Source organism: Tsukamurella sp. 8F (genome assembly GCF_029167375.1).
Taxonomy (GTDB): Bacteria; Actinomycetota; Actinomycetes; order Mycobacteriales; family Mycobacteriaceae; genus Tsukamurella.
In genome coordinates, this window is record NZ_JARFTP010000006.1 from 112,854 (window position 1) to 211,319 (window position 98,466).

General features: G+C 69.1%; 101 protein-coding genes, 2 tRNA genes and 1 pseudogene (1 of these 104 cut by a window edge). 52 read left to right on the forward strand and 52 right to left on the reverse strand.

The annotated features are described in order from the left end of the window. The 10 genes from P0W64_RS06775 to mca all read right to left on the reverse strand — a co-directional run. A protein-coding gene (locus P0W64_RS06775; protein ID WP_275479314.1) for an ABC transporter substrate-binding protein crosses the window boundary here: on the reverse strand, window positions 1–99 show its 5' portion. 954 nt of this gene lie to the left of the window's left edge; the window shows 99 of its 1,053 coding nt (coding positions 1–99); the start codon lies at window positions 97–99; its stop codon lies beyond the left edge, outside the window. Next, window positions 96–956: an ABC transporter permease gene (locus tag P0W64_RS06780; RefSeq protein WP_275479315.1), complete on the reverse strand. Its 861-nt coding sequence runs from the start codon at window positions 954–956 to the stop codon at window positions 96–98. Before P0W64_RS06780 ends, P0W64_RS06775 begins: the two co-directional genes overlap by 4 nt. After that, the gene (locus P0W64_RS06785) at window positions 956–1,738 is read right to left on the reverse strand and encodes an SDR family NAD(P)-dependent oxidoreductase (RefSeq protein ID WP_275479316.1); all 783 of its coding nucleotides are present in this window, start codon (window positions 1,736–1,738) and stop codon (window positions 956–958) included. The genes P0W64_RS06780 and P0W64_RS06785 overlap by 1 nt, the downstream gene beginning before the upstream one ends. Window positions 1,739–1,813: 75 nt before the next feature. Next, a complete protein-coding gene (locus P0W64_RS06790; protein WP_275479317.1) occupies window positions 1,814–2,335 on the reverse strand; it encodes a DinB family protein in 522 nt (173 codons plus the stop codon). Between the two features lie 25 nt (window positions 2,336–2,360). Next, a complete protein-coding gene (locus P0W64_RS06795; RefSeq protein WP_275479318.1) occupies window positions 2,361–3,416 on the reverse strand; it encodes a 3-deoxy-7-phosphoheptulonate synthase in 1,056 nt (351 codons plus the stop codon). A 196-nt stretch (window positions 3,417–3,612) separates the two neighbouring features. After that, entirely contained in the window at window positions 3,613–5,568 is a 1,956-nt protein-coding gene (locus P0W64_RS06800; protein ID WP_275479319.1) for a thioredoxin domain-containing protein, read from the reverse strand. Next, window positions 5,565–6,554, reverse strand: coding sequence for an acyl-CoA dehydrogenase family protein (locus P0W64_RS06805; RefSeq protein WP_275479320.1), 990 nt, complete (start codon window positions 6,552–6,554; stop codon window positions 5,565–5,567). Before P0W64_RS06805 ends, P0W64_RS06800 begins: the two co-directional genes overlap by 4 nt. 9 nt (window positions 6,555–6,563) lie before the next feature. Further along, entirely contained in the window at window positions 6,564–8,630 is a 2,067-nt protein-coding gene (locus P0W64_RS06810; protein ID WP_275479321.1) for a glycosyltransferase family 39 protein, read from the reverse strand. Window positions 8,631–9,113: 483 nt separating this feature from the next. Beyond that, window positions 9,114–9,455, reverse strand: a complete 342-nt coding sequence (locus tag P0W64_RS06815; protein WP_275479322.1) for a hypothetical protein — start codon at window positions 9,453–9,455, stop codon at window positions 9,114–9,116. Then, the gene (gene mca, locus P0W64_RS06820) at window positions 9,452–10,315 is read right to left on the reverse strand and encodes a mycothiol conjugate amidase Mca (RefSeq protein ID WP_275479323.1); all 864 of its coding nucleotides are present in this window, start codon (window positions 10,313–10,315) and stop codon (window positions 9,452–9,454) included. The genes P0W64_RS06815 and mca overlap by 4 nt, the downstream gene beginning before the upstream one ends. Window positions 10,316–10,379: 64 nt before the next feature. Here mca and P0W64_RS06825 point away from each other — a divergent pair, with 64 nt between their 5' ends. The 4 genes from P0W64_RS06825 to greA all read left to right on the forward strand — a co-directional run bounded on the left by P0W64_RS06825 (window position 10,380) and on the right by greA (window position 12,781). Then, on the forward strand, window positions 10,380–10,799 hold the full coding sequence (locus P0W64_RS06825; RefSeq protein ID WP_275479324.1) for a DUF4307 domain-containing protein: 420 nt from the start codon (window positions 10,380–10,382) through the stop codon (window positions 10,797–10,799). A 56-nt stretch (window positions 10,800–10,855) separates the two neighbouring features. After that, on the forward strand, window positions 10,856–11,323 hold the full coding sequence (locus P0W64_RS06830) for a hypothetical protein (RefSeq protein WP_275479325.1): 468 nt from the start codon (window positions 10,856–10,858) through the stop codon (window positions 11,321–11,323). 63 nt (window positions 11,324–11,386) lie between these two features. Then, window positions 11,387–12,163, forward strand: a complete 777-nt coding sequence (locus P0W64_RS06835) for a queuosine precursor transporter (RefSeq protein WP_275479326.1) — start codon at window positions 11,387–11,389, stop codon at window positions 12,161–12,163. Window positions 12,164–12,286: 123 nt separating this feature from the next. Beyond that, window positions 12,287–12,781 carry a transcription elongation factor GreA gene (gene greA / locus P0W64_RS06840; protein ID WP_275479327.1) on the forward strand — a complete coding sequence of 165 codons (495 nt, stop codon included), beginning with the start codon at window positions 12,287–12,289 and terminating at the stop codon, window positions 12,779–12,781. A gap of 69 nt (window positions 12,782–12,850) precedes the next feature. On the opposite strand, the gene P0W64_RS06845 is transcribed toward greA, so the two are convergent. From P0W64_RS06845 to P0W64_RS06870, 6 genes are all read right to left on the reverse strand, one after another. Next, window positions 12,851–13,978 (reverse strand): polysaccharide deacetylase family protein, encoded by a 1,128-nt coding sequence (locus P0W64_RS06845; protein WP_275479328.1) that lies wholly within the window; start codon window positions 13,976–13,978, stop codon window positions 12,851–12,853. 143 nt (window positions 13,979–14,121) lie between these two features. Beyond that, complete coding sequence (locus P0W64_RS06850; protein WP_275479329.1) at window positions 14,122–15,423, reverse strand: GMC family oxidoreductase N-terminal domain-containing protein; 1,302 nt, start codon at window positions 15,421–15,423, stop codon at window positions 14,122–14,124. Beyond that, window positions 15,420–16,814, reverse strand: coding sequence for a mycofactocin biosynthesis glycosyltransferase MftF (gene mftF, locus P0W64_RS06855; protein ID WP_275479330.1), 1,395 nt, complete (start codon window positions 16,812–16,814; stop codon window positions 15,420–15,422). Before mftF ends, P0W64_RS06850 begins: the two co-directional genes overlap by 4 nt. After that, window positions 16,811–17,509, reverse strand: a complete 699-nt coding sequence (gene mftE, locus P0W64_RS06860; RefSeq protein ID WP_275479331.1) for a mycofactocin biosynthesis peptidyl-dipeptidase MftE — start codon at window positions 17,507–17,509, stop codon at window positions 16,811–16,813. Before mftE ends, mftF begins: the two co-directional genes overlap by 4 nt. Window positions 17,510–17,533: 24 nt before the next feature. Beyond that, window positions 17,534–18,706, reverse strand: a complete 1,173-nt coding sequence (locus P0W64_RS06865) for a cystathionine gamma-synthase (RefSeq protein ID WP_275479332.1) — start codon at window positions 18,704–18,706, stop codon at window positions 17,534–17,536. A gap of 3 nt (window positions 18,707–18,709) precedes the next feature. Next, a complete protein-coding gene (locus tag P0W64_RS06870) occupies window positions 18,710–20,095 on the reverse strand; it encodes a cystathionine beta-synthase (protein WP_275479333.1) in 1,386 nt (461 codons plus the stop codon). A 64-nt stretch (window positions 20,096–20,159) separates the two neighbouring features. Between P0W64_RS06870 and P0W64_RS06875 the strand changes: the two genes are divergently transcribed. Then, window positions 20,160–21,101: an SGNH/GDSL hydrolase family protein gene (locus tag P0W64_RS06875; protein ID WP_275479334.1), complete on the forward strand. Its 942-nt coding sequence runs from the start codon at window positions 20,160–20,162 to the stop codon at window positions 21,099–21,101. A 1-nt stretch (window position 21,102) separates the two neighbouring features. Here P0W64_RS06875 and P0W64_RS06880 read toward each other — a convergent pair whose 3' ends face one another. The 3 genes from P0W64_RS06880 to P0W64_RS06890 all read right to left on the reverse strand — a co-directional run bounded on the left by P0W64_RS06880 (window position 21,103) and on the right by P0W64_RS06890 (window position 22,992). Further along, window positions 21,103–22,029: a Bax inhibitor-1/YccA family protein gene (locus P0W64_RS06880; RefSeq protein WP_275479335.1), complete on the reverse strand. Its 927-nt coding sequence runs from the start codon at window positions 22,027–22,029 to the stop codon at window positions 21,103–21,105. Window positions 22,030–22,230: 201 nt separating this feature from the next. Next, window positions 22,231–22,770 (reverse strand): Clp protease N-terminal domain-containing protein, encoded by a 540-nt coding sequence (locus tag P0W64_RS06885; protein WP_275479336.1) that lies wholly within the window; start codon window positions 22,768–22,770, stop codon window positions 22,231–22,233. Window positions 22,771–22,779: 9 nt separating this feature from the next. Continuing rightward, complete coding sequence (locus P0W64_RS06890; protein ID WP_275479337.1) at window positions 22,780–22,992, reverse strand: RNA polymerase subunit sigma-70; 213 nt, start codon at window positions 22,990–22,992, stop codon at window positions 22,780–22,782. A 70-nt stretch (window positions 22,993–23,062) separates the two neighbouring features. Between P0W64_RS06890 and P0W64_RS06895 the strand changes: the two genes are divergently transcribed. Both P0W64_RS06895 and P0W64_RS06900 read left to right on the forward strand, forming a co-directional pair. Then, window positions 23,063–23,136: transfer RNA gene (locus tag P0W64_RS06895), tRNA-Leu, on the forward strand. A gap of 31 nt (window positions 23,137–23,167) precedes the next feature. Then, window positions 23,168–23,842, forward strand: a complete 675-nt coding sequence (locus P0W64_RS06900; RefSeq protein WP_275479338.1) for a LysE family translocator — start codon at window positions 23,168–23,170, stop codon at window positions 23,840–23,842. 29 nt (window positions 23,843–23,871) lie between these two features. On the opposite strand, the gene P0W64_RS06905 is transcribed toward P0W64_RS06900, so the two are convergent. The 5 genes from P0W64_RS06905 to eno form a co-directional block, all read right to left on the reverse strand. Next, window positions 23,872–24,138 (reverse strand): hypothetical protein, encoded by a 267-nt coding sequence (locus P0W64_RS06905; RefSeq protein ID WP_275479339.1) that lies wholly within the window; start codon window positions 24,136–24,138, stop codon window positions 23,872–23,874. Window positions 24,139–24,227: 89 nt separating this feature from the next. Further along, entirely contained in the window at window positions 24,228–25,208 is a 981-nt protein-coding gene (locus P0W64_RS06910) for a Ppx/GppA phosphatase family protein (protein ID WP_275479340.1), read from the reverse strand. Further along, window positions 25,205–25,750, reverse strand: coding sequence for a DUF501 domain-containing protein (locus P0W64_RS06915; RefSeq protein WP_275479341.1), 546 nt, complete (start codon window positions 25,748–25,750; stop codon window positions 25,205–25,207). Before P0W64_RS06915 ends, P0W64_RS06910 begins: the two co-directional genes overlap by 4 nt. Before the next feature lie 4 nt (window positions 25,751–25,754). Then, a complete protein-coding gene (locus P0W64_RS06920) occupies window positions 25,755–26,165 on the reverse strand; it encodes a septum formation initiator family protein (RefSeq protein ID WP_275479342.1) in 411 nt (136 codons plus the stop codon). A gap of 25 nt (window positions 26,166–26,190) precedes the next feature. Then, complete coding sequence (eno, locus tag P0W64_RS06925; RefSeq protein WP_275479343.1) at window positions 26,191–27,477, reverse strand: phosphopyruvate hydratase; 1,287 nt, start codon at window positions 27,475–27,477, stop codon at window positions 26,191–26,193. 153 nt (window positions 27,478–27,630) lie between these two features. On the opposite strand from eno, the gene P0W64_RS06930 reads away from it, so the two are divergent. Continuing rightward, entirely contained in the window at window positions 27,631–28,251 is a 621-nt protein-coding gene (locus tag P0W64_RS06930) for a TetR/AcrR family transcriptional regulator (RefSeq protein ID WP_275479344.1), read from the forward strand. Here the strand turns inward: P0W64_RS06930 and P0W64_RS06935 are convergent. The 3 genes from P0W64_RS06935 to P0W64_RS06945 all read right to left on the reverse strand — a co-directional run bounded on the left by P0W64_RS06935 (window position 28,248) and on the right by P0W64_RS06945 (window position 31,038). Continuing rightward, window positions 28,248–29,165, reverse strand: coding sequence for an MBL fold metallo-hydrolase (locus P0W64_RS06935; protein ID WP_275479345.1), 918 nt, complete (start codon window positions 29,163–29,165; stop codon window positions 28,248–28,250). The two genes, P0W64_RS06930 and P0W64_RS06935, sit on opposite strands and share 4 nt — an antisense overlap. A gap of 72 nt (window positions 29,166–29,237) precedes the next feature. Then, complete coding sequence (locus P0W64_RS06940) at window positions 29,238–30,233, reverse strand: 4,5-dihydroxyphthalate decarboxylase (protein ID WP_275479346.1); 996 nt, start codon at window positions 30,231–30,233, stop codon at window positions 29,238–29,240. A gap of 82 nt (window positions 30,234–30,315) precedes the next feature. Next, on the reverse strand, window positions 30,316–31,038 hold the full coding sequence (locus P0W64_RS06945; protein WP_275479347.1) for an alpha/beta fold hydrolase: 723 nt from the start codon (window positions 31,036–31,038) through the stop codon (window positions 30,316–30,318). A 93-nt stretch (window positions 31,039–31,131) separates the two neighbouring features. On the opposite strand from P0W64_RS06945, the gene P0W64_RS06950 reads away from it, so the two are divergent. Further along, the gene (locus P0W64_RS06950) at window positions 31,132–31,551 is read left to right on the forward strand and encodes a MerR family transcriptional regulator (RefSeq protein WP_275479348.1); all 420 of its coding nucleotides are present in this window, start codon (window positions 31,132–31,134) and stop codon (window positions 31,549–31,551) included. Window positions 31,552–31,621: 70 nt separating this feature from the next. On the opposite strand, the gene P0W64_RS06955 is transcribed toward P0W64_RS06950, so the two are convergent. From P0W64_RS06955 to P0W64_RS06970, 4 genes are all read right to left on the reverse strand, one after another. Further along, window positions 31,622–31,828: a tautomerase family protein gene (locus tag P0W64_RS06955; RefSeq protein ID WP_275479349.1), complete on the reverse strand. Its 207-nt coding sequence runs from the start codon at window positions 31,826–31,828 to the stop codon at window positions 31,622–31,624. Window positions 31,829–31,896: 68 nt separating this feature from the next. Further along, a complete protein-coding gene (locus tag P0W64_RS06960; protein ID WP_275479350.1) occupies window positions 31,897–32,697 on the reverse strand; it encodes an isocitrate lyase/phosphoenolpyruvate mutase family protein in 801 nt (266 codons plus the stop codon). A gap of 22 nt (window positions 32,698–32,719) precedes the next feature. Beyond that, the gene (locus P0W64_RS06965; RefSeq protein ID WP_275479351.1) at window positions 32,720–33,541 is read right to left on the reverse strand and encodes a MerR family transcriptional regulator; all 822 of its coding nucleotides are present in this window, start codon (window positions 33,539–33,541) and stop codon (window positions 32,720–32,722) included. Window positions 33,542–33,618: 77 nt separating this feature from the next. Beyond that, window positions 33,619–34,218 carry a TetR/AcrR family transcriptional regulator C-terminal domain-containing protein gene (locus tag P0W64_RS06970; RefSeq protein ID WP_275479352.1) on the reverse strand — a complete coding sequence of 200 codons (600 nt, stop codon included), beginning with the start codon at window positions 34,216–34,218 and terminating at the stop codon, window positions 33,619–33,621. 55 nt (window positions 34,219–34,273) lie between these two features. On the opposite strand from P0W64_RS06970, the gene P0W64_RS06975 reads away from it, so the two are divergent. Continuing rightward, window positions 34,274–35,737 carry an FAD-dependent monooxygenase gene (locus P0W64_RS06975; protein WP_275479353.1) on the forward strand — a complete coding sequence of 488 codons (1,464 nt, stop codon included), beginning with the start codon at window positions 34,274–34,276 and terminating at the stop codon, window positions 35,735–35,737. Window positions 35,738–35,757: 20 nt separating this feature from the next. Here the strand turns inward: P0W64_RS06975 and P0W64_RS06980 are convergent, their stop codons facing one another. Continuing rightward, window positions 35,758–36,642: an SDR family oxidoreductase gene (locus P0W64_RS06980; RefSeq protein ID WP_275479354.1), complete on the reverse strand. Its 885-nt coding sequence runs from the start codon at window positions 36,640–36,642 to the stop codon at window positions 35,758–35,760. Window positions 36,643–36,724: 82 nt separating this feature from the next. Between P0W64_RS06980 and P0W64_RS06985 the strand changes: the two genes are divergently transcribed. From P0W64_RS06985 to P0W64_RS06995, 3 genes are all read left to right on the forward strand, one after another. Next, window positions 36,725–37,303, forward strand: a complete 579-nt coding sequence (locus P0W64_RS06985; protein ID WP_275479355.1) for a TetR/AcrR family transcriptional regulator — start codon at window positions 36,725–36,727, stop codon at window positions 37,301–37,303. 21 nt (window positions 37,304–37,324) lie between these two features. Beyond that, a complete protein-coding gene (locus P0W64_RS06990; protein WP_275479356.1) occupies window positions 37,325–37,666 on the forward strand; it encodes a hypothetical protein in 342 nt (113 codons plus the stop codon). 121 nt (window positions 37,667–37,787) lie between these two features. Then, window positions 37,788–38,690: an NADP-dependent oxidoreductase gene (locus tag P0W64_RS06995; protein WP_275479357.1), complete on the forward strand. Its 903-nt coding sequence runs from the start codon at window positions 37,788–37,790 to the stop codon at window positions 38,688–38,690. A 254-nt stretch (window positions 38,691–38,944) separates the two neighbouring features. Here the strand turns inward: P0W64_RS06995 and P0W64_RS07000 are convergent, their stop codons facing one another. Together P0W64_RS07000 and P0W64_RS07005 are read right to left on the reverse strand one after the other, a co-directional pair. After that, window positions 38,945–39,826: an oxidoreductase gene (locus tag P0W64_RS07000; RefSeq protein ID WP_275479358.1), complete on the reverse strand. Its 882-nt coding sequence runs from the start codon at window positions 39,824–39,826 to the stop codon at window positions 38,945–38,947. A 22-nt stretch (window positions 39,827–39,848) separates the two neighbouring features. Beyond that, window positions 39,849–40,586, reverse strand: coding sequence for an SDR family NAD(P)-dependent oxidoreductase (locus tag P0W64_RS07005; protein WP_275479359.1), 738 nt, complete (start codon window positions 40,584–40,586; stop codon window positions 39,849–39,851). A 103-nt stretch (window positions 40,587–40,689) separates the two neighbouring features. Here P0W64_RS07005 and P0W64_RS07010 point away from each other — a divergent pair, with 103 nt between their 5' ends. Beyond that, window positions 40,690–41,508 (forward strand): helix-turn-helix transcriptional regulator, encoded by an 819-nt coding sequence (locus P0W64_RS07010; RefSeq protein ID WP_275479360.1) that lies wholly within the window; start codon window positions 40,690–40,692, stop codon window positions 41,506–41,508. Between the two features lie 3 nt (window positions 41,509–41,511). Here P0W64_RS07010 and P0W64_RS07015 read toward each other — a convergent pair whose 3' ends face one another. Beyond that, the gene (locus P0W64_RS07015) at window positions 41,512–41,874 is read right to left on the reverse strand and encodes a helix-turn-helix domain-containing protein (protein ID WP_275479361.1); all 363 of its coding nucleotides are present in this window, start codon (window positions 41,872–41,874) and stop codon (window positions 41,512–41,514) included. Window positions 41,875–41,929: 55 nt separating this feature from the next. On the opposite strand from P0W64_RS07015, the gene P0W64_RS07020 reads away from it, so the two are divergent. Then, window positions 41,930–42,610: an SDR family oxidoreductase gene (locus P0W64_RS07020; RefSeq protein ID WP_275479362.1), complete on the forward strand. Its 681-nt coding sequence runs from the start codon at window positions 41,930–41,932 to the stop codon at window positions 42,608–42,610. Between the two features lie 26 nt (window positions 42,611–42,636). Here the strand turns inward: P0W64_RS07020 and P0W64_RS07025 are convergent, their stop codons facing one another. After that, window positions 42,637–43,212: a TetR/AcrR family transcriptional regulator gene (locus tag P0W64_RS07025; protein ID WP_275479363.1), complete on the reverse strand. Its 576-nt coding sequence runs from the start codon at window positions 43,210–43,212 to the stop codon at window positions 42,637–42,639. Between the two features lie 143 nt (window positions 43,213–43,355). Between P0W64_RS07025 and P0W64_RS07030 the strand changes: the two genes are divergently transcribed. Genes P0W64_RS07030 through P0W64_RS07040 form a run of 3 tightly spaced genes read left to right on the forward strand, consistent with a single transcriptional unit; the run spans window position 43,356 to window position 46,866 of the window. Then, window positions 43,356–44,261, forward strand: coding sequence for an SDR family oxidoreductase (locus tag P0W64_RS07030; RefSeq protein ID WP_275479364.1), 906 nt, complete (start codon window positions 43,356–43,358; stop codon window positions 44,259–44,261). Continuing rightward, the gene (locus P0W64_RS07035; RefSeq protein WP_275479365.1) at window positions 44,258–45,778 is read left to right on the forward strand and encodes an MFS transporter; all 1,521 of its coding nucleotides are present in this window, start codon (window positions 44,258–44,260) and stop codon (window positions 45,776–45,778) included. Before P0W64_RS07030 ends, P0W64_RS07035 begins: the two co-directional genes overlap by 4 nt. Next, on the forward strand, window positions 45,775–46,866 hold the full coding sequence (locus P0W64_RS07040) for a hypothetical protein (RefSeq protein ID WP_275479366.1): 1,092 nt from the start codon (window positions 45,775–45,777) through the stop codon (window positions 46,864–46,866). The genes P0W64_RS07035 and P0W64_RS07040 overlap by 4 nt, the downstream gene beginning before the upstream one ends. On the opposite strand, the gene P0W64_RS07045 is transcribed toward P0W64_RS07040, so the two are convergent. Beyond that, the gene (locus P0W64_RS07045) at window positions 46,820–47,737 is read right to left on the reverse strand and encodes a serine hydrolase (protein WP_275479367.1); all 918 of its coding nucleotides are present in this window, start codon (window positions 47,735–47,737) and stop codon (window positions 46,820–46,822) included. The genes P0W64_RS07040 and P0W64_RS07045 overlap by 47 nt on opposite strands. Then, window positions 47,734–48,606: a LysR family transcriptional regulator gene (locus P0W64_RS07050; protein WP_275479368.1), complete on the reverse strand. Its 873-nt coding sequence runs from the start codon at window positions 48,604–48,606 to the stop codon at window positions 47,734–47,736. Before P0W64_RS07050 ends, P0W64_RS07045 begins: the two co-directional genes overlap by 4 nt. Before the next feature lie 157 nt (window positions 48,607–48,763). Here P0W64_RS07050 and bla point away from each other — a divergent pair, with 157 nt between their 5' ends. After that, complete coding sequence (bla, locus tag P0W64_RS07055) at window positions 48,764–49,675, forward strand: class A beta-lactamase (protein ID WP_275479369.1); 912 nt, start codon at window positions 48,764–48,766, stop codon at window positions 49,673–49,675. A gap of 8 nt (window positions 49,676–49,683) precedes the next feature. Here bla and P0W64_RS07060 read toward each other — a convergent pair whose 3' ends face one another. Then, window positions 49,684–50,271, reverse strand: coding sequence for a TetR/AcrR family transcriptional regulator (locus tag P0W64_RS07060; RefSeq protein WP_275479370.1), 588 nt, complete (start codon window positions 50,269–50,271; stop codon window positions 49,684–49,686). A 113-nt stretch (window positions 50,272–50,384) separates the two neighbouring features. Beyond that, window positions 50,385–52,346, reverse strand: coding sequence for an EAL domain-containing protein (locus P0W64_RS07065; protein ID WP_275479371.1), 1,962 nt, complete (start codon window positions 52,344–52,346; stop codon window positions 50,385–50,387). Between the two features lie 412 nt (window positions 52,347–52,758). Here P0W64_RS07065 and P0W64_RS07070 point away from each other — a divergent pair, with 412 nt between their 5' ends. The 16 genes from P0W64_RS07070 (at window position 52,759) to P0W64_RS07145 (ending at window position 69,833) form a co-directional block, all read left to right on the forward strand. Continuing rightward, window positions 52,759–53,184 carry a hypothetical protein gene (locus tag P0W64_RS07070; RefSeq protein WP_275479372.1) on the forward strand — a complete coding sequence of 142 codons (426 nt, stop codon included), beginning with the start codon at window positions 52,759–52,761 and terminating at the stop codon, window positions 53,182–53,184. A gap of 155 nt (window positions 53,185–53,339) precedes the next feature. Beyond that, window positions 53,340–53,699, forward strand: coding sequence for an NADH-quinone oxidoreductase subunit A (locus tag P0W64_RS07075; protein ID WP_275479373.1), 360 nt, complete (start codon window positions 53,340–53,342; stop codon window positions 53,697–53,699). Then, window positions 53,690–54,244: an NADH-quinone oxidoreductase subunit B gene (locus P0W64_RS07080; RefSeq protein ID WP_275479374.1), complete on the forward strand. Its 555-nt coding sequence runs from the start codon at window positions 53,690–53,692 to the stop codon at window positions 54,242–54,244. The genes P0W64_RS07075 and P0W64_RS07080 overlap by 10 nt, the downstream gene beginning before the upstream one ends. After that, complete coding sequence (locus P0W64_RS07085; RefSeq protein WP_275479375.1) at window positions 54,241–54,927, forward strand: NADH-quinone oxidoreductase subunit C; 687 nt, start codon at window positions 54,241–54,243, stop codon at window positions 54,925–54,927. The genes P0W64_RS07080 and P0W64_RS07085 overlap by 4 nt, the downstream gene beginning before the upstream one ends. 35 nt (window positions 54,928–54,962) lie before the next feature. After that, window positions 54,963–56,201: an NADH-quinone oxidoreductase subunit D gene (locus tag P0W64_RS07090; RefSeq protein ID WP_275479420.1), complete on the forward strand. Its 1,239-nt coding sequence runs from the start codon at window positions 54,963–54,965 to the stop codon at window positions 56,199–56,201. Next, window positions 56,198–56,920, forward strand: a complete 723-nt coding sequence (nuoE, locus tag P0W64_RS07095) for an NADH-quinone oxidoreductase subunit NuoE (RefSeq protein WP_275479376.1) — start codon at window positions 56,198–56,200, stop codon at window positions 56,918–56,920. Before P0W64_RS07090 ends, nuoE begins: the two co-directional genes overlap by 4 nt. After that, complete coding sequence (nuoF, locus tag P0W64_RS07100) at window positions 56,917–58,281, forward strand: NADH-quinone oxidoreductase subunit NuoF (RefSeq protein WP_275479377.1); 1,365 nt, start codon at window positions 56,917–56,919, stop codon at window positions 58,279–58,281. The genes nuoE and nuoF overlap by 4 nt, the downstream gene beginning before the upstream one ends. Further along, complete coding sequence (locus P0W64_RS07105) at window positions 58,278–60,674, forward strand: NADH-quinone oxidoreductase subunit G (RefSeq protein WP_275479378.1); 2,397 nt, start codon at window positions 58,278–58,280, stop codon at window positions 60,672–60,674. Before nuoF ends, P0W64_RS07105 begins: the two co-directional genes overlap by 4 nt. After that, window positions 60,671–61,957 carry an NADH-quinone oxidoreductase subunit NuoH gene (gene nuoH / locus P0W64_RS07110; protein ID WP_275479379.1) on the forward strand — a complete coding sequence of 429 codons (1,287 nt, stop codon included), beginning with the start codon at window positions 60,671–60,673 and terminating at the stop codon, window positions 61,955–61,957. Before P0W64_RS07105 ends, nuoH begins: the two co-directional genes overlap by 4 nt. Before the next feature lie 2 nt (window positions 61,958–61,959). Continuing rightward, window positions 61,960–62,475, forward strand: coding sequence for an NADH-quinone oxidoreductase subunit NuoI (nuoI, locus tag P0W64_RS07115; protein WP_275479380.1), 516 nt, complete (start codon window positions 61,960–61,962; stop codon window positions 62,473–62,475). Beyond that, complete coding sequence (locus P0W64_RS07120) at window positions 62,472–63,206, forward strand: NADH-quinone oxidoreductase subunit J (protein WP_275479381.1); 735 nt, start codon at window positions 62,472–62,474, stop codon at window positions 63,204–63,206. The genes nuoI and P0W64_RS07120 overlap by 4 nt, the downstream gene beginning before the upstream one ends. Beyond that, on the forward strand, window positions 63,203–63,502 hold the full coding sequence (nuoK, locus tag P0W64_RS07125) for an NADH-quinone oxidoreductase subunit NuoK (RefSeq protein ID WP_275479382.1): 300 nt from the start codon (window positions 63,203–63,205) through the stop codon (window positions 63,500–63,502). Before P0W64_RS07120 ends, nuoK begins: the two co-directional genes overlap by 4 nt. Window positions 63,503–63,515: 13 nt before the next feature. Next, window positions 63,516–65,393 carry an NADH-quinone oxidoreductase subunit L gene (nuoL, locus tag P0W64_RS07130; protein ID WP_275479383.1) on the forward strand — a complete coding sequence of 626 codons (1,878 nt, stop codon included), beginning with the start codon at window positions 63,516–63,518 and terminating at the stop codon, window positions 65,391–65,393. Continuing rightward, complete coding sequence (locus tag P0W64_RS07135) at window positions 65,390–66,895, forward strand: NADH-quinone oxidoreductase subunit M (RefSeq protein WP_275479384.1); 1,506 nt, start codon at window positions 65,390–65,392, stop codon at window positions 66,893–66,895. The genes nuoL and P0W64_RS07135 overlap by 4 nt, the downstream gene beginning before the upstream one ends. Beyond that, a complete protein-coding gene (gene nuoN, locus P0W64_RS07140) occupies window positions 66,892–68,313 on the forward strand; it encodes an NADH-quinone oxidoreductase subunit NuoN (RefSeq protein WP_275479385.1) in 1,422 nt (473 codons plus the stop codon). The genes P0W64_RS07135 and nuoN overlap by 4 nt, the downstream gene beginning before the upstream one ends. 125 nt (window positions 68,314–68,438) lie before the next feature. After that, window positions 68,439–69,833, forward strand: a complete 1,395-nt coding sequence (locus P0W64_RS07145; RefSeq protein WP_275479386.1) for an NAD(P)/FAD-dependent oxidoreductase — start codon at window positions 68,439–68,441, stop codon at window positions 69,831–69,833. A 3-nt stretch (window positions 69,834–69,836) separates the two neighbouring features. Here P0W64_RS07145 and P0W64_RS07150 read toward each other — a convergent pair whose 3' ends face one another. The 3 genes from P0W64_RS07150 to mfd all read right to left on the reverse strand — a co-directional run bounded on the left by P0W64_RS07150 (window position 69,837) and on the right by mfd (window position 75,360). Beyond that, window positions 69,837–70,493 (reverse strand): lytic murein transglycosylase, encoded by a 657-nt coding sequence (locus tag P0W64_RS07150; RefSeq protein ID WP_275479421.1) that lies wholly within the window; start codon window positions 70,491–70,493, stop codon window positions 69,837–69,839. A gap of 95 nt (window positions 70,494–70,588) precedes the next feature. Continuing rightward, the gene (locus tag P0W64_RS07155) at window positions 70,589–71,713 is read right to left on the reverse strand and encodes a MazG family protein (protein WP_275479387.1); all 1,125 of its coding nucleotides are present in this window, start codon (window positions 71,711–71,713) and stop codon (window positions 70,589–70,591) included. Continuing rightward, entirely contained in the window at window positions 71,710–75,360 is a 3,651-nt protein-coding gene (mfd, locus tag P0W64_RS07160) for a transcription-repair coupling factor (RefSeq protein ID WP_275479388.1), read from the reverse strand. Before mfd ends, P0W64_RS07155 begins: the two co-directional genes overlap by 4 nt. A gap of 169 nt (window positions 75,361–75,529) precedes the next feature. Here mfd and P0W64_RS07165 point away from each other — a divergent pair, with 169 nt between their 5' ends. Then, window positions 75,530–75,763 (forward strand): hypothetical protein, encoded by a 234-nt coding sequence (locus tag P0W64_RS07165; RefSeq protein WP_275479389.1) that lies wholly within the window; start codon window positions 75,530–75,532, stop codon window positions 75,761–75,763. 10 nt (window positions 75,764–75,773) lie between these two features. On the opposite strand, the gene P0W64_RS07170 is transcribed toward P0W64_RS07165, so the two are convergent. Then, on the reverse strand, window positions 75,774–76,388 hold the full coding sequence (locus P0W64_RS07170; protein ID WP_275479422.1) for a TetR/AcrR family transcriptional regulator: 615 nt from the start codon (window positions 76,386–76,388) through the stop codon (window positions 75,774–75,776). Between the two features lie 17 nt (window positions 76,389–76,405). Next, entirely contained in the window at window positions 76,406–76,702 is a 297-nt protein-coding gene (locus tag P0W64_RS07175) for a hypothetical protein (RefSeq protein ID WP_275479390.1), read from the reverse strand. A gap of 313 nt (window positions 76,703–77,015) precedes the next feature. Between P0W64_RS07175 and P0W64_RS07180 the strand changes: the two genes are divergently transcribed. Continuing rightward, on the forward strand, window positions 77,016–77,261 hold the full coding sequence (locus P0W64_RS07180; RefSeq protein WP_275479391.1) for a hypothetical protein: 246 nt from the start codon (window positions 77,016–77,018) through the stop codon (window positions 77,259–77,261). 37 nt (window positions 77,262–77,298) lie between these two features. Here the strand turns inward: P0W64_RS07180 and P0W64_RS07185 are convergent. Next, a tRNA-Gln gene (locus tag P0W64_RS07185) sits at window positions 77,299–77,373 on the reverse strand. Between the two features lie 75 nt (window positions 77,374–77,448). Between P0W64_RS07185 and glmU the strand changes: the two genes are divergently transcribed. From glmU to arsC, 3 genes are read left to right on the forward strand one after another with little or no spacing between them, the layout of a single operon-like run. Beyond that, window positions 77,449–78,921 (forward strand): bifunctional UDP-N-acetylglucosamine diphosphorylase/glucosamine-1-phosphate N-acetyltransferase GlmU, encoded by a 1,473-nt coding sequence (glmU, locus tag P0W64_RS07190; protein WP_275479392.1) that lies wholly within the window; start codon window positions 77,449–77,451, stop codon window positions 78,919–78,921. Beyond that, window positions 78,918–79,895, forward strand: coding sequence for a ribose-phosphate diphosphokinase (locus tag P0W64_RS07195; RefSeq protein WP_275479393.1), 978 nt, complete (start codon window positions 78,918–78,920; stop codon window positions 79,893–79,895). Before glmU ends, P0W64_RS07195 begins: the two co-directional genes overlap by 4 nt. Window positions 79,896–79,905: 10 nt before the next feature. Continuing rightward, window positions 79,906–80,253, forward strand: a complete 348-nt coding sequence (arsC, locus tag P0W64_RS07200; RefSeq protein WP_275479394.1) for an arsenate reductase (glutaredoxin) — start codon at window positions 79,906–79,908, stop codon at window positions 80,251–80,253. A gap of 64 nt (window positions 80,254–80,317) precedes the next feature. Here the strand turns inward: arsC and P0W64_RS07205 are convergent, their stop codons facing one another. Beyond that, window positions 80,318–81,208: an FUSC family protein gene (locus P0W64_RS07205; RefSeq protein WP_343232842.1), complete on the reverse strand. Its 891-nt coding sequence runs from the start codon at window positions 81,206–81,208 to the stop codon at window positions 80,318–80,320. Window positions 81,209–81,422: 214 nt separating this feature from the next. Here P0W64_RS07205 and P0W64_RS07210 point away from each other — a divergent pair, with 214 nt between their 5' ends. After that, window positions 81,423–82,313, forward strand: a complete 891-nt coding sequence (locus P0W64_RS07210; protein WP_275479396.1) for a LysR family transcriptional regulator — start codon at window positions 81,423–81,425, stop codon at window positions 82,311–82,313. A gap of 3 nt (window positions 82,314–82,316) precedes the next feature. On the opposite strand, the gene P0W64_RS07215 is transcribed toward P0W64_RS07210, so the two are convergent. Continuing rightward, window positions 82,317–82,976, reverse strand: a complete 660-nt coding sequence (locus P0W64_RS07215) for a hypothetical protein (protein ID WP_275479397.1) — start codon at window positions 82,974–82,976, stop codon at window positions 82,317–82,319. Window positions 82,977–83,250: 274 nt separating this feature from the next. On the opposite strand from P0W64_RS07215, the gene P0W64_RS07220 reads away from it, so the two are divergent. The 5 genes from P0W64_RS07220 to P0W64_RS07240 are packed head-to-tail and all read left to right on the forward strand — an operon-like array spanning window position 83,251 to window position 88,986. Beyond that, a complete protein-coding gene (locus P0W64_RS07220) occupies window positions 83,251–84,432 on the forward strand; it encodes an NAD-dependent formate dehydrogenase (RefSeq protein WP_275479398.1) in 1,182 nt (393 codons plus the stop codon). A gap of 56 nt (window positions 84,433–84,488) precedes the next feature. Further along, complete coding sequence (locus P0W64_RS07225; protein WP_275479399.1) at window positions 84,489–85,505, forward strand: Dyp-type peroxidase; 1,017 nt, start codon at window positions 84,489–84,491, stop codon at window positions 85,503–85,505. Continuing rightward, window positions 85,505–86,302, forward strand: a complete 798-nt coding sequence (locus tag P0W64_RS07230) for a family 1 encapsulin nanocompartment shell protein (RefSeq protein WP_275479400.1) — start codon at window positions 85,505–85,507, stop codon at window positions 86,300–86,302. Before P0W64_RS07225 ends, P0W64_RS07230 begins: the two co-directional genes overlap by 1 nt. Before the next feature lie 25 nt (window positions 86,303–86,327). Next, window positions 86,328–88,823: an AAA family ATPase gene (locus P0W64_RS07235; protein ID WP_275479401.1), complete on the forward strand. Its 2,496-nt coding sequence runs from the start codon at window positions 86,328–86,330 to the stop codon at window positions 88,821–88,823. After that, a complete protein-coding gene (locus P0W64_RS07240; RefSeq protein ID WP_275479402.1) occupies window positions 88,816–88,986 on the forward strand; it encodes a hypothetical protein in 171 nt (56 codons plus the stop codon). The genes P0W64_RS07235 and P0W64_RS07240 overlap by 8 nt, the downstream gene beginning before the upstream one ends. A gap of 36 nt (window positions 88,987–89,022) precedes the next feature. Here the strand turns inward: P0W64_RS07240 and P0W64_RS07245 are convergent, their stop codons facing one another. Next, the gene (locus tag P0W64_RS07245; protein ID WP_275479403.1) at window positions 89,023–89,469 is read right to left on the reverse strand and encodes a limonene-1,2-epoxide hydrolase family protein; all 447 of its coding nucleotides are present in this window, start codon (window positions 89,467–89,469) and stop codon (window positions 89,023–89,025) included. 227 nt (window positions 89,470–89,696) lie between these two features. On the opposite strand from P0W64_RS07245, the gene P0W64_RS07250 reads away from it, so the two are divergent. The 6 genes from P0W64_RS07250 to mqo all read left to right on the forward strand — a co-directional run bounded on the left by P0W64_RS07250 (window position 89,697) and on the right by mqo (window position 95,093). Further along, a complete protein-coding gene (locus tag P0W64_RS07250; RefSeq protein ID WP_275479404.1) occupies window positions 89,697–90,308 on the forward strand; it encodes a 50S ribosomal protein L25/general stress protein Ctc in 612 nt (203 codons plus the stop codon). 21 nt (window positions 90,309–90,329) lie between these two features. Further along, window positions 90,330–90,908, forward strand: coding sequence for an aminoacyl-tRNA hydrolase (pth, locus tag P0W64_RS07255; RefSeq protein ID WP_275479405.1), 579 nt, complete (start codon window positions 90,330–90,332; stop codon window positions 90,906–90,908). Then, on the forward strand, window positions 90,905–91,426 hold the full coding sequence (locus P0W64_RS07260) for a GNAT family N-acetyltransferase (protein ID WP_275479406.1): 522 nt from the start codon (window positions 90,905–90,907) through the stop codon (window positions 91,424–91,426). The genes pth and P0W64_RS07260 overlap by 4 nt, the downstream gene beginning before the upstream one ends. A 66-nt stretch (window positions 91,427–91,492) precedes the next feature. Further along, on the forward strand, window positions 91,493–93,091 hold the full coding sequence (locus P0W64_RS07265) for a peptide chain release factor 3 (RefSeq protein WP_275479407.1): 1,599 nt from the start codon (window positions 91,493–91,495) through the stop codon (window positions 93,089–93,091). A gap of 172 nt (window positions 93,092–93,263) precedes the next feature. Then, window positions 93,264–93,554: a hypothetical protein gene (locus P0W64_RS07270; protein ID WP_275479408.1), complete on the forward strand. Its 291-nt coding sequence runs from the start codon at window positions 93,264–93,266 to the stop codon at window positions 93,552–93,554. Between the two features lie 69 nt (window positions 93,555–93,623). Next, window positions 93,624–95,093, forward strand: coding sequence for a malate dehydrogenase (quinone) (mqo, locus tag P0W64_RS07275; protein WP_275479409.1), 1,470 nt, complete (start codon window positions 93,624–93,626; stop codon window positions 95,091–95,093). Here mqo and P0W64_RS07280 read toward each other — a convergent pair. From P0W64_RS07280 to P0W64_RS07290, 3 genes and pseudogenes are all read right to left on the reverse strand, one after another. Further along, the gene (locus P0W64_RS07280; RefSeq protein WP_275479410.1) at window positions 95,090–96,079 is read right to left on the reverse strand and encodes an enoyl-CoA hydratase/isomerase family protein; all 990 of its coding nucleotides are present in this window, start codon (window positions 96,077–96,079) and stop codon (window positions 95,090–95,092) included. The two genes, mqo and P0W64_RS07280, sit on opposite strands and share 4 nt — an antisense overlap. 1 nt (window position 96,080) lies before the next feature. Next, window positions 96,081–97,901, reverse strand: coding sequence for an ABC-F family ATP-binding cassette domain-containing protein (locus tag P0W64_RS07285; protein WP_275479411.1), 1,821 nt, complete (start codon window positions 97,899–97,901; stop codon window positions 96,081–96,083). Then, window positions 97,901–98,466: pseudogene (locus tag P0W64_RS07290) on the reverse strand (4-(cytidine 5'-diphospho)-2-C-methyl-D-erythritol kinase); the annotation flags it as partial. The pseudogene P0W64_RS07290 and the gene P0W64_RS07285, both read right to left, overlap by 1 nt.

Sequence of the window (98,466 nt, forward strand, 5' to 3'; positions counted from 1 at the left end):
ACGGGACTGTTCGGGCCTACCCGATTTCACGATGCAGCCGGAGAGGCTGACGGACAGCGCAGCGACGATCGCGGTCGCACGGAAGAGCTTGCGGCTCATGCCTTCCCCTTCCACGGGACCAGCAGCACGCCGATCCACTTGATGAGCCCGTCCAGGAGCAGGGCGGTGACGCCGATGACGATGATGCAGGCGATGGTCAGGGCCGTGTTGAGCTGCTGGCCGGCCAGATAGGCGAGGCCGCCGATGCCGGGGATGCCGTTGTTGAGTTCGGCTGCGACCACCGTGGTCCACGCGAACCCGACCGCGATCCGAATACCGGTGATGACCTCGGGCAGCGTCGCGGGGAACACCACGCGCGTGATGGTCTGCGCGCGGCTGGCGCCCAGCGCGCGGGCCGCGTTGATCTGGTCCTGCTTGACCGCCTGCACGCCGTTGACGGTGGAGATCGCGATCGCGGGGAAGGCGGCCAGGAACAGCAGCCAGATCTTGGAGGTGTCCCCGATCCCGAACCACACGATCAGCAGCCCGATGTAGCCGAGCGGCGGCAGAGACCGCAGGAAGTTCATGTACGGCTCGATGATGGTGTTCACCGTCTTCGAGGTCCCCATCAGGAAGCCGACGATCGGTCCCAGGATCACCGCGGCACCCACGCCGGCGACGATGCGCTGCAGGCTGGCGACCAGGTGTTCCCATAGGAAGTAGTTCTGCTCGCCCAGCACCTCGCGGGGCACGCCGGGCGCGATCTGGTGCCACGTGCTCGCGCGCACGGCGGCGCGCCAGACCGCGGCCGGCGTGGGCAGGAACTTCTCGTCCACCAGGTGTAGCGCGGTGATGAGCCACCACACCAGCAGGAAGGCGATAAGCGCGGTCAGGCGCACCAGCCATGCCCGGACCGCATGTGGGAGCGGTTCGATCACAGTGTTGCGCACGCGCAGTAGCGGGGGTTCCCCGGCCATCAGGTTGTCCTTCGTTTGACCTGGCCCGGCGCGACCTGGTCGCGGGGCATGAGCACGATGTTGTCGATGTTCACGTGCGGAGGACGCGTGACCACCCAGGTCACGGCGTCCGCGATATCGTCGGCGGTAAGGGACTCGACGCCCTCGTACACCTTGGCCGCCGCCTCTTCGTCGCCGCGCATGCGTACGACGGAGAACTCTGTCTCGACCATTCCGGGATCGATCTCGGCTACCCGGATAGGCTCGCCGTGCAGTTCCAGCCGCAGCACGCGGGTGATCGCGCGGACCGCGTACTTCGCCGCGTTGTACCCGGCGCCGCCCACGTAGGGGAAGATCGCCGCCACAGAACCGATCGTCACCACCGTCGCGGACGGCGACTCCCTCAGCTTCGGCAGCAGGGCCTGTGTCACGCGCAGGACCCCCAGCACGTTGGTGTCGTACATGCGCTGCCAATCGGCGATGTCCGCCTCGGCGATCGACTCGTTGCCGATCGCTCCGCCGGCGTTGTTGACGATCACGTCGACACGTTCGATCGCGGCGGCGAACGCCTGCACCGATGCGGCGTCGGTGACATCCAGCGGCAGCGCGGTCACGGAGCGCTCTGGGAACTGGGCCTCCAGGTCGGACTTGAGGGCGTCGAGGCGGTCGGTCCGCCGGGCGCCCACGATCACGTCGTAACCTGCACGGACCAGGTGACGGGCACTGGCCTCACCGATCCCGCTGCTCGCGCCGGTGATGACGGCGATCTCGCTCACAATGTGCTCCTCACGTTCGTCGGACATCTTGTCGGACAAACGTTAGTCGCGGGTAGCGCTCGAATCAGGCTGAGCGCATTAGCTTCGAGCAGTTAGACCCGCTCAGGAGAGCCCCACATCCATGCGGTGGTGTTCCAGGTCGTGCAGCGCGTATACGCCCAGGGTCTGCGCGGTGAATCGGGATCCGCCGGTGCGCCGCCCCTCGCGCTGCCACGAACCGTCCGGCACGCGCCGGTAGGCCCCCTCCAGAAGCCTTGCCGCCGACGCGATCTCGACCGCCACGACAGCGGGATCCTGCGACGAGTAGGCGCGCTCGACGGCCGCGGCGTCCTGATCCCAGTTGTCGAAAACCGGATCATCCTGCGCCAGAATGAGTTCCAACCGCTCCCGCATGATGTGATGCACGTCCCGGACGTGGCAGCCGTACTCGAGCGGGGACCACGTCGCGTCATCGGGCCGCGCGAGCGCGTCGGGAGCGTCGAGCCGTGGGCCCCAACCATCCGCGGACGCGGCGATCCGGTCGGCGAGGGCGGATGGGCGCACACCCGCGGGATCGAATCCGCAGTCCGGGCACGCCCGCCCGAGAACCCAGGTCCAGTCCTTCTCGTCGGGCACTATCGCCATGCGCCCAGTATGCCCCGCTCCGCCCTCACACGGCGACGGCGAGTGTGTGTAGGACACCGACCGTCGTCGCGAAGTCCATGCACTTGTCGGTGACCGACTGCCCGTACACCAGCGGACCGGGTCCCGGCTGTTGTGCACCCGCCTCGATGAAGGACTCGAGCATGATGCCCGAGATGCCTTGCCGCCCAGCGGCCATCATGGTCGCGATCTCGCGCGCGACCTCTGCCTGCCGCACGTGGTCCTTACCCGAGTTCGCGTGGCTCGCATCGATCATCAGCCGTGGGGCAAGACCCGCTGCCGTAAGCGCGCCCACCGCATCGTCGACGGAGGCCCCGTCCCAGTTCGGACCGCCGCGCCCGCCGCGCAGGATGATGTGGCAGTTCTCGTTGCCGGCCGTCTCGACGACAGCGGCGGCACCGTCGTCGTCGGTGCCGAAGAATACGTGCCGGGCGGCGGCGGCACCCACGCCGTCGATCGCGACCTGGACGTTGCCGTCGGTGGCGTTCTTGAAGCCGATCGGCATCGACAGCCCCGATGCGAGCTGTCGATGCACCTGAGACTCGGTGGTGCGTGCGCCTATCGCGCCCCAGGCTACGGTGTCGGCGATGTACTGCGGGCTGGTCGGTTCGAGGAACTCGCAGCCCACGGGGAGCCCGATCTCGAGGATGTCGAGCAGTAGCCGACGCGCGGTCCGCAGCCCCCGAGGCACGTCGTACGACTCGTCCATGCCGGGGTCGTTGATCAGGCCCTTCCATCCCACCGTGGTACGCGGCTTCTCGAAGTACACACGCATGACGATCAACAGTTCGCCGGCGAGCTGGTCCGCGATCGGCTTCAGCCGGCGCGCGTAGTCGAGGGCGGCCTCGGGGTCGTGCACGGAGCAGGGACCGACGACGACCAGCAGGCGGTCGTCGCGGCCGGCCAGCACGTCGGCGACCGCGTCGCGGTCGGCGGCGACGCGCGCGGCAAGACGATCCGGAAGGGGCAGTTCGTCGCGCAACTGCGCGGGCGACGGGATCGCGTGGAACGCGGTGACCCGGCGGTTCGAGGTACTGGCCGGGGTGTCGAGCTCGATTGTCATGGTGCCTTCCTGCACTGGCGGGCACCCGCGAAGTCTCCGGCGCCCTCGAAAAACGAGAAAGGCAGCGATCTCTCGCTGCCAGGCTCCGGGATGTGACTGTCGTTATCCACGCATGCGCGCACGATCGACGGCCCCTCCCGGAGCCTCGATAAAGCGCCAATACGTGATGTTCACGGCGTCGAGGCTAGCACATCGGTCACCGCAGCTCGTCGGCGAGCGCATCCGGGCTGCTAACGGGCAGCGAACAGACCGTGCTGCGGCACACGTACGCCGCCGCCCTCCCGCCGACGGGGCCACGCCGCGCCAGCAGGGGCTGCGAGTCCTCCGGCCCGGCGACGACCACTGCTCCCCCGGGAACCGACTCCCTCGCAGCGGCCACCAGTTCGTCTGTGCCGTCGCCGGAGGCGATGGCGACGATCAGCTGTCGCGCCGCCTGCTCAGCGACCGCGAGGTGGTGTCCCGCGCCGCGCGGGATCTTGACGATGAGGATCCCGTTGCGAGCGCGGGTGGCGCTCGCGAGCTGGGCATACGCGGGATCGAGCAGGTGCTCGGCGTAGGTGAGCGCCTCGGCGATCAGGCTCGCGCCCGATGGCGTCGCGCCATCCGCGGGATCGCGCGGGCGAGTGAGGAGCGGCTCGCCGTCGACGGGGGCGTCGTACCACCCGCCCAGCGCCTGCGGATCCGCGAAGCGCGGGATCGCTGCGTCGAGGATCGCGCGCGCCGCAGTGGCGAAACGTTCTCGGCCCGTGCGCTGGAACACCGCCAGCAGCGCCGTGACGAATGCCGCGTAGTCCTCGAGCATGCCTGGCGCCTCACCGACGTCGCCTCCCAGTGAGCTGCGCCGCAATATCGATCCGTCCCAGTGGCTGTCGAGCACGAACTCCGCGGCGACAGTCGCATCGTCGGTACGCCCGGCTTCCGCGAGCGCCGTGATCGCGAGCCCGTTCCAGACGGTGACCACCTTATCGTCGCGGGCAGGCTGCGGGCGCCGCGCGCGGGCCGCCGCGAGGCGCCCCCGGACGCCGGCGAACCGGGCCGGATCAGGCGCACCGCGCAGCTGCAGCGTCGACGTTCCGTGCTCGAAAGTTCCTGCGCCCGTGACCTCGAAGACCTCGGCTGCCCAGTCGGCGTCGTCGCCGAGCACTGCGCGCAGCTGCTCAGGCGTCCAGACGTAGGTGGCACCCTCGACGCCGTCGGTGTCCGCGTCGAGGGACGATGCGAAGGCGCCGCCCGCTCCGAGGTCGCGGACCAGGAAATCGGCGGTCTCCCACGCGACTCTTCGTGCGAGTTCCGAGCCGGTGCGGCGCGCCAGGTGCGCGTAGAGGCGCAGCAGCAATGCATTGTCGTACAACATCTTCTCGAAATGCGGGACCACCCATGCGGCGTCCACGGCGTAGCGTGCGAACCCTCCTGCAAGCTGGTCGTATATCCCACCCCGGGCCATTGCATCGGCCGTGCGCTCGACGACTCCGAGAGCCGCTCGGTCGCCGGTGCGCTCGTAGTGCCGCAGCAGCGCCTCGAGCGCAGCGGCCGGCGGAAACTTAGGCGCCCCACCGAATCCCGCGTGCGCGGGGTCCTCGTCGGCGATCAGTGCCCCCACCGCGGCGGTGAGCTGAGCCGAGGTGGGTTCGGCACCGTCGGGCAGGCCGCCGGCGGCGGCACCGAGGTGTTCGGCCACCTGCACGCCCACGCGGTCCACCTCGTCGCGCCGCTCCCGCCACGTATCGCTGATCGCAGCGAGCAGCTGGGTGAACGAAGGCATGCCGCCACGCGGTTCGCGCGGGTAGTACGTGCCGCAGTAGAAGGGTCGCGCATCGGGAGTCAGGAAGCACGTCATGGGCCAGCCGCCCTGCCCCGTCATGGCGACGGTGGCGTTCATGTAGATCGCATCGACGTCGGGCCGCTCCTCGCGATCCACCTTGACACACACGAAGTCCCGGTTCATCTGCTCGGCGGTCGCCGGATCCTCGAACGACTCGTGCGCCATGACGTGGCACCAGTGACATGCGGCGTATCCGACGGACAGCAGCACCGGCACGTCCCGGCGACGCGCTTCCGCGAACGCCGCCTCCGACCACTGCCACCAGTGAACGGGATTCTCCGCGTGCTGCCGCAGATACGGGCTGGTAGCGCTGCCGAGGAGATTCGTCATACCCCCAGTGTGCGCTCCAGTACCGCGGCGCGGATCCCGGGGCGGGTGGCGCAGACGATGCAGAACACGGCCTCACGCGTGAGCCGCTCGGCGTCGGAGCCGGCGAGCACGGCATGGCTGCCGGTGGCGGCAACCGTTGCCGCAGCGAGACGGACCGCGAGGTCGGCGGCGTGGCCGCGGAGGCGGTACAGCTCGTCGACGTCGTCCATCGCCGCGTTCATGGCGGCACGGATCCCGTCGAGCTCGCGTCGCCCGGCGGCAGCCTGTTCGGCCACGTCGTCGACGGTGTCGAGCTGCCGCAGAGCCGCGCGGCAGGTACCGAGGGACAGCGCACCGTTGAGCCGCGTGCCTATCGCCTCGGTGCTCGGCGGCCGGTCCGCGGGGCGGCGCCCGATGATCGCGTCGCGCCCGACACGCACCCCGTGCCAGCGCAGCCCGACGGTGCGGCTCGCGCGGGCAGCCACGAGGGACAGCAGGGTGGCGTCGATACCCGGCGTCCGGTGGGGCCGGGGCACGAGCACCATCAGGTCCTCCCCACGCTCGGCATCGTGCGCCCACGCCCCGAGCAGGTCGGTCAGCCCCCAGCCCGTGACCATGGCGGAGCCTCCGTTCAGGAGGTAGCCGTCACCGTCGGGCGTGATCCGCAGGGTGCGCCCCTGCAGGGCGAGGCCGGCGTAGCTGACCGCCGCGCGGGTCCGCCCCGCTGCGAGCTCGGCGACCAGCTCGTGGCGGCCGTCCTGCGCCGCAGCCGTCAGCACCCCGTGGTGCTGAGCCCATACGAATCCCGTCGCCCGGCAGCCGGACACGAGCAACTCGGCCACCTCCGCTGCCGACGCGGCTTCGTCGCTTGTCGCGATCCCGTACAGCCCGGCGTCGGCCAGGGCCGCGAAGTGCGAATCGGGGACGACCCCTGTCGCGTCCACCTCCGCGGCTGCGGGAGCCAGCACCGTCTCGGCTATCCGGCTGGCCGCATCGAGAAGACTCATGCCCCGAGGCTATGTCAGCTTGTACACCGTGGTGCCGCCGACGTCGGTCGCGGTGAAGTTCTGCTCCACCCACTTCTGGATGTCGCTGGTTCGGCCGGGGCCGCCTCCCATGCCACCGGAGATGTAGTAGCCGACGCGGCCCTCGGAGACCAACTTCTTGAACTGGTCGAGGGTGGGAGCCGGATCGTTCATGAAGCCGCCTATCGCGATCACCGACCGACCCGAGTTCAACTGATAACCGGCCTGCGACTGGGCGCCCTGCGTGGCGGCGGCCCACTCGGTCTTCGTGTTCTTCAGCAGGTCGATCAACGCCGCGTTGGTACGCCCGCCACCGAATGCTCCGAACCCGCCGCCGAATCGCTGACCGCCGGAGCGTCTTTCGCGCGGCGTACCAGACGCGTCCTTGCGGTCGTGCGCACCCGACGCATCCGTCCGGTCGTGCGCACCCGACGCATCCGTCCGGTCGTGCGCACCCGACCCCGTTCCACGGCCACCCGGCGCGCCGCCCGCGGCGTTGCCGAAACCGCCGCCGGGCATCCCGAATCCCATCCCGGATCCGCCGGCCGTCTGCACGACGGACGGGATGGAGCCGGAGTGGGTCGTGTTCACCGTCGCGATCCCGAAGACGGAGACTGCAAGCCCGCCCCCGACGACGGCGGTAGCGGCAGCCGCTGCCAGCCGGGCTCCGCCCCACGTCCGCGAGATCAGCAGTGCCACAACACCTATCACGCCGAGCGCCCCGACCGCGACGCCCAAACCGGGCCACCCCCAGCCGGCGCGCCACAGACGCACGACGCCCCATCCGGCGCCGGCCGCCACCATCGCGACGAGCAGCGAAGTGCCGTACCAGTTCTCGCGCTGTGACCAGCCGACCGCTGCGCCCATGCCGACCAGCGCCGCGATCGCGGGTGCGAGCGCCACCGTGTAGTACGGGTGGATCGTGCCGCTCATGTATGAGAAGACCAGCGCCGTGACGATCAGCCAGGTGCCGAACACCGCCGAGCCCATGAGCACGTCGCGCGAGAGCCGGCGCCGCAGCGCGAACACGACCATGCCGACGACCACCACGAGCGCCATCGGCAACAGCCACGAGATCTCGTTGCCGAACTCGTTGCTCAGCAGCCGCTCCAGCCCTGTCGAGCCTCCGAACGACGTACCCGGGGCACCGTTTCCGCCCGGGCCGCGGAATCCGCCTCCTCCGCCGCCACCCGAGTTTCCGAGGATCCGCGCGAATCCGTTGTACCCCAACACCAGATCCATGAACGAGTTCCCCGTCGACCCGCCGATATACGGGCGCGAACTCGCCGGCCACAGGATCGTCAGCACCACGTACCAGCCGGATGCGACGATCAGCGCGACCGTCCCGAACGCCAGATCCCGCACCCTCCGCAGCCACGTGGTCCGCGCGAACAGCAGGTAGGTCAGGCCGAAGCCGGGCAGAACAAGCAGGCCCTGAAGCATCTTCGCCAGGAATGCGAAGCCGAGTGCGACACCGCACAGCGCAAGCCAGCGCCACGACGCGGCCTGGCATGCCCGGACGGTGGCGTATGCGGCGAGGGTCATGAGCAGCACCAGCAGTGCATCCGGGTTGTTGAAGCGGAAGATCAGCGCGGCCGCGGGGATCAGAGCGAGCGACGCGCCTGCCAGCAGGGCGCCGGTCGTCGCCGTCCTGCCGCCGATCGAGCCGATCAACACCCGCCGCACCGTCGCGTACAGGACACCCACGGTGGCCACGCCCTCGAGCGCCTGCGGCAGCAGGACGGACCAGGACGACAGGCCGAAGATCCGAACGAACAGCCCGGTCACCCACAGCGCCGCCGGCGGCTTGTCGACGGTGCCGATATTGCCGAAGTCGAGCGAGCCGAACAGCCATGCTTTCCAGGACACACCGCCTGCCTGCGCGGCGGCGGCGTAGAAGTCGTTGCCCCACCCGTTGCGGGAGAGATTCCAGCAGTACAGCAGCGCGGTAGCCGCGAGCAGGCCGGCGACGGCCCAGTGCCGCCGCTGCGGACGCAGCCGGCGTCGCGCGGGCGGGGTCGCCGCCTCGTCGGACGCGGTGATGGTTGCGGTAGTCATGACTGTGAGATTCCCAGGGGCGCCTGGCAGCGCGGTGGCGCGAGTCTGGGAACTCACTGGGAGCGCTCGATGGGGGTCCAGACCTCGGCGTGAAACGGGACCGCCGCGACGGCGCTCCCCCTGGCGCCGCGTTACGAACGGGGAGACAGCTGTGGGGCCGGCGATCAAGTAGATCACCGGCCCCACAAGGCCTTCAGCGGCGCGGAGCGTCGATCAGAAGAACCAGCCCCAGAACCACACACGACGGCGCGGATCCCAGCGGCGCTGCCAACGGCGACGACGCACGGGGACGGGACGGGGCCCCGGGCGCGGCCCCGGACGACGACCCCAAGCAGGGAGAGCCATGGTGAACTCCTCATGTACTTCGGCCCGGGGTGTACACCCGGACGACGCCGTATCTCAGCGCCCAGCAGACTCTCTCAGCCGATTCTTGGGCTGTGGCCGGTGATCACCTGCGGGGCTGCTGTGAAAGTTCTACCAAGGTTAGGTTTTCGGGCCGGATCCGCCGGAATGTCGCTTATCCTGCGGACGCGCTCGGTCCTTGACGGCACCATCTCCCTCGGCGGCCTCGTCACCGGCGCCGTGATCGATGATCGCGCCGTCGGATCCTGCGTCGCCGGGCCGCTCGCCCGGGCCGGCGGCGCTTTCGTCGAACGACTCGGGCAGGTTCTTGACGTGCCGGTTCATCGACTTGATGAGCAGGAAGGTCGCAACGCACAGCACCACGATCACGAGCAGCCCGACCGGCGACGCCTTGCCGAACTCGGGTCCCTTCGGCGCGTTGTCATCGGCCAGGAGCACCGCGAGGGGAAAGCCGCCGATCACGCGGTGACCCCGCTGAACAGGTCGTTCTCGGGCATCTTCGTGCAGACGCGTGTCTTCACGAGCTCGTACTCCTCGGTCGGCCACAGCCGCTGCTGCCACTCCATCGGCACCGCGAAGAACGGCCCGTTCGGGTCGATCTGGGTGGCATGCGCGCGTAGCGCCTCGTCACGCACGGGGAAGTAGTCCGCGCACGGCACCTGCGTGGTGACCCGGGCCATCATGTCGGTGCGGGCATCGTCCCAGCGGGTCAGCCACTCGCGGAACGGGTTCTCGCGGCCCTGCTTGTCGAATTCGTCCGCGAACGCGCGGAACCGCCCCTTGAGGAAGCCGTGGCTGTAGTAGACCTTCTGAATCTGCCAGGGCTCGCCGGCGTCGGGGAACCGCTCGGGGTCCGCAGCGGCCTCGTATGCGGCCATCGACACCTCGTGCGTGCGGATGTGATCGGGGTGCGGGTAGCCGCCGTTCTCGTCGTACGTGACCATGACGTGCGGACGGAACTCCCGGATCAGCCGCACGAGCGCCTCCGTCGACTCCTCGAGCGGGACCAACGCGAAGCAACCTTCGGGAAGCGGGGGCTTGGGGTCGCCCTCGGGCAGGCCCGAGTCGACGAAGCCGAGCCAGCGGTGCTGCACGCCCAGGATCGCCGCTGCCTTCGCCATCTCCTCGCGACGCACCTCTGGCAGGCGGTCCTTGACACCCGGAACGTCCATCGCGGGATTCAGGATGTCGCCGCGCTCCCCGCCCGTGAACGTCGCGACCATGACGTCGTTCCCCTCGGCTGCGTAGCGCGCCATCGTCGCTGCTCCCTTACTCGACTCGTCGTCGGGATGGGCGTGCACAGCGAGCATGCGGTACGTCATGCTCTCCAGTGTCCCTGATCGACCGCGTCACGGCGCGTCTGGGGCCGCGTGATAGCAATGTCCCATGCCCACGGCAACGCCCCCGGTCGGCCGCTACCCCACCACGAACCCGAAGCGCACACGAACGCTCCTTCTGGCGGGCAGCGTGATCGTCGTCGTACTCGGCGTGGTCATCGCCTGGATCGGCTACCAGAAGTTCGCCGCGCAGCCGGTGACCGGCGCCGCGGGTGGTTACGAGGTCGTCGACGCATCGACGATCAAGGTGCACGTCACCGTGACGCGCCAGAATCCACACACTCCCGTCAGCTGCATCGTGTACGTGAAGAACCGCGAGGGCGCCGAGATCGGCCGCCGCGAGTTCTACGTGCCGCCGTCCGACGACGCCGTCGAGACGGTGACGAGCGAGGTGCGTACGACCGAGCGCCCCGCAATGGGAGATGTGTTCGGTTGCGGCACGGACATTCCGGCGTATCTTGATCGCTAGCCGTTAGACCTGGATCACACTCATGACCCCCTAGCACCGGTGGAAACGAGTAGAGCATGCCGTTCATCACAGCGACCGTGCCGCCCGACGTGGCCGAGTACCTCGCGGACCTCGACGAGGACAGGCGCGCCGTGTGTGCGGCGCTCTACAGCGAGATCACCGATCGGCTCGGGCGTACGTGTGAGGCCGTCGTGCGGTACGGGATGATCTCCTGGGTCCTGCCCCCGACGGTGTTCGCACCCGGCTACGAGGGCGACCCGGACACCCCGCTCCCGTTCATCTCGCTGGCCTCGCAGCGCAGCGGCGTCACGATCTACCATCTGGGCCTGTACCAGGACGAGCGCATCGGCGAGTGGTTCCGGACGCAGTACGCCCGCGTCCAACCGGGTCGGGTCGTGGACGTCGGGACCACGAGCCTGAGGTTCGCCGACGCCGAGCACGTGCCTGTCGAGCTGATCGGCGAGCTGGCTGCGCGAGTCCGGCCCGTCGACCTGATCTGCGGCGCAGCCGCACGCGAGGCCTGACCGCGGGCCCGCCGAACTGCTTCGAGTCACCGTCGGGTGCGGGCGTGGGCTAACCTCCCGCGCATGACCGATACCGAACCGTTCTCTGGGCGGCCGGCCTCGTCCCGCACGAAGCCGGCCTACGCCAAGATCTCGTCCCCCTACCTCCAGATCATGGTGGCCCTGTTCGTGGGCGTCATGCTCATCTCCAACATCACCACGACGAAACCGGTGGTGTTCGCCCCGTCGCTGCACCTGGACCTCCTCGGCCTGCACATCGAGGGCATCGCCACCGATGGCGCCTTCTATCTGTTCCCCCTCGCCTACGTCCTCGGCGACGTCATCTCCGAGGTGTACGGCTTCCGCGCGATGCGCCGCGTGATCCTGTCCGGCTTCGCGATCCTGGCGCTCGCGGCCGGCTGCTTCTGGCTGACGACGAGGCTGCCCGGCGCGCCCGGCTACGACCCCTCGGCGTTCGAGACCGTGGCCGGCGTGGTGCCGCGGTTCCTCCTCGCGGGCCTCGCCGGATACCTCGTCGGCGAGCTGATGAATTCGTACGTGCTGGTCAAGATGAAAGCGTGGACGGGCGAGCGGATGCTGTGGTCGCGCCTGCTGGGATCGACCGTCGTGGGCGAATTCTTCGACACGCTGGTGTTCTGTTCGATCGCCGCGCCCGCGCTCGGGTTCACCTCGGCCGGGCAGTTCCTCAACTACACCATCCTCGGTTTCCTCTGGAAAACGCTGGTCGAGATCCTCATCATGCCGATCAGCTACCTGACGTGCTGGTACGTGAAGCGGCGCGAACCGAGCTATCAGGCGGCACTCCGCGGCGAGACCTCGGTCACGGGCGCGGTGCTATAATCCTCGGATACACGGTTCCACCGCGGAGCCGTGTTTGTTGCATTTTCGGGCGGTACCGCTGGCGGGAAGCAGTCCTGCCGCGCCGCACGACGACCGTGCCCGACGAACGAACGGAGTGACGAGATGACGGACACTCAGGTGACCTGGCTGACGCCCGAGTCGCACGAGCGCCTCAAGAACGAGCTGGACGCGCTGATCGCGAATCGGCCCGTCATCGCCGCCGAGATCAACGAGCGCCGCGAGGAGGGCGACCTCAAGGAGAACGGCGGGTACCACGCAGCGCGCGAGGAGCAGGGCCAACAGGAGGCACGCATCCGCCAGCTACAGGAGCTGCTGAACAACGCCAAGGTGGGCGAGGCCCCCGCGCAGTCCGGTATCGCGCTCCCGGGCTCGGTGGTGAAGGTCTACTACGACGGCGACGAGTCCGACCACGAGACGTTCCTGATCGCGACGCGCGAGGAGGGCGCACAGGACGGCAAGCTCGAGGTCTACTCCCCCAACTCTCCGCTCGGCCACGCGCTCATCGACGCGAAGGTCGGCGAGACCCGCGAGTACACCATCCCCAGCGGCTCGACCATCAAGGTCACACTGGTCAGCGCGGAGCCCTACCACTCGTAGCGATACAACGACCGGCGGCCCGGCACCCTGATCGCAGGGAGCCGGGCCGCCGTCGTCTGTGGCCTGCCGCTATTGCGCACCCCGCGAGCCCAGCAACGTGCTCGCGGTGACGAATGCGTAGCCCTTGGCCTCGAGCGCGGAGAGCGCCTGGTCCAGTCCCGTCGCGGAGTCCGGGAAGGTGTCGTGCAGCATCACGATCTGCCCCGGCTTCGCCCGCTCGATGGCGGCCGCGATCGCCGACGGGTCGCCCTGGTGCGAGTAGTCCTGCGAGTCGATGTCCCACAGCACCTGGGTGAGTCCCTCGCGCCTGCCCGCCGCCACGACGTCAGGGGAACTGTGGCCACCCATCGGCCGGAACAGGCTCGGGCTGATACCGGTCGCGACCTTCACCGCCTGGTCGGTGTCCGCGAGCTGCTGCTCCTGTTCCGCGGCGCCGAGAGTCGTGAGGTCCGCCTGATCCCACGTACCGTTGGCGATCTCGTTGCCGGAGCCCGTGATCGCGGCGACGACGTCGGCGTTCTGCGCCACCTGTGCGCCGGTCACGAAGAACGTGCCGCGGGCACCATGCCGATCGAGGACGCTGAGGAACTGCCTGGTCTCGGGGCTGGGCCCGCCCGAGAAGGTGAGCGCGACGCACTTCGCGACCGCACAGTTCGGCGTCGCGTCGGATACGTAGCCGGAGCCGCCCGCGGGAGGCGTCGTGACGGTGGTGGTCGTGGTGGACGGCGCGGGTGCCGTCGTCGTGGCGCCGGGCGCCGGCGGCTCGGTGGTGATCGCAGGGCCGGGCGGCTCGGTGGTGGTCGCGGGCGCCTCGGTGGTGGTCGGCGACGCGGTCGTCGGGGGCCGCGGGCTGCGCGGCTCGGCAGACGTGCGGGGCGCCGACGCGGCCGGGGCCGCGGGTGCGGGGGGCGCGGGGGCGCGGACCGTCTTGGTGACCACCGACGGCGCGGGCGGCTTCGGCGGCGGAGGGGCGGTGCTCGTGCGGGCCTGAGGCCCGGCGCCCGGGTTGGCGCCGGCGCCCGGGGCGGCCGATGCTCCGGAGGGCGGCGCCGTCGCGATCGAGTTGGAGTCGCCTGGCACGGCATCGAAGTCCACGCCCGATCCCGCCTGATGCGGGGAGTCCGTCGGCAACACCACCGCGGCGCCGATCGCCGCGGCGATGACGACAGCACTGCCACCGAACGCGTAGTTGCGCATCCGCCTGCTCTGCCTCGGCCTCACATACCACTCCAGACACTTGTGTCACTCATACAACAGTGACCACAATAATCCCAGGAGCGACTCGCGCGAAACTCGAGATCGACAAGGGTGACCTTTTCGTTACCACCCGTCGTGCGGATTCACCCGCGAAGCAGCACCTCGGACAGGCGCTCTGCCACCGCGATGACCGTCGCGTGCGGGCCGCGCGTGGGCACGACGGGAACTGCAGAGCCGTCCGCCACGTACAGGCCCTCGACACCCCGGATCCGGCCCGCGCCGTCCGCCGGCGCCTCGTCGGAGTCGCCCATGCGGGCCGTTCCGCACAGGTGCAGAGGCACGCCGAGAACCGCCTCACCCCTCGTCGGAAGCAGGTCTCGAACACTCGCGACACCCGCAGCGAGCAGGGCTGCGTCGGACCCCGAGCGGTGGACCCGGACCCCGGCACCCCCCAGGACCTCGGCCCGCTGCTTCGACGTCATAGCCGCGACACCGACGCGCAGCACCGGGTCATCGACTCCTCCGATCGCGCGGCCGAACGGCGCCGTATAGGGCCTGATCTCGACCTCACCCTCCGGCAGAACGAGGTGGGCGACCGCCTCGAGGATCGGGCGGGACGGGTCGTGCGGCCCGGGATCGAGCGCCAGCGGCAGTGTCACCTCAGGGTGGTCGGTGCCGCCGCGGCCGACGCCCGGCAGGTCGACGACCGGCTCCGCGCCCAGTTCTGCGACGGTTCGCGCCGCGCCGATACCCGACCTGAGCAGCAGCCGTGGGGTCCCCACCGAACCGGCACAGAGCACCACTAGTTCGGCGGCCACGGGACCCGCGTCCGTCTCGACCCCGATCGCGCGTCTGCGCCGCCCGCGGACGCGCCGGACGATCCGCCCCTCCCGCACGTCCACCCCGGGACCTAGATAGGCCGCGGCGGTGTCGACCCGGAGGCCCCGCGCCGCGTTGAGGGTCACCGGCCCCGCAACGGGCGCTTCCGCCTCGTCGAGGTCCGAGACCACCGGGACCCGTGCGGCCGTAGCCGCGGCGAGCAACGAGCGCCCCGCAGGCGCCATGTCCTCGATCGGGACTCGGACGCGCGGAAGGAGGATCCGCTCGTAGTAGGGGCTCATCGATTCGAACGTCCACCCCGCGGGCCACGGGCCGAAATCGCCGGGGCGGGCGCGCAACAGATAGGCGCCGTTCACGGCCGACGAGCCACCGACCCGCCCGCCGCGGGCCGCTCCCACCACCGTCCCCGGCGCGACCTCGTCGCCGTAGCGCAGCAGCCCTTCGTCGCGCGAGCCGACGGGTAGGAGGCCGACTGCGCTGGACGGCAGCTGCGCGGGGCCCGCCTCGAACAACAGCACATGCACGCCCGCCGCGGCGAGTCGGCCCGCGACCACGCAGCCGGCGGATCCTGCGCCGACCACGACGACCTCGGCCGACTCCGTCACCGCGTGATCCTCGGTCGGAGCGCCTCCGGGCTCCGCGCGGCGAGCACGCCGCGCCACAGTCCGGCTCCGTACGCGAGATCGTCGAGCCGCAGCAGGACGGTGTGGGCCAGCGGTCCGGGCCCGCCCGGAACCCGGTGCTCCCACCAGTCGGCGACGCCGTCCAGCAAGGCGCCGGCCAGCACGGCCCGCCGCATCCGGCGCGACACGAGCGCCGCGGGCAAAGCCACGGGCCAGTAGTGCCGCCACGCCGCGGACACCACCTGCCGCAGGCCACCGGCGAACCCGCGCGCCACGACCCGTGCCACCAGAGGTGCCCGGTGCGGCACACCGTCGAGGGCCGCGGCCACCTTCCGCGCGGCGTAGGCCTGGGCGCCGATCGCGAGGAGCGTACCCACCCCCGACACGCCGGCGACACCCACGACACCGACCAGGGTCGCCGCCGACATCGCCATCGGCGGCACCAGCCCGGGGTGCCGCACCGCAAGCGGCGCCGCGCTGGTACCGTAGAACGCCTTGCGGCGCAGCCAATCCCACGGGTTCACGCGGTGGTCGTGCGCCACTCGCGAAGCGGGAACATAGCGGGCGCGTCCGCCTGCCGCAGAGATGCGCCAGCAAAGGTCGACATCCTCACCGACGTGCATCTGCTCATCGAAGCCGCCGACCTCGTCGAACATGCTGCGCCGCAGCACCATAGCAGCACTCGGCACGTAGGCGACGGGGGTGCCGGCGGCGATGCGCGCGGGATCTCGGCCGAGGTCCAGCGAGGAGCGGGCGTGTTCGTAACGGGCTATCGCGCGCCGCACCGGACTCCGCTCCGTGCCACCCAGGCTGAGCGCAACGATGCGCGGAGCCGCCATCGCGACCGCAGGATCGGAGAACGCAGGAAGAAGACGGTCGAGCCACCCCGGTCTGGGCACGACATCGGAATCGAGCACTGCGACGAACTCGGTGTCTGCACAGTCGATCCCGGCGTTTCGTGCGGCGGCCGGACCGCGCGGGCGCCGGTGGCGGATGATGCGGACGCCGTCGATATGGAGCGGGACGGCGCTGCCGTCGTCCACCACGATCACATCGGTGACTCCGTCGCGGCGCAACGCATCCACGACCCGGACGACGCCGGAGGCGTTGTCCTTCACCGGGACGACCACGGTGACCGGCGGACGGACATCCGGAGAGGAGTCAGGATGTGCCAGCCCCGCGTCGAGCAGACGCCTGGCCACGGCGGCCGAGATCGCGTCGCACACGACGATGCCGTCTCCGTCGATCGCCCCCGCCTCCCTGAGCCGCAGCAGCCGCAGCGGCGCGCCGCCCAACAGCACTCGCCCGCCATCGAGAACCCTGGCGCCGCTGTCTATCCGGACGGTGAAGCCGTCCGGAAGGCGGGGTGTCACCGGAGCCGTCCGGCGTCGTCCGGCGCCCAGCGGCGCACCGAGTCGGCAGCCCGCCCCGTGAGCTCGACCAACAGGCGCTCACCCTCCGCCGCCGTCGCCCCGCGCGGGTCTCCGAGCACGCCACTGCTGCTCACGGCACGCACACCGCCGGCACGGATCTCGGGTAGCAGCTCGGTCAGGGATCTGGTGTCTCCCGCATGGATCAGCTTAGTGCGCACGGTGTCCGGCGCCAGGTGCAGCAGCAGCGACGTCTCGGTGCGCCCCGCGTGCGGATCGGAACCCATCGGATCGCAGGGAAGCCACGCGACATCACGCCTCTCGTAACGCAGTTGCGTCACGGCCGCGGCCACGCCGGCGACGTTGCCGCCGTGGCCGTTCACGATCAGCAGCCGCGGCGCCCACACGCACACGGACCGGCCGTACTCGATGAGCAGCGTCTTCAGCGCCTCGGTGCCCAGCGACACCGTGCCCGGGAAGCCCTCGTGCTCGCCCGAGGCGCCGTACGCGACGGCGGGGGCGCAGGCGCCGTCGACGGCTGCCGCGACAGCGCGGGCTACCGCCTCCGCGATTCGCGTGTCCGTGTCGAGCGGGAGATGCGGTCCGTGCTGTTCGAGCGCGCCCAGCGGGACCACGACGAGGCGCGGTGCCCCACCCTCGATCTCGGGCCAGGTCCGTGGGCCGAGCGCATCAGTCACGGGCTCGACGCTACCCCGACCGAGTCAGCCCAGGGCGTTGTCCAGGTCGGCGATCAGGTCACCGATGTCCTCGATGCCGACGGACAGACGCACGAGATCCGCCGGGACCTCGAGCTGCGACCCCGCAGTGGAGGCGTGGGTCATCGCGCCGGGGTGCTCGATGAGCGATTCGATGCCGCCCAGCGACTCGGCGAGCGTGAAGACCTCGGTGCGCGAGCACAGCCGCTGCGCAGCTTCGAGGCCGCCCTCCAGGCGCACAGACACCATTCCGCCGAAGCGCCGCATCTGCTTGGCCGCAACGGCGTGATTGGGGTGCGAGTCGAGGCCCGGGTACAGCACCGACGCCACCTCGGGCCGCCCCGACAGGAACTCGACGACCTTCTCGGCGTTGTCGCAGTGGCGATCCATCCGCACGCCGAGGGTCTTGATCCCGCGCAGGGTCAGGAACACATCGAACGGCCCGGGTACCGCACCGGAACCGTTCTGCAGGAACGCGATATCGGCGTCGAGCTGCTCGTCGTTCACCACGAGCGCACCGCCGACCGTGTCGCTGTGCCCGCCCAGGTACTTGGTTGCGGAGTGCACGACTACGTCCGCACCCAGCTCCAGTGGCTTCTGCAGGTAGGGGCTGGCGAAGGTGTTGTCGACGACGAGCCGCGTCCCGGCTTCGTGCGCCACGCCCGCGAGTGCCTCGATGTCGCCGATGTTGAGCAGCGGGTTGGTGGGTGTCTCTACCCACACCAGCTTCGTGTTGGGGCGGATCGCCGCGCGCACCGCGTCGACGTCGTTGACGGCGGCCGGTGTCTGCTCGATCCCCCACTGGGAGAACACCTTGTCGATGAGGCGGAAGGTGCCGCCGTATGCGTCGTCGGGGATCACCAGGTGATCGCCGGGGCGCAGGGTCGCGCGCAGGATCGCATCGGTAGCGGCCATGCCGGACGCGAAGGCGCGCCCGAACGCTCCCCCCTCGATCGCGGCCAGGTTCGCCTCATACGCCTGCCGCGTCGGGTTGCCCGTGCGGGCGTACTCGAAACCCCCGCGCATGCCGCCCACGCCGTCCTGCTTGAAGGTCGAGCTGGCGTAGATCGGCACGTTGACCGCGCCCGTCAGCGGATCCGGGTCGTATCCCGCATGGATCGCGGTGGTCGAGAACCCCTTGGCCGCGTATCGGTCCGTCGCGGAACGCTGCTCGCTCATCGACTACTTCCTTCCATGCGAGAGGAACCCGAGCACGTCGTGCCGGGTGATGACTCCGATCGGCTTGCCGTCGTCGACGACCATGAGCGCGTCGGATTCACCGAGCGCCGTCATCGCCGACGACACGGACTCGCCCGCGCCGATCAGGGGGAACGCGGGGCCCATGTGCTTCTCCACGGGATCCGCCAGGTTGGCGCGGCCCTCGAAGACCGCGGACAGCAGCTCGCGCTCGCTCACCGCACCGGCGACCTCTCCCGCCATGATCGGCGGTTCGGCACCCACCACAGGCATCTGCGAGACGTTGTACTCGCCGAGGATCTCGATGGCGTCGCGGATCGTCTCCGACGGGTGTGTATGCACGAGATCCGGCAACTCACCGGACTTGCCGCGCAGGACGTCGCCGACGAGTGCCTCGCGCTGCTTCGGGTCGAGCGGAGTACGCAGGAAGCCGTACGACGACATCCACTTGTCGTTGAAGATCTTCGACAGGTAGCCGCGGCCGCCGTCGGGCAGCAGCACGACCACCACGGCGTCCGGATCGCGCTCGGCGACACGCAGCGCGGCCACGACGGCCATGCCGCAGGAGCCGCCGACCAGCAGTCCCTCCTCGCGGGCGAGGCGCCGCGTCATCTCGAACGAGTCGGCGTCGGACACCGCGATGATCTCGTCGGGGATGTCCGGGTCGTAAGCCTCGGGCCAGAAGTCCTCACCCACGCCCTCGACCAGGTACGGCCGCCCCGTGCCGCCGGAGTAGACGGAGCCCTCGGGGTCCGCTCCGACGATCTTCACCGCGCCGTTCGAGACCTCTTTGAGGTAACGGCCGGTGCCCGTGATGGTGCCGCCGGTGCCGACGCCGGCGACGAAGTGGGTGACCTTACCCTCGGTGTCCCGCCATATCTCGGGGCCCGTGGTCTCGTAGTGCGATGCGGGTCCGTTGGGGTTCGAATACTGATTGGGTTTCCACGCACCGGGGATCTCGCGGGTCAGCCTGTCCGAGACGTTGTAGTACGAGTCCGGGTGTTCCGGGGGCACGGCCGTGGGGCAGACGACGACCTCGGCCCCGTAGGCGCGCAGCACATTCCGCTTGTCTTCGCTGACCTTGTCCGGGCAGACGAAGACGCAGTCGTAGCCGCGTTGCTGCGCGACCAGTGCGAGCCCGACTCCGGTGTTACCCGATGTGGGCTCGACGATGGTGCCGCCCGGCTTCAGCTCACCCGACGCCTCGGCGGCGTCGATCATCTTGACAGCGATGCGGTCCTTGCTGCTGCCGCCCGGGTTGAGGTACTCGATCTTCGCGGCGACCAGGCCGGCCCCGGGAGCGACGACGGAGCCTAGGCGGACGAGCGGAGTATCGCCGATCAGCTCGGAGACGTGTCCTGCGATGCGCATGGCTCCCATCCTCCCACGCGTCGCTTACCGGCCTCGCCCAGGGAGCGGCGCTAGATTGGGCGGTATGGGTTATACCCGGGGCCGGATCGTGCGAGACGCCGCACGGGCATCGGTGGCCGCTGCGGGTGGCGCCGGGATGACGTGGGCCGCCTACTCGTTCCTCGCCGAGCAGGCCAAGCAGGCGCGGACGGTGATCCCGCATCGCACCGATAAGGCACCGTCGAGGGACGGCGTGTACGTACCCGGGCAGGAGGCCGTCGAGCGGCCGAGCGATCACCCCGCAGACGTGCGGCTGATGGTCTTCGGTGACTCGACGGCGTGCGGCCTGGGCTGCGACGATGCCGAGCAGACCCCGGGTGTACTCATAGCGCGCGGGCTCACGAGGGAGACCGGCAGGAGCGTGCAGCTGTCGACGAAGGCGATCGTCGGGGCGACGTCACGCGGGCTGGTCGGGCAGATCGACGCGATGCTGATCGCGGGCCGGCCCCCGGACGTATCCGTGATCCTCGTGGGCGCCAACGACGTGACCGCGGTCAACGGGATCGAATCGTCCGCGCGCCGCCTGGGGCGGTGTGTGCGGCGGCTGCGTGGCGAGGGCTCGGCAGTCGTGGTGGGGACGTGCCCGGACATCGGCGTCGTCTGGGCCATCCCGCAGCCGCTCCGAACCGTGATGCGTACGTACAGCCTGCGCCTGGCGGCGCGGCAGAAGGTGCACGTGAATGCCGCGGGCGGCAGAGCGGTCCCGCTCGAGTTGCTGGCGGACCGGTTCCGTGCGGCACCCGACATCATGCTGTCGGGCGACCACTTCCATCCGTCACCCGTGGGCTACGCGCTGGCGGCGGAGGCCCTGCTGCCCGAGGTCGTCGCCGCCGTGGGCGAGCAGAGCGAACCGGTGCCCGGGCCCGAGCCGGCCCCGCCGGCGGACCTCGCAAACGAAGAACGCCCCACCGCGCGGCTCTCGCGCGCGCTGCGGGGCGTTCTTCGGCGGGACGAGCCCGCCGCGTGAGCTAGTTGCTTCGGTAGAAATAGCTCAGCAGGCGCAGGATCTCGACGTACAGCCACACCAGGGTGACGGTCAGGCCGAGAGCGACGCCCCAGGCCGCCTTCGCGGGCGCGCCTGCGCGGATCAGCTGATCCGCCTGGTCGAAGTCGATCAGGAAGCTGAACGCGGCGATACCGATGCAGACCAGGGAGAAGATGATCGCGATGGGACCGCCGTCGCGCAGCGGGCCCGCGCCGTGAGTGAAGAGGCTCATCACCAGGTTGCCGAGCGCCAGCACGACGACACCGATCATCGCGGCGAACAGCATGCGAGTGAAGCGCGGGGTGACGCGGATGGCCCCCGTCTTGTAGACGACGAGCATTCCGATGAACACCCCGACGGTGCCGAGCACCGCCTGCGCGATGAGTGCGCCGGCGCTGACGCCGGAGACCATGAAGTTCGCGAATACATACGAGATCGCGCCGACGAACAGCCCCTCGAACGCCGCGTACCCGAGGACGATGCCCGGGTTGTCGCTCTTACGCGCGAAGGTCGCGACCATGACCAGCACCAGACCGCCGATCGCTCCCGCGATGAGGAGCGGGTTGGCGAGCGCGAGGTTCTGTCCGATCGCGAAGTAGCTGGCGACGGCGAAGACGATCAGCACGCCCAGCGTCATCGCGGTCTTCTGCACCACGTCGTCGATGGTGATCGAGCGGACGCCCTGCTGCTGGGCGTACGGCTGCTGCGGCGTCTGGTAGGGCTGCTGGAACTGCATCCCCTGGGCCATACCGGCCGCGCCGCTGCCGAATCCGGCCCCGCCGAAGTTCTGCTGGCCCTGCTGCCCGGGGTATCCGGGCTGCTGGTAGCCGGCCTGCGGGCCGCCCACCTGCTGCTTCTGTCGGCCCCCGCGCATGAGATTGCGCAGAACCGGGTTGCTGCTCTCTCGCACCGTGTGGTCCTTTCTCGGGCGTCGCTTTGATTCTGCGACTGGTGCGACCACCGGACTGGCCCGGCGGCCTCGTTGGGTACAACGAACAGGCGGTGGTTCCGGTTCCCAGCCGTCTGGCAGCGGCCCCACGCCCTTTTACGTTCACCTTACCCAACGTTGGGCGAACCGGTCCGGTTCCCGAGACCGCTCCCGCGGTTCGAGTCAGGCCGCACGTCCCCCGAGCAGATCGTTCACGCGACTACGGACCTCGTCGACGGGCATCGCGGCACCGATGGCGGCGAGCACGGCGTCGTCGTCGCTGCGCAGGATCCCGAGCAGTACGTGCTCGCTTCCGACGCGGCGGTCCTTGCGGTGGATAGCCTCGCGCAGCGCGAGCTCTAGCGTCTTCTTGGACGCAGAGGAGAAGGGGATGTGCCCGGTACGGAAGCGCTTTCGGATGGGACGCCGGACGTCGAACCCGAAGCGCTCCGACACCGCATCGACGACCGCGGCGAGGTCGATGCCGATTCCCTTCAACGCCTCGGCGTCCGCTTCCGTGAGCACGCGGTCCTGCGCGGCGGCACGCACACCGTCGACGGTGAGCCCGCCGTCGGTGAGGACGTCCTGCACATCGCTCGGCAACTGCCCGAGCACGCTTATCAACAGGTGGGTGGGGGTGATGCGATCGGCGCCCGCGTCGCGGGCCTCCTCCTGGGCGAGGACGACGGCGGTGCGTGCCTCGCGGGTGAACCTCTCGAACATGGCGAAGACCTACTTCCCGTACTTCTTGTGAACGGCCTGGCGGGTGACGTCGAGCGCGCGGGCGATGTCCTGCCACGACCAGCCGAGAGACCGGGCGTTGGCGACCTGCACGGCCTCGAGCTGATCCGCGAGCCTGCGGAGTGCGACCACAGCCCGTAGCCCCTGTTCAGGATCCTCGGAGGCGGCCGCGTCGACGAATTCGGGTGAGCTCACGCCTGTCAATGTAGGTTGACGCCATCTACTTGTCAACCTGGATTGACGACACCTGGCCAAGCTAGGGTGAGCGGGCACCGCCCCCATAGCCCAATCGGCAGAGGCACCGGCCTTAAAAGCTGGTCAGTGTGGGTTCGAGTCCCACTGGGGGCACAGACGAACGGCCGGAGGAGGGCGGACACGCATGAACCACCATCTGCTCGCGGCGTTGCCGGTTTCGCCGGCAGGTCTGCTCGCATTCGGTCTGACGGCTCTGGTGATCATCGTGGCACCGGGCCCCAGCGTGTTGTTCGTCGTCGGCCGCGCGCTCGCACACGGGCGCACGGTCGCAATCGCGAGCGCGCTCGGCGGGACTCTGGGGTCACTCGCGCTCTGCGGGCTCGTGGTGTCCGGGCTCGGGACGCTGATCGCCGCATCCGCCGTGGTCTTCACAACGGCCAAGGTGATCGGCGCGATCTACCTCTGCTACTTGGGGATCCAGGCGATCCGGCACCGTCGTCGGCTCTCGATCGGCGGCACACGGGCGTTTCCAGCACAGGAACGCGGCGTCGTACTGCGTTCTGCCAGACAGGGATTCGTCGTCGGCGTGAGCAATCCGAAGACGCTGGTCTTCTTCGGTGCGGTGCTGCCGCAGTTCGTGGATGCAGGGCGCGGCCACCCCGCGACGCAGATGGCCGTCTTCGCACTCCTGTTCTGCATGCTCGCCGCCCTGTCCGACAGCGTCTGGGCACTCGCCGCCGGGACCGCACGTAACTGGTTCGCGCGCTCCGATCGCCGGCTGCGGGCGGTCGGCGGCGCGGGAGGCGTCGCAATGATCGGACTCGGTGTCGGCCTGGCAGTTACCGGTCGCGCGGACTGACGAGCCCCTGAATTCGAGCGACGGAGAGGTCAGGCGGCGCGGACCGCGAGGCGGTCGGCAGGATCGATGACGCGATCGATGGAGCCGTAGCGCTGCTCGACGCGTGCGACGGCGTAGTCCCACTGCTCGGGGTCGGACAGGTCCGCGACGAGGGGGTAGACGCCGTGCGCCATGACAGCGACCACCTCGCGGAAGTTGCGGCCGATGGCCGTCACGTGCGCACCGGCCGCCGCGGCGTCTGCCACCAACTGCTCCGCCTGAGCGGTCCCGTCGAGCACAACCACGATGTTCTGCATGTCAGCTCCATTCTTTACGATTGCTTGAATGATAGCTACATGATCCTGAATTTCCGATACCTCGGGGCTGTGACCTTGTTGACAGTGGGTTAACTCTCGTCGGTCAGCCCCAGCGCCACGCCGTCGAGGATGTCGTGCTCGGAGACGACCAGCTCTGTGACCCCGGACGCCGCCAGACGACGTGCGAGCAACATCGCCACCAGCGCACCGCCCCCGATCACGTCGGCCCGCCCCGGATGCATCGGGCCGAGCGCCAGGCGTTCCGCAGAGGTCATACCCACCAATCTGCGGCACAGCGAGACCAGCTGTTCGATCGGCACCCGCGAGCGATGGATGAGAACGGGGTCATACTCGGTCAGGCCGTGGGCGAGCGCCGCGAGCGTTGTGAACGTACCCGCCACGCCCACCCAGGTGCGCGCGTTCCCGATCGGGACGCGGTGCGCGGCGGCGTCGAGCTGTTCCTCGACGATCCCACGAGCGCGGTCGACCTCGCGCTCCGTCGGCGGATCCGACGCGAGCGCGCGCTCGGTGAGTCGCACGCATCCGATATCCGCAGAGAACGCGTGCGTCACACGCAGGCCGCCGCCCGACCCGGCTTCGCCCAGCACCAGCTCGGTCGATCCCCCGCCCAGGTCGGTGACGAGCACGGGGCCGTCGTGGTCCGGCCCGCTCCCCAGCCCGGCAACGGCGCCGCGGAACGACAACCGCGCCTCCTCGTCACCCGAGATGACCTCGGCCACCGCACCGGGGACGACGCTGCCGAGCAACTCGGCGGTCATCCCGAAGAAGCCGTCGCGACCCTCCACGTCGCGGGTCGCGGAGGTGGCGACCATGCGGATCCGCGTGGCGCCCAATGCCTTTGCGGTGTGCACGTAATCGGCGAGGGCGGCACGGGTGCGCTCGATCGCCTCGGGTGCAAAACCTCCCGTGGCGTCGACTCCCTGCCCGAGCCGCACGATGCGCATCTCGCGGGCGAGGTCCGTCAGGTCACCGCCGACGTTCCTGCTGGCTACGAGGAGGCGAATGCTGTTGGTACCGCAGTCGATCGCTGCGACGACAGGTTCGGTCACCGTGCGGTCCAAGAGTAGTTGGGCGCCGGCCAATCCTGCGGTATGGCACTGCCGCGCAGGCCCGCGTCCGCGGCGAGAGCCACGGCCTCGTCGCCGAGCCAGACGGTTCCGGGTCCTACGGCGAGTGCGTACGCGATAAGCACGTGCAGACACTTGACACGGTCGGGCATACCACCACCGGAGAAGTCGGTTCCCAAGTCCTCCAGCGCATTCCGTGCCTCTAGGAAGGCACGATGCGCGGCGCGGTAGTTCTCCGCCACGTCGTCGTCCGACGCGAGCAGAGCCTCCATCTCCTTCATCAGCCCGGCGCTCTCCTGGCGGCTGGCCTCGGATGTAAGGCGCGGGTCGGTGAGGTAGTACAGAGTGGGGAACGGAGTGCCGTCGGGCAGCTTCGGGGCCGTCTTCACGACGGCGGGCGCACCGTCGGGAGTGCGGTACGCGATGGCCAGCACGCCTCGCGGAGTCCGGCCGAGCTGCTGTGTGACAGCGTCGAGATCCGCCTCGGTGGGAGGCGCGTCGCCCCCGGGAGCCTGATCCGTCATCGCGCTAGTGCGGCACCGCGATCGACCGCCAGACGTTCGTGTACCACGGGCTCTGCCGGGCCACCTGCGCCTGAACCTCCTCGCGGGTCGGGGCAGGGGCCTGCGGGGTCTGCACGCGATAGGGCGTCTCGCCCGGCATCACGTACAGGAGCCTCAGGCGTGCCTGCTCCTTGACGTAGTCCGGGTCGGACTGCAGATTCTTCTGCGCTTCGAGCTTGTTGATATCGGCGACGAGCCGGCTGTGGTCGGCGGCCAGCTGGTTCTCCTGCGACTGCTGCGACAGGTACGTCCGCACCGGCATCGCGAGGGTCAGTCCGAGAAGGCACACCACGACGAACAGGACCAGCGCGCGGCGCGCCCCGGACGTCTCGGCGCGCGCCGTACGGCCCGGGGTGACGATGCGTGATCTGCTCACGTGGTGTGCCTCTCCTACTTCGCTTCTAGCTGGTGAACTCGAACCGCGGGAATGCGGTGTCACCGGCGTAGCGCGCGGCGTCGCCCAACTCCTCCTCGATGCGCAGCAGCTGGTTGTACTTCGCCACGCGCTCGCTACGGGCGGGCGCGCCGGTCTTTATCTGACCACTGCCGACGGCGACTGCGAGATCCGCGATAGTGGTGTCCTCGGTCTCACCGGAGCGGTGGCTCATCATCGACTTGTAGCCGTTGTTGTGTGCGAGCGCGACCGCGTCCAGCGTCTCGGTGAGCGTCCCGATCTGGTTCACCTTGACCAGTAGCGCGTTGGCCGCGCCCTTCGAGATGCCCAGCTCGAGCCGGTCCGGGTTGGTGACGAACAGATCGTCGCCGACGATCTGGATCTTGTCGCCGATGGCGTCGGTCAGCTCGACCCAGCCGTCCCAGTCGTCCTCCGAGAGCGGATCCTCGATGGAGACCAACGGGAAATCGGCCAGCAGCCCCTCGTAGAAGGATGCCATCTCGGCGGCACTCAGGACGGCGCCCTCGAACTTGTAGCCCTCGCCGGCGGTGTAGAACTCGGTGGCGGCCACGTCTAGCGCGAGCGCGACGTCGGACCCCAGTCCGAGCCCCGTCTTGCCGATGGCCTCGGAGATCAGCTCGAGAGCCTCTTTGGTCCCGGCGACCGACGGCGCGAAGCCGCCTTCGTCACCCAGGCCCGTGTTGAAGCCCTTGCTCTTGAGCACGGACTTCAGCGAGTGGTAGACCTCGGCGCCCCAGCGCAGTGACTCCTTGAACGTCTCGGCGCCGATCGGTGCGACCATGAACTCCTGGACGTCGACGCCACTGTCGGCGTGTGCGCCGCCGTTGAGGATGTTCATCATCGGTACGGGAAGGATGTGCGCGTTCGGGCCGCCGATGTAGCGGAACAGCGGAAGCGCGGCCGATTCCGCCGCGGCGCGCGCGGTGGCCAGTGACACCCCGAGCAGCGCGTTCGCGCCCAGCCGGCCCTTGTCCTCGGTGCCGTCCAGATCCAGCAGCACCTGGTCGACGATGCGTTGTTCGTCGGCGGGCAGACCGATCACCTCGGGAGCGATGACCTCGAGCACACCGTCGACGGCCTTCGTGACGCCCTTACCCCCGTAGCGGTCGCCTCCGTCTCGCAACTCGACCGCCTCGTGCTCGCCGGTGGACGCCCCGGACGGCACCGCAGCACGCGCGAAGCTGCCGTCGGCGAGTGCGATCTCCACCTCGACCGTGGGATTTCCACGCGAGTCCAGGATCTCGCGGGCACCGACCTGGATGATTTCCGACACGAGCTTCTCCTCTTGGGTCATGGACGCTCCGCGGTAAGCCTAGTGCCCGCCCTCCGCAGGGCGCAGCGGGACGCGCCGCAGCCCCACGAGCAGCCGGAAGGATCCGGGTATCGTGGCCCGAAGCACGACATGCCTGGACCGGAGGGACCGACGATGCCCCGCATCACCGATGCGCAACGCCAGGCCAACCGCGAGACGGTTCTGACCGCGGCTCGTCGCTGCTTCTCCCGCAACGGATTCCACCAGACCTCGATGCCGGATATCGCAGCCGAGGCCGGCATGTCCACCGGCGCCCCGTACCGGTACATCGCGGGTAAACACGAACTGGTCGCCGAGATCGCTCATCTCGCCTTCATGTCCCTGTTCGGGCCGGTGATCGAGCTCGCGACGGAGACGGCGTCCACGGCCGGCATCGGCGACATCGTCGGCTACGCCGTCACGGCGCTTCCGGCGAGCGACGCGGACGGCCACCCGGCGAGTGAGGAACTGCTGCGGTGCGCCGTCGACGCGTGGGGGGAGGCCCTCCGCGACGAGGACTTGCGCGCCCACGCCCTCGAGGCATTCAACCGGGTGTCGAGCGCGATCGAGATCGCCCTCGAGCGCGGACAGGACGTCGGCACGGTATCGGCGGACCTCGACGTCGCGTCCGGGGCACGCATCGTCGTCGCCCTCGTCCACGGGTTCATCGTGCAGCGCACACTCTTCGGCCTCACCGACGTGGACCAGTTCGTTCGGGATGTACGCGGCGCCCTCGGTGCGCCCCACCGTGCCTAGATCCTGGGCAGGTCTGCCCACTCCTCGATGACCGGATCCGAATCGGTCATACCCAGTCGGGCCGCACCCCGGCCCGCGAAGTGAGCCGGGAGCAGGGTGCTTCCGCGACGCCCGGCCTCAGCCAGCACCGCCCGGCGGCTGGCACGCGCACCGTCGGCGTCGAGGTCCAGGGCGCAGCAGTCGCCGGGGCGTCCGATCTGTAGGGGTGTGTGTACGAGGTCCCCCACGAACACGGCGCCGCCGTCGGGGGCGTCCAGCCAGACGACCGACGACCCCGGCGTGTGACCCGGCGCCGGTTCGATGCGCAGCCGGGCGTCGATCCGATACCCGCCCTCATGGGTGGTCATCTGACCGGTTTCGTACACCGGTGCGATACTGTCCGCGAACACCAGGCGGATGCCCTCGAAGCGGGCGCGCTCGTCCTCCGTCCTGGGCGCTCGCATGCGATGCGCGTTGTCCGGATGGTAGTACTCGTAGTCGGCTTGCGGCACAACATAGGTCGCGTTTGGAAAGGTCGGCTCCCAGCGCCCGTCGGCAAGACGGGTGTTCCAGCCGACATGGTCGTAATGGATGTGCGTGTTGACGACTACATCGACGTCACCTGGTTGCACGCCGACCGCTGCCAGCTGCCCGAGGAAATCGGTGTTCAGGTGGCTCAGGGGCGGGATCTGTGGCCGATCGCGATCGTTGCCCACACCGGTGTCGATCAGGATCACCCGGCCTTGTGAGCGCAGCACCCACGTCTGTATCGCCGCCCGGTAGGCCCTCGAATCAGGCACCCAGTGGTCGGGAGCCAGATCATCGTTCCATTCGTCGCCGGGGGTGTCGGGGAACAGCGTGTCCACCGCCATCAGCGGACCGACCCACTCCACCACTCGTTCGACCTCGACGCCACCGATATCGATCGTGCTCATACCACCACCGTAGCCCCGCCGGACTCGCAGACGTCTTGATCGCCAACCGTTCTCGCGACGCGTGTGATCAGCTCAGGTGTCCAGGAGCGACGCGGCGAAGAACTCGTCGCTGGTCAGCCGACGCTTCGACAGCCCCTGCTCGTAGTGGTACCTCAAGAAGGTGTCGACGGCCTTGCGATTGGCCCGCACGCCGTAGGGCCACCAGTCCTCGCCGAGCAGCTCCCTGTTCTCGGCGAACAGGGAGCTGAACCAGGGCGTGATCACCTCCATGTGCTGCTTGCGGGCCGCCTCGAGGTACTCGGATTGCACCAGGTCCTTCGCCGCGACGAATGCCTCGAACACCGCGCGCAGGAGTCCCGTCCGACCTGCGAGCTCTTTGCGGACGGCGACGACGTGCATCTGCGGGAAGATCCCCGTCCGGCGGTAGTAGGCGCGCTCGACCCGCTCGTAGTCCGGGAACAGGCGCGCGATCTTCTTCGACGTCCCGTCCAGGAACGACTGCGGCACATCGACCGACAACAGCGCGTCGATCTCTCCCGCCTCGAGCATCGCGCCGAGGGTCTGCCCGTCGGCCGCGTGGCGCACATCGACGCCCTCCACCTCCGGCCGCGGGAGCCAGTCGAACTCACGGATCGCGAAATCCGTACCGCCCGTGACCCACCGGTTCGAGTCGGGACGGAATCCGTAGTCGTCGGCCAGGATCCCCTTGAGCCATACGCCCGGATCGCACCCGTAGAGGCCGAATTCGCCGATCGTCTTGCCCACGAGGTCTTCCGGCTTCTCGATCCCGGCGTCGACGTTGATGAACATCGCCGAATGACGGAAGTTGCGGGCGGGGAATACGGGCAGCGCGACGAACGGCGGGTCCGGGACGTCCAGAAGCCTCGTGTAGTACGTCAATCCCAGCTCGGCGATGTCGTACCGGCCCTCGATCATGTTGCGGAAGACGTCCGACGCCAACGGCACCGTCTCGAAAACGGCGTCCACGCCGTCGATCGTGACGCGGCCGTCGAACAGCGGCTCGACGGGCTCGTGCACGGACGAGCCGAGGCGCAGATCGATATTCACGGCCGACCTCCATAAAGATGAACGATCTTTCACTATTGAGCGTATGTGTATACCGACCGTCGGTCAAGAAGCCCCGAAGAGGTCAGGCGAGCCGGAGCAGCAGCCCTGCCAGCTCCTCCGGCATCGTGATCATGCAGTCGTGACCGGTGGGCAGCTCCCACACCCGTGCCGGTTCACCGTTGGGCTGGACCGCTGAAACCGGGCGACGCTCTATCCCTTCGGGTTTCACGGTGCAATGGATATGGGTGCGCGGTACCGCCGCCGCTCCGGGATCGTCGAGCCGGACCGCCTGCTGCAGGCAGCGCACCGGCTGGTCGGAGAGCATGGTCTTGACCCAAGTGATATCGGCCGGGTCCGTGACGCCGAAAAGACCGAAGGGTGAAGGCAGTTCGGGGAGCGGCGGCATGCGCCACCCACTCTCCGAGCGGAGGGCGTCGTCGATCATCGTTCGGGTCATCGGGTGGATGTCGGCCGCGCTCTCGCCGTCCTCCGGGACCATCGCGTCCAGGTAGACCAGCTGCGCGATCCGGTCCGGGATCTCGTTGACCACACCGGAGACGACCATCCCCGCGTAGCTGTGCCCGACCAGGATCACGTCGGTCAGATCGTTCCGGACGATCACGTCGACGATGTCCTCGACATGAGTCTCGAGCCCCACGTCCGGGCCCGCACGATAGGCGGTGTCGCCGTAGCCCGTGAGGGTCGGGGTGAACACCCGGTGGCCCGCGCCGCCGAGCAGAGGCACCATCCGGGCCCAGCACTGCCCCGTATGCCAGGCCCCGTGCACCAGTACATAATCGACCATGGTTCTCGACTCCTTTCAGCCTTCGCCTACGCTAAAACCTGACGTCGACGTCAACTGCAAGTCGTAGTGGTCTACTTCACAGGAGGCGAGAAGATGCGCATCGGCGAGCTTGCGGAGCGAACGGGCACGACGACCCGCGCGCTGCGCTACTACGAGGAGCAGGGGCTACTCACCACTGAACGCAGCTCAGGCGGCCAACGCTGGTACGGCGCGGGCGCCGTCAACCGCGTCCTCACGATCCGGCAGTTGTTCGCCGCGGGCCTCTCCAGCAGGACGATCGCAGAACTGACGCCCTGCATCGTCGATGGCCGGGCCACCACCGTGCTGCTCGAACGGCTCGCGGTCGAGCGGGATCGGATCGACGAGCACATCGCCCAATTGACCGCCACACGCGATCGCCTCGAGGACGTGATCGACGGGGCCGCAGAGAATCTCCGCACCGGTGAACCGTGCGGAGCCAGCCGCCAGCGGGGTACGACGGCGGCTCGATCAGCGCCGAACGGTCGCAGCTGACGGATCGACGGTCCGCCTGACCGACGCTCGTCGGACTCACGAACGGCGCTGTACGCAGCCTAGGCGCGCCTCAACTACGCCCGAGAACCTCCGCGTTGAGGATATTCCCGCCGAGGCTCCAGCCGTCGCCGGTCACCTCCTCGAGGACGACGAGAGTGTTGGCACGGGCACGCTCGCCGTACACGGCGACGAAAGCGTCCGTGACCGCATCCTGGAGCTGCTTCTTCGACTTCGCGGTGAGAGTGTCCGCGGGTACCTTCAGATTCGCAAACGGCATGACCCCAGCCTGACGCCGGTTACCGACGGCCGCCAGAGACCCGAGCTCCACGGACCGGCGCTCCCTGGCTACTCGTCGAAGGCGCCTCGTACCGCTGAGGCGCCGGCGGCGGTCGACCAGAATCCGTAGGTGCCCTGGTCGAGGAGTTCCTTCGCGGCGGCGGCGAGCGCGCCGTACGACACCAGTGAGAAGGCGCTGCCGACAGACACGCGGGCGACACCGAGTTGCGCGAGCGTGGCGACGTTAGGCACTCCCGGCAGGGCGAGGACGTTGACCGGTCGCTCCACCGCCGATACGACCCGCTCGATGTCGGCGGCGTCCACAATGCCGGGCGCGTACAGCACATCGGCGCCCGCATCCTGATAGGCACGCAGGCGCGCGATGGTGTCGTCGAGGTCGGTGATGCCGCGGATGTGGTTCTCGGCGCGGCCGACCAGAAGCATCTTCTGAGGCCCGTCGTGGGCGGCAGCCGCGGCAGCCGCGACCCGCGCCGCCGCCTCGTCGATCGGGTAGACAGCCTTCTCATCGGGATCGTAGTCCTCTATCGAGGCGCCGGCGATACCCGATTCTGCCGCTGCGGCATAGGTTTCCGCCGCGGATTCCGGGTCGGCCGCATACCCGTTCTCGAGGTCCGCGTTGACGGGAACGGACACGGCCGCGGCCATCGCAGCGGCGTGCGACAGAGCATCGTCGCGGCTGACGCCGCCGTCGTTGCGGCCGAGCGTCGCCGCGTAGCCGGCGCTCGTGGTCGCCACCGCAGCGTAACCGAGGAACGCGAGCGCCTTGGCGGACCCGATGTCCCACGCATTCGCGAGAAGCAGCGGCCGGCCGGGAGCGTGCAGGGACAGGAATTCGTCGAAACGAGTCATGACGCCGACCATAACGTCCGCCTCAGGTCAGCGGTGTCATGAACGACCACAGTCTCTGTTCGGGGTCGCGGGCGTCGTACTCGCGGTAGCCGTAGGGTTGATCGGTCGGCGGGAGCACTATGTCGGCACCGTGTTCCACGGCGTTCCGGTAGTGGGCGTCGACATCCTCGACGACTATCGACAACTGGCCAGTGGCCGCTCCGAGCGCCCGCGGGGACTGCAGCGCAAACTGTTCCGATACCTGGTGCAGCCAGATGACGCCGTCACCTGCGGTCACCTCGGCGTGATAGACCACCCCGTCGGGGCTGCGTGCCACACGTCCGGCTTCGAAACCGAATGCGGTGGTTAGAAACTCGTGCGCAGCGGCGATGTCTTCGTAGACGATCGTCGGGATTCGTCGCTGAATCATGCTGTCGAGCATGGACATATCCTCCAATACACTCAGAAGCTCGTGATCATCGATGTAACGGTGACCGTGCCCGAAGTCTTCGGACAGGGACGCCAACCGGTTGCGGAGCCGGTGCTCGATACCCAGGCGCCGGTCGATGCGGGTGATCTGGCGGCTCATCGTCTCGAGCACATTCCACCGGGAATCGTCGAGGGCAGCGCCGATTTCATCGAGAGCAAGCCCCAGCTGGCGAAGGGCCACGACGTGATAGAGCCGCTGCACATCCTGCGGCGAGTAGAGCCGGTGTCCCGCACCCGTCCGTTCAGACGGCGAGAGGAGGCCGATCTCGTCGTAATAGTGCAGAGTGCGGACGGTGAGACCGCTCGCACGCGCCAGGGCTCCCACCTTGATGGCGCGTCCCTCACCGTCGTCCTGTCCGCCGCCGAGCTTCGCCATACAGGCGACCATAGGACCTCACGTTGCGTGAGGTGCAAGGTCTGCGACGTGCAAGGTCACCGCGGTCGGCGACGCCTTCAGGCTCCGGATCGCAGGATCTGTGCGATCCCGTAGTCGAATCGCTCGCCGAAGTCGATCACGCGGAACTCGTCCCAGACGGAGGCCAGACCCGGGTACAGCTCCGAGTCCAGATCGTCGGCGACGCGGTCATGCCAGGTCGCCGCAGACTGCTCCTCCTGCACCAGACCCAACGTGAAGTAGAAGAGGCTCCACATCGTCCACGCGGCCGACCGGCGGGTGGGGCACCCCTCGATGAGGGCGTCCACCAGGCCGTCCGCGAAAGCCAGTGTGTTCGGCTCGGCGGAGAAGGTTCCCGCCACGATCGCGGCGCCGTCCCGATGGCTCAGCAGCGCGCCCCTGAGCCGTTGCAGCAGTTCAGATGCTCTAGCGCACCAGTCGTCGGGTAGGTCGGTCAACGGAACCTCACCGACGATCGCGTCCGCCATCAACTCGAGGAGCCGGTCCTTGCTGCGGATATGCCACATCACGGTATTCATGCTGACACCCAGCTCAGCCGCGATCTCCCTGGTCGACAGCCTGCTCGCACCGACTCGGTCCAGTACCTCGAAAGCGGCGGCGACGACCTTGTCGAGAGTCACGCCTTGTCTCTTGGTCACCGATCGAGTATACGTGGACCCCTAATCCTTCTTGGTCAGCGATAGAGAGGTGCATATGAAGGCGGACGTGGTGGTAGTGGGTGGCGGGCCGACCGGAATGTGGCTGGCCTGCGAACTGAGCCTGGCCGGCGTGTCCACGGTCGTGCTGGAGCAACGGCGCGACGTCGATCCGCACTCCCGCGCGCTCACCGTGCATCCGCGGACCGTCGAGACCCTGGCGCTGCGCGACGCACACGGACCTCTGCTCGCCGAATCCGGCCGGCTTCCGAGCGGCCACTTCGCAGCGTTGGACGAACGGCTCGATTTCTCCTGCCTGGACACGGATTTCCCGTTCACGCTCACCATTCCACAGGCACGCACCACGCGACTGCTCGAGCAGCGTGCCCGAGGCCACGGTGCCGCGATCAGGCGCGGACACCGGGTGATCGGCCTCGCCGACGACGGGGACGCGGTGCGGGTGTCCGCCGAGGGGCCGGACGGCCGCTATTGCATGGCCGCCGAGTACGTGGTGGGCTGCGACGGCACCCGCAGCACGGTGCGCGAGCACGCTGGGATCCCCTTCGTCGGCACCGATTTCAGCACCATCGGATGGCTCGGCGACGTCACGCTGGCCGATCCCCCGTCCGCGCCGGTGGTGAGCGTCTGGAGCCGCAACGGCGCCGTCATGTGCGTGGCCCTGCCCGACGGCCAGTACCGCTTCGTCGGGAACGCCCCCGAGGACAACCGTACCGACTGGCCGGGTGAGCCGACGTTCGACGAGTTGCGCTCCCTGGTCGTCCGCGTGCTGGGCACCGACTTCGGAATGCACACTCCGACATGGCTGTCGCGATTCGGCGACACCAGTCGCCTCGCCTCGACGTACCGGAAGGGCCGCGTCCTGCTCGCAGGGGACGCCGCGCACCAGCACATGCCCAACGGCGGCGTGGGACTGAATGTGGGAGTGCAGGATGCAATGAACCTGGGCTGGAAACTCGCGGCCACCGTCAGCGGACGGGCGCCCGACGGTCTGCTGGACACGTATCACGCGGAACGGCATCCCGTCGGTGCGGACACTATCGAACACACTCAGGCACAGACCGCCCTCATGACGAACTTCTCCGAGCAGGGCGTGGCTCTGCGAAAACTGCTCGGCGGGCTCATCTCGGAGTGCCCCCAGCTCCGGGACGCGCTTGCCGAGCGCCTGTCCGGCCTGTCCGTGCGCTACCCACCGCGGGCCTCCGCACACCCGCTGGTCGGCCAACGCGCTCCGGATCTCCGACTGTCCGAAGATGTCTCACTCTTCGGCCTGTTGACCCGGGGAGACTTCGCGGTCGTCGACTTCACCGGCGGCGTCCCGGCCGCCCCAGGGCCGAAACTCGTCTGGCACCGCGCGGCGCTACCGCAGGAGCGCCAGACGTGGTCCGGGATCGGCGCCGCCCTGATCCGGCCCGACGGTTACGTCGGTTGGGCCAGCGACGAGTCCGACCCCACGACACTCGCAAGGGAGTTGGAGAGGGCGGTCGCGGCCACTCGGACCTGAGCTCGCGGCTGCGACCGGTTTCAGGCCTGGATGTGCTCGAGATCGTCGATGAGGTTCGGGTGGGTCGGCTGCCACCCGAGCGTTGCGCGGGTGTACGCGCTGGACGCCGGTTGGTCCATCGCGAAGATGGGGCCGAACGAGCCGAACGCGTCGTCGGGCAGAGACTGCACCCGCAGCCCCAGACGGCGGCCGATGACCGCGGCGATATCGACCACGGCATCACCCTCGTCGGCGACCGCGTGCCATGCCGTACCCGCCGGTGCCGACTCCAGGACCAGACGGAAGAGCGCGGCCGCATCGAGTGCGTGAACGGCCGGCCATCTTTGTGAGCCGTCGCCCGGGTAGCCCGCGACACCGCTTCGACGCGCCCGGGCGACCAGGAGTCCGGCGAAACCGCCTCGGCCGTCGTTGTGGACAGTGCGCGGCATGCGCACGGCCGTCGCCCGCACCCCGTGCTCGGAGAGGCCGAGTAGCGCATCGACGGAGCGCGCCCGGCCCGCGACCGGTCCTTCGAGAGGTAGCGGGTCCGCCTCCGTGGACGCCCTGCCCGAAACCCACGGCGTGCCGGATACGGTCACGATCGGCCGATCGCTGCCGATCAGCGACTCGCCGAGGACGGCCATGGCCGCCGCCTCCTCTGCGACGGCCTGCTCGAGCCCGTCGCTCCCTCCCATGCCGTTGTCGCCGAAGGCCAAGCTGATCACGCCGTCGGCCTGGTCGGCTCCGCGATGCAGCACGTCGAGGTCTGCGAGGCCGCCTCGCAGCACCTCAGCGCCGGCGCTTCTCAGTGCCGCCTCCGACCTGTCGGAGCGAGCCAGCGCGAGCACGGTGTGGTCGCTCTCGAGCAGTTCGGCGACGACCGCTGAACCGATTGTGCCGGTACCGCCTGTAACGAAGACGCGCATGAGGACTCCTCCACGTGATGAGACATCTGTCGCATCACTATAGCCGTGATGCGACAGATGTCCCGTCGCCTACGATGAACGCATGGGCAGATGGGAACCGGGAGCGCGCGAGCGGCTCGTCGTGGCGGCGGTGGACCTGTTCACGGAACAGGGATATGACGCGACCACGGTCGCCCAGATCGCGGAACGCGGGGGCGTCACGAGAAGTACGTTCTTCCGGCACTTCTCCGACAAGCGAGAAGTGCTCGCGGCCGGACAGGAGACGTTGAGCCGACTACTCGCCGACGGAATCGCGGAAGCGCCGACGGACGTGAGCCCGCTCAGCGCGGTCGGCTCCGGTCTCGAGCGGGCCTCGACGGCGATGGGGCCCGTCAATCGCGAACTCGGCCCCCGGATCAGGGCTGCGATAGCGGCGAGCGCCGAGCTCCAGGAGCGGGACGCACTCAAGAACATCGGACTCGCCGCTGCCATGACCACTGCACTCGTCGCCCGAGGCACCCCCGAGCCCACCGCTCACGTGGCGGCCGAATTGGGCGCCCTCGCGTTCAAACGCGGCTTCGCTCGGTGGGTCGAGGACGATCGGGAGCCCTCCGGGCCCCTCAGCCCCTACGTCATTGCGGCCCTGACCGAACTTCGCGAAGCCGCCAGATCACTGAGCTGATCGCGCCGATTCGGCACGGAGATGCGAGGACTCGCCGTCCTCCGCGAGCGCATCCGCCGCGTCGCGCAAGCGGGCCGTCTGCGCATATCGGAGGCACGCGCCACTGCCCTCGTCCGCACCGTGGGTATCGGTCTCACACTCAGCATCCTCGAGACTCCGGCGGACGAGCGCGACCCCGAGTTCGCGGAAGCCGCGTGGGACATGCTCGCGGCCACGGTGCTGACGGGGGCCCATGAACCGGGCGACGACGGCGCGCGGGCGGCGGCGGTGTGGCTCCGCGCCGACGACCAGGCACTGGGCTCACTCAGCCCCGGAGAAGGGACACTCATGAGGGAGTGGCTCGACCGCATCGCCCGCCGTTAGACGCGTGTAGGGTCGGAGCATCGGGGTAGAAACGCGTTCCCGGCGCCGGCGCCAGCCGAATCGGAGCGCGCACACACGCGGTATCGGACGTTCCGGCACTCCTCCTTCGGAAGGGTGCGCCATGAAGGCAGTGCGATTCAACAGGTTCGGCGGTCCGGACGTACTAGAGATCGTCGAACTCAGCGATCCCCATCCCGGTCCCGGGGAGATCCGCATCGCGGTCCGGGCCGCCGGAGTGAATCCAAGCGACTGGCGGAAGCGGGCGGGCGAGATGGACCCTGGCCTCCCGCAGACCCTGGGCTACGAAGCCGCAGGCGTCGTCGACGAGATCGGTGGAGACGTGCGCGACGTCGCGATCGGCGACCGCGTCTTCGGGGTGTCGCCTTACGGGGCCGCGCAGGCCGAACTGGCGATACTGTCGGAATGGGCCACGATCCCGCAGACGCTCGACTTCGCAGGAGCGGCAGTGATTCCCGCGGTCGTCGAGACCGCGGCACGCACACTCGATCGACTCGGCGTGACGTCGGGTAGCACCCTCCTGGTGTACGGGGCTTCCGGCAGCGTCGGGAGCGCCGCAGTACAGCTGGCTGCCGAGCGCGGTGCCCGTGTCATCGGTACGGGCAGTCCCGGAACGCACGCTGCTCTGCGCTCTCTCGGAGCCGAGCCGGTGGCATACGGCGACGGGATGTCCGAACGGGTGAAGGCGATCGCACCGTCGGGGGTGGACCTCGCGCTCGACGCGGCCGGCGGCGGGGCACTCCCCCGACTCGTCGAGCTCGCCGGGGCGCCCGAGCGCGTGGTCACCGTCGCCGACCCCCTCGGTGCCCGGAAGACGGGTGTCTACTTCAGTCGCGGGGACGCGGGCCGCGCGACTTACGCGCTCGCCCATGCAGCCCGGATGGCCGCCCAGGGCCGCTTCTCCATCGCGGTCGGGGGGACCTTCCCGCTAGCCGACGTGGCGCGCGCACACTCGGTCGGCGAATCCGGCTCTCTGCGAGGGAAGATCGCGTTGGTGATCGACTGACCCGGCACTCGCGAACGGCGTGCCGCCCGGACCGGGCGCCGAAGGTGTGCCGGGCAAGGTGGTCCGCCATGAGCCGGCTGCGCGGGGGGCGCCGAGGAGTAGCCGCGCGGCCGGCCAGGATTCCGGCGCTCACCGGAGGACCAGGCAAGCCTGGATCGACTGCCCGCCAGGGGATTCGAGGGCATCGTCGGCGGCCTCACCGCCCTCGTCGGAACGCAGTCCCCCGCCTCGACCTACGCTCGGGTCGGCCGGCGTCACTTCCCCACCCGGTCGAGTTCCGCAAGCGCATCCGCGGGCAGGTCGAGGTCCGCGGCAGCCAGGTTCTCACGTAAATGGGCGACGCTCGACGTCCCGGGGATGACGACTATATTCGGCGCACGATGCAACAGCCACGACAGGGCGACAGCCTTCGTTGTGGCACCCAGCCTTTGGGCCACACCGTCGAGGACGCCCGATTGCAGCGGGCTGAATCCACCCAGGGGCCAGAACGCCGTATACGCGATGCCCTGCTCGCCCAACACGGCTATCAGGCCCTCGTCGCCGCGGTGAGCGACGTTGTACCAGTTCTGCACGGTGACGAGGGGAGCGATCGAGCGGGCCTCCGCAACCTGGTCCCCGTCGACGACGGAGAGGCCGAGGTGCTTGATCTTGCCCTGCTCCCGCAAATCGGCGAGAGCGCCGAAAGGCTCAGCGATGGATCCTGATACGGCGGAGTGGCCGTCGGGGCCGCCGCCGACCCGGAGGTTGACGACGTCCAGGGCCTCGACGCCGAGGGTGCGCAGGTTCGACTCGACCTGATCCCGCAGTTGCTCGGGAGCGCGTGCCGCGGGCCACCCGCCGTCGGCGTCGCGGACCGATCCCACCTTGGTGACGATGCGGACCCCGTCGTAGGGGGCGAGCGCCTCGCGGATCAGCTCGTTGGTTACATGTGGGCCGTAGAAGTCGGCCGTGTCGACGTGGTTCACGCCGGCATCGACGGCCGCGCGCAGAACTCGAATCGCCTCGCCGCGGTCGGCCGGCGGCCCCCAGACGCGACGAGCACCGTCGCTACCGGCCAACTGCATCGCACCATAGCCGGATCGCGTGAAGGAGACGCCCTCCGCAGTGGCGAAGGTTCCTCCGAGTGTGTTGGTCATACCGCTTGTGATCCTTTCGTTTTCAGCGTTCCGGCAGGGTATTCAGCACCTGGGAACGACGCTCCAGTAGGTCCGAGTACGTGCCGTCCCGTTCGGCCCACCGCAGCCGTTGGGCGCGCTCGACCACTACCTGCGGCGGCGCGGGGTCCGCCGTGAGGAGCCGCAGGGCCTCGTCCAGGTAGTCGTCGAGGGACAACGCTGCGGGGTTGAGCTCGAGCTGCGCAGGAGTGGTCGCCACCGCCGGCGGGATCAGCTCCGTGACAGCGATCCCCGTGCCCGTCAGCTGCGCACGAAGCGATTCCGTGTACGAATGCACTCCCGCCTTCGAGGCGCCGTAGGTGGGCATCAACGGAAACGGCACGAAGGCGATACCCGAACCGACGGTGACGATCTCCCCGGAGCCGCGCGCCATCAGGTGGGGCGTGAACGCATCGATCACACGGATGGTGCCGAGCAGGTTCACGGCGACGGTCGTCTCTGCCGACTCGATGTGGCTCGGATCGCGGAGGTCCTCGGTGAGCATGACTCCCGACATCGTGACCACGACATCGAGATCAGGGTGGCTCGCAAGTACCTCGTCGCGCGCACGCACCACGGAGTCCTGATCTGTGACATCGACGTACACGCTCTCGAGCCCCTCAACGGTCGTCCTGCCACCGACGACTACGGTGCTCCCCGCATCCACGAGCCGCCTCGCGAGCCCGTGGCCTATGCCCGAGGTGCCTCCGACCACGATCACGGTGTGTCCATCGAGTTCCATGGTCACAATCGTGATCCCGGAGCGTCCGGTCCGGAAGGTCCCCCGTGATCCGGGGAGTACCAGGGCCCCTCTCGGCAGGCCGGATCCAACTACCGTGGATCCCGTGACTGAGACCGAGAATCGGCTGGGCGAATACTTGCGCGCGCGGCGCGCGCTGGTCACGCCGGACCGGGCGGGTCTACCCACCGGGCGCGGACGACGGGTTCCGGGCCTGCGCCGCGAGGAGGTCGCGTTGCTCGCCGGGATCAGCGCCGACTACTACCTCCGACTCGAACGCGGTCGCGACAAGAACCCGTCGGCGCAGGTGCTGGAGTCCCTCGCGCGGGTCCTGCAACTGGACGACGTGGAGACGGAGCACCTGCTCGGCCTGGTGGGCCCACGCCCGCTGAAGCGCCGCCGGAAGCGCACCGAACGCGTTCCTGCCCGGCTGTACCACCTCCTCGCCGCGCTCGATGTACCTGCGTTCGTGGAGGGCAGGTACTTCGACGTCCTGGCGTCTAATCGCCTTGCTGTGGCACTCAATCCGCGGCTGCAGCCCGGGCACAACCGACTGCGGTCGCTGATCCTCGACGCCGAGGAGCGGGCCCTCCACGACGACTGGGACGCCGCCGTCGAGGAGTTCGTCGCGGCATTCCGCCACACACTCGGGGACGATACGAACGATCCTCGCGTCGTCGAACTCGTCGGTGAATTATCCCTCGCCAGCGGCAGATTCCGAACCTTATGGGCGCGCCATGACATCCGCCGACTCGAAGGCGGCACCACCGTCGTCAATCACCCGGAGGTCGGCGTACTTCGTCTGCACCGGGACAAGCTCCCCGTGGGGGACGTGATCCTGACCGTCTACTACGCGGACGAACACAGCGAGAGCGCCGAGAAGCTGGGCCTGCTCGCCGTCATCGCTTCCGACACTCCGGCCTGAACGTCACGAGCGGTCGCCGCGCGAAGCGCGGGCACGCTCGATCTCGGGGACATGCAACTCCGCCCAGTCACGGAGTGCCCCCAGGGGCACCAGAAGGGATCGGCCCAGGGGCGCAAGGGCGTACTCGACACGCGGCGGCGTGCCACCGATCTCGGTGCGCGACACCAGGCCGTCGGCCTCCATCATCCGCAGCGTCTCGGTCAACGCCTTCGGTGTGATCCCCTGGATGTAGGCCTTCAGTTCGGTGAATCGCATCGGTCCGGATTCGAGCGCGGTCACGACGAAGACGGTCCACCGCGCCCCGATCCGGTGCAGCACTGTTCGGCTCGGACACGTCGCCGCCATCACGTCGTAGGCCTTCGCCACAGGTCACCTCCGGTAGCGTTGAAGATACTGGTATCAAAACTATATCGTGCCGCTCATGACCAACGCGTTAGAGAACAAGCGAATCCTCATCGTCGGCGGCGGCCGGGGCATCGGCGCACATATCGCACGTCGCGCGACGGATGGCGGTGCAGACGTCGTAGTCGCCACGCGCGGCGGCGAGGGTCCTCGTCTCGATGTACTGGACGAGGCGTCGATCGCCTCGGCCGCGCAGGAGATAGGCCCACTGGACCACGTGGTGACCACCGCGTCGGCGCACCACGACGTGCCGGTCGCAGATCTGGAACACGACAAGACGATCGACGCTTTCGGCGCCAAGGTCACCGGCGCTCTCCTGCTCGCCAAGCACTTCGCGCCGCAGGTGCGGCCCGGCGGCTCGTTCCTGCTGTTCTCCGGCGTCGTGGGTTGGAAACCGGCGCCGGGCACCATCGTCAAGGGGATCGCGAACGGCGCACTCGAGTATGTCGCGGCGCACCTCGCGGTCGAGCTCGCGCCCATCAGGGTGAACGCGATCGCGCCCGGGATCATCGACAGCGGCACATGGGATCGCCTGGGCGAGGAGCGTAAGCACGCACTGCTGGAGAGCGCCGCCGACGGAGGCCTGGTCGGCCGGCACGGCACTCTCGACGACATCGCAGATGCCGCACTGTGGCTCCTGGGCGCAGGGTACGTCAGCGGCGAGGTGATCCATGTCGACGGCGGCGCGCGACACCGGTGACCGGGGGCGCCCGTCGCATCGGAGTACTAACCGACGTCTAGCTGTCCCAGGAAGCGCTCGGCGGATCTCGCCACATCGAGCTCCGATCCGTTCTGGCCGGACAGGATCCAGTAGAAGACGGGACCGACGAGCAGCGCACTCGCCTGATCGACGGGGATGGCATGTCCGCCCGGGCCCACGACTCGTTCGATCACGACTCTTGCGCTGTCCCCCAACAGATCCCGAGACCCCAGCAGTTGCGCGACCGCCGGGTCGTGCTGCGCCTCACCGAGTAGAGCGCGGTAGGCGGCGCCGGCGTCCGAGCGCGAGAGGAAGCGCACCAGCGCCTCGAGATACGAGGTCACCTCGGCCAGCGGCGTCCGTCCCGGGGGGACCGACAACTCCTGAGCTGCGTCGATCCAGGACGCCTCGAACAGGATCTCGGCCTTAGTCGACCACCAGCGGTAGATGGTCTGCCGCGACACCCCGGCACGTTCGGCGATGCCCTTGAGGGTCATCGCCGCGTACCCCTGCTCGACGAGCAGGTCGTCGACCGCGTACAGCACTGCCGCGCGCGCTGCCTCGCTGCGCGGGCGTCCGGTCCGGGGGGCGTTCGTGTTCATCGCGCTCATTATCTACGCATCCCTTCCCTGACGTCCGCATGTCCGCCCACACACTTTCTAGACACCGCGCACCGTTTAATCTACAGTTACGTTACACGCTGTCTCGTAATTAATCGGGCGGCACATCGGACTAGGAGAAGCACATGCACGTATTCGTCACGGGCGCAACGGGATGGATAGGTTCGGCCGCTGTCGACGAGCTCCTCGCCGCAGGCCACCATGTGGTCGGCCTCGCGCGCACAGCGCAATCGGCCGAGGCGCTGCGGGCCAAGGGCGCGACCGCCCTGCGCGGCGACCTCGACGACCTGGCATCGCTGCGGGCCGGTGCCCGTACGGCCGACGCAGTGGTCCACCTGGCCAACAAGCACGACTGGGGTGATCCGGAAGAGACGGACCGCGCGGAACGGGCGGCCGTGCAGGCGATGCTGGAGACACTCGAGGGGACGGACAGGCCGTTCTTGATCGCCAACGGACTGTCGGGCCTCGTCGAAGGCCGTGCAGCCGTCGAGACCGACCCGTCCCCCGCCGTCGGTCCCGGCTCCGATCGCGGAGGCAGCGAGAACCTCTCCCTGGACTACGCCGACCGCGGAGTCCGGACGATGGCGGTACGCTTCGCGCCGTCCGTGCACGGGCGCGGAGACTGGGGGTTCGTGAACTGGCTGGTAGCCGCCGCACGCAAGCGTGGCGTCTCCGGCTACGTCGGCGACGGGACCGACGCGTGGTCGGCCGTCCACCGCGGCGACGCCGCGCGGCTGATCCGTCTCGGCCTCGAGGAGGCCCCTGCGGGAAGCAGACTGCACGCCGTCGCCGAGGAGTCGATCCCCACACACACCATCGCGGAAGCGATCGGGGAGACGCTGGGGCTGCCCGTGCAGTCCGTCGACCCCGACGAGACCGATGAGCATTTCGGCGTCGTCGGTCGGTTCTTCGGCCGCACCATGACCGGCTCCAGCGATCTGACCCGCTCGACGGTGGGCTGGCAACCCGTAGGACCGGGCCTCGTCGCCGATATCCGTTCCGGCGCATACACGGACGGGATCGACCGATGACCGCGGGCCTTCGCGAGCGCGACGGTGTCACCACGCACCAGACCGCGGTGCTCGCCTGCATCTGCGTCTGCACCGTCCTGGTGACAGGCTTCGTGGCGTCCATCAACCTGGCTGTCCCGAAACTCGCCGCGAGCACCCTGCATCCGAGCGCATCCCAGCTGCTGTGGATCGTCGACGCATACGTCATCATCTTCGCGTGCCTGGTCATTCCCGCAGGGGCACTGGGGGATCGGATCGGGCGCAAGGGCGTCTTGCTTTCCGGGCTGCTGATCTTCGCAGCCGGGGCCGTCGTCTCGGCGTCGGCCGCCGACGTAGCGGTCATGCTCGTCGGGCGCGCGGTCACGGGTCTCGGGGCGGCATGCGTGCTGCCCAACGCCCTTGCCGTACTCATCCACGCGACCGCGCCAGAGCGGCGCCCGCACGCCATCGCGGTGTGGGCGAGCGCGTCGGGAATCGGTGGCGTGGTAGGCAACCTCGGCGGGGGCGCAATCCTGACGGCCGGGTCCTGGCGGTGGTTGTTCGCCGCCGTCGCCCCGATCGCCGCCCTGTGTGCCCTGTGGGTGGCCCTCGGGACTCCGCGTAGTTCCCGGCACGACCGCAGCCTGCGGGTCACCGCGGTGCTGCTGCTCACTGCGGCGACGTTCGCCCTGCTCATCGGCATCACTCAGGGGCCCGAGAACGGTTGGGGCAGTGCACTCGTCGTCGGATCTTTCGTATCATCGGCAGTGCTGTCCGCCGCCTGGGTGAGCACCGAGCTGAAGGCTGAGCACCCGCTTCTAGATCCACACCTCTTCACGATCCCGGCTCTGCGTGCAGCGAGTCTGGGCATGCTCATCGTCTTCTTCGGCATGTTCGGCTTCTTCTATCTCAATGCCTCGCTGCTCCAGTACGGCCGCGGGTTCTCCGTCCTGCAGACCGGTCTGGCCATCATGCCGATGACGTTGCCGCTCGTGGTCGGCACACGGTACATTCCCGGCCTCGTCAAACGATTCGGCGGAAGGACCGTCATCGGCGTCGCGTTCCTCCTCATCTCCATCGGCCTCTACGGCCTGGCTCTGGGACTGCATCAGAGTTACCTCGTCTACGCCGTGTGGCTGGTGGTCATCGGAATAGGCGTCACGCTCGCTCTCCCCACCCTGACAGCCGAGATCTCCGGGGCGTTGCCCCGCGAACAGGCCGGCGTGGCCGGCGGCCTGCAGTCGACCACTCGCGAGCTCGGCAGCGCGCTGGGGGTCGCCGTCATCGGTACCATCCTGACGTCGCAATTCGCCCATCACCTCGACCGTGGCGTAGGCACGGACCCCGCGGCGCACACCGTCGCCGAGGCACTGGCGGCTGCACCGATGCGCCACGACACGGTCATCGCCGCCTACGTCTCCGGCGCGGAGACGGCGCTGAAGATCGTGGCGGCGCTGGTCCTGGTCGTTGGCGCACTGATCGTGACCGAGATGACCTGGTCCACAAGATGTTTCGAACGCATTCGCAATGCCGGAGCGGAGGGACAGCGGAACCGATGAGCACAGAGTTTCCCTGCGGAGCGCAGCTCGCGGTCGTGAGCCAGAGCGGGTGCGCCCTGCACTTCTTCGATCTGCCGTCGTGTCAGCGCAGCGCGATCGTACCGATGCTGGCGGAACCCCACGAGGTCCGCTTCGATCCCGTCCGGCGTCTCCTTCTGGTGAGTCACACCTATCGGTCGGGATACTTCGCCGATCACGATGAGAAGAGTCACGAGGTGACGGTGGTCGATGTCGACACGCACGAGATAGTGCGCGTGATCGACATCGCGCCGGAACACGCGCCACATGCGCTCGCACTCGCGGGTGACCTGATCTACGTCAGTGTCGAGGAAGGGCCCAACGGTCCGGGCGGTCTGATAGCAGTGGACCCGGTCGGCGGCGAAGTGACTTCCCGCCATTCCGCCGATGCCTCGGTACCGCACTGGGCGGTGGTCGCGCCCGACGGCCGCACCGCGTACACCACGAACAAGACCGCACCTTACGTCTCGGTGGTCGACCTGACCGGCGGGCGAGCGGTTCGGCGCATCCCTGTCGTCGGCAGTGAGGAACTCGCGCTCTCACCCTCGGGGCACCGCCTGTACGTCGCCACGCCTACGACGGGCACCGCCCCCATCGCCTCGGCGCGATGCGCTGTGAAAGTGATCGACACGCAGACGCTCGAGGAGGTCGCGAGCATTCCCGTCCCGGAAATGCCCAGTGCGGTGCACGTGACGGACGACGGCATGCTCCTGGTGGGGTCCTGGCCGGTGAAGTCCGAACCGGACCGAATCCCGTTCGACGACGGCTTCCTCTCGGTTTTCGACACCCGCACGACCGTGCTTTCGGGCCGGCTTCGGGTAGGCGTCTGCCCGATCGACATCGCCTCCGTTCCAGGCGGCGGCGTGGCGTTCGTCGCCAACCTGATCTCGGGCACCGTCACCGTCGTCGACCTCGCGGCTCTCGCGGTCAGCACCACAGTCGTCGTCGATGTGGCTCGGGCAGGTGGCGACCTGTTCCAGGGCACTCACAATCAGGGCGCTCACGGGCTCGCCTACATACCACCTATCGCATCCTCGACGCCGGATCGGAAGGATGGCGCAGATCGGTGACGGCTAGGCGCGCGACGGTGCCGATCGCGCGATCCACCTCCGGCAACGACGGCGTCGAGCGCGCACTCATCGTGAACACCGCGACGGACACCGGGTGCTCGCCGGGGAACTCGACCACCGCGATCTCGTTGCGGATCGCCGCCAGCGTGCCGGTCTTGCCCGCGACGACGGTCGTCCGGGTAGGGAATCCGGAGGCGATCCGCGAGCGAGAGACTTGGCGGCGCATGGTGTCCCGGATGAGTGCACACGCGGCGGGTGACGCCGCACGGTCGGTCCAGACCGCAGCCAGCAACGCGGTGCAGTCACGCGCCGTGCCCGCGCTGTTGTACGCCGCGTCGTAAGCCGTCGGCGACGTGCCGCGTTCGGGGTCCGAGAGCGCCGCGAAAGCCTCTTCCACCGTGGTGGTCCCGGTCTCGGCCCGGAGCCGCGCATGCAGCTCGGCCACTCCCCCGACGATGCGCGTCTGCCGCAGGCCCAACTCGCCGAGATCGTCCAGTACCCGATCTATCCCCACTCGTGCGAGGATCACGTCGGCCGCCGCGTTGTCCGATACCGTCATCATCGAATGCGCGAGGTCGCGCCAACTCATCACCACCGGGTCGGCGAGCGCGGAGACGCCGGTCGGGCCCTCCGCACACCGGGCCGGATCGACCCGAACGGTCGCGGTCAGGTCGATCTCGTTCCGGTCCGCGAGTCGATACAGCGAGATCATCAGCGGCAGCTTGTACACCGACGCCAAGACCACGGGAGTATCCGCACCGTAGTCGAATTCGGCACGCGACCCACCTATCCGAGCAGCGTGGACCCAGCCGGAGCAACCGGCATCGACGAGGATCGCGCGGACTCGACGCTCGAGTGTGTCGGCGGTCATCGGCTGCTGCTCCACAGCGCATCGGTGAGCGCCTCCGCCGCCTCGCGGACTTCCGGGGACCGGTACACCACTCGCACGCGCAGAGCGGTCGCATCGGCATTCATGGCGATGCAACGCACCGCTCCAACCGACTCGAATGCCGCCGGTACAGTGCTCAATCCGAATGCCACGCCTGCGGCCACGGCCGCGACGAGCTCGGTATCACTGCCGATCGGCATGGGCTCGGGGTCGAGCCCGGCGCCACGAAGGTTGTCGATGATCTCGTCGAAAGCCGGCGGATTCGCCGCGCGCGGTGGATGGGCGAAGCGCAGCCCGGTCAATGCGCGCATGCGCGGCCGGGACGCCGCCACGACCGCATGGGCGGCCGGGACCAGAACCGCACGTTCGTAACGAACGACGGGTCCGGCGGGAAGTCCGCCCACAACGCACGGCTGATCGACGATCGCGAGGTCGAGGGCGCCTGCCGCCACCCGATCGACCAGTGCCACGGCGCCCGCGACCGATACATCGTGGGAGGCAGAGGATCTGGTCAGGCGTTCCGAGCACGAGGCGGTGATCGAGGGCCCCAGATGCGGGATCACGCCCCAGCGGAGGGCATCCGCCGCAACACCGAGGCGGCGCGCCTCCACGATGAAGAGCTCCGCATCGTCGACGAGAAGTCTTGCGCGCGGTAGTAGTTCGCGCCCGGCCACCGTGAGCTCCGCCCCCCTCGAGGTACGCCGGAGCAGAGTCACGCCGAGTTCCGCCTCGAGCCGACGTAGGCCCTGGGACACGGGCGGCTGCGTCATGTGCAGGCGCGCCGCCGCATCGCCGAACCGGCCCTCCTCGGCGACCGCGACGAAGAAGCGCAGATGTCTGACCAGATCCACGGCCCCAGCATCGCACGTCCGCTGCGGCGTATTCGGCGGCCGCGGTCGTGTTCACCGGTTCGAGGGCACTCTCACCTGCGGCGATAGCGATCCGCTATGCGCCGCGCCGCCGCGGCGACCTGGACCGGGTCACCGGGGGCGTGTTCGGCTATGCCACATGAGGATCACCGATCGGCAAGCCCTGCGACTCGCGGCCGCGGCGAGCGTCGCCGCACTGACCGCCACGGGATGCCACGTGGAACAACATGCTGCCCCGCCCGCGGCTTCGTCGTCGTCCGTTGCCCGGCTGGCCCTGGCCGACTCCGTGCACCGCTCCGCCGCGCCGTACCACGCGCAAGCAGGTGTGGTCGCGGTCGACCTGTCCTCCGGCGAAACCGAGACCGCGGACGCCGATGAACGCTTCTCGATCCTTTCGACGTTCAAGACCTACGCGGTCGCGGCGATCCTCGCTCGCACAGTCACACAGCCGCACCTACTGGACGAGACCGAATCGGTCGCAGCCGACGACATCGTCACCAACTCCCCGGTCCTGCAGGGGCGGGTCGGAGATCTCGTCAGCGTGCGCGAGCTGTGCCAGGCGGCCTTACAGCGCAGTGACAACACGGCGGGGAACCTGTTGCTGCGCAGACTCGGAGGGCCGGCGGCGATAACAGCTCTGGCGCGGCGACTCGGCGACACCGCGACGCGCCTGGACCGGTGGGAGCCCGATCTCAATGAGTCCGCCCCCGGCGACCCGAGGGATACGACAACGGCGCGTGGCCTCGCGACCGGCTACCGGGCGATCCTGGACGGCGACTTCCTACCGCAGGCACAACGAGACACCTTGGTGCAGTGGATGCGCGGCACGCAGACCTCGCAGACGAGGTTCCGCGCGCAGCTGCCGCGGGGGTGGTCGACGGCCGACAAGACGGGAGGCGGCTACTACCAGACGACGAATGACGCCGGAATCCTTTTCGGCCCTGCCGGACAACGCATCCTGCTCGTCGTCCTGACCCGCGGACAACAGAAGGACGGCCCGTACCTCGGCGACCTGGTCGCTTCGATCGCGGCCGTCGTCGCCCGACGCTGACGGCGCGCCTACCGAGCTCGGAGGCCGTCGACGAGGATATCGAGGACGCGGGCGCGCTGCTCCGCACTCACACCCGCACCTGCGGTACCGAGAACGGCGCTCAGGAGAGCGGTGGTGGCGTCGTCGCCATCGACGTCGGCGCGGAGGACGCCCGACTCGGCTCCCGCGGCTAGGAACGACTCCACAGTTTCGCGAATCCGCTCGCGGGTCCGCGGAGCGGCGATCGCACCGCTGGCCACAGCCTGCTGAAATGCTTGCGCCATACCGCGTTTGGTGGTGACGAACGTGGCATAGCGATCGATCCAGCGACGTAGGGCCACATCCGCTGGATACTCGGCGAGCAGGGCGTCCGCATGCTCGACCACATCGTCGAGTTCCGCCCGGTACACCGCCTCGACGAGCGCCTGCCGGTCCGCGAAGTTCCGGTACAGCGTCCCGATCCCGACGCCGGCGCGACGCGCCAACGCCTCGAACGTCAGATCGCCCTCTCCCGCGGAGAACGCGCTCGTGGCGGCGGCCAGGATCTTCTCGCGGTTGCGAACGGCGTCCGCGCGGGGGCGAGGCGCCGGCGAGGGTTGCTCGAAGGGCAAGGTCACGAACTCCGTTCCATACTCGTCTCGGCGGTAGCGGAGGATCCTCCACTACCACCGAGTATCGCACGCGGTCGGTCGAACGAGTCCGCGGCGACGGCGCAGCGGAGCGGACGCGATCAGCCCGTGACCGCCGCTGTGAAGTCGGCGGAGGGCATGGCGCGCGCGAAGAACCAGCCCTGCGCGTGGTCGCAGCGCAGTCCGCGCAGCCTCGCGGCCTGAGCCCGGTTGGCGACCTGCTCGGCCGTCACCGTCTGGCCGAGCCCGTGGGCGATGTTGATCAGGCCGCGAACGATGTGCTCGTCAGCCGGTTGCTCGCGCATCGGATCGCCGAGGTCCTCTATGAACGGACCCGCGAGCTTGAGGACGTCGACCGGCAGTCGACGCAGGTATGCCATATTGCTGAATCCGGTCCCGAAGTCGTCTATCGCTATCCGTGCGCCGGCCGCCGACAGTGCCGTGAGCGCCGTGACGGACGAGTCCGAGGTCCCGATGAATGCGCTCTCGGTGATCTCGAACTGCACCCTGTGGGGCATGATCCCGGTCGCCGAGAGAGTGCGTTCGACGCTGCGGAGGAAGTCCGGGTCGCGCAGCTGGAGCGGCGAGACGTTGATCGAGACGAACAGGTCCTCGCCACTCGCGGCGCGCCACTCCACTGCGTCCCGGCATGCCTGATCCAACACGCGGGTCCCCAGCGGCAGAATGAGGCCGTTGTCCTCCGCCAGGTCGATGAAGCGGTCCGGGGCCAGCAGCCCGAGGGTCGGGTGCTGCCACCGCACGAGCGCTTCGGCTCCGACGATCCGGCCCGAGTCGCCCGCGAGGTCGACGATCGGCTGATAGAGCACGACGAACTCGCCCCGGTCGAGTGCCTCTCGCATCCGCGCCGACAGGTCGTACCGGGTGGCCTCGCGCGAGCTGCGGTCCGCGTCATACGCGGCCCACCGCGCGCGACCGTCCTCCTTGGCCCAGTGCAGTGTGGTGTCGGCGTCCTTCATCAGTTCCTCGGGGCTGCTGCAGCATGCCCTGGTGCTGATCACGCCGATACTCGCGGACACGGACAGGCGATGGCCGTCGACATCGATGGGCGAGTCGAGCACCTTCAGCATCGTGTCGGCGAGGGCCGCCATCTGGTCGCTGCCGGTGGTACGGGGAACGAGTAGGACGAACTCGTCGCCCCCGATGCGGCTGATGATCTGGTCCGGGCCGGTCAGACACGTCCGCAGCCGCTCGGCCACCTGCGCGAGCAGGCGGTCGCCGACCGTGTGCCCGAGGGAGTCGTTGATCGTCTTGAAACGGTCGAGGTCGATCTGGCACACGCCGACCTCAGCGGACGGGTCTTGGAAAGCCGCCGTCAGACGGTCGTAGAACTGGGCCCGGTTGGCCAGCCCGGTGAGATCGTCGTGCGACGCCTGGTATCGCAGGCGCTCCTGCATCCGGTGCCGGTCGCTGATGTCCTCGAACAGCGCGACCGTGTACGCGGGCGCGCCCGCACCGTCGCGGATGAGGGACATATTGATGTTGATCCACACGGTCGAACCCGACTTGTGCACGTGGGGCTTCTCCAGCCGCACCCACTCCACGCGGCCTCCGACCAGGTCCTCGTACTGAGGCCACACCGCGTCCGGGTCGTCCGGGTAGGTGATGTCGGTGGGCGAAAGGGTCATGAACTCGTCGAGGTCGTACCCCAGCATCGCTGCGAACGCGGTGTTCGCGGCGAGCATCCGTCCGGACACGTCCGAGATACCCACTCCGACACCGCTTTGGGCGAAAACCGCGCGCAGCAGGCGTCCGTATTCGGCCATCGGATCGTCGTCGGCGGCGGATCGTCCGGCCTCCCGGACGTCGTCGCGACCCGCCGCGCTCTCCAGCAAGCCGGCGACCATCTCGCGGAACGCCTGGACGGTTCCCGGATGAGGACGCTCCGATCCCTCCGCCGACGAGACGTCCACACCCCACGCGCGCGCCGGGGCGAGGAACCGGCGCACGATGCGCGGGACCGAGGTGGTCGCGAGACGCCACGGCACACCGTCACCCGAGTTCGAGGCCTCCGGGTCCGAACCCTCGTCACCCACGATCGGCACGACGCAGTCCCTTCTGCGGGCGGATCGGTGAACCCATCGTCGACCGAGGCAAACCCACCATCCGTAATCTACGGTTTAATTGCGCGGATGTCGCCCCATCGGTGCCGCCGTTTCTCCCAGCACGCCCGGCGGGAATGTCCGGCGCATCGCAGGCCACTACGAATCCAGCCCTGTCCCACAACGTCTTTCGCACTGGACGATCATCCCTCGAGACGAAGAGTCTCACGTACTGATCCATTCTCCGAATCGCCCTCGGTCGGCGGCACGTGCGATGATTCGGGCGAGATCTCGGGGCCGGCGGCGGGGCATGGTCGTCAGCTGCGCCGCCGCGCCGGAGACGAAGACCTCCGATCCGGCTTCGGAACCCGACGGAACCGGGGACAACGAGACGCAGCGGTCGTACGGTCGAGTCATGCCCTCGCTCGACGATGACGACGGCGCGCTGCCCGTCCTCGTATACAGCTCGCACGCGGGACATCGCGCGGAGATCATGCGCGCGCTGGGTACGCGCCCTGCGCCGGACGTGACGGTGCACGCCGACGAGGCGGCGACCGCGGACACCGTCGTCGAGCGTCTGGCGGGGCCCGACGGGCGCGGGGGGAGGTACGCGCTCGCGATCCTCGACGGCGAGGCCGCCCCCTCGGGCGGAATGGGACTGGCGCGCCGTTTGCGCGACGAGATCCCCGGGTGCCCGCCACTGCTCGTCGTCACCGCCCGCGCCGCCGACGCGTGGCTCGCGCGCTGGTCACGGGCCGACGCGTCACTCGCGCGACCGCTCGATCCCTTCGAACTCGCGGCCACGGTGACCGGTCTGCTGAAACGCCGGATCGCGCGATAGGCGGCACGATCGCACCAATCGACCTATGATGTGAGGCAGCTCACAAGTAAGCCGGGCGGAGCCGAATCGGTTCCGCCCGTCCGGGATTCCCGCCACCGGCGGTCCCGCAGCCCACGGGCCGCGGCGACGGGATGCGTCGCGAAGGAGCGTGTCCGGTGAACCCGTACGTGCCCATCCTGATACTCGGTGCGATCGCGACTGCCTTCGCCGTCTTCTCAGCCGGAATCGCGCAGTTCATCGGCCCGCGTCGGTACAACCGTGCCAAGTTGAGCGCATACGAGTGCGGCATCGACCCGACGCCCCATCCCGAGGGAGGCGGCCGCTTCCCCGTGAAGTTCTACCTCACGGCGATGCTGTTCATCGTCTTCGACATCGAGATCGTCTTCCTCTACCCGTGGGCGGTGCACCTCGACGCGCTCGGCACGTACGGCCTCGTCGCGATGGCGCTGTTCCTCGTCAATGCGACGGTCGCCTACGTCTACGAGTGGCGGCGGGGAGGACTGACATGGGACTAGAGGAGAAGGTTCCCGGCGGTTTCCTGCTGACCACCCTCGAGTACGCGGCCGGCTACGCGCGCAAGGGCTCGCTGTGGCCCGCCACGTTCGGCCTCGCGTGCTGCGCCATCGAGATGATGGCCACGACCGGCCCCCGCTTCGACATCGCTCGATTCGGCATGGAGGCGTTCCGCGCGTCACCGCGGCAGGCGGATCTGATGATCGTCGCGGGCCGCGTCAGCCAGAAGATGGCACCCGTACTCCGGCAGGTGTACGACCAGATGGTCGAGCCCAAATGGGTCCTCGCGATGGGCGTGTGCGCCAGTTCGGGAGGCATGTTCAACAACTACGCGGTCGTGCAGGGGGTCGACCACGTGGTTCCCGTCGACATCTACCTGCCCGGCTGCCCGCCGCGGCCGGAGATGCTGCTCAACGCGGTGATGGCTCTCCACGAGAAGATCGCGCACATGCCCCTGGGCGTGCACCGCGAGGAGGCCGTGCGCGCTGCGGAGGAGGCCGCACTATCCGCCCGCCCCACCATCGAGTTCAAGGGGCTGCTGCGATGACGGAGGAGAACGGGACGAACGTACCGGCGACCGCGTCCACGCCGGAGGTCGTCGGCGAGCGACGCGGCATGTTCGGCTCGAGCGGTAGCGGCGACACGTCGGGCTACGGGAGGCTGCGGCGCCCCGTCGCCCTGCCGGGGCCCGGGTCCGAGCCCCTCCCGCCCGGTTACGACGGTGTGCTGGCACGCCTCGCGGAGACGGCCGGGCCGGACGGGGTCTCGGCCGTCGTCGTGTACCGGGGCGAGGTCACACTGCGCGTGCCGCGCGACCACCTCGTGGGCGTCGCACGGCGGCTACGGGACGAACCGGATCTCCGGTTCGAGTTGTGCCTGGGCGTGAGCGGTGTGCACTATCCGGACGACGACGGTGCCGAGCTCCGCTCCATCACGCACCTGATGTCGATCACGCACAACCGCCGGCTTCGTCTCGAGACGTCTTGCCCGGACTCCGATCCGCACGTCCCGTCGCTGTTCGACGTGTACCCGACCGTCGACTGGCATGAGCGCGAGACGTACGACTTCTTCGGGATCGTCTACGACGGCCACCCGTCGCTCACTCGGATCGAGATGCCCGACGACTGGGAGGGCCACCCGCAACGCAAGGACTACCCGCTCGGCGGGATCGGGGTCGAGTTCCACGGAGCACAGATCGCGCCGCCCGATACGAGGAGGTCGTACTCGTGACCACCTACACAGCGGTCGGAAACGACTGGGACACTCTGGCTGAGGAGGCCGCGGGGCACGAGCGCATCGTCGTCAACATGGGACCGCAGCACCCATCGACGCACGGCGTCATGCGCCTCATCCTCGAACTCGACGGCGAGACGGTCACCGAGGCCCGCGTCGGAATCGGATTCCTGCACACCGGAATCGAGAAGAACCTCGAGTTCCGCACGTGGACGCAGGGCACGACGTTCGTCACCCGGATGGACTACCTGGCACCGCTGTTCAACGAGACCGGCTACTGCCTCGCGGTCGAGAAGCTGCTCGGAATAACCGATCGTGTTCCGCAGCGCGCCAACGTCATCCGCGTGATGCTCATGGAGCTGAACCGCATCACGAGCCACCTCGTCTGCCTCGCCACCGGGGGAATGGAGCTGGGTGCCGTATCACCCATGCTGTTCGGCTTCGAAGCGCGCGAGATGATCCTCGAGGTCTTCGAGCTCATCACAGGCCTGCGCATGAACCACGCCTACATGCGTCCGGGTGGCGTCGCTGCGGACCTGCCCGACGAAGCCGTGCCGGCCGTTCAGAACCTGCTCAGGACGCTACCGCCCAAGCTGCGTGAGTTGTCGGACCTGTTGACCGACAACCCGATCTGGATCGGTCGCACCAAGGACATCGGCTACCTCGATCTCACGGGGTCGATGGCCCTCGGCATAACCGGGCCGTGCCTGCGGTCCACCGGCCTGCCGCACGACCTACGGCGCAGCGAACCCTACTGCGGGTACGAGGACTACGAGTTCGATGTCGTCACCGAGACCGGATGCGACTGCTACGCGAGATATCTGGTGCGGGTGCGAGAGATGTGGGAGTCGCTGAGAATCGTCGAACAGTGCCTCGGAAGGCTCGAGCCCGGCCCCGTGATGGTCGACGGCGCCGAGCTCGGCTGGCCCGCCGATCTCACGACCGGACCCGATGGAATCGGCAACTCCCGCAAGCACATCGCCGAGATAATGGGCTCCGATATGGAGTCGCTGATCCACCATTTCAAGCTGGTCACCGAGGGCTTCCGGGTTCCCGCCGGCCAGGTCACGACTTCGATCGAGTGCCCGCGTGGCGAGCTCGCGGTGCACGCTGTGTCCGACGGCGGGACCCGGCCCTACCGCGTGCACTTCCGCGATCCCTCGTTCACGAATCTGCAGGCTGTGGCGGCGATGTGCGAGGGCGGCATGGTCTCCGACGTGATCGCCGCGGTGGCGAGTATCGATCCTGTGATGGGAGGTGTGGACCGGTGACGAGCGTGGATCTGCAGCTGGGCGCACGGCCGACGGAGAAGGTGCAGTTGTACAAGCCCGGAGCGCCCCTGACGTACCCGGACGACGTCGCCGCGCGGCTCGCGGCCGACGCAGCGGTACTCGTCGCCCGCTATCCCGAGGCGCGGTCGGCGCTACTCCCGCTGCTGCACCTGGTGCAGTCCGAGGATGGCTACATCACACCGGCCGGCATCGAGTTCTGTGCCTCGACACTCGCTCTCACCGCGGCGGAGGTCACCGCGGTCGCGACCTTCTACTCGATGTACCGCCGTGGGCCGACCGGCGAGTATCTGGTGGGCGTGTGCACGACAACGCTGTGTGCGGTACTCGGCGGCGACGAGATCCTCGCCTCCCTATGCGATCACCTGGGCATCGAACCCGGCGGCACGACCGCGGACGGCAAGGTCACCGTGGAGCATGTCGAGTGCAACGCGGCCTGCGACTACGCGCCCGTCGTGATGGTCAACTGGGAGTTCTTCGACGACCAGACACCACAGCGCGCGCGGGACCTCGTCGATGCCCTACGCTCGGGCTCGCCGCCCGCGCCGACCCGAGGCGCCCCGCTATGCGGGTTCCGCGAGACCGCCCGACTGCTGGCGGGTTTCGACGACGAGCGGCCCGGCGCCGTGGACGCGTCCGGAGCAGGCGGCGAGCCCACGATGGCCGGCCTGAGGCTCGCGCGAGGCGAGGCCGGCTCATGACCCGCGCGAGCGGCGGCCCTCTGTCACGGCTGGCGCCGGTGCTGTCGGCCCAGTGGGACTCGGACCGGCCGTGGACGCTCGAGGCCTATCGCGAGGCCGGCGGCTACCGCGGGCTGCAGAAGGCGCTCGCGATGACGCCGGACGAGGTGATCGAGACCGTCAAGGCCGCTGGGCTGCGGGGCCGCGGCGGCGCGGGGTTCCCGACGGGGCTGAAGTGGAGCTTCATCCCGCAGGTGCGCGAGGGCGAGGATCCGAAACCGGGTGCGGACAAACCGCATTACCTCGTGGTGAACGCCGACGAATCGGAACCGGGAACGTGCAAGGACATGCCGCTGATGTTCGCGACGCCCCACACGCTGCTCGAGGGCGTTCTCATCGCCTCGTACGCGATCCGCGCCCACCACGCATTCATCTACGTACGCGGTGAGGTCCTGGGCGTGCAGCGTCGACTACGCGCTGCTGCGGCGGAGGCATACGCCGCCGGATACTTCGGTGAACCGCTGGGAGACACCGGTTTCGCAGTGGACTTGACGGTGCACGGCGGCGCGGGCGCGTATATCTGCGGCGAGGAGACGGCGCTGCTCGACTCCCTCGAGGGTCGCCGCGGGCAGCCCCGTCTGCGGCCGCCGTTCCCCGCCGTCGCGGGCCTCTACGCCTCCCCGACATGCGTGAACAACGTCGAATCCATCGCCTCGGTGCCCGCTGTGCTCGACCGCGGCGTCGACTGGTTCCGGTCGATGGGCAGCGAGAAGTCGCCGGGTTTCACGCTGTACTCGGTGTCCGGTCACGTCGCCCGTCCGGGGCAATACGAGGCTCCGCTGGGGGTGACGCTCCGCGAGATGCTGGAGCTCGCGGGCGGCGTGCGACCCGGGCACGAGCTCAAGTTCTGGACGCCGGGCGGATCCTCGACACCCCTGCTCACCGCCGAACACCTGGACGTACCACTCGATTACGAGGGCGTGGCCGCAGCGGGATCGATGCTCGGCACCAAAGCGCTACAGATATTCGACGACACCACGTGCGTGGTCCGGGCGGTCACGCGATGGCTGGAGTTCTACGCGCACGAGTCGTGCGGCAAATGCACCCCGTGCCGCGAGGGCACGTACTGGCTCGTCCGGCTGCTGCGCCGACTCGAGGCGGGTGAGGGCACCGAGGGCGATCTCGACACGCTCTCCGAGGTAGCCGACGGGATCCTCGGCAAGGCGTTCTGCGCCCTCGGCGACGGCGCGGCGAGCCCGATCATGTCGTCTCTGAAGTACTTCCGCGAAGAATACGTCCGTCATGTCCGTGAGGGCGGCTGCCCCTTCGACCCCGTCGCCGCGACCCGATTCGCGCCCGTCCCGGCCGGGGGTGGCGCATGACGACGACGCCCGAGGCCCCGGCCACCGTCCATGCCACGATCGACGGGACGCCGATCGACGTCGCGCCCGGCACTCTCGTCATCCGCGCCGCCGAGGAACTGGGTATCGCGATCCCACGGTTCTGCGATCACCCGCTGCTTCCGCCGGCCGGCGCGTGCCGGCAGTGCCTCGTCGATGTCGAGGGTCAGCGCAAACCCCTCGCGTCCTGCACGACGACGGTGACCGACGGCATGGTCGTGCACACGCAGTTCACCTCCGACGCCGCAGCGAAGGCCCAGCGTGGAGTAATGGAGCTGCTACTGGTCAACCACCCGCTCGACTGCCCGGTATGCGATAAGGGCGGCGAGTGCCCGCTGCAGAACCAGGCGATGACCACCGGCCGCGATCGGACGCGCTTCCCCGCGGCCGACAAGCGCACCTATCCCAAGCCGATCCCGCTGTCCGCCGAGATCATCCTGGACCGCGAACGCTGTGTGCTGTGTGCGCGGTGCACGCGGTTCTCGAAGGACATCGCCGGCGATCCGTTCGTGGAGCTGATGGATCGCGGTGCGCTGCAACAGGTCGGTGTTGCGGGCGAGCCACTCGACTCCTACTTCTCCGGCAACACGGTGCAGATCTGCCCCGTGGGCGCACTCACCTCCACCGCATACCGGTTCCGCGCCCGGCCGTTCGATCTCACATCGACGCCGTCCGCATGCGAGCACTGTGCGAGCGGCTGCGCACTGCGCGTCGACCATCGCCGCGGCGCGGTCCTGCGGCGGCTTGCCGGCGACGATCCCGATGTCAACGAGGAATGGACCTGCGACAAGGGACGTTTCGCATTCGTCTACGGGACCTCCCGGGAGCGGATCACCACGCCGCTGGTGCGCGGTGCCGACGGCGAACTCGCGGAGGCGTCCTGGCCCGAGGCCGTCGCGGCAGCCGCACACGGTATGGCACGCGGTGCGACCGGCGTGCTGCCGGGCGGACGCGGATCGGTCGAGGATCTCTATGCATACTCCGCATTCGCACGAATAGCGCTCGGCACCAATGATATCGACTTCCGTAGCCGCGCCTCCGCCCCCGAGGAGGAATCGTTCCTGACAACGCGCGTCGCAGGCGTGCGGGACGTGACCTACGCCGACGTCGAGGGCGCGCCCGTGGTACTGCTCGCCGGGCTCGAGCCCGAGGAGGAGTCGCCGATCCTGCACCTGCGGCTGCGTAAGGCCGTCGGCAAGGGCACGCGCGTGATCTCCGTGGCGCCGTTCGCCTCCCGCGGATTGGGGCGGCTGTCGGGCGAGTTGCTGGCGTGCCCACCGGGCGACGAGGCCTCGGCACTCGCCGATCCCGCACTGGCACGGCGACTGACTCCGGGATCGCTGATCCTGGTAGGCGAGCGCCTGTGCGAGGCGCGCGGGGGCCTCGCGGCCGGCGCCGCGCTCGCCGATTCCACGGGCGCGCGTCTGGCCTGGATCCCGCGCCGCGCGGGCGACCGCGGCGCGGTCGAGGCGGGCGCACTGCCGGGGCTTCTACCGGGCGGCCGTCGCGCCGACGACGGTGCAGACGTCGAACGGTTCTGGGGCACGGTCCTTCCCACGCTCCCGGGGCGCGACGCCGCCGGGATCCTCGCTGCGGCGACCCGCGGCGAGGTGCATGCGCTGCTGTGCGGCGCGGTCGACGTCTCCGACCTGCCCGACCCCGTCGCCACGCGGCACGCGCTGGACGTCGCCGGTTTCGTGGTGTCTCTCGAGCAGCGCAGGTCGGAGGTCACCGACCGCGCCGACGTCGTACTGCCCGTCGCCTCGGTCGCCGAGAAGGCCGGCACGTTCCTCGATTGGGAAGGCCGCGAGCGCCCGTTCGGCGCGGCGCTGCCGGACCCGGGCGCGCTGTCGGACGCCCGTGTGCTCTCGGTCCTCGCGAACGCTATGGGGGCGGATCTCGGTTTCGCCGATGTCGACAGTGCCCAGGACGCCCTGCGGCGCCTCGGCGTGCGGCGCTCCGAACCTGCAGCTGCGCGCGGTGGTCAGCGGGCGCGCACGGATCCGGCCGGCCCTGGGCAGCCCGGCCCCGCAGGATCCCGCCCGGTAGCCGGCGCCGGGCAGGCGCGGCTCGCCAGCTGGCGGCAGCTACTGGACCTGGGGCGCATGCAGGACGGCGAGCGGCAACTCGCCGCCACCGCCCGCCCGCCCGTGGCACGGATGTCGGCTGCGACGGCGGCGGAGATCGGTGCCGTGGAGGGCAGCCCCGTCGTCGTCAGCACCGACCACGGCGCGATCACGCTCCCACTCGCGGTCACGGACATGCCGGACCGGGTCGTGTGGGTGCCGCGGAATTCGCCCGGCAGCAGCGTGTTCGATCATCTGGCCGCGGCCACCGGCGACGTAGTCGCCATCCACTACGGGGGCGCGTCGTGAAACCCGATCTCAGCGCATTCGGCCGGGACCCGCTGTGGCTCGTCGTCGCCAAGTGCATCCTCATCTTCGGCTTCCTCGTCGTCACGGTGCTGGTCGCGATCCTCGCCGAGCGGAAGGTCATGGCGCGCATGCAGGGCCGGCTCGGCCCGAACCGCGTCGGGCCGTTCGGGGCGCTGCAGTCGCTGGCGGACGGCATCAAGCTGGCGCTCAAGGAGGGCATCACGCCTGCCGGCGTGGACCGCCTCGTCTACACCCTCGCGCCGATCATCGCGACGATCCCCGCGTTCCTGGCGTTCGCGGTCATCCCGTTCGGCCCTGAGGTGTCGGTGTTCGGCACGCGGACACCGTTGCAGCTCACCGACTTCCCCGTCGCGGTGTTGTATGTGCTCGCGGTGACGTCCATCGGCGTGTATGGGATCGTCCTCGCCGGATGGAGCTCGGGCTCCACGTACCCGCTGCTCGGCGGACTGCGCTCGACCGCGCAGGTGATCAGCTACGAGGTCGCGATGGGACTGTCGTTCGCAGCGGTCTTCCTGTACGCGCGCACCATGTCTACGTCGGGCATCGTTGCGGCACAGCAGCATCGGTGGTTCATCGTACTGCTCCTCCCCTCGTTCCTCGTATACGTGGTCTCGATGGTGGGCGAGACGAACCGCGCGCCGTTCGACCTCCCTGAGGCCGAGGGAGAGCTGGTCGGTGGCTTCCACACCGAGTACAGCTCGCTCAAGTTCGCGATGTTCATGCTCGCCGAGTACGTGAACATGACAACGGTGTCCGCGCTGGCCACCACGATGTTCCTGGGCGGTTGGCGCGCCCCGTTCCCGATCAGTCTGTGGGCGGGCGCCAACAGCGGCTGGTGGCCGGTGCTGTGGTTCGTCGTCAAGGTGTGGGCGTTCCTGTTCTTCTTCATCCTGCTCCGTACCACGCTGCCCCGCCTGCGCTACGACCAGTTCATGCGGTTCGGCTGGCAGGTCCTCATCCCCACCGCGCTGCTCTGGATAGTCGTCACCGGGGTGGTGGAGACGTTGTCCGCGGGCGGGACCGACACCGCGTGGATCGCCCCGATCGTGTCGCTCGTGTTCACGCTCGCGCTGCTCGGGATCATGGCGTGGCGCCACCGGCGTCAGCAGGAACCGTCTGAGCGTCCGGACCCAGGACGATTCTCGGTCCCGTTCGATCCCATGGCCGGGGGATTCCCTGTGCCGCCGCTGCCGGGTCAACACCTGCCCGGCGACACCGCGCCCGATGCGGTAGGCGCGATCCCGGCCGGAAAGGAGAAATGACGATGCCGGATCCACTCGGTCTCGCCGGATTCGGCGTGACGCTCGGGACGATGTTCCGCAAACCGGTCACGACGCAGTATCCGGAGCAGCGACAGCCGACCGCGCCGCGGTTCCACGGCCGTCATCAGCTCAACCGGTATGCCGACGGCCTGGAGAAGTGCATCGGCTGCGAGTTGTGCGCGTGGTCCTGCCCGGCCGACGCGATCTACGTCGAGGGCGACGACAATCCCTCGCCGGACGCCGGGGGTGAGCACTACTCCCCCGGTGAGCGCTACGGTCGCGTGTACCAGATCAACTATCTCCGCTGCATCGGTTGCGGCCTGTGCGTCGAGGCCTGCCCGACGCGCGCCCTCACGATGACCGACGATTACCAGCTGGTCGACGACAACCGCTCAGACCTCATCTACGACAAGGACGACCTACTCGCCCCGCTCGAGCATGGACAGGAGGCGCCGCCGCACGCGATGCGGCCCGGCACGACCGCGGGAGACTACTACCGCGGCGAGGTCGACTCGTGAGCGGCGGCGAGCAGGCCGTGTTCTGGGTGGTGGCCGTGCTCGGTGTGACGTGCGCGATCGGTGTGGTCGCTGCATCGAAGGCCGTCTACTCCGCACTGTGCCTGGCCGCCACCATGATCCTGCTCGCCGCCGCGTACCTCGCACAGGGCGCCATGTTCCTCGGCGTCGTGCAGATAGTCGTCTACACGGGCGCCGTGATGATGCTCTTCCTGTTCGTGGTCATGCTGGTAGGCGTCTCGCAGGACGAGACCGACGGTGCGGGGCATTTGACGGAGGCACTACGCGGGCATCGTGTATCGGCGTCTGTCGTCGGTATCGCGTTGGGGTTGCTGCTGATCGGCCTCATCGCGCGGGCGACGGTGCACCCGGAGCCGCGAGGTCGCGATGTGGGAGGCGTCGAGTCGCTCGCCGAGCTGGTGTTCGTGCGGTACGTGTGGGCGTTCGAGCTGACGGCCGCGCTCCTCATCACCGCCACCGTCGGCGCCATGGCGCTCGCGCACCGCGAGAAGCTCACTGCTGCACTGAGTCAGCGGGAGCGCTCGATCCTGCGCTTCCGAGAGGGTCACCGCGCGACCCCGCTCCCCAACCCGGGCGTGTACGCGCTGGGCAACTCCGTCGATCTGCCCGGCCGCCTGCCCGACGGAGCCCCAGCGCCGGACTCGGTCAACCGCACGCTCACACCGCGAGAGCCGGGGCGACCTGTGGAGCCGGTCAGGAAGGAGCTCACGTGAATCCCGAGGCCTACTTGTACGTCTCCGCGCTGCTCTTCGCGATCGGCGCCGCCGGGGTGCTCTTGCGCCGCAACGCCATCGTGGTCTTCATGTGCGTCGAGCTGATGCTCAACGCGACCAATCTCGCGCTGGTCACATTCGGCCGCATCCACGCCGACGCCACGGGCCAGGTGCTCGCGTTCTTCACGATGGTCGTCGCTGCCGCCGAGGTGGTGGTGGGGCTGGCGATCATCGTCGCGATCTTCCGTGCCCGGCAGACGGTCTCGATCGACGACGGCGCCGAGATGCGGCACTGAGAGGGGTCTACACATGAGCGCTCCCGTACTGCTGCCGCTGATCCCGTTGTGCGGTGCGGCGATCCTGCTGCTCGCCGGGCGTCGCACCGACCGGTGGGGTCACTGGCTCGGCCTGCTCGCGGCCGCGGCGTCGTTCGTCGTGGCAGCGGTCGCGTTCGCCCAGATGCTGGGGCGGTCGGGGAGCGCCCGCGGCGTCACGTCCGTCGCGTACACGTGGTTCTCCGGCTCCCGGATCCACGTCGAACCGGCGCTGCGACTGGATCAGCTGTCGATCTGCTTCGCACTGTTGATCACCGGCGTCGGGACACTCATCCACGTGTACTCGGTGGGCTACATGGCCCACGATCCGGGGCGACGTCGGTTCTTCGGGTACCTCAACCTGTTCCTCGCCGCGATGCTGGTTCTGGTGCTGGCGGACGACCTCGTAGCGCTCTACCTCGGTTGGGAGGGAGTGGGTCTCGCGTCCTATCTGCTGATCGGCTTCTGGCAGCGCAAGCCGTCCGCCGCGACAGCGGCCAAGAAGGCGTTCGTCGTCAACCGCGTGGGAGACATGGGGCTCGCACTCGCCGTCGCACTGGTGGTGGCGACGTTCGGCACCACCCGATTCGGCGAGTTCCTGCCACGCGTGGGTGAGGTGGGAGGCGGCACCGCCACCGCCCTCGGGCTCCTGTTGCTGCTCGCCGCTTGCGCGAAATCCGCGCAGGTGCCGCTGCAATCGTGGCTGGGCGATGCTATGGAGGGGCCTACCCCCGTATCCGCGCTCATCCACGCCGCCACCATGGTCACGGCCGGCGTCTACCTCGTGGTGCGGTGCGGGCCGGTATACGAGGCGGCGCCCGTGGCCCGCGCCTTCGTGGTCGTCGTCGGCACGGTGACACTGCTGTACGGCGCGATCGTCGGCTGCGCCAAGGACGACATCAAGAAGGCGCTCGCGGCCTCCACCATGAGCCAGATCGGATACATGATCCTCGCGGCGGGGCTCGGCCCGGCAGGATATGCGCTCGCGATCGCACATCTGTTGGCGCACGGGTGTTTCAAAGCCGGACTGTTCCTCGGTGCGGGATCGGTCATGCACGGTATGAACGACGGTGTGGACATGCGGCGGTTCGGCGGCCTGCGGGCGTTCATGCCCGTCACCGCGATCACATTCGGGCTGGGTTATCTCGCGATCATCGGAGTGCCCCCGCTATCCGGCTACTTCACCAAGGACGGGATCATCGAGGCCGCAATGGATTCGAGAGGAGGCTCGGGCATCGTCCTCGCGGCGGCCGCCATCCTGGGTGCCGGGATCACCGCCTTCTACATGACGCGTGTCATGGCGATGACCTTCTTCGGCGCGCGGCGCTGGGAGCCGGACGTCCACCCACACGAGTCGCCGTTCTCCATGACACTCCCGATGATCGTGCTCGCGGTGGGCAGCGTCGGAGCCGGTGCATTCATGATGCTGGGCGGGCGCCTCGAGCACTTCCTCGCGCCCGTCGTGGGCTCGCCCGGCGAGCACGGCGAGGCGGTCGCACCCGCGTGGGTTGTGACGGCGATCGTGCTGGTGACCGTCGTGGTCGGCATCGCGATCGCACTACTCGCCACGCGCAGCGTCCCCGAGACACCCCCGGCCCGTGTCGGTCCGCTCACTGCCGCCGCCCGCGCGGACCTCTACCAGGAGTCTCTGAACCACAACGTCTTCGAGCGGGGCGGGCTCGCCCTCACGTCGGCGCTCACATTCGCGGACCGCACGATCATCGGCGGCGCCGTCGACGCCGTGCCCGTCGCGGTGCACGCCGCCTCGGACGGCGTCCGACGCTGGCAGACCGGCTATGTCCGCGGGTACGCGGCGACGATGGTGGTCGGCATCGTGCTGCTCGCCGGCGCCGTCGCGATCGGGGTCGCATGAGCATGCCGTGGCTGACGCTGGTGTGGGCTGTCCCCGCGGTCGGTGCGGTGCTCGCTGCCGCCGTACCGCGTGCGGCGCGCGCCGTCGGCTACGTGGCGACAGTGGCGGCGCTCGCGATCTCCGTCGGGCTGGCGTGCGCGTTCGACGGTGGTTGGCAGTTCACCGAATCCCACCGTTGGATGCCCGCCTTCGGAGCCGGCTACCGCCTGGGGCTCGACGGTGTCGGTCTCGTCCTGGTGGTCTTGACGGCCGCACTCACCCCGATCCTGCTGCTAGCCTCGACGCCCGAGAAGGGCCGTCGCACAGCGGTGTACACGGCCCTGACGCTCGCGACCGAGGCGATGGTGCTGCTGTCCTTCGTCACCACCGATGTACTGGTCTTCTACCTCGTCTTCGAGGCCATGCTGATCCCCCTCTACTTCCTCATCAGCGGGTTCGGCGGCACCCCGAGCGACGAGACCGAGGAGCCCCGCGCCGCCGACGCCGAGCGCTCCCGCGCAGCGGTGCGGTTCCTGCTCTACAACCTGGCCGGCGGCCTCGTCATGCTCGCGGCGGTCGTCGGCCTGTACTCGACGGCGCACACGTTCGACCTGCATGCGCTCGCGACGGGCGTGAACGCCGGTGCTGCGCAGGACCTGATGTTCCTCGGCTTCCTGTTCGCGTTCGCCGTGAAAGCGCCGCTGTGGCCGCTGCACTCGTGGCTGCCGCGCGCCGCCGTACAGTCGACGCCGCCGACCGCGGTGCTGATGATGGCGCTGGTGGACAAGGTCGGCACGTTCGGCATGCTGCGCTACTGCCTGACGCTGTTCCCGGACGCGTCCGCGAGGTTCGCACCGTGGGTGGGCGCACTCGCTGTGATCGGGATCGTCTACGGCGCCGTCCTGGCGATCGCGCAGACGGACGTCATGGCGCTGATCGCCTATACCTCGATCTCCCACTTCGGCTTCATCATCCTCGGAGTCTTCGCAGGAACCGGTGACGCGCAGGCCGGTTCGGTGCTGTACATGGTGAATCACGGCGTCGCCACGGCGGCGCTGTTCCTCGCCGCGGGCTATCTCGCCGGGAGACGTGGAAGCCGCCGCATCGCCGACTTCGGCGGCGTGTGGCAGCTGGCGCCCCGGTTCGGTGCCGTGTTCCTGATCGCCGGCCTGGCGACGCTGTCGCTACCCGGCCTGGGGCCCTTCGTATCCGAGCTCATGGTGGTCGTGGGCACCTACCAGCGCTGGGTCGTCGCGGCAGTGGTCGCAGTGAGCGCCCTCGTACTGTCGGCACTGTATGTGCTGTGGGTGTATCAGCGGATGTTCACGGGTGAACCGCCGGATCCCGTTCGGGACGATGTCACCGATGCGCGTCCACGTGAGCTCGTCGTGCTCGTCCCGCTGGTCGCCGCCGTCTTCGTGCTCGGCGTCTATCCCCGCCCCGCGCTGGACGTCATCAACCCGGCCGTCGTGTCGACGTCCACTCAGGGGTCGTCCACGCAGCCGCAGGCGGTGCACCGATGAGCACCTCCATCGCCTACGGGCAACTCAGCCCCATGCTCATCGTGTTCGGCGCCGCCGTCGTCGGAATCCTGGTGGAGGCCTTCGCCCCCCGTAAGGCGCGGGCATCGGCGCACGCCGTACTGGCGGTGGCGGCGGTGGTCGCGGCCTTCATCGCGCTGCTACTCACCGACCATCGATCGCCTGCCGCTGCGGTGGGCGGTTCCGTCGCCGTCGACGGCCTGGCCGCCGCGATCCAGGGCATCCTGCTGGTGTCCGCGCTACCCGCGCTCGCGCTCATGCTGCGTCGGGACGCGGATCTCACGCACACCGAGGTCGTGCCGCTCACGATGTTCGCGCTCGGCGGCATGATGGCATTCGCGTCGGCGCAAGACCTCCTGACGCTGTTCGTTGCCCTCGAGGTGTTCTCCCTGCCGCTGTATCTGATGTGCGCACTCGCTGCGCGGCGGCGCAGGCTCTCCCAGGAGGCGGCGCTGAAGTACTTCCTGCTGGGCGCCTTCTCGTCGGCCGTGCTGCTGTTCGGCGTGGCACTGTGGTTCGGAGGCACCGGTTCGGTGTCGCTCACCGACCACGTCGTGCGCGAACCGATGGGCACTGCGGCCGCAGCGCTGATCGGCGTAGGACTCCTGTTCAAAGTCGGCGCGGTGCCGTTCCATTCGTGGGTGCCCGACGTGTACCAGGGTGCGCCGACGCCGGTGACGGCATTCATGGCCGCCGCGACCAAGGTCGCAGCGTTCGGGGCGCTGCTCCGCGTCACGATGGTCGGCCTCGAGGCGCTCGATTGGCGGCCCGTCATCGCGGTGGTGGCCGTGCTGACGCTCGCCGTCGGCTCCGTCGCCGCCGTGACCCAGACGGATGTCAAACGCCTGCTCGCGTATTCGGCCATCGCGCACAGCGGCTTCCTGCTCGTCGGCGTCTTCGCGGGCACCAGCCGCGGCATCGAGTCCGTGTGCTTCTACCTCGTCGTGTACTCACTCTCGACGATCGGCGCGTTCGCGATCGCCTCCGTCGTGCGTGACTCCCGCGGCGAGGTCGGCGACCTGGACCGGTGGGCCGGGCTCGGACGCCGTAGCCCCTGGCTCGCCGCCGCGATGGCTCTGTTTCTTCTCGCATTCGCCGGGATCCCGCTCACCAGTGGGTTCGCGGCGAAGTTCGGCGTATTCGCAGCGGCGGCCGAACACGGTGGCGTGTGGCTGGTCGTGATCGGCGTGGTCGCGAGCGCGGTCGCCGCGGTCTTCTACATCCGCGTCGTCGTCACGATGTACTTCTCCCCGGAACCGGAGTTCGCCCCCGACCGGCCGGACGTGGGCCGCTGGGCGGGGTTCGCGATCGTCCTGGGGGCGGCGTCCGTCGTCGTGCTCGGCCTGTACCCGCAACCCCTCATCGATCTCTTCAGCGGTCTATCCCTCGTCGGCCGCTGACCGCACGCCGGGGGGTGGACCGCGGACGACCGGTACGTGACGTTTCGGCAGATCCCCTACCCCACCGCTGGTTGGGCACGTATGTTCAATGCCGTCTGCGCCCTGTCGAGAGTGAAGGAAACCCGATGACCGTTTCAGCATCGACCAACAAGCACCGTGTCGTCGTCATCGGCTCGGGATTCGGCGGGCTCACCGCCGTGCAGTCGTTGAAGAAGGCGGACGTGCAGGTCACGATGGTGTCGCGGACCACCACCCACCTGTTCCAGCCGCTGCTGTACCAGGTCGCGACCGGCATCCTGTCCGAGGGCGAGATCGCTCCCACCACCCGCCTCGTGCTGCGAAACCAGAAGAACGCCGAGGTATTGCTGGGAGACGTCACCGCCATCGACCTCGAGGCCCAGACAGTCACGTCCAAGCTGATGAGCATGGAGACGGTGCTGCAGTACGACAGCCTGATCGTGGCCGCCGGAGCGCAGCAGTCCTACTTCGGCAACGACCAGTTCGCGACGTACGCACCAGGAATGAAGACGATCGACGACGCTCTCGAGCTGCGCGGGCGCATCCTCGGCGCGTTCGAGGCCGCCGAGGTCACGACCGATCCCGCCGAGCGCGAGCGGCGCCTCACCTTCGTCGTCATCGGCGCCGGCCCGACCGGCGTCGAGCTCGCCGGGCAGATCGCCGAGCTGGCCGAGCGCACGCTGCGTGGCGCGTTCCGCACCATCAAGCCGTCGGAATGCCGGGTGATCCTCATGGATGCCGCGCCCGCGGTGCTGGCGCCGATGGGACCCAAGCTCGGTAAGGCGGCGCAGGAGCGGCTGGAGAAGCTCGGCGTGGAGATCCAGCTCAACGCCATGGTCACGAACGTCGATTACCAGGGCATCACCGTCAAGGACTCCGGCGGCGACGAGCGTCGCATCGAGTGCGCCTGCAAGGTGTGGTCCGCCGGCGTGCAGGCCAACCCGCTCGGCAAGCTGGTCGCCGACCAGTCCGATGGCACCGAGGTGGACCGGGCCGGGCGCGTGGTAGTCGAGCCCGACTTGACGGTCAAGGGCCATCCGAACGTGTTCGTCGTAGGCGATCTGATGGCCGTGAAGGGTGTGCCGGGTATGGCCCAGGGCGCCATCCAGGGCGCGAAGTATGCGACCGGCGTGATCAAGAAGACGGTGGCCGGCGAGGACGATCCGCGCACACGCAAGCCGTTCAAGTACTTCGACAAGGGCAGCATGGCGACGGTGTCGCGGTTCGACGCCGTGATGAAGGTCGGGAAGATCGAGATGTCCGGCTTCCTGGCCTGGCTGGGTTGGCTCCTGCTGCACCTCGTATACCTGGTCGGCTACAAGAACCGCGTGTCGACGGTGCTGAACTGGCTGATCACGTTCTCCGGCTCCGGTCGCGGCCAGATGGCCATCACGAGCCAGATGATCTACGCCCGCACCGCGATGGAGCGCCTCGAATCCCAGCGCCGCCAGGACGCGCTCGCAGCCGCCGAGGCCGCCGACGAGGGCGAGAAGCGGGCGTAGCCGCTACGGCTGCACGTTCACCGAGTACGCCGCGGCCCGGTCGCGGACGTCGAGGACGTAGCTCATCGAGTTGTTGTAGACCATGACAGCCTTCTCCCAGCCCTCGGCTGTGGTGAGATCGCCGCCGGAATAGCAGAGGTAGCGGGCGGCGGTGAGCGCGGCGTCGTCGATGTTGTCCGGGTTCGGCTTCTTGTCCCCGTTGGCGTCGACGCCGAAGCGCGCCCACGTCTCGGGTATGAACTGGAACGGCCCCATCGCGGTATCGAATTGCGGGTTCGGGTTGTGCGGATCGGTGCCCGACGACTCGATCTTGCGATTTCCGTTGGTGCCGTCGAGGGGGACGCCTCGGATCGGCGGTGACACGTCGCCGTTGGGTGCGATCTTCGCGCCGTGGTACGTGCCGTGCTTGCTCTCGACCGCAGCGATCCCCGCGAGGGTCGTCCACCCGATGCCGCAGCCCGGGTTGCTCTGCCGCATCGCCTCGGCGGCGTTGCCGTATGCCTCGAGCGCGAGAAGCGGGATACCCGTCGACTCGCTGATCGGAGTCGCCCACGTCCTCAGCAGATCGGCGGTGCGGCCCGGACCGTTGACATCGATGTACGGGACGGGCTTGCCGGGCCCGGGCGGGATGCCCTGCGGGATCTGCACTCTGGGCCCCATGACTCCGCAACCCGCGAGCGCCGCGACGAGCGCCGCGGAGGTCGCGACAACGAGGTGTCGCCCGGCGCGCGTACGCCGGGCCCGAGGCTGCATCGTCACTTCTTCTTCGAACTCTTCTTCTTCGAGCGGCCGTCCGTACGTTCGGCCGCGGTGTCGTCCGGACTGTCCGGGTCGCCGGTCTCGCTCATCGAGTCGTCGCCGGCGGACTCGGCGTTACCGGAATCAACGCCCGAACCGCCCTGCGAGGTTCCAGGCTCGGCTTGCGCACCGCCGGGGCCCGCCCACGCGGCCGCCCAGTCCTCGGCCACTCCGGACTGCATCAGCTGCTCGGCCGAGCGGACGCGGTCCATCAGCCGCAGCACCGCGGTGCGGTACGTGACCTCGGGGAATGCGAACTCGTCGGCGGGATCGATGCGCAGGCTGCGGACGTCGTCCGGCACCAGCTCCGCGGGGAAGCCCGCGGTTCGCAGCCGCTCGAAGACCTTCTGCGCGAGCGCCAACGCGGGCTGGGCGACGACGATGCCGTCCAGGCACGACGGGGCCTCGTCCCCGCGGTCGGCGTCATGCTCGCGCTCGGCGGCCTTCTGCCGCTCCCAGTTGGCTGCCTGTGTGGCCACGTCGATGGTGGCGCCCGAGCCGAGGTGCGGGGTTCGGCGGCGCACCTTCTCGGTAAGAGTGCGCGCGACGTCGTCGACGTCGAACGGATGGTCGGGTTCGTCCTGTGCGATCCGGGTCTGGAACACGACCTGCAGTAGCAGGTCGCCGAGCTCGGAGCGCAGCCCGTCCTGCGCGGCGGCTGCCGCGGCCGAACCGGGCGCCGCGTCCCCGAGCCGCTGGACCGCGTCGACCAGTTCGTACGTCTCCTCGATGAGGAAGCGCAGCAGGCTGGCGTGCGTCTGCCGGGACTCCCACGGCCCCTCGGTACGCAGTCGGTCGATGAGCGCGACGGTGTCCAGAACCGCCAATCCCGCGGGCGCCGGCGCGGCCACGAGGCGGTGGCCGCCGCGCAGCAGCGCGGCGACGTCGGGATGGTCTACGTCGGTGGTGAGAACGGCCGCATCCGGCTCGACCGTAGGGCCGAAGAGCGGCTGTGCGCCCGGCATGTTCCAGGCGAGCCGCACCGGCAGCTCCTCGGTGTAGTACACGGCGCCGCCAAGATGCGGCAGGGCCTCCACCGGGAGCAGCGTCGGCAGCGCTGCGTTGAGCCGGATCACCGTCACGTCAGGTCACTCCCCTCGTATCCCGGCGGCACGTCGAGCCGGACGGTTCCCTTGGCCTTGCCGTCCATCGCGGACAGGAAGTCGGCGACCACCTGCAGCAGTTCTACATCGCGTACGCGCTCGCTGCCGACGCCGCCGTTCCCGACCCGCGGCAGCGGGAAGGTGACCACCCCTGTGGCGGCCCGGAACGTCGCGCCAGGATACAGGCGTTTCAACCGCATCTGCTGCGACTCGCGCAGCGCCAGGGGTGTGATTCGGAGGCTTGTACCGGTCACGGTCAGCTCGGTGACACCGAACTCGCGGCACAGCGAGCGCAGCCGCGCGATAGCGGCGAGGCGCAGGACCTCGACGGGCGGCACCCCGTAGCGATCGGTGAGCTCGGTGAGGACCTCGGCGACGGCGGCGTCGTCGTGCGCCGCCGCCAGCTTGCGGTACGCCTCCAGGCGGAGCCGGTCGCTGGTCACGTAGTCGGGCGGGATGTGCGCGTCCACGGGGAGGTCGATGCGGACCTCCTTGGGAGCCTCGTCGACGGCGACGGGACGACCGTCGGCGGCCGCGCGGTACGCCTCGACCGCCTCGCCCACGAGCCGGACGTAGAGGTCGAAGCCGACGCCGGCGACGTGGCCGGACTGCTCGGCGCCGAGCACGTTGCCGGCGCCGCGCAGTTCGAGGTCCTTCATCGCGACCGCCATGCCGGCGCCGAGTTCGTTGTTCTGCGCAATGGTCGCGAGACGGTCGTACGCGGTCTCTGTGAGGGGCTTCTCCGGCGCGTACAGGAAGTACGCGTAGCCGCGCTCACGGGAACGTCCGACGCGACCGCGCAGCTGGTGCAGCTGGGACAGGCCGAGATTCTCGGCACGTTCGACGATGAGCGTGTTCGCATTGGAGATGTCCAGGCCCGTCTCGACGATGGTGGTGCAGACGAGCACGTCGAACTCGCGGTTCCAGAAGCCCTGCACCGTCTGCTCGAGTTGCTCCTCACCCATCTGGCCGTGCGCGACGACGACGCGCGCTTCGGGGACGAGTTCACGCAGCCGTGCCGCCGCCTTGTCGATGGAGCTGACGCGGTTGTGTACGTAGAAGATCTGGCCGTCGCGCAGAAGCTCACGACGGACAGCGGCCGCGACCTGTCTGCTGTCGTAGGCGCCGACGTAGGTGAGGACGGGATGCCGGTCCTCCGGCGGAGTCAGGATGGTGGACATCTCGCGGATACCGGCCATCGACATCTCGAGGGTGCGCGGTATCGGGGTCGCGGACATGGTGAGCACGTCGACGTGCGTGCGCAGAGCCTTGATGTGTTCCTTGTGTTCCACGCCGAACCGCTGCTCCTCGTCGACCACCACGAGTCCCAGATCCTTCCAACGGATCCCGGTCTGCAACAGCCGGTGCGTACCCACCACGATGTCGACGGACCCGTCCGCCATGCCCGACGTCACCGCGTCCGACTCGGCTCTGTCGGTGAAGCGCGACAGGCCCTTGACCGTGACGGGGAAGCCCTGCATACGGTCGGCGAAGGTCTGCAGATGCTGCCCCGCCAGAAGGGTCGTCGGCACCAGGACGGCGACCTGCTTGCCGTCCTGCACCGCCTTGAACGCCGCGCGCACCGCGATCTCGGTCTTGCCGTAGCCGACGTCGCCGATCACGACGCGGTCCATCGGCACCGCGCGCTCCATGTCGGACTTCACGTCGCCGATCACCGTCATCTGGTCGACGGTCTCGGTGAACGGGAACGCGTCCTCCATCTCACGCTGCCACGGAGTGTCGGGGCCGAACGCGTGACCGGGCGCGGCATTGCGGGCCGCGTAGAGCTGCACCAGTTCGCCTGCGATCTCGCGGACGGCCTTGCGCGCCTTGCGCTTGGTGTTCTGCCAGTCGCTGCCGCCGAGCTTGCTGAGCGCCGGCATCTCGCCTCCGACGTAGCGGGAGAGTTGATCGAGCGAGTCCATCGGGACGAACAACTTGTCACCGGGCTGGCCCCGCTTGCCGGGCGCGTACTCGAGCACGAGGTACTCGCGGCGCGCGCCGGCGACGGTACGCTCGATCATCTCGACGAATCTGCCGATACCGTGCTCGTCGTGCACCACGAGGTCGCCCGCGGTGAGTGCGAGCGGGTCGACCTGGTTGCGGCGCTTGGCCGGAAGGCGGCGGCCGTCGCCCGCGCCCGCGATCCGGTTGCCTGTCAGGTCCGGCTCCGCGAGCAACACGAGCCGCTGCGAGGGCACCGTCAGGCCGGCCTGCAGACTGCCGCGCAGGACGCCGACGACGCCGTCCCGCGGCCCCTCTCCCGAATCGAGTTCCGCTGCGGGGACGTCGGATTCACGCAGGCGCTCCAGGATGCGACGGCGCGTACCGGATCCGGCGACGACGATGACCGACCGTCCTCCGGTCGCGACGTGGGCGCGCAGACGCGCGAACAACTTCATCGCCTCCGCGTCCGAACCCCGCGGTGCCGGTGCGGGTTCCAGGTCCAGCACGACATGCGTGGCATCCGTCTCCGGACCCGATGCGAGCGGCGTGACCGTCCACCACGGCCGGCCCGCGGCGGCAACGGATTCATGCACCTCGTCGAGCGAACGATAGGCGCTCGCACCGAGGTTCATGCCCGTCGGGTCGAGCGGCGCATCGCCGCCGAGCGCGGCGGCCGTCCACGACGCCTCGAGGAACTCCTGTCCCGTCTTGGCGAGATCCGCTGCGCGCGTGCGGACCTTCTCCGGGTCGAGCAGGAGGGTATGGGCACCGCCGGGTAGCAGATCCGTCAGGAGCTGTAGCTCGCCGGGCACGAGCGCCGGGATCAACGCCTCCATGCCCTCGACGGGAATGCCCTCGGCGAGCTTGTCGAGCATCTGGACCAGGGCGGCATCGTTCTCGTGCTCCGCGATGAGCGCGCGGGCGCGCTCGCGCACGTCGGCGGTGAGCAGGAGCTCACGGCAGGCGTGCACATGTACGACACTCGCGTCGATCTCGGGCTGGCTGCGCTGGTCGGCCACGGAGAACGCGCGCAGCTCCGTGATCTCGTCACCGAAGAACTCGGCGCGGACCGGGTGATCGGCGGTCGTGGGGAACACGTCCAGGATGCCGCCGCGCACTGCGAACTCGCCGCGTTTCCCCACCATGTCGACGCGGGCGTACGCGAGCTCGACCAGTGTCTCGATCAGGTCTTCGAAGTCGAGCTCGACGCCCTCACGCAGTGTCACCGTGGGCGCATCACCCAGGCCGGGTGCGAGGGGCTGTACCAGGGAACGCACCGTCGCCACCACCACGCGCAGCGGCGGGCCGTAGGAGTCGTCGTCGGGATGCGCGAGGCGGCGCAGGACCGCCAGCCGGCGGCCGACGGTGTCGGCGCCCGGCGAGAGCCGCTCGTGCGGCAGGGTCTCCCACGACGGGAACTGGGCGAGTGCCTCGGGGCCGACGATCTCGGCGAGCTCCGCGGTGAGATCGTCCGCTTCGCGGCCGTTCGCGGTCACGACCAGCAGGGGCGCACGCTCGGCGAGGGCTCCGACCAGGAACGGCCGGACCGCGGGCAGCGCCGTGATCTCGAGATCCGGCTTACCGGCGTCGGACACCACCTGCGCGACGCCCGGATCGGACGCGACGACGGCGGCGAGACCGCTCAGAGGGCGTGGGGTTTCGCTGCCCGGTTTTTGCACGTACCTCAGTGTATGCGGGCGGGTACCCCGGACACGATTCGTACTCCGGTGGCCCCGAAGCAGCGAGGGCCGCGTCCGATTACGGCGAAAGATGCCGGACTGCGCCCGCTGCCGACTCTTGACATCCCGCTGACATACTGTTCACAGACTGCGGGAGCACCGTCGAATCATGCCCAAGAAGATCTCGCTCCTCGCGGTTGCTGCAGCTACCGGCACCGCATTACTCATCCCCGCTGCGGCAGCCGACGCAGCACCCGCAGGCTCCGGCCAGCAGACGTGCCAGGCCCCCGACTACGACTGCATCAGCAACTCGACGCAGGACGACCACGAGTCCATGCCGGACTACCTGAACCTCGGCACCGACACGGTCGGCGGCAACTTCGCCGGGACCACGGCCCCGTAGTCGCGCGCGATCATTCGTCGCGGCTCACCTGACTGAGCTCGATGGCGACGGGGTTCTCCTTGAGCCCCGTCAGCCCGTACCAGCACAGGTTGACGATGTGCGCGGCGACGACCTCCTTCGACGGCGCACGCACCTCCAGCCACCACTGCGCGGTCATCGCGACCATCCCGACCAGGGCCTGTGCGTACAGCGGCGCAAGCTCGGAGTCGAGACCGCGGCGGTCGAACTCCCCCTCCAGATTGACCTCCACCTGACTGACCAGATCGTTCAGCAGCGTCGAGTATCCGCTCTCGGGGTGTGCGGCCGAGCTGTTCCGGGTAAGGATGCGGAAGCCGTCGGACCGCTCGTCGACGTAGGTGAGCAGCGCCAATGCGATCTGCTCGATGCGCGACTTGCTGCGGTCCTCGAGCATCGCGCGGGTGAACACGTCGAGCACGGATTCCATCTCGCGATCCACCACCACCGCGTAGAGCCCCTCTTTGCCGCCGAAATGCTCGTACACCACGGGCTTCGACACCTCTGCCCGGGCGGCTATCTCCTCGACGGTCGCCGCTTCGTAGCCGCGCTCGGCGAAGACGGAGCGCGCGATATCGACAAGCTGCGAGCGTCGCTGCGCGGCCGGCATCCGCTTACGGCGCTCCGTCACGGCCGTCCTCCGGCCTGGGCGCGACCCCCGCCCTCCGCATCGCCGTCGGACTCCCCCGACCGGGCGCTCTTCGCTTCCGCCGTCGCGTATTGATTCTTGATCTTGCGGCTGGCGAATACCAGACCACAGAAGAATAGGATCTCGAATACGATCGCTCCAGCGCAAAGCACCCGGAAAGTGGTATTCGGGACGGCGATCCACCGCCAGATCAGAACCGCCATGACGAGGACGAGGATCGCCCCCATCCGGCGCAGCGGGAGGCCGTTGCTGAAGGGCAGCGGTTGGTTACTCATCCCCCGAGTCTATCGACGGGAGACCAGGCCACGGGCGTCGCATCGCAGAGCGCGGACGCGCCGCTGTCATGCATTTCGAACCGGCAGCATGCCAACTACTTTCGCCGAGCGCCGCAGTATCCGGCGTCAACCGTGACACCGCCACGCGTGGCGCACCATGCCCGGTGCCATCGCCGGACGACCGCCGGAACACCGGCGCGAAAGCGGAATAGGTGCCGGCTCGGGCATTTCGGGAAGCAATTCATAGCAATTGGCCGAAGGCACCCAAGAAATCGGTATCGAATACACAGAAAAGGAGAGAATCGTCGTATTCATGAACACACGAATCCGCGCAATAGCAGCCACCGCGTTCACCGGCGTCGCTCTGGTCATTCCCGCCGCGACCGCGCACGCCGCCGTACCCGCGCGAGACGACATCTGCGGGCAGGTGACCGCGAACCCGCAGACCTGCACCCCGGGCGCCACCGACGAGGGCGGCGGCCACGGCGACTCCGACTATTCGGACGGAACATCCGGCTCCGTCGAAGGCGCCGGCGATTCGACCTACTCGTTCGGCTGAGGCCGGCCGGCTCGACCCGGCGTCCGGGCCGCGGACGTGGCTCCCCCACCAGGACTCGAACCTGGAATGCATGAACCAAAATCACGAGTGTTGCCGATTACACCATGGGGGATCGCAGGCGACTCGCATTGTGCCACGGTCGGGGTAGGTCCACGAAGTTCCACGTCCCTCGTAGGATCTATCCACGATGGAGACAACGACGCCAGCCGACACGACGGGTACCGCGGTGATCATCCTCGCCGCCGGAGCGGGTACCCGGATGAAGTCCAAGACTCCCAAGGTGCTGCACAGCATCGGCGGCCGCACGCTCCTCGGCCACGTGGTCCACGCGGCCGCCGACGTGTCCCCGGATCACCTGGTGGTCGTCGTCGGGCACGAGCGCGAGCGGGTGTCCGAGGCCGCGCTGGCCTCCGGGACGGACGCCGGCCGGGACGTCCTCATCGCTGTGCAGGAGCAGCCCAACGGCACGGGCGACGCGGTCCGCGCGGGACTCGACGCCCTCCCGGACGGTTTCGACGGCACGGTCGTCGTCACCGCGGCGGACGTGCCCCTGCTGGACAGCGACACCGTCGGGGGCCTGCTCGCGGCGCACACGCGCGAGCCGGCCGCGGCTGTGACCGTGCTGTCCTTCACCGCCCAGGATCCCAGCGGCTACGGCCGCGTGCTGCGCACCCAGGACGGGCACGTCACCGAGATCGTCGAGGAGGCCGACGCGACGCCCGAACAGAAGGCCGTCACCGAGGTCAACTCCGGTGTGTACGCCTTCGCCGCACCCGAGCTGCGCTCCGCACTCGCCCAGCTCACCTCCCGCAACAGCCAGGCCGAGCTGTATCTCACCGACGTGGTCGAGATCGCCAACCGCGACGGGCACACAGTCCGCAGCCTGCACTGCGACGACCCGCTTCTCGTCGCTGGATGCAACGACCGCGCACAGCTGTCGGAGCTCGGGGTCGAGCTGAACCGGCGCATCGTCCATGCGCACCAGATCGCGGGAGTCACGGTCGTCGACCCGGCGAGCACGTGGATCGAGGTGGGCGTGCGGATCGCGCAGGACGTCACCGTCGAGCCGGGAACGCACTTGAAGGGCGCGACGGTGTTGGACGAGGACGCCGTCGTCGGCCCGGACACGACGCTGGTGGATACGCACGTCCTCCCCGGGGCGCACGTGGTGCGCTCGCAGGTGCACGAGTCCGTGATCGGAGCGGGTGCGATCGTCGGCCCGTTCAGCTATCTGCGACCCGGCACGGACCTCGGCGCGAAGGGGAAGATCGGCGCGTTCGCCGAGACCAAGAACGCCTCCGTCGGCGAGGGCAGCAAGATCCCGCACTTGTCGTACGTCGGGGACGCGACGATCGGGCAGGGCACCAATATCGGGTGCGCGACGGTGTTCGTGAATTACGACGGGGTGAACAAGCATCGAACTGTCGTCGGCGATCATGTCCGCATCGGATCGGACACCATGCTCGTGGCCCCGCTGACCGTGGGCGACGGTGCCTACACGGCGGCAGGTACCGTACTCAAGGAAGACGTGCCGCCCGGAGCCCTGGCGGTGTCCTCCGGCAAGCAGCGCAACATCGAGGACTGGGTGGTGCGTCGGCGGCCCGGGACGGCTTCCGCGGACGCAGCCACCGACGCGATTGCGAGGATGAACGAGCAGTGAACAACTGGACCGACAACCAGAAGAACCTGATGTTGTTCGCCGGTCGTGCGCACCCGGAGCTGTCCGAGCAGGTGGCGAAGGAGCTCGGCGTGGAGGTCACGCCGCAGACGGCCCGTGACTTCGCGAACGGCGAGATCTTCGTCCGGTTCGAGGAGTCGGTCCGCGGCTCCGACGCGTTCGTCCTGCAGAGCGCGCCTTACCCCGTCAATCAGTGGCTGATCGAGTCGCTGATCATGATCGACGCGCTCAAGCGGGGGTCGGCGAAGCGGATCACCGCCGTCCTGCCCTTCTACCCCTACGCCCGCCAGGACAAGAAGCACCGCGGCCGCGAGCCCATCTCGGCGCGCCTGGTCGCGGACCTGTTCAAGACCGCGGGCGCGGACCGCATCATCACGGTCGACCTGCACACGGATCAGATCCAGGGCTTCTTCGACGGCCCGGTCGACCACATGCACGCCCAGACGATCCTGGCCGACTACGTGCGCACCCACTACGGCACGGAGAACATGGTCGTCGTGTCCCCCGACGCCGGCCGTGTCAAGGTGGGCGAGAAGTGGGCGGACGCCCTCGATGGTGCCCCGCTGGCCTTCGTGCACAAGACGCGCGACCCCAACGTGCCGAACCAGGTGAAGAGCAACCGAGTGGTCGGCGACGTGTCCGGACGTACCTGCGTCCTGATCGACGACATGATCGACACCGGCGGCACCATCGCCGGTGCCGTGGACGTCCTCAAGAACGCGGGCGCGAAGGACGTCGTCATCGCGACGACGCACGGTGTGTTCTCCGATCCCGCCGCCGAGCGGCTCGCGAGCTGCGGCGCCCGCGAGGTCATCGCGACCAACACTCTGCCGATCCCACCCGAGAAGCACTTCGAGAACCTGACCGTGCTGTCGATCGCGCCTCTGCTCGCCCGCACGATCCGCGAGGTCTTCGAGAACGGGTCCGTGACGAGCCTGTTCAACGGGAACGCGTAGGCCGGACGCCGTGGCCGTAGAAGCAACGATCTACCACAACCCGCGCTGCACCAAATCGCGCCAGGCGCTCGCGCGGCTCGAGGAGGCCGGGGCGGATGTCACCGTCGTCGAGTACCTGCGCACGCCGCCCACACGGGACGAGCTGGCGAGGCTCATCGCGGACGCCGGGCTGACGGTGCGCCAGGCGGTTCGCACGCGCGAGTCCGAATACAAGGAGCTCGGGCTAGCCGAGGCGGACGACGACGCTCTGCTCGACGCGATGGTCGCGCATCCCCGACTGATCGAACGGCCGTTCGTCGTGACCGTGAAGGGCACGCGGATGGCGCGGCCGACCGAAGCCGTCGACGAGATCCTCTAGACCGTCGTCTCGTGCGTCGTGCCCGCGCCCGATGGTGCGGCGACGGGCGCGCCCGGCCCGCGACTCAGCCGCCCGAGCGCCGTCCACGCACAAGAACCGCCACCGCGACACCCGCCGCTACGCCGATCAACGTGTCGAGCCCGCGATACCCCAGTAGCTGCAGCGGCGGGGTCGGGTCGACCAGCTCGGTCATCACCATCACGAGCGGCGTGAAGAAGCCGATCGCCACCGCGTAGTGCCGAGTCATGAACAGCTCTGTCGGGAAGACGAGCAAGATCGTCAGGCCCGCGAGCGCAGACGGACCGAACCCGTGCGCGAGTAGCGCGGCCGTCACCGCCAAGCCCGCGAGAGTCCCCACCGTGCGGTGCACCGCACGCGTGAGCACCAGCCTGACCTCGCCTTCCGAGGGACGTCCCGCGTCGATCGCCGCGAGCGGCACCGCCGCAGCCGCCATGGCCCAGTTCGCGTGGTCGAAGCCTAGGCACAGACCGATCCCGCCTCCCACGCCGACTGCCAGCGCGTAGCGTGCGGCATGCACTCGCGCCCCCGGCGGCAGACTCCGCGGCTCCCTCGGGCGGGGCCCGCGTGGCCCCCGCGTGCCGACCATCCCAACGAGCACCGCCAGCGCAGCCGAGGCCGCGCATATCGCGACGCCGACGGCGGGAGCCACCAGGGCGCGTGGCACCGTCGCCGTAGCACCTAGCGCGAAGATGAAGAAGAAGGGTCCCGCCGGCCGCAGACGGAGGTGGTCGGCTGCCACGGAACCCACTGTGGCATAGGCAGTCTCGACCACCACGAGAACCCATCCGGGCGCCGACAGCTCGGACAGGGCCACCCCGAACGCCACCCCGACGGTGAGGAACAGCGCGGCCCGTCCCTGATGACGCAGCCGCGGTACGCCCGTCTCACCGCGCCCATACATGCCGGCGAACGACCCGAAAGCCGCGTACACCATCAGCTCCGGCCGCCCGACGGCGAGCAGGACCGCGCCGGGCAGGAGCAGTCCCACCGCGACACGCAGCGCGTGCCGGTGATCCTCCGCATCCGGGCGCGCGGGCGGCCGCGTCGGTGCGCTCACCATGGTGTCCTCTCGTCGAAGGTCGAAGATCGCTGGTCGGTCCCGCCGTGCGGGTTTCGGCGGTGGTAGAGGGCGGTGATAGAAAAGGTGAATGCTGTTCCGCCAGCTCGAATACTTCGTCGCCCTCGCGCGCGAGCGGCACTTCGCCCGCGCGGCGCAGGCCTGTTACGTGTCCCAGCCCGCGCTGTCGGAGGCCGTCCGCAAGCTCGAGCGCGAGCTCGACGTACCGCTCGTGCGCCGGGGCTCGAGCTTCGAGGGCCTCACTCCCGAGGGAGAGCGGCTCGTCCTGTGGGCGCGCCGCATCCTCGCCGATCGCGACGCCCTCGAGCACGAGGTCACGGCGTTGCGCACCGGCCTCACCGGCGACCTGCGCCTGGGCGTGATCCCGGCGGCGACGATCAGCGTCGCCCGGCTGATCGACCCGTTCTGCGCCCTCCACCCCCTGGTGCGGGTAACAGTCGAGACCGGTCTGCGTTCAGCGGAGATCGTCGGGCGCTTACAGCGCTTCGAACTCGAGGCCGGTGTCGTGTTCACGGATGGTGTCGACACCGAGGGGCTCACGCTGACTCCTCTGTACCGCGAGCGGCACGTCCTCGTCGGGAGCGCCGAGCTACTGCCCGACGGTCCGCTCACATGGGCCGACGCCGTCGGTCTTCCCCTCTGTCTCCTGCACTCGGGTATGCGCGGGCGGGATCGGATCGACGAGGCCGCCTCGCCGCACGGGTTGACCGTGGTCCCGCGCCTCGAATGTGACTCCGTCGCCACTCTGCTCGCCCTCGTCGACACTGGACACTGGGCCTCGATCGTGCCGCGCGCGTGGCTGTCCGGGCACCGCGCCCAGCCGGGCATGCGCATCGTGGAACTCGACGGTGCACCGCTCGGCGGCGACGTAGCGCTCGTGCGCCGCGCGGGCGAGCCCGCCTCGGTACTGGCCACCGCACTGCAGGAGAGCCTGCGTTCGGAGCGCGCCGGCGCGCGGTGAACGCTAGCGCCGCAGGACGGCGACCGTCTCCGTCTCGAGCCGCCCATCGTCCGCAGCACTGAGGTCGACGTCTGCCACCCCGGCGACCGCCTGCGCGAGCTCGCCGTGATGGGACCGCAGACGGTCGACGAATCCCGCGGCCACATCGGACTTTCCGTGACCGTGCCCGAGCACCACGAACGGCCGGCCGCCGAGATCGGCTCGGACGGCGTCGGCCAGCTCATCGAAGTAGCCGGTCAGATCCGCGACGTCGTCGCGTCCGGTACGGCGCTCGACGGTGCGTAGCCGGCGCGCCCGCGGGTCGGTGTCGCGGATCGTCTCGCTGCGGTCGACGACCTTCTGTGCGTCGAGATCGAACACCAGGATCCGGGCCTTCTCGGCGTCGATCGCGACGGCGGCCACCGTACCGACGCCCTTCGGCTCCGGGTGCGACTTCAGCAGGTGCCGAGCGCGCTCGACGTCCTCGATGGACACCCTGCCGTCGTGCGGTCGACGGAACACCTCGCGATGGCCTTGGTACTGAACCGCGAGCCGGTCGCCGGACTCGTTCGACACGCTGTCCGCGAGGTCGCTCCACAGCGTGACGAAGCGGTCCCATTCGAGATCGCGGGGCGCGGGGGCGCCGAGGATCGCCTCATAGGTCTTGCGCGTGTGTGCGTTCACCATTCGTCTCCGTTCTCGGTGTCTTCGTCATCCGACGCTATGCGGTGCCGCGGGTGGCGCGCGACCCGCGACCGCGCGTCGACCCCCATTCGCGGCGCCACGACGCGGCGTCGAACCGCCGCCACCGGCGGTGATCGGTAGCGCCTATCAGCTGTTCGGAACCGGGTCTTGGACTTCGCGGCGTACCCGTTCGACACTGGAATCACCTTGGAGACAAGGTGTTCGGCGGCCGTAGCGACCGCCTCGAGATCAATGACCGATCTAGGAGAATCTGATGGCGAAGATCCTGTGCGTGCTCTACCCGGACCCCGTCACCGGCTACCCGCCGGTGTACGCCCGGGACTCGATCCCCAGCATCACCGGGTACCCGGGGGGCCAGACGGTGCCGGATCCGGACGCGCTCGGCTTCACACCCGGCCAGCTGCTCGGGTGCGTCTCGGGCGAGCTCGGGCTCCGCGAATACCTCGAGGCCGCGGGCCACGAGCTGGTGGTCACGTCCGACAAGGACGGGCCCGATTCCGAGTTCGAGAAGCACCTGCCCGACGCCGAAGTGGTTATCTCCCAACCATTCTGGCCCGCATACCTCAGCGCGGAGCGAATTGCGAAGGCCCCCGAGCTGAAGCTGGCGCTGACGGCCGGCATCGGCTCGGATCACGTGGATCTGGACGCCGCGATCAAGGCCGGCATCACGGTGGCCGAGGTGACGTACAGCAACAGCATCAGCGTCGCCGAGCACGCCGTCATGCAGATCCTCGCGCTGGTACGCAACTACCTACCGTCCCATCAATGGGTGGTCGACGGAGGCTGGAACATCGCGGACTGCGTCGAGCGTGCCTACGACCTCGAGGGGTTCGACGTGGGCATCATCGCGGCAGGGCGGATCGGTCAGGCCGTCCTGCGCCGCCTCGCCCCGTTCGACGTGAACCTGCACTACTTCGACACGCGCCGACTGCCCGAGGAGGTGGAGAAGGAGCTGAACCTCACGTACCACCCGGACGTGCAGTCCTTGGTCAGCTCCGTCGACGTGGTCGATATCCACGCACCGTTGCACCCGCAGACCTATCACCTGTTCGATGCGAACCTCATAAACTCGATGCGGCGCGGTTCCTACATCGTCAACACCGCACGCGCCGAGATCACTGTGCGCGACGACATCGTCGACGCCCTGCGCACCGGACAGCTCGCCGGCTACGCGGGCGACGTCTGGTTCCCGCAGCCGCCGGCGCCGGACCACCCGTGGCGCACGATGCCGCACGAGGCCATGACGCCGCACGTGTCCGGTTCGACGCTCTCGGCGCAGGCGCGATACGCGGCCGGCACACGCGAGATACTGGAGGACTACTTCGCTTCCCAACCCATCCGGGACGAGTACCTCATCGTGGCGGGTGGCGCTCTCGCGGGTACCGGGGCCGCGTCCTACACAGCCGACGGCAAGGCGAGCCCCGGCGCCGAATAGGGTGCGGCGTATTCTTGGAATCTCGGCCACGACACACCTGGCATACGGAAGGTACGGTGACGACTGTGGTCCAGCCTCAGCCGATCCTCAACCCTTTGTCCAACGCCGCGGTCTTCTTGGTGCTGACCGTCGACGAGGGCGGCGAGGACGCTGTCAACGAGGCCGTCGGTAACCTGACCGGCCTGGTGCGATCCGTCGGATTCCGTTATCCCGACAAGGATCTGTCGCTGGTCGCGTCGTTCGGCTCCGCCGCCTGGGACCGGTTGTTCTCCGGTCCCAGGCCGGCGGAGCTGCACCCGTTCGTAGAGCTGAAAGGGCCGCAACACGCACCGTCTACACCGGGCGACATCCTGCTGCACATCCGCGCCGGGGCGATGGACGCGTGCTTCGAACTGGCGTGGCGGATCGTCGAATCGCTCGCGGGCGCGGTGACCGTGGTCGACGAGGTGCACGGCTTCCGGTTCTTCGACAATCGGGATCTGCTCGGCTTCGTGGACGGCACGGAGAACCCCGAGGGGCAGGCCGCGGGCCGGGCCGTGTGGGTCGGCGACGAGGACTCCGAGCTCGCCGGTGGCAGTTACGTGATCGTGCAGAAGTACGTGCACGATATGGCGGCGTGGCGCTCCCTCACCACCGAGCAGCAGGAGCTGGTGATCGGCCGGTCCAAACTCGAGGACATCGAGATGGCGGACGAGGACAAGCCAGCGGACGCACACATCAAGCTCAACGTGATCAACGACGAGAACGGCGAGCAGTTGCAGATCCTCCGGGCGAACATGCCCTTCGGCGAGATCGGCGACGGCGAGTTCGGCACGTACTTCATCGGGTACAGCCGCACGCCGTCGGTCACGGAACAGATGCTGCGCAACATGTTCCTGGGCGACCCGCCCGGCACAACCGACCGAATCCTGGACTTCTCCACCGCAGTGACCGGCTGTCTGTTCTTCACGCCGGCCGTCGACTTCCTAGACGACCCTCCTCCCCCGCCCGCACCCGCGCCCGAAGAGGAGCCGGCGCCTTCGAACCACACCGTCGGATCTCTCGCAATAGGCAGCCTGAAAGGACTCCGCTGATGAACAACCTGCACCGCTCCCTCGCTCCCGTAACCGAGGCCGCATGGTCGGAGATCGAGGAGGAGGCGACACGAACGTTCAAGCGGCACATCGCAGGTCGCCGCGTCGTCGACGTCAGCGAACCCGGTGGCCCGGCGCTCGCCGCTGTCGGGACCGGGCGCCTGCTGGACGCAGCGGAGCCCGGGACGGGCGTGAGCGCCCATTTGCGCGAGTCCCAGCCGCTCGTCCGGCTGCGTGCGCCGTTCACCGTGAGCCGAGCGGCGATCGACTCGGTGGAGCGGGGCGCGCAGGACGCCGACTGGGACCCCGTCAAGGCGGCCGCGAAGAACCTGGCGTTCGCCGAGGACCGCGCCGTGTTCGAGGGCTACAAGGCCGCGGACATCGAGGGTATCCGCGCGTCGAGCTCCAACACCCCGCTCACGCTGCCCTCCGATCCCAAGGGCTACCCCGATGTGGTCTCGCAGGCGCTCTCGGAGCTGCGCCTCGCCGGAGTCGACGGCCCCTACTCCGTCCTGTTGTCGGCCGACGCCTACACCAAGGTCAGCGAGACCTCCGATCACGGCTATCCGATCCGCGAGCACCTGAGCCGCCTCGTGGGAGGCGATATCATCTGGGCACCCGCCATCGACGGCGCCTTCGTCCTCACCACCCGCGGAGGCGACTACGAGCTGCGACTCGGCACCGACGTCGAGATCGGCTACACGACGCACGACGACCAGTCGGTGCAGCTCTACCTGCAGGAGACCCTGACCTTCCTGGCCTACACGGCCGAGGCGTCCGTCGCGCTGTCGGCTTGACGCTCAACGAGATCGGAGTTCGACGATGACGGAGTTCGACGGGGTATTCGACGACATCTTCAATCGGTTCTTCGGCTCGGGCGGCCCCGCGCGGCCGCAGGTCCAGCGGGTGGACCTGAACCGCCTGCTCAACGATCAGGCCAAGAACCTCATCGCAGAAGCGCAGGTCGCGGCCCGGGACTGGGGATCGAACGAGATCACGCCCGAGACCCTCCTCTACGCCGCGGCCATGAACGAGCCGACGCGGGACGTGATCTCGCGCCTCGGCCTCGAGCCGGACAAGGTCGCCGCGCAGATGAAGCAGGCCGGGCAGGCCGTGGCCGGGGGAGACGGGCAGGTCACGCTGAGCCCGGCCGCGAAGCGGGCGCTGCGTGCCGCGCAGCAACACGCGGCGCAGGCCGGCCTGTCGTATGTGGGCCCCGAGCACATCCTCCTCGGTATCGCCGACAACCCGGATACCACAGCGGCGCAGGCGCTCTCGCGGGCCAGCGGACTCGACGCCCAGGCCGGCGGCACGGCCGGGCAGGAGCAGAGCTCGACACCCACACTCGACGAGTACGGCCGCGATCTCACGGCGGAGGCCCGGGCGGGCAAAGTGGACCCCGTCGTCGGTCGGGCCGAAGAGATCGAGCAGACCATCGAGATCCTCTCGCGCCGCCGCAAGAACAACCCGGTGCTCATCGGCGACCCCGGCGTCGGCAAGACCGCCATCGTCGAAGGCCTCGCGCAGCGGATCGTGAACGACGATGTGCCCAAGACCCTCGCCGGTCGCCGCGTGCTCGCGCTCGATCTCAGTTCGATGGTCGCGGGCAGCAAGTACCGCGGCGAGTTCGAGGAGCGCCTGACGAAGGTGCTGGACGAGGTGCGCGAGCACTCCGACGAGCTGGTGGTGTTCATCGACGAGTTGCACACCATCATCGGTGCCGGCGGTGGCGGCGAGGGTTCGATGGACGCAGGCAACATGCTCAAGCCGGCCCTCGCGCGCGGCGAGCTGCACGCCATCGGCGCGACGACCATCGACGAGTACCGCAAGTACATCGAGAAGGACGCGGCGCTCGAGCGCCGGTTCCAACCCGTGATGGTCGCGGAGCCGTCCGTAGCGGACACCATCGAGATCCTGCGCGGGCTCGTCGACGTGTACGAGGAGCACCACCAGGTGCGGTACTCCGACGAGTCGCTGATCGCGGCGGCGGAACTCTCGGACCGCTACCTGACGGACCGGTTCATGCCCGACAAGGCGATCGACCTCGTCGATCAGGCCGGAGCGCGAGTCCGGCTGCGCACCAAGACTCCTGACGCGGACACCCGCTCGCTCGAGGATGAGATCGCACGGCTGAACCGCGAGAAGGACAGCGCCGTCGCGAACGAGGACTACACGGCGGCGAGCGAGCTGAAGGAGAAGCTCGCCGACGCCGAGGAGCGGCTCGCGTCCGCCGACAAGACCGTCGAGCCCGAGGTCACCGTCGTCGACATCGCCGAGGTGATCTCACGCCGCACCGGCATCCCGGTCGCCGACCTGACGGCCGAGGAGCGCGACAAACTGCTGCGCCTCGAGGACGACCTGCACCAACGCGTCATCGGGCAGGAGGAGGCCGTCGTCGCGGTCGCCGAGGCCGTACGGCGCGCCCGCGCCGGCCTCAAGGACCCGAACCGCCCCATCGGCTCGTTCCTGTTCCTCGGTCCCACGGGCGTCGGCAAGACCGAGCTCGCGAAGGCGCTCGCGGCAGCGGTATTCGGTGACGAGGACCGCCTCATCCGCTTCGACATGAGCGAGTTCCAGGAGAAGCACACCGTCTCCCGGCTCGTCGGTGCGCCCCCCGGATACGTCGGCTACGAGGAGGCCGGTCAGCTCACGGACAAGGTTCGGCGGCAACCGTATTCGGTGATCCTGTTCGACGAGATCGAGAAGGCCCACCCCGACGTCTTCAACATCCTGTTGCAGTTGCTCGACGACGGTCGTGTCACGGACGCGCAGGGGCGCACCGTCGACTTCAAGAACACCATCGTCATCCTCACCAGCAACATCGGCTCGGATCTGATCCTGGGCGCGCCCGACGGCGATCTGCCCCAGGGTGTGATCGACAAGGTGATGGACCGGCTGCACCAGCACTTCCGGCCCGAGTTCCTCAACCGGATCGACGAGACGGTGGTGTTCCACCGCCTCGACAAGGCCCAGCTGCGCAACATAGTCGGGCTCATCCTGGACGGCACGCGACACCTGCTGCGCGCGCAGGACGTAGAGCTCGACGTCACCGATAGGGCCGAGGACTGGCTCGCGGACACGGGCTTCGACCCACAGTTCGGCGCGCGACCGTTGCGCCGCACCGTCCAGCGCGAGCTGGACAACCGGCTGTCGTCGCTGCTGCTGAGGGGCACGGTGGGTCCCGGAGACACCGTGCGCGTGGACGCCGACGACGACGGCCTCGTACTGGAGACCGTGCATCCATCCGAGGGTGGGCGCGAAGTGACCGAGGGCAGCGTGCCCACGGGCACAGGAACGAAGGAGGACGGCGATGTCTGAGAACAGCGACGGGGCGGCGCCGGCCGACCTCGACGAGACCGCGGCGGAGGCGAAAGCCGAAGAGACCGAGACCCAGGTGGAGGCCGAGGCGGCCATCGGGGGCGATCTCGAGGACGACGTGGAGCTCGAGCCCGGTGGGATCACGGACGTCCCCGACGTCTGATCCCACCGCCACGGCTCTGGTCGGCGCATCGTCGATCTAGTCGGCGAGGCGCGGAAACGTGGGGCGCAGGCGCGGCACCGCTGCGCCCGCACCCGCCCGCGCCACCGCCTTGGCGACCTCGAAGTAGTCGAAGTAGTCCTGCCACACAGCGATTCGACCTTCGCGTACCTCGAATCGGCTGCATACCCAGAACTGGATGCGGAACCGGCCGTAGGTCAGGGCGTTCACCCGCTCGGTGAGCACCACACCATCGTCGTCCGCCGCCGCGTGCAGCAGGACCGCTTCGAGTCTCCCGCGGGAGGCCGTCCGCTTGACGAAGTGGCGGGACACCGCGGTGCGGCCACGCAGCGTCCGCCAGGACGTGCGGGTATACACGACGTCGGGCGCGAGCATCCGGCCGGCGACGTCCATGTCCCCGTTCCCCCAGGCGTCCACGAACCGGACCGCCACGTCGTGGGGCGACCACAGCAACGACCTGTTCACGCGCACCATCGTGTTCGTGCCCCGCGAATCCCCAGCGAACTGGACATGACCGTGAGGAGAAGGTTGAGCGGCACGATTTCGCGGTCGCGTGACCTGCTTGTTATCCTGGTCGGCGATATCTCGGCGAGGGCGGCCACCCGGCTTCCGTTATCGACGCGATTCCCACCGGCGCTCTGCCGCGTGCGGACGCCCGATTCGCCGGGCCCGCACCACCTGAGAGGCAGACGATGACCGAGACCAACAAGATCGCCGCGGAGATCCGCACCGAGTTCGGCAAGGGCGCGTCGCGTCGCGCCCGCCGTGACTGGAAGGTGCCGACCGTCCTCTACGGCCACGGCACCGACCCGCAGCACTTCCTGCTCCACTCGCAGGAGTTCGCCGCGATCCTGCGTAAGGACGGCACCAACGCCGTGCTCGACCTGCAGGTCGAGGGCAAGTCGCAGCTGGCGCTGGTCAAGCAGGTCGTGCTGCACCCGCTGCGCGACTACATCGAGCATGCCGACCTGCTGGTCATCAAGAAGGGCGAGAAGGTCGTCGTCGACGTGCCGGTCGTGCTCGAGGACGAGGCTGCCGGCGGCACGCTGGTCACCCAGGAGGCGACCCACGTCGAGGTCGAGGCCGACGCCCTCAACATCCCCGAGCAGATCGTCCACTCGATCTTCAACCTGGAAGCGGGCACGCAGGTGACCGCGGCAGACCTGACCGTCCCGGCCGGCGCCACCGTCGTCTCCGATCCCGAGACGCTGATCGTGAACGTCATCGAGGCGCCCCGCGAAGCCGACCTCGACGAGGGCACCGACGCCGAGGCTCCCGCCGAGGACGAGCCCGCCGCCGAGTAACGACCGCTGAAGGGTATCGACGTGACCGACGCACCGCTGATCGTGGTGGGCCTGGGCAACCCCGGGGAGAAGTACGCCGCTACCCGTCACAACATCGGGTTCTGGGTCGCCGACGAGCTCGCCGGCCGCGCCCACACCACCTTCTCCCGGCACAAGAAGTCCGGGGCGGAGGTGGCGACGGCGCGGCTGGCGGGCCGCACGGTCTATCTCGCGAAACCACAGTCGTTCATGAACCTGTCCGGTCAGCCGACGGCCGCCCTTGCCCGGTTCTTCTCCGTGGCGCCCACCGACGTGATCGCCGTGCACGACGAACTCGACATCGCCTTCGGAGCGGTACGGCTCAAGCGCGGCGGCGGCGAAGGCGGCCACAACGGCCTGCGGTCCCTCACCCAGCACCTGGGGACCAAGGACTACCTGCGGGTCCGCGCGGGGATCGGCCGCCCGCCCGGCCGCATGGACGCGGCCGACTACGTACTCAAGCCCTTTTCCGCGGCCGAGCGCAAAGAGGTTCCTCTGCTCGTGGCGGGCGCCGCCGACGCCGTGGAGCTGCTGATCTCCGGCGACCTGGAGACGGCGCAGAACACGGTGCACGCCTGGTGATCTCGTTCCGCCGGGTCACGCGCGAGGACTTCCCGCTGCTGAGCGCCTGGCTGGCGGAACCGCACAACCGGCGATGGTGGAACCACGATCCCGACACGGTCGAGGCGGACTTCGCCGCCGCGGTGGACGGACGCGAGCCGAGCGAGGACTGGCTCGCCCTCGATGACGGAGTGCCCTTCGGCCTCCTGCAACGCCAGCGCTGGGTGGACTACCCCGACGAGGCGCGAACGCTCGAACCGGTCGTGACCCCCGGTGCGCGCGATTACGGCATCGACTACCTGATCGGCAGGGCGTCCGCGACCGGCAGGGGCATGGGGACGGAGATGATCTCTGCGTTCTGCCTGCTGACCTTCGGCGAACTCGATGCCGACGCGGTGATCGTCGCGGTGGCGGCCGGCAACCGCCGCTCATGGCGTGCCCTGGAGCGGGCGGGCTTCACCCGCGTAGGCGAGGTCGACATGAGCCCCGACAACCCCATCGATCCACCGGATCACGTGGTGGACCAGCTCAGGCGCTAGAACTCGCGGTTTCGGGAGGTGGGCGACCAGGAACGACGCGCCGACCGACCGGTACGATGGACACCCGTGAGTTCTACCATCCCCGGCGAGGTCGCACGCCGCCGCACGTTCGCGATCATCAGCCACCCCGACGCCGGCAAGTCCACGATGACCGAGGCGTTGGCGCTGCACGCGCGGGTCATCAACGAGGCGGGCGCGATCCACGGCAAAGCGGGGCGCAAGTCCACCGTGTCCGACTGGATGGAGATGGAGAAGGCACGCGGCATCTCCGTGAGCTCGACCGCGCTGCAGTTCGATTACGCACCGGAGAACGCGAGCGCGGCATCCGTCATCAACCTGGTGGACACTCCCGGTCACGCAGACTTCTCAGAGGACACGTATCGCGTGCTGACGGCCGTCGACGCCGCGGTCATGCTCATCGACGCCGCGAAGGGCCTGGAGCCGCAGACGCTCAAGCTCTTCCAGGTATGCCGGCACCGCGGCATCCCGGTCATCACCGTGATCAACAAATGGGACCGCCCGGGCCGCACGCCGCTCGAGCTGCTGGACGAGATCGCCGAGCGCATCGGCCTGACACCTACGCCCCTGTTCTGGCCCGTCGGCATCGCCGGCGACTTCCGCGGCCTGCGCGACGCGCGGAGCGGCGAGTACGTGAAGTTCACGCGCACCGCGGGCGGCGCGAAGATCGCCCCGGAGGAGCATCTCGGGCCAGATGCAGCGGCCAGCCGCGAGGGCGACGTCTGGACCGAGGCGGTCGAGGAGACCGAGTTGATGGCCGAGATGGGCCAGGTGCACGATCAGGAGTCGTTCCTCGCGGGCGAGACGTCGCCGGTGATCTTCTCGTCGGCGATACTGAATTTCGGTGTGCGCCAACTACTCGAGGCGCTCGTCGAGCTGGCGCCGGCGCCGCACGAGCGCGCCGGGGTGGACGGCACCGAGCGAGAGGTCACCGATCCGTTCAGCGCGGTCGTGTTCAAGGTGCAGGCGGGCATGGACTCCGCGCACCGCGACCGATTGGCGTTCATGCGCATCGTATCCGGCGAATTCGAACGCGGCATGGTCGTGACGCATGCGCAGACCGGGAAGCCTTTCGCCACCAAGTATGCGATGACGGTGGTGGGCCGCGAACGCGAGACCGTCGAGACCGCGTTCCCCGGCGACGTCGTCGGCCTGGTCAACGCCACGGCGCTCGCCCCGGGGGACACCCTGTACTCGGACAAGAAGATCCAGTTCCCGCCGATCCCGTCGTTCGCACCCGAACACTTCGCCGTCGTGCGCGCCACCACCGCCGGGAAGTACAAGCAGTTCCGCAAGGGCATCGAGCAGCTGGGCACCGAGGGCGTGGTCCAGCTGCTGCGCAACGACATCCGTGGCGACGCCTCCCCTGTCATGGCGGCCGTGGGCCCCATGCAGTTCGAGGTGGTGGCAGCGCGCATGAAGACGGAGTTCAACGTCGACGTCCAGCAGGAGCGCCTGGGCTACTCCGTCGCGCGGCGCACCGACGCCGCGAGCGTCGACGAGCTGAACCGGCAACGCGGCGTCGAGGTCTTCGAGCGCACCGACGGTGCCCTGCTCGCCCTCTTCTCCGACAAGTGGCGCCTGCAGTACATCCAGAAGGAGATGCCCGACCTGACACTCGAGCCACTCGTAGCCGCCGCCGACTGACGCAGAGCGGCCGAAGCGCGCGATCCGGACTCGGCGCACATCCGTCCGAGTTCGGCACGATGCACGTCAGTCACGATATGGCGAGCCTTGTCGGACCGCGAAACACGCACGTCACGTCACGTGGCTACCTTGCTCCCCGGCGCAACCGGCGCACGACGGACGAGGAGCGAGCATGAAGCGAGTAGCAGCAGCGATCTGCGCGGTGGCCGCGGTATCCGCCCTGGCGACGGGCTGCGGGAAGGGATCGTCGACGAGCCACAGTGCCGCCAAGCACACGGCGTCGGCGGCGAAGAGCTCGGCAGCGAAGGGTTCCGCAGCGAAGACGGCGGCGGGCAGGAGTGGCACGGTGTACCCGGGCGCGTTCTGCAGCTCGGACGGGGCGAAGGGTAAGGCAGCCAACGGCACTGCGTACGTGTGCAAGAAGGCCAAGGACGGACGCGACCACTGGGAGCACTCGGCCTGACTCCAGACGTGATGTGCAATCGCGCACATCACGTTCCGCGTGGCTGCGCCCCGGGCGTAGCGTGGGCACATGAGCAGCCTGGAGACGGTCGATGTAGCCCTGATCGGCGGCGGGATCATGAGCGCCACGCTGGGCGCCTTCCTGCGCAACCTGGAGCCCGAGTGGACGATCCGCGTGTTCGAGCGACTACCGCAGGTCGCGGAGGAGTCCTCCGACGCGTGGAACAACGCGGGCACCGGGCACGCGGCTCTGTGCGAGCTCAACTACACGCCCGAGGGACCCGACGGGTCGATCGACATCACCAAGGCACTCGCGGTCAACGAGCAGTTCCAGCAGAGCCGGCAGTTCTGGTCCTATCTGCTCGCCGACGGACAGCTCGCCGACGCGTCGTTCATCAACCAGGTCCCGCACATGACTCTGGTGCGCGGCGCCGACGACATCGACTACCTGCGCAGGCGTTTCGACGCCCTACGCACGTCCCCGCTGTTCTCGGCGATGCGCTACTCCACCGACCGTGACGAGATCGCCGCATGGGCGCCGCTGATCGTCGACGGGCGTGCCGAGTCGGACACCGTCGCAGCGACATTCGACCCGTCCGGGACCGACGTGGACTTCGGTTCGCTCACTCGGCAGTTACTCGCCCACCACGGTGACGTGCAGACCAACCGGGAGATCACGCGCCTGCGACCCGACGGCGGCGGCTGGCGCCTGACGGTCCGGAACACCTTCACACGCAAGGACTCCGAGGTACGCGCGCGGTTCGTGTTCGTCGGCGCGGGGGGCCGGGCGCTGCAGTTGCTACAGGCTGCGCGCGCACCGGAGATCCACGGCTACTCGCTGCTGCCGATCAGCGGGCACTTCCTGCGCACCACCGATCCGGCCGTGGTGGAACGACACCATGCCAAGGTGTACGGCAAGGCGCCCGTCGGCGCGCCCCCGATGTCCATGCCGCACCTCGATGCGCGCGTCATCGGCGGCGAGCGGTCGGTGCTGTTCGGGCCCTACGCTGGCGCGAATCCCAAGTTCCTCAAAGAGGGCTCGGTGCTGGACATGCCGCGCACCCTGCGGCCCGCCAACTTCGTGCCGTTCGTGCGAATGGGTCTCGACAACCTCAACCTGGTGGGCCTCCTCCTCGGCGATCTCACCGCCACGCCGGAGCAGAAGCTGCGCCAGCTCAAGGAATTCGCTCCGTCGGTCGGGGACGACCACTGGGAGATGTACGCGGCGGGGCAGCGGGCGCAGATCGTCAAGCCCGACCAGAAGCGCGGGGGTGCGCTGCAGTTCGGAACCGAGGTGATCTCGTCGGCAGGAGGCACACTCGCGGGGCTGCTGGGCGCCTCGCCCGGAGCCTCGACGGCGGTGCCGATCGCCCTCTCCGTTCTCGAACGCAGCTTCCCGAACCGGTTCACGGGTTCCTGGGCCGAGTCCCTGCGGACCATGGTGCCGACGTTCGGAACCGCTCTGAACGACGACGCCGACCTCGCCGCCTCTACTCAGGCGCGCACAGCGAAGGCGCTCGACATCGAGCCCACGCGCTAGCCGACCAGCGCGGCTATCTCCGCATCGTCCACGTCCGCGATCGTTGCGGGCGAGAACTTCGGGTCACGGTCCTTGTCGATGAGGACCGCGCGCACGCCCTCGGCGAAGTCCGGCCGGCGGATGAGGCGGGCCCCCACCACGGCCTCCTCCGCGAGACACTGCGGCAGCGTTCGCCGCGCGGCCTGAGTCACGACGGCATGGGTCGCGAGGACCGACGTCGGGCAAGCTGCCCTCAGCTGATCGCGCGCGGTCTCCGCCCACGCGCCGGAGGCGCGCTCGACGGCCGCGATCGCCCCGCGCGCGGTACCGGAGAACGCCCGCTCGATCTCATCGAACGGCAGTGTGGCGGCGGGCTTCTCGTCCGCGACCGCGGCGAGGGCGGCCTCCAGATCGTCGCCGCGCAGCAGGGCCTCCGCGAGCTCGGCCATCCGCTCGCTAGGACAGAAGTGCGTCGCGAGTCCGACGGCGAGGGCATCGCCCGCGCCCAGCCTGGCGCCCGTGAGGCCCATGAGCAGCCCGACGCGATGCGGCAGGCGCGCCAGGATGTGGGTCGAACCTACGTCGGGCAGGAATCCGATCGCCGTCTCAGGCATTGCGAACAGCGCCTTCTCGGACACGACGCGGTGGCTACCGTGTACCGAGATCCCCACTCCGCCACCCATATCGACGCCGTCGATCAGCGCGATGACCGGTTTGGAGAACTCGGCGAGGCGGAGGTTCATGTCGTACTCCGCACCGAAGAACGCCGTGAAGTCCTCGCCGGCGACGACCTGGTCGCGGACCACACGGATGTCGCCACCCGCGCAGTACGCCTTCGGCGAGGCCGAGGTGATGAGGACGCGGGTCACAGCGTCGTCGTCAGACCAACTCTCGAGTGCCGTGTCGATGTCGCCGACCATCTGCTGTGTCAAGGCGTTCAGTGCCTTCGGCCGGTCGAGCAGGATGTGCCCGGTCCCACCGGAGACGGTCGTCACGATGTAGCTCACTTCAGCCCCATTCCTCCGCCAGTTCCAGCCACCGACTCTCGGTGACCTCCTTCTGATCGACCACCTCGCGCAGGCGGCCGTCCAGTTCGATCAGCTTGTCGGGTTCCGTCGCCGCCGCGGCGAGGTCGGCGTGCAGCTTCTCCTCCTCGGCGCTGAACTTCTCCAGCCGGCGCTCCAGCCGGTTCATCTCCTTGCGGGCCTGCTGCTCGGCCTTCGCATCGCGCGGCACCTTCGCCTCACGCGGCTCGGCGTCCCGAACCGAGGCCGCAGCGGCCGGTGGAACCTCCTGCGCTGCGGCCTCGATCGCCGCGCGGCGGCGCAGATACTCCTCGATGCCGCCGGGAAGGTTGGTGAGCACACCGTCGCCGAACAGGGCCCACGTCGAGTCGCAGATGCGCTCGATGAGGTAGCGGTCGTGGCTGATCACGACCAGGGTGCCTCCCCACGAGTCGAGCAGGTCCTCGAGTTGCTGCAGGGTGTCGATGTCCAGATCGTTGGTGGGCTCGTCGAGAAGCAGGACGTTGGGCTCGGCCATCAACACCCGCGTGAGCTGCAGGCGCCGCCGCTCGCCACCGGAGAGGTCTCGCACGGGCGTGCGCTGCCGTGCCGGGGTGAAGCCGAGCCGCTCCGCGAGCTGACCGGCCGACACCTCCCTGTCCCCCAGCTGGATCCGGCCCGCGACCTCCTCGACTGCGGCGAGCACCCGCATGTCGCCGTCGAGGTCGTCGAGTTCCTGGCGAAGCCAACCCAGGCGCACCGTCTGGCCCTGCACGCGCTTACCCGACGAGAGCGGGGCGTCACCCGCCAAGGCCCGCAGCAACGTCGTCTTCCCGGACCCGTTGACTCCGACCAGCCCCACACGCTCGCCCGGCGCAAGCCGCCACGTCAGATCGTCGACCAGGACCCGGCCGTCGGGAGCCTCCAGCCGCACGTCCTCGAGTTCGACGACCACACGGCCCAGGCGCCGTTGCGCGAAAGCGGCGAGAGCGACCGAGTCCCGAGGCTCGGGAACATCGGCGATGAGTGCCTCGGCGGACTCGATCCGGTAGCGCGGCTTGGACGTTCGCGCGGGCGCGCCGCGGCGCAGCCACGCGAGCTCCTTGCGGGCGAGGTTGCGGCGCCGCTCCTCGGACGCGTCGGCCTGACGGTCCCGCTCGGCGCGCGCGAAGACCCAGTCGTTGTAGCCGCCCTCGTACGAGTTGACCGCACCGCCGACGACCTCCCACGTGCGGGTCGCCACGGTGTCCAGGAACCACCTGTCGTGTGTCACGACCACGAGCGAACAGCGCCGCCGCACAAGGTGGTTCGCCAGCCACTGCACGCCCTCGACGTCCAGGTGGTTGGTCGGCTCGTCCAGGATCAGCAGGTCCAGCTCGCGCACCAGCGCGGCCGCGAGCGCGACGCGCCGCCGCTCGCCCCCGGACAGCCCCGACACATCCCGGTCGAGGCCCAGGGCGCCATCGGTGGCCAAATGGCCCGACCCGATCCCTATGCCGGACAGCACGTCCCGTATGCGAGCATCGCCGGCCCACTCGTGCTCCGCCAGTCCCAGAGGGCCCAGGACGACATCGGCGACGGTGCCCGGCGGCAGCTCGCCCCGCTGCGTCACGACCGCCATCCGCAGATCTGAGGTACGCGATACGCGTCCCGAGTCCGGCGGCTCGATTCCGGCGAGGATCTCCAGCAGCGTGGTCTTTCCGCCGCCGTTGAGGCCGACGACACCGATCCGCTCGCCGGTCTGCACGCCGAGGGATACCGAGTCGAGCAGCGGTGCGACGCCGAAACTCTTACTCACGGTCTCGAGGTTGACCAGGTTCGCCACTACTCTCCTACCCCTGTGGTCAGATGGGCGCCGGATGCCGGGCCGTAGGCCACGCGTACCGTGCGGCACACACCGGCGCCCGCGATCTCCGAACCGACTGCAACAGCGGATGCCGCATCTGCGCACAGGAACGCGCACGTGGGACCCGATCCAGACACGACACCTGCGAGGGCGCCGGCCTCGATGCCCGCGCGCAGCGTCCGGCGCAGGCCCGGCTGCAGCGACAGCGCGGCCGCCTGGAGATCGTTGGTCAGGTGCGGCGCGAGCGCATTGGGGTCGCCCGCCGCGAGAGCCTGCAACAGCGCCTCAGGCGCGCACGCACGCGGCGGGTCGCCGATCTCGCGCAGGCGGTCCAGTTCGCGGAAGACGGCCGGCGTGCTCAGCCCCTCCTTCGCGAGCGCCAGCGTCCAGTGGAACTCGCCGCGCGTGAGGACCGGCACCAGGCGTTCGCCACGCCCGGTTCCGAGAGCGGTGCCGCCCTGCACGCAGAAGGGGACGTCCGACCCCACCTCGGCGGCGATCTCGGCCAGTTCGCCCCGGGTCGTGTCGAGACGCCACAGTGCCG

Excerpts from the sequence above, each read along its gene's own strand:
- P0W64_RS07040 (WP_275479366.1), top strand. The coding sequence starts at position 45,775 with ATGAGCACAGAGTTTCCCTGCGGAGCGCAGCTCGCGGTCGTGAGCCAG.
- P0W64_RS07070 (WP_275479372.1), top strand. The coding sequence starts at position 52,759 with ATGCCCTCGCTCGACGATGACGACGGCGCGCTGCCCGTCCTCGTATAC.
- mqo (WP_275479409.1), top strand. The coding sequence starts at position 93,624 with ATGAGCAGCCTGGAGACGGTCGATGTAGCCCTGATCGGCGGCGGGATC.
- P0W64_RS06945 (WP_275479347.1), bottom strand. The coding sequence starts at position 31,038 with ATGGTCGATTATGTACTGGTGCACGGGGCCTGGCATACGGGGCAGTGC.
- P0W64_RS07025 (WP_275479363.1), bottom strand. The coding sequence starts at position 43,212 with ATGAACACGAACGCCCCCCGGACCGGACGCCCGCGCAGCGAGGCAGCG.
- P0W64_RS06835 (WP_275479326.1), top strand. The coding sequence starts at position 11,387 with ATGACCGATACCGAACCGTTCTCTGGGCGGCCGGCCTCGTCCCGCACG.
- P0W64_RS07175 (WP_275479390.1), bottom strand. The coding sequence starts at position 76,702 with ATGAGTAACCAACCGCTGCCCTTCAGCAACGGCCTCCCGCTGCGCCGG.
- P0W64_RS07020 (WP_275479362.1), top strand. The coding sequence starts at position 41,930 with ATGACCAACGCGTTAGAGAACAAGCGAATCCTCATCGTCGGCGGCGGC.
- glmU (WP_275479392.1), top strand. The coding sequence starts at position 77,449 with ATGGAGACAACGACGCCAGCCGACACGACGGGTACCGCGGTGATCATC.
- P0W64_RS07250 (WP_275479404.1), top strand. The coding sequence starts at position 89,697 with ATGACCGAGACCAACAAGATCGCCGCGGAGATCCGCACCGAGTTCGGC.
- P0W64_RS07205 (WP_343232842.1), bottom strand. The coding sequence starts at position 81,208 with ATGGTGTACGCGGCTTTCGGGTCGTTCGCCGGCATGTATGGGCGCGGT.
- P0W64_RS06810 (WP_275479321.1), bottom strand. The coding sequence starts at position 8,630 with ATGACTACCGCAACCATCACCGCGTCCGACGAGGCGGCGACCCCGCCC.
- P0W64_RS06995 (WP_275479357.1), top strand. The coding sequence starts at position 37,788 with ATGAAGGCAGTGCGATTCAACAGGTTCGGCGGTCCGGACGTACTAGAG.
- P0W64_RS07085 (WP_275479375.1), top strand. The coding sequence starts at position 54,241 with ATGACGGAGGAGAACGGGACGAACGTACCGGCGACCGCGTCCACGCCG.
- P0W64_RS07210 (WP_275479396.1), top strand. The coding sequence starts at position 81,423 with ATGCTGTTCCGCCAGCTCGAATACTTCGTCGCCCTCGCGCGCGAGCGG.
- P0W64_RS07105 (WP_275479378.1), top strand. The coding sequence starts at position 58,278 with ATGACGACGACGCCCGAGGCCCCGGCCACCGTCCATGCCACGATCGAC.
- P0W64_RS07145 (WP_275479386.1), top strand. The coding sequence starts at position 68,439 with ATGACCGTTTCAGCATCGACCAACAAGCACCGTGTCGTCGTCATCGGC.
- P0W64_RS06795 (WP_275479318.1), bottom strand. The coding sequence starts at position 3,416 with ATGACAATCGAGCTCGACACCCCGGCCAGTACCTCGAACCGCCGGGTC.
- P0W64_RS07035 (WP_275479365.1), top strand. The coding sequence starts at position 44,258 with ATGACCGCGGGCCTTCGCGAGCGCGACGGTGTCACCACGCACCAGACC.
- nuoF (WP_275479377.1), top strand. The coding sequence starts at position 56,917 with ATGACCCGCGCGAGCGGCGGCCCTCTGTCACGGCTGGCGCCGGTGCTG.
- P0W64_RS06990 (WP_275479356.1), top strand. The coding sequence starts at position 37,325 with ATGCGAGGACTCGCCGTCCTCCGCGAGCGCATCCGCCGCGTCGCGCAA.
- P0W64_RS06870 (WP_275479333.1), bottom strand. The coding sequence starts at position 20,095 with ATGCGCATCGCAGGACACGTCTCCGAGCTGATCGGCGATACTCCGCTC.
- P0W64_RS06785 (WP_275479316.1), bottom strand. The coding sequence starts at position 1,738 with ATGTCCGACGAACGTGAGGAGCACATTGTGAGCGAGATCGCCGTCATC.
- P0W64_RS06900 (WP_275479338.1), top strand. The coding sequence starts at position 23,168 with ATGAACCACCATCTGCTCGCGGCGTTGCCGGTTTCGCCGGCAGGTCTG.
- P0W64_RS06915 (WP_275479341.1), bottom strand. The coding sequence starts at position 25,750 with ATGACGGATCAGGCTCCCGGGGGCGACGCGCCTCCCACCGAGGCGGAT.
- P0W64_RS06865 (WP_275479332.1), bottom strand. The coding sequence starts at position 18,706 with ATGAGCGAGCAGCGTTCCGCGACGGACCGATACGCGGCCAAGGGGTTC.
- P0W64_RS07170 (WP_275479422.1), bottom strand. The coding sequence starts at position 76,388 with ATGCCGGCCGCGCAGCGACGCTCGCAGCTTGTCGATATCGCGCGCTCC.
- P0W64_RS06985 (WP_275479355.1), top strand. The coding sequence starts at position 36,725 with ATGGGCAGATGGGAACCGGGAGCGCGCGAGCGGCTCGTCGTGGCGGCG.
- P0W64_RS07240 (WP_275479402.1), top strand. The coding sequence starts at position 88,816 with ATGTCTGAGAACAGCGACGGGGCGGCGCCGGCCGACCTCGACGAGACC.
- P0W64_RS06930 (WP_275479344.1), top strand. The coding sequence starts at position 27,631 with ATGCCCCGCATCACCGATGCGCAACGCCAGGCCAACCGCGAGACGGTT.
- nuoI (WP_275479380.1), top strand. The coding sequence starts at position 61,960 with ATGCCGGATCCACTCGGTCTCGCCGGATTCGGCGTGACGCTCGGGACG.
- P0W64_RS07045 (WP_275479367.1), bottom strand. The coding sequence starts at position 47,737 with ATGACCGCCGACACACTCGAGCGTCGAGTCCGCGCGATCCTCGTCGAT.
- P0W64_RS07230 (WP_275479400.1), top strand. The coding sequence starts at position 85,505 with ATGAACAACCTGCACCGCTCCCTCGCTCCCGTAACCGAGGCCGCATGG.
- P0W64_RS06955 (WP_275479349.1), bottom strand. The coding sequence starts at position 31,828 with ATGCCGTTTGCGAATCTGAAGGTACCCGCGGACACTCTCACCGCGAAG.
- P0W64_RS06975 (WP_275479353.1), top strand. The coding sequence starts at position 34,274 with ATGAAGGCGGACGTGGTGGTAGTGGGTGGCGGGCCGACCGGAATGTGG.
- P0W64_RS06875 (WP_275479334.1), top strand. The coding sequence starts at position 20,160 with ATGGGTTATACCCGGGGCCGGATCGTGCGAGACGCCGCACGGGCATCG.
- P0W64_RS07005 (WP_275479359.1), bottom strand. The coding sequence starts at position 40,586 with ATGGAACTCGATGGACACACCGTGATCGTGGTCGGAGGCACCTCGGGC.
- P0W64_RS07270 (WP_275479408.1), top strand. The coding sequence starts at position 93,264 with ATGAAGCGAGTAGCAGCAGCGATCTGCGCGGTGGCCGCGGTATCCGCC.
- bla (WP_275479369.1), top strand. The coding sequence starts at position 48,764 with ATGAGGATCACCGATCGGCAAGCCCTGCGACTCGCGGCCGCGGCGAGC.
- P0W64_RS06965 (WP_275479351.1), bottom strand. The coding sequence starts at position 33,541 with ATGGCGAAGCTCGGCGGCGGACAGGACGACGGTGAGGGACGCGCCATC.
- greA (WP_275479327.1), top strand. The coding sequence starts at position 12,287 with ATGACGGACACTCAGGTGACCTGGCTGACGCCCGAGTCGCACGAGCGC.
- P0W64_RS07165 (WP_275479389.1), top strand. The coding sequence starts at position 75,530 with ATGCCCAAGAAGATCTCGCTCCTCGCGGTTGCTGCAGCTACCGGCACC.
- P0W64_RS06780 (WP_275479315.1), bottom strand. The coding sequence starts at position 956 with ATGGCCGGGGAACCCCCGCTACTGCGCGTGCGCAACACTGTGATCGAA.
- P0W64_RS06845 (WP_275479328.1), bottom strand. The coding sequence starts at position 13,978 with ATGCGCAACTACGCGTTCGGTGGCAGTGCTGTCGTCATCGCCGCGGCG.
- P0W64_RS06935 (WP_275479345.1), bottom strand. The coding sequence starts at position 29,165 with ATGAGCACGATCGATATCGGTGGCGTCGAGGTCGAACGAGTGGTGGAG.
- P0W64_RS06960 (WP_275479350.1), bottom strand. The coding sequence starts at position 32,697 with ATGACTCGTTTCGACGAATTCCTGTCCCTGCACGCTCCCGGCCGGCCG.
- P0W64_RS06805 (WP_275479320.1), bottom strand. The coding sequence starts at position 6,554 with ATGAGTCTTCTCGATGCGGCCAGCCGGATAGCCGAGACGGTGCTGGCT.
- P0W64_RS07030 (WP_275479364.1), top strand. The coding sequence starts at position 43,356 with ATGCACGTATTCGTCACGGGCGCAACGGGATGGATAGGTTCGGCCGCT.
- P0W64_RS06980 (WP_275479354.1), bottom strand. The coding sequence starts at position 36,642 with ATGCGCGTCTTCGTTACAGGCGGTACCGGCACAATCGGTTCAGCGGTC.
- P0W64_RS06885 (WP_275479336.1), bottom strand. The coding sequence starts at position 22,770 with ATGTTCGAGAGGTTCACCCGCGAGGCACGCACCGCCGTCGTCCTCGCC.
- P0W64_RS06800 (WP_275479319.1), bottom strand. The coding sequence starts at position 5,568 with ATGACGAATCTCCTCGGCAGCGCTACCAGCCCGTATCTGCGGCAGCAC.
- P0W64_RS07180 (WP_275479391.1), top strand. The coding sequence starts at position 77,016 with ATGAACACACGAATCCGCGCAATAGCAGCCACCGCGTTCACCGGCGTC.
- P0W64_RS06825 (WP_275479324.1), top strand. The coding sequence starts at position 10,380 with ATGCCCACGGCAACGCCCCCGGTCGGCCGCTACCCCACCACGAACCCG.
- P0W64_RS07000 (WP_275479358.1), bottom strand. The coding sequence starts at position 39,826 with ATGACCAACACACTCGGAGGAACCTTCGCCACTGCGGAGGGCGTCTCC.
- P0W64_RS07150 (WP_275479421.1), bottom strand. The coding sequence starts at position 70,493 with ATGGGGCCCAGAGTGCAGATCCCGCAGGGCATCCCGCCCGGGCCCGGC.
- nuoN (WP_275479385.1), top strand. The coding sequence starts at position 66,892 with ATGAGCACCTCCATCGCCTACGGGCAACTCAGCCCCATGCTCATCGTG.
- P0W64_RS06950 (WP_275479348.1), top strand. The coding sequence starts at position 31,132 with ATGCGCATCGGCGAGCTTGCGGAGCGAACGGGCACGACGACCCGCGCG.
- P0W64_RS06790 (WP_275479317.1), bottom strand. The coding sequence starts at position 2,335 with ATGGCGATAGTGCCCGACGAGAAGGACTGGACCTGGGTTCTCGGGCGG.
- P0W64_RS06905 (WP_275479339.1), bottom strand. The coding sequence starts at position 24,138 with ATGCAGAACATCGTGGTTGTGCTCGACGGGACCGCTCAGGCGGAGCAG.
- P0W64_RS07235 (WP_275479401.1), top strand. The coding sequence starts at position 86,328 with ATGACGGAGTTCGACGGGGTATTCGACGACATCTTCAATCGGTTCTTC.
- P0W64_RS07220 (WP_275479398.1), top strand. The coding sequence starts at position 83,251 with ATGGCGAAGATCCTGTGCGTGCTCTACCCGGACCCCGTCACCGGCTAC.
- nuoL (WP_275479383.1), top strand. The coding sequence starts at position 63,516 with ATGAGCGCTCCCGTACTGCTGCCGCTGATCCCGTTGTGCGGTGCGGCG.
- mca (WP_275479323.1), bottom strand. The coding sequence starts at position 10,315 with ATGACGTACCGCATGCTCGCTGTGCACGCCCATCCCGACGACGAGTCG.
- P0W64_RS06830 (WP_275479325.1), top strand. The coding sequence starts at position 10,856 with ATGCCGTTCATCACAGCGACCGTGCCGCCCGACGTGGCCGAGTACCTC.
- P0W64_RS07080 (WP_275479374.1), top strand. The coding sequence starts at position 53,690 with ATGGGACTAGAGGAGAAGGTTCCCGGCGGTTTCCTGCTGACCACCCTC.
- P0W64_RS07135 (WP_275479384.1), top strand. The coding sequence starts at position 65,390 with ATGAGCATGCCGTGGCTGACGCTGGTGTGGGCTGTCCCCGCGGTCGGT.